This window comes from Acinetobacter chengduensis, assembly GCF_003664645.1.
GTDB lineage: Bacteria > Pseudomonadota > Gammaproteobacteria > Pseudomonadales > Moraxellaceae > Acinetobacter > Acinetobacter chengduensis.
The window spans coordinates 1-115,343 of the sequence record NZ_RCHC01000012.1 but is presented as its reverse complement, the minus strand read 5'-3'; the positions used below and the strand labels follow the sequence as shown (position 1 = coordinate 115,343).

The 115,343-nt window shown below is 39.5% G+C and carries 112 protein-coding genes (1 of these 112 running past the window's edge); 40 read left to right on the top strand and 72 right to left on the bottom strand.

Features of this window, described 5'->3' with window-relative positions:
• Positions 1 to 137, top strand: partial view of an NAD(P)/FAD-dependent oxidoreductase gene (locus D9K81_RS11880; protein WP_120374804.1) — the 3' end only. Its footprint begins 427 nt before the window's first position; the window shows 137 of its 564 coding nt (coding positions 428–564); its start codon lies beyond the left edge, outside the window; it ends in the stop codon at positions 135 to 137.
• Between the two features lie 480 nt (positions 138 to 617).
• Here the strand turns inward: D9K81_RS11880 and ppsR are convergent, their stop codons facing one another.
• Positions 618 to 1,454, bottom strand: coding sequence for a posphoenolpyruvate synthetase regulatory kinase/phosphorylase PpsR (ppsR, locus tag D9K81_RS11875; protein ID WP_117007604.1), 837 nt, complete (start codon positions 1,452 to 1,454; stop codon positions 618 to 620).
• Between the two features lie 153 nt (positions 1,455 to 1,607).
• Between ppsR and ppsA the strand changes: the two genes are divergently transcribed.
• From ppsA to alr, 14 genes are all read left to right on the top strand, one after another.
• The gene (ppsA, locus tag D9K81_RS11870) at positions 1,608 to 3,986 is read left to right on the top strand and encodes a phosphoenolpyruvate synthase (protein WP_120374803.1); all 2,379 of its coding nucleotides are present in this window, start codon (positions 1,608 to 1,610) and stop codon (positions 3,984 to 3,986) included.
• Positions 3,987 to 4,068: 82 nt separating this feature from the next.
• Positions 4,069 to 4,845 carry an RDD family protein gene (locus tag D9K81_RS11865; RefSeq protein WP_120374802.1) on the top strand — a complete coding sequence of 259 codons (777 nt, stop codon included), beginning with the start codon at positions 4,069 to 4,071 and terminating at the stop codon, positions 4,843 to 4,845.
• A gap of 298 nt (positions 4,846 to 5,143) precedes the next feature.
• Positions 5,144 to 6,208 carry a ubiquinol oxidase subunit II gene (gene cyoA, locus D9K81_RS11860; RefSeq protein ID WP_120374801.1) on the top strand — a complete coding sequence of 355 codons (1,065 nt, stop codon included), beginning with the start codon at positions 5,144 to 5,146 and terminating at the stop codon, positions 6,206 to 6,208.
• Positions 6,209 to 6,211: 3 nt separating this feature from the next.
• The gene (cyoB, locus tag D9K81_RS11855) at positions 6,212 to 8,200 is read left to right on the top strand and encodes a cytochrome o ubiquinol oxidase subunit I (RefSeq protein WP_120374800.1); all 1,989 of its coding nucleotides are present in this window, start codon (positions 6,212 to 6,214) and stop codon (positions 8,198 to 8,200) included.
• Between the two features lie 4 nt (positions 8,201 to 8,204).
• Positions 8,205 to 8,825 carry a cytochrome o ubiquinol oxidase subunit III gene (gene cyoC, locus D9K81_RS11850; protein WP_106984886.1) on the top strand — a complete coding sequence of 207 codons (621 nt, stop codon included), beginning with the start codon at positions 8,205 to 8,207 and terminating at the stop codon, positions 8,823 to 8,825.
• The gene (locus D9K81_RS11845; protein WP_171356355.1) at positions 8,822 to 9,151 is read left to right on the top strand and encodes a cytochrome o ubiquinol oxidase subunit IV; all 330 of its coding nucleotides are present in this window, start codon (positions 8,822 to 8,824) and stop codon (positions 9,149 to 9,151) included. Before cyoC ends, D9K81_RS11845 begins: the two co-directional genes overlap by 4 nt.
• Before the next feature lie 10 nt (positions 9,152 to 9,161).
• Positions 9,162 to 10,040 (top strand): heme o synthase, encoded by an 879-nt coding sequence (gene cyoE, locus D9K81_RS11840; RefSeq protein WP_120374799.1) that lies wholly within the window; start codon positions 9,162 to 9,164, stop codon positions 10,038 to 10,040.
• Between the two features lie 109 nt (positions 10,041 to 10,149).
• A complete protein-coding gene (locus D9K81_RS11835; RefSeq protein ID WP_120374798.1) occupies positions 10,150 to 12,264 on the top strand; it encodes a hypothetical protein in 2,115 nt (704 codons plus the stop codon).
• Between the two features lie 6 nt (positions 12,265 to 12,270).
• The gene (locus D9K81_RS11830; RefSeq protein ID WP_120374797.1) at positions 12,271 to 13,029 is read left to right on the top strand and encodes a DUF3142 domain-containing protein; all 759 of its coding nucleotides are present in this window, start codon (positions 12,271 to 12,273) and stop codon (positions 13,027 to 13,029) included.
• Between the two features lie 232 nt (positions 13,030 to 13,261).
• Complete coding sequence (gene rpsF / locus D9K81_RS11825; RefSeq protein ID WP_106984891.1) at positions 13,262 to 13,648, top strand: 30S ribosomal protein S6; 387 nt, start codon at positions 13,262 to 13,264, stop codon at positions 13,646 to 13,648.
• A gap of 12 nt (positions 13,649 to 13,660) precedes the next feature.
• On the top strand, positions 13,661 to 13,888 hold the full coding sequence (rpsR, locus tag D9K81_RS11820) for a 30S ribosomal protein S18 (protein ID WP_004278792.1): 228 nt from the start codon (positions 13,661 to 13,663) through the stop codon (positions 13,886 to 13,888).
• Between the two features lie 9 nt (positions 13,889 to 13,897).
• Complete coding sequence (gene rplI, locus D9K81_RS11815) at positions 13,898 to 14,344, top strand: 50S ribosomal protein L9 (RefSeq protein WP_106984892.1); 447 nt, start codon at positions 13,898 to 13,900, stop codon at positions 14,342 to 14,344.
• 238 nt (positions 14,345 to 14,582) lie between these two features.
• Positions 14,583 to 16,022, top strand: coding sequence for a replicative DNA helicase (gene dnaB, locus D9K81_RS11810; RefSeq protein ID WP_120374796.1), 1,440 nt, complete (start codon positions 14,583 to 14,585; stop codon positions 16,020 to 16,022).
• 287 nt (positions 16,023 to 16,309) lie between these two features.
• Positions 16,310 to 17,383, top strand: a complete 1,074-nt coding sequence (alr, locus tag D9K81_RS11805; protein WP_120374795.1) for an alanine racemase — start codon at positions 16,310 to 16,312, stop codon at positions 17,381 to 17,383.
• Positions 17,384 to 17,453: 70 nt separating this feature from the next.
• Here alr and D9K81_RS11800 read toward each other — a convergent pair whose 3' ends face one another.
• The 5 genes from D9K81_RS11800 to D9K81_RS11780 form a co-directional block, all read right to left on the bottom strand.
• A complete protein-coding gene (locus tag D9K81_RS11800) occupies positions 17,454 to 17,876 on the bottom strand; it encodes a BLUF domain-containing protein (RefSeq protein ID WP_120374834.1) in 423 nt (140 codons plus the stop codon).
• Between the two features lie 102 nt (positions 17,877 to 17,978).
• Positions 17,979 to 18,713, bottom strand: coding sequence for a proteasome-type protease (locus D9K81_RS11795; RefSeq protein WP_120374794.1), 735 nt, complete (start codon positions 18,711 to 18,713; stop codon positions 17,979 to 17,981).
• A gap of 16 nt (positions 18,714 to 18,729) precedes the next feature.
• The gene (locus D9K81_RS11790) at positions 18,730 to 19,512 is read right to left on the bottom strand and encodes a transglutaminase family protein (protein ID WP_120374793.1); all 783 of its coding nucleotides are present in this window, start codon (positions 19,510 to 19,512) and stop codon (positions 18,730 to 18,732) included.
• Positions 19,509 to 20,111 (bottom strand): hypothetical protein, encoded by a 603-nt coding sequence (locus tag D9K81_RS11785; RefSeq protein WP_120374792.1) that lies wholly within the window; start codon positions 20,109 to 20,111, stop codon positions 19,509 to 19,511. The genes D9K81_RS11790 and D9K81_RS11785 overlap by 4 nt, the downstream gene beginning before the upstream one ends.
• Before the next feature lie 22 nt (positions 20,112 to 20,133).
• On the bottom strand, positions 20,134 to 21,675 hold the full coding sequence (locus D9K81_RS11780) for a circularly permuted type 2 ATP-grasp protein (RefSeq protein WP_120374791.1): 1,542 nt from the start codon (positions 21,673 to 21,675) through the stop codon (positions 20,134 to 20,136).
• Positions 21,676 to 21,919: 244 nt separating this feature from the next.
• On the opposite strand from D9K81_RS11780, the gene D9K81_RS11775 reads away from it, so the two are divergent.
• Complete coding sequence (locus D9K81_RS11775; RefSeq protein WP_120374790.1) at positions 21,920 to 22,921, top strand: helix-turn-helix transcriptional regulator; 1,002 nt, start codon at positions 21,920 to 21,922, stop codon at positions 22,919 to 22,921.
• A gap of 567 nt (positions 22,922 to 23,488) precedes the next feature.
• Entirely contained in the window at positions 23,489 to 25,159 is a 1,671-nt protein-coding gene (locus tag D9K81_RS11770) for an FMN-binding glutamate synthase family protein (RefSeq protein WP_120374789.1), read from the top strand.
• 128 nt (positions 25,160 to 25,287) lie between these two features.
• Here D9K81_RS11770 and D9K81_RS11765 read toward each other — a convergent pair whose 3' ends face one another.
• From D9K81_RS11765 to D9K81_RS11750, 4 genes are read right to left on the bottom strand one after another with little or no spacing between them, the layout of a single operon-like run.
• On the bottom strand, positions 25,288 to 26,325 hold the full coding sequence (locus tag D9K81_RS11765; protein WP_120374788.1) for an alpha/beta hydrolase: 1,038 nt from the start codon (positions 26,323 to 26,325) through the stop codon (positions 25,288 to 25,290).
• Positions 26,325 to 27,464 carry a YdcF family protein gene (locus D9K81_RS11760; RefSeq protein ID WP_120374787.1) on the bottom strand — a complete coding sequence of 380 codons (1,140 nt, stop codon included), beginning with the start codon at positions 27,462 to 27,464 and terminating at the stop codon, positions 26,325 to 26,327. Before D9K81_RS11760 ends, D9K81_RS11765 begins: the two co-directional genes overlap by 1 nt.
• 3 nt (positions 27,465 to 27,467) lie before the next feature.
• A complete protein-coding gene (gene murB / locus D9K81_RS11755; protein WP_120374786.1) occupies positions 27,468 to 28,502 on the bottom strand; it encodes a UDP-N-acetylmuramate dehydrogenase in 1,035 nt (344 codons plus the stop codon).
• A 15-nt stretch (positions 28,503 to 28,517) separates the two neighbouring features.
• The gene (locus tag D9K81_RS11750; RefSeq protein WP_120374785.1) at positions 28,518 to 29,027 is read right to left on the bottom strand and encodes a low molecular weight protein-tyrosine-phosphatase; all 510 of its coding nucleotides are present in this window, start codon (positions 29,025 to 29,027) and stop codon (positions 28,518 to 28,520) included.
• 117 nt (positions 29,028 to 29,144) lie between these two features.
• Here D9K81_RS11750 and D9K81_RS11745 point away from each other — a divergent pair, with 117 nt between their 5' ends.
• The 3 genes from D9K81_RS11745 to D9K81_RS11735 all read left to right on the top strand — a co-directional run bounded on the left by D9K81_RS11745 (position 29,145) and on the right by D9K81_RS11735 (position 32,023).
• Positions 29,145 to 30,305 carry an iron-containing alcohol dehydrogenase gene (locus D9K81_RS11745; protein ID WP_120374784.1) on the top strand — a complete coding sequence of 387 codons (1,161 nt, stop codon included), beginning with the start codon at positions 29,145 to 29,147 and terminating at the stop codon, positions 30,303 to 30,305.
• A gap of 310 nt (positions 30,306 to 30,615) precedes the next feature.
• Positions 30,616 to 31,428 carry an OmpW/AlkL family protein gene (locus D9K81_RS11740; RefSeq protein WP_120374783.1) on the top strand — a complete coding sequence of 271 codons (813 nt, stop codon included), beginning with the start codon at positions 30,616 to 30,618 and terminating at the stop codon, positions 31,426 to 31,428.
• A 145-nt stretch (positions 31,429 to 31,573) separates the two neighbouring features.
• Positions 31,574 to 32,023, top strand: a complete 450-nt coding sequence (locus D9K81_RS11735; RefSeq protein WP_120374782.1) for an acyl-CoA thioesterase — start codon at positions 31,574 to 31,576, stop codon at positions 32,021 to 32,023.
• 15 nt (positions 32,024 to 32,038) lie between these two features.
• On the opposite strand, the gene dnaX is transcribed toward D9K81_RS11735, so the two are convergent.
• From dnaX to D9K81_RS11705, 6 genes are all read right to left on the bottom strand, one after another.
• Positions 32,039 to 34,258: a DNA polymerase III subunit gamma/tau gene (gene dnaX, locus D9K81_RS11730; protein WP_120374781.1), complete on the bottom strand. Its 2,220-nt coding sequence runs from the start codon at positions 34,256 to 34,258 to the stop codon at positions 32,039 to 32,041.
• 105 nt (positions 34,259 to 34,363) lie between these two features.
• Positions 34,364 to 34,789: a hypothetical protein gene (locus tag D9K81_RS11725; protein ID WP_120374780.1), complete on the bottom strand. Its 426-nt coding sequence runs from the start codon at positions 34,787 to 34,789 to the stop codon at positions 34,364 to 34,366.
• A 77-nt stretch (positions 34,790 to 34,866) separates the two neighbouring features.
• The gene (locus tag D9K81_RS11720; RefSeq protein WP_171406920.1) at positions 34,867 to 35,331 is read right to left on the bottom strand and encodes a copper resistance protein NlpE N-terminal domain-containing protein; all 465 of its coding nucleotides are present in this window, start codon (positions 35,329 to 35,331) and stop codon (positions 34,867 to 34,869) included.
• Between the two features lie 80 nt (positions 35,332 to 35,411).
• Complete coding sequence (locus tag D9K81_RS11715) at positions 35,412 to 36,671, bottom strand: serine hydrolase domain-containing protein (protein WP_120374833.1); 1,260 nt, start codon at positions 36,669 to 36,671, stop codon at positions 35,412 to 35,414.
• Between the two features lie 96 nt (positions 36,672 to 36,767).
• Complete coding sequence (locus D9K81_RS11710) at positions 36,768 to 37,622, bottom strand: MaoC family dehydratase (protein WP_120374778.1); 855 nt, start codon at positions 37,620 to 37,622, stop codon at positions 36,768 to 36,770.
• 140 nt (positions 37,623 to 37,762) lie between these two features.
• Positions 37,763 to 39,154, bottom strand: coding sequence for a 3-oxoacyl-ACP reductase (locus D9K81_RS11705; protein ID WP_120374777.1), 1,392 nt, complete (start codon positions 39,152 to 39,154; stop codon positions 37,763 to 37,765).
• A 241-nt stretch (positions 39,155 to 39,395) separates the two neighbouring features.
• Here D9K81_RS11705 and D9K81_RS11700 point away from each other — a divergent pair, with 241 nt between their 5' ends.
• Positions 39,396 to 40,919: an acetyl-CoA C-acetyltransferase gene (locus D9K81_RS11700; RefSeq protein WP_120374776.1), complete on the top strand. Its 1,524-nt coding sequence runs from the start codon at positions 39,396 to 39,398 to the stop codon at positions 40,917 to 40,919.
• Between the two features lie 92 nt (positions 40,920 to 41,011).
• Here D9K81_RS11700 and aceI read toward each other — a convergent pair whose 3' ends face one another.
• Entirely contained in the window at positions 41,012 to 41,443 is a 432-nt protein-coding gene (aceI, locus tag D9K81_RS11695) for a chlorhexidine efflux PACE transporter AceI (RefSeq protein ID WP_120374775.1), read from the bottom strand.
• A 98-nt stretch (positions 41,444 to 41,541) separates the two neighbouring features.
• On the opposite strand from aceI, the gene aceR reads away from it, so the two are divergent.
• From aceR to leuE, 3 genes are all read left to right on the top strand, one after another.
• A complete protein-coding gene (gene aceR / locus D9K81_RS11690; protein ID WP_120374774.1) occupies positions 41,542 to 42,432 on the top strand; it encodes an HTH-type transcriptional regulator AceR in 891 nt (296 codons plus the stop codon).
• Between the two features lie 89 nt (positions 42,433 to 42,521).
• Positions 42,522 to 43,511 (top strand): transaldolase, encoded by a 990-nt coding sequence (gene tal / locus D9K81_RS11685; RefSeq protein ID WP_120374773.1) that lies wholly within the window; start codon positions 42,522 to 42,524, stop codon positions 43,509 to 43,511.
• A 116-nt stretch (positions 43,512 to 43,627) separates the two neighbouring features.
• Positions 43,628 to 44,275: a leucine efflux protein LeuE gene (leuE, locus tag D9K81_RS11680; RefSeq protein ID WP_120374772.1), complete on the top strand. Its 648-nt coding sequence runs from the start codon at positions 43,628 to 43,630 to the stop codon at positions 44,273 to 44,275.
• Between the two features lie 70 nt (positions 44,276 to 44,345).
• Here leuE and D9K81_RS11675 read toward each other — a convergent pair whose 3' ends face one another.
• The 3 genes from D9K81_RS11675 to D9K81_RS11665 form a co-directional block, all read right to left on the bottom strand.
• Positions 44,346 to 44,909, bottom strand: coding sequence for a TetR/AcrR family transcriptional regulator (locus tag D9K81_RS11675; protein ID WP_120374771.1), 564 nt, complete (start codon positions 44,907 to 44,909; stop codon positions 44,346 to 44,348).
• Positions 44,909 to 45,253, bottom strand: a complete 345-nt coding sequence (locus tag D9K81_RS11670; protein ID WP_120374770.1) for an SMR family transporter — start codon at positions 45,251 to 45,253, stop codon at positions 44,909 to 44,911. Before D9K81_RS11670 ends, D9K81_RS11675 begins: the two co-directional genes overlap by 1 nt.
• A 132-nt stretch (positions 45,254 to 45,385) precedes the next feature.
• The gene (locus D9K81_RS11665; RefSeq protein ID WP_120374769.1) at positions 45,386 to 46,378 is read right to left on the bottom strand and encodes an alpha/beta hydrolase; all 993 of its coding nucleotides are present in this window, start codon (positions 46,376 to 46,378) and stop codon (positions 45,386 to 45,388) included.
• 253 nt (positions 46,379 to 46,631) lie between these two features.
• On the opposite strand from D9K81_RS11665, the gene D9K81_RS11660 reads away from it, so the two are divergent.
• Both D9K81_RS11660 and D9K81_RS11655 read left to right on the top strand, forming a co-directional pair.
• Positions 46,632 to 47,075 (top strand): universal stress protein, encoded by a 444-nt coding sequence (locus D9K81_RS11660; protein ID WP_120374768.1) that lies wholly within the window; start codon positions 46,632 to 46,634, stop codon positions 47,073 to 47,075.
• Between the two features lie 87 nt (positions 47,076 to 47,162).
• Positions 47,163 to 47,609, top strand: coding sequence for a universal stress protein (locus D9K81_RS11655; protein WP_120374767.1), 447 nt, complete (start codon positions 47,163 to 47,165; stop codon positions 47,607 to 47,609).
• A gap of 61 nt (positions 47,610 to 47,670) precedes the next feature.
• Here D9K81_RS11655 and D9K81_RS11650 read toward each other — a convergent pair whose 3' ends face one another.
• The 3 genes from D9K81_RS11650 to pepN form a co-directional block, all read right to left on the bottom strand.
• A complete protein-coding gene (locus D9K81_RS11650) occupies positions 47,671 to 48,120 on the bottom strand; it encodes an RDD family protein (RefSeq protein WP_120374766.1) in 450 nt (149 codons plus the stop codon).
• Positions 48,121 to 48,240: 120 nt separating this feature from the next.
• The gene (locus D9K81_RS11645) at positions 48,241 to 48,447 is read right to left on the bottom strand and encodes a hypothetical protein (RefSeq protein WP_120374765.1); all 207 of its coding nucleotides are present in this window, start codon (positions 48,445 to 48,447) and stop codon (positions 48,241 to 48,243) included.
• A gap of 327 nt (positions 48,448 to 48,774) precedes the next feature.
• Complete coding sequence (gene pepN / locus D9K81_RS11640; protein WP_120374764.1) at positions 48,775 to 51,384, bottom strand: aminopeptidase N; 2,610 nt, start codon at positions 51,382 to 51,384, stop codon at positions 48,775 to 48,777.
• 576 nt (positions 51,385 to 51,960) lie between these two features.
• On the opposite strand from pepN, the gene D9K81_RS11635 reads away from it, so the two are divergent.
• From D9K81_RS11635 to thiM, 3 genes are all read left to right on the top strand, one after another.
• Positions 51,961 to 52,224 (top strand): hypothetical protein, encoded by a 264-nt coding sequence (locus D9K81_RS11635; protein ID WP_120374763.1) that lies wholly within the window; start codon positions 51,961 to 51,963, stop codon positions 52,222 to 52,224.
• 245 nt (positions 52,225 to 52,469) lie between these two features.
• A complete protein-coding gene (locus tag D9K81_RS11630; RefSeq protein WP_120374762.1) occupies positions 52,470 to 53,627 on the top strand; it encodes a hypothetical protein in 1,158 nt (385 codons plus the stop codon).
• Positions 53,628 to 53,641: 14 nt separating this feature from the next.
• Positions 53,642 to 54,514 (top strand): hydroxyethylthiazole kinase, encoded by an 873-nt coding sequence (gene thiM / locus D9K81_RS11625; protein WP_120374761.1) that lies wholly within the window; start codon positions 53,642 to 53,644, stop codon positions 54,512 to 54,514.
• 68 nt (positions 54,515 to 54,582) lie between these two features.
• Here thiM and D9K81_RS11620 read toward each other — a convergent pair whose 3' ends face one another.
• Together D9K81_RS11620 and D9K81_RS11615 are read right to left on the bottom strand one after the other, a co-directional pair.
• The gene (locus tag D9K81_RS11620) at positions 54,583 to 55,314 is read right to left on the bottom strand and encodes a hypothetical protein (RefSeq protein ID WP_120374760.1); all 732 of its coding nucleotides are present in this window, start codon (positions 55,312 to 55,314) and stop codon (positions 54,583 to 54,585) included.
• Positions 55,315 to 55,604: 290 nt separating this feature from the next.
• The gene (locus tag D9K81_RS11615; protein ID WP_120374759.1) at positions 55,605 to 57,125 is read right to left on the bottom strand and encodes a TerC family protein; all 1,521 of its coding nucleotides are present in this window, start codon (positions 57,123 to 57,125) and stop codon (positions 55,605 to 55,607) included.
• A gap of 822 nt (positions 57,126 to 57,947) precedes the next feature.
• Here D9K81_RS11615 and D9K81_RS11610 point away from each other — a divergent pair.
• Positions 57,948 to 58,412, top strand: coding sequence for a MarR family winged helix-turn-helix transcriptional regulator (locus D9K81_RS11610; protein WP_120374758.1), 465 nt, complete (start codon positions 57,948 to 57,950; stop codon positions 58,410 to 58,412).
• A 25-nt stretch (positions 58,413 to 58,437) separates the two neighbouring features.
• Here the strand turns inward: D9K81_RS11610 and D9K81_RS11605 are convergent, their stop codons facing one another.
• From D9K81_RS11605 to D9K81_RS11585, 5 genes are all read right to left on the bottom strand, one after another.
• Positions 58,438 to 59,097 carry an SOS response-associated peptidase family protein gene (locus tag D9K81_RS11605; protein ID WP_120374757.1) on the bottom strand — a complete coding sequence of 220 codons (660 nt, stop codon included), beginning with the start codon at positions 59,095 to 59,097 and terminating at the stop codon, positions 58,438 to 58,440.
• A gap of 123 nt (positions 59,098 to 59,220) precedes the next feature.
• Positions 59,221 to 59,703, bottom strand: a complete 483-nt coding sequence (locus tag D9K81_RS11600; RefSeq protein ID WP_120374756.1) for a hypothetical protein — start codon at positions 59,701 to 59,703, stop codon at positions 59,221 to 59,223.
• An 82-nt stretch (positions 59,704 to 59,785) separates the two neighbouring features.
• Positions 59,786 to 61,948 (bottom strand): malate synthase G, encoded by a 2,163-nt coding sequence (locus tag D9K81_RS11595; RefSeq protein WP_120374755.1) that lies wholly within the window; start codon positions 61,946 to 61,948, stop codon positions 59,786 to 59,788.
• Positions 61,949 to 62,434: 486 nt separating this feature from the next.
• Entirely contained in the window at positions 62,435 to 63,583 is a 1,149-nt protein-coding gene (zapE, locus tag D9K81_RS11590; RefSeq protein WP_120374754.1) for a cell division protein ZapE, read from the bottom strand.
• Between the two features lie 84 nt (positions 63,584 to 63,667).
• Complete coding sequence (locus D9K81_RS11585) at positions 63,668 to 64,675, bottom strand: helix-turn-helix domain-containing protein (RefSeq protein ID WP_120374753.1); 1,008 nt, start codon at positions 64,673 to 64,675, stop codon at positions 63,668 to 63,670.
• Positions 64,676 to 64,842: 167 nt separating this feature from the next.
• Here D9K81_RS11585 and D9K81_RS11580 point away from each other — a divergent pair, with 167 nt between their 5' ends.
• Together D9K81_RS11580 and D9K81_RS11575 are read left to right on the top strand one after the other, a co-directional pair.
• A complete protein-coding gene (locus D9K81_RS11580) occupies positions 64,843 to 66,348 on the top strand; it encodes a flavin-containing monooxygenase (protein WP_120374752.1) in 1,506 nt (501 codons plus the stop codon).
• 50 nt (positions 66,349 to 66,398) lie between these two features.
• Positions 66,399 to 67,307 carry a lysine exporter LysO family protein gene (locus D9K81_RS11575; protein ID WP_120374751.1) on the top strand — a complete coding sequence of 303 codons (909 nt, stop codon included), beginning with the start codon at positions 66,399 to 66,401 and terminating at the stop codon, positions 67,305 to 67,307.
• Between the two features lie 114 nt (positions 67,308 to 67,421).
• On the opposite strand, the gene pyrF is transcribed toward D9K81_RS11575, so the two are convergent.
• From pyrF to D9K81_RS11435, 28 genes are all read right to left on the bottom strand, one after another.
• Positions 67,422 to 68,102: an orotidine-5'-phosphate decarboxylase gene (gene pyrF / locus D9K81_RS11570; protein WP_120374750.1), complete on the bottom strand. Its 681-nt coding sequence runs from the start codon at positions 68,100 to 68,102 to the stop codon at positions 67,422 to 67,424.
• A gap of 242 nt (positions 68,103 to 68,344) precedes the next feature.
• Positions 68,345 to 68,710, bottom strand: a complete 366-nt coding sequence (locus tag D9K81_RS11565; RefSeq protein ID WP_106985792.1) for a lipopolysaccharide assembly protein LapA domain-containing protein — start codon at positions 68,708 to 68,710, stop codon at positions 68,345 to 68,347.
• Positions 68,711 to 68,728: 18 nt separating this feature from the next.
• Entirely contained in the window at positions 68,729 to 69,034 is a 306-nt protein-coding gene (locus D9K81_RS11560; RefSeq protein ID WP_120374749.1) for an integration host factor subunit beta, read from the bottom strand.
• 164 nt (positions 69,035 to 69,198) lie between these two features.
• Positions 69,199 to 70,875, bottom strand: a complete 1,677-nt coding sequence (gene rpsA, locus D9K81_RS11555) for a 30S ribosomal protein S1 (protein ID WP_120374748.1) — start codon at positions 70,873 to 70,875, stop codon at positions 69,199 to 69,201.
• A gap of 106 nt (positions 70,876 to 70,981) precedes the next feature.
• Positions 70,982 to 71,665, bottom strand: coding sequence for a (d)CMP kinase (cmk, locus tag D9K81_RS11550; RefSeq protein WP_120374832.1), 684 nt, complete (start codon positions 71,663 to 71,665; stop codon positions 70,982 to 70,984).
• Positions 71,666 to 71,683: 18 nt separating this feature from the next.
• Positions 71,684 to 72,115: an SRPBCC family protein gene (locus D9K81_RS11545; RefSeq protein ID WP_120374747.1), complete on the bottom strand. Its 432-nt coding sequence runs from the start codon at positions 72,113 to 72,115 to the stop codon at positions 71,684 to 71,686.
• 61 nt (positions 72,116 to 72,176) lie between these two features.
• Complete coding sequence (gene tadA / locus D9K81_RS11540) at positions 72,177 to 72,692, bottom strand: tRNA adenosine(34) deaminase TadA (RefSeq protein WP_120374746.1); 516 nt, start codon at positions 72,690 to 72,692, stop codon at positions 72,177 to 72,179.
• A 6-nt stretch (positions 72,693 to 72,698) separates the two neighbouring features.
• On the bottom strand, positions 72,699 to 73,820 hold the full coding sequence (locus D9K81_RS11535; protein WP_120374745.1) for an enoyl-CoA hydratase/isomerase family protein: 1,122 nt from the start codon (positions 73,818 to 73,820) through the stop codon (positions 72,699 to 72,701).
• Positions 73,817 to 74,530: a uracil-DNA glycosylase gene (gene ung, locus D9K81_RS11530; RefSeq protein ID WP_120374744.1), complete on the bottom strand. Its 714-nt coding sequence runs from the start codon at positions 74,528 to 74,530 to the stop codon at positions 73,817 to 73,819. The genes D9K81_RS11535 and ung overlap by 4 nt, the downstream gene beginning before the upstream one ends.
• Positions 74,531 to 74,575: 45 nt before the next feature.
• On the bottom strand, positions 74,576 to 75,172 hold the full coding sequence (locus tag D9K81_RS11525) for a 6-pyruvoyl trahydropterin synthase family protein (protein WP_120374743.1): 597 nt from the start codon (positions 75,170 to 75,172) through the stop codon (positions 74,576 to 74,578).
• Between the two features lie 123 nt (positions 75,173 to 75,295).
• Positions 75,296 to 76,255 carry a type II secretion system minor pseudopilin GspK gene (gene gspK / locus D9K81_RS11520; RefSeq protein WP_120374742.1) on the bottom strand — a complete coding sequence of 320 codons (960 nt, stop codon included), beginning with the start codon at positions 76,253 to 76,255 and terminating at the stop codon, positions 75,296 to 75,298.
• On the bottom strand, positions 76,255 to 76,920 hold the full coding sequence (locus tag D9K81_RS11515; RefSeq protein ID WP_120374741.1) for a type II secretion system protein GspJ: 666 nt from the start codon (positions 76,918 to 76,920) through the stop codon (positions 76,255 to 76,257). The genes gspK and D9K81_RS11515 overlap by 1 nt, the downstream gene beginning before the upstream one ends.
• A complete protein-coding gene (gene gspI / locus D9K81_RS11510) occupies positions 76,917 to 77,297 on the bottom strand; it encodes a type II secretion system minor pseudopilin GspI (protein WP_120374740.1) in 381 nt (126 codons plus the stop codon). The genes D9K81_RS11515 and gspI overlap by 4 nt, the downstream gene beginning before the upstream one ends.
• The gene (locus tag D9K81_RS11505; protein ID WP_120374739.1) at positions 77,287 to 77,841 is read right to left on the bottom strand and encodes a prepilin-type N-terminal cleavage/methylation domain-containing protein; all 555 of its coding nucleotides are present in this window, start codon (positions 77,839 to 77,841) and stop codon (positions 77,287 to 77,289) included. The genes gspI and D9K81_RS11505 overlap by 11 nt, the downstream gene beginning before the upstream one ends.
• A 9-nt stretch (positions 77,842 to 77,850) precedes the next feature.
• The gene (locus tag D9K81_RS11500) at positions 77,851 to 78,465 is read right to left on the bottom strand and encodes a TetR/AcrR family transcriptional regulator (RefSeq protein ID WP_120374738.1); all 615 of its coding nucleotides are present in this window, start codon (positions 78,463 to 78,465) and stop codon (positions 77,851 to 77,853) included.
• A 44-nt stretch (positions 78,466 to 78,509) separates the two neighbouring features.
• Entirely contained in the window at positions 78,510 to 79,283 is a 774-nt protein-coding gene (locus tag D9K81_RS11495) for a TatD family hydrolase (RefSeq protein WP_120374737.1), read from the bottom strand.
• Between the two features lie 29 nt (positions 79,284 to 79,312).
• Positions 79,313 to 79,654: a PilZ domain-containing protein gene (locus tag D9K81_RS11490; protein WP_120374736.1), complete on the bottom strand. Its 342-nt coding sequence runs from the start codon at positions 79,652 to 79,654 to the stop codon at positions 79,313 to 79,315.
• A 13-nt stretch (positions 79,655 to 79,667) separates the two neighbouring features.
• Entirely contained in the window at positions 79,668 to 80,648 is a 981-nt protein-coding gene (locus tag D9K81_RS11485) for an AAA family ATPase (protein ID WP_120374735.1), read from the bottom strand.
• 12 nt (positions 80,649 to 80,660) lie between these two features.
• A complete protein-coding gene (gene kdsB, locus D9K81_RS11480; RefSeq protein ID WP_120374734.1) occupies positions 80,661 to 81,422 on the bottom strand; it encodes a 3-deoxy-manno-octulosonate cytidylyltransferase in 762 nt (253 codons plus the stop codon).
• Positions 81,419 to 82,438: a tetraacyldisaccharide 4'-kinase gene (lpxK, locus tag D9K81_RS11475; RefSeq protein WP_120374733.1), complete on the bottom strand. Its 1,020-nt coding sequence runs from the start codon at positions 82,436 to 82,438 to the stop codon at positions 81,419 to 81,421. Before lpxK ends, kdsB begins: the two co-directional genes overlap by 4 nt.
• A 2-nt stretch (positions 82,439 to 82,440) precedes the next feature.
• Positions 82,441 to 84,168, bottom strand: coding sequence for a lipid A export permease/ATP-binding protein MsbA (msbA, locus tag D9K81_RS11470; protein ID WP_120374732.1), 1,728 nt, complete (start codon positions 84,166 to 84,168; stop codon positions 82,441 to 82,443).
• Positions 84,168 to 84,590 (bottom strand): ExbD/TolR family protein, encoded by a 423-nt coding sequence (locus D9K81_RS11465; protein ID WP_106985811.1) that lies wholly within the window; start codon positions 84,588 to 84,590, stop codon positions 84,168 to 84,170. Before D9K81_RS11465 ends, msbA begins: the two co-directional genes overlap by 1 nt.
• A gap of 8 nt (positions 84,591 to 84,598) precedes the next feature.
• On the bottom strand, positions 84,599 to 85,246 hold the full coding sequence (locus D9K81_RS11460; protein WP_120374731.1) for a MotA/TolQ/ExbB proton channel family protein: 648 nt from the start codon (positions 85,244 to 85,246) through the stop codon (positions 84,599 to 84,601).
• A 31-nt stretch (positions 85,247 to 85,277) separates the two neighbouring features.
• Positions 85,278 to 86,165, bottom strand: coding sequence for a ParB/RepB/Spo0J family partition protein (locus D9K81_RS11455; protein ID WP_120374730.1), 888 nt, complete (start codon positions 86,163 to 86,165; stop codon positions 85,278 to 85,280).
• Positions 86,162 to 86,944, bottom strand: a complete 783-nt coding sequence (locus tag D9K81_RS11450; RefSeq protein ID WP_120374729.1) for a ParA family protein — start codon at positions 86,942 to 86,944, stop codon at positions 86,162 to 86,164. The genes D9K81_RS11455 and D9K81_RS11450 overlap by 4 nt, the downstream gene beginning before the upstream one ends.
• Before the next feature lie 26 nt (positions 86,945 to 86,970).
• The gene (gene rsmG, locus D9K81_RS11445; protein WP_120374728.1) at positions 86,971 to 87,603 is read right to left on the bottom strand and encodes a 16S rRNA (guanine(527)-N(7))-methyltransferase RsmG; all 633 of its coding nucleotides are present in this window, start codon (positions 87,601 to 87,603) and stop codon (positions 86,971 to 86,973) included.
• An 85-nt stretch (positions 87,604 to 87,688) separates the two neighbouring features.
• The gene (murU, locus tag D9K81_RS11440) at positions 87,689 to 88,378 is read right to left on the bottom strand and encodes an N-acetylmuramate alpha-1-phosphate uridylyltransferase MurU (protein WP_120374727.1); all 690 of its coding nucleotides are present in this window, start codon (positions 88,376 to 88,378) and stop codon (positions 87,689 to 87,691) included.
• Positions 88,378 to 89,391, bottom strand: coding sequence for an aminoglycoside phosphotransferase family protein (locus tag D9K81_RS11435; protein ID WP_120374726.1), 1,014 nt, complete (start codon positions 89,389 to 89,391; stop codon positions 88,378 to 88,380). Before D9K81_RS11435 ends, murU begins: the two co-directional genes overlap by 1 nt.
• A gap of 120 nt (positions 89,392 to 89,511) precedes the next feature.
• Here D9K81_RS11435 and D9K81_RS11430 point away from each other — a divergent pair, with 120 nt between their 5' ends.
• Together D9K81_RS11430 and D9K81_RS11425 are read left to right on the top strand one after the other, a co-directional pair.
• Positions 89,512 to 91,992, top strand: coding sequence for an LPS-assembly protein LptD (locus D9K81_RS11430; protein WP_120374831.1), 2,481 nt, complete (start codon positions 89,512 to 89,514; stop codon positions 91,990 to 91,992).
• Entirely contained in the window at positions 91,992 to 93,311 is a 1,320-nt protein-coding gene (locus D9K81_RS11425; RefSeq protein ID WP_120374725.1) for a peptidylprolyl isomerase, read from the top strand. The genes D9K81_RS11430 and D9K81_RS11425 overlap by 1 nt, the downstream gene beginning before the upstream one ends.
• A gap of 113 nt (positions 93,312 to 93,424) precedes the next feature.
• Here D9K81_RS11425 and hfq read toward each other — a convergent pair whose 3' ends face one another.
• The 4 genes from hfq to tsaE form a co-directional block, all read right to left on the bottom strand.
• Positions 93,425 to 93,940, bottom strand: a complete 516-nt coding sequence (hfq, locus tag D9K81_RS11420; protein WP_120374724.1) for an RNA chaperone Hfq — start codon at positions 93,938 to 93,940, stop codon at positions 93,425 to 93,427.
• A gap of 92 nt (positions 93,941 to 94,032) precedes the next feature.
• Complete coding sequence (gene miaA / locus D9K81_RS11415; protein WP_120374723.1) at positions 94,033 to 94,977, bottom strand: tRNA (adenosine(37)-N6)-dimethylallyltransferase MiaA; 945 nt, start codon at positions 94,975 to 94,977, stop codon at positions 94,033 to 94,035.
• 6 nt (positions 94,978 to 94,983) lie between these two features.
• On the bottom strand, positions 94,984 to 96,963 hold the full coding sequence (mutL, locus tag D9K81_RS11410; RefSeq protein ID WP_120374722.1) for a DNA mismatch repair endonuclease MutL: 1,980 nt from the start codon (positions 96,961 to 96,963) through the stop codon (positions 94,984 to 94,986).
• Entirely contained in the window at positions 96,960 to 97,430 is a 471-nt protein-coding gene (gene tsaE / locus D9K81_RS11405) for a tRNA (adenosine(37)-N6)-threonylcarbamoyltransferase complex ATPase subunit type 1 TsaE (protein WP_120374830.1), read from the bottom strand. Before tsaE ends, mutL begins: the two co-directional genes overlap by 4 nt.
• Before the next feature lie 130 nt (positions 97,431 to 97,560).
• Between tsaE and D9K81_RS11400 the strand changes: the two genes are divergently transcribed.
• From D9K81_RS11400 to D9K81_RS11390, 3 genes are all read left to right on the top strand, one after another.
• Complete coding sequence (locus D9K81_RS11400) at positions 97,561 to 98,472, top strand: pseudouridine synthase (protein ID WP_120374721.1); 912 nt, start codon at positions 97,561 to 97,563, stop codon at positions 98,470 to 98,472.
• Positions 98,473 to 98,578: 106 nt separating this feature from the next.
• Positions 98,579 to 98,920, top strand: coding sequence for a type II toxin-antitoxin system RelB/DinJ family antitoxin (locus tag D9K81_RS11395; protein WP_120374720.1), 342 nt, complete (start codon positions 98,579 to 98,581; stop codon positions 98,918 to 98,920).
• A gap of 93 nt (positions 98,921 to 99,013) precedes the next feature.
• Positions 99,014 to 99,457 (top strand): GNAT family N-acetyltransferase, encoded by a 444-nt coding sequence (locus D9K81_RS11390; protein WP_120374719.1) that lies wholly within the window; start codon positions 99,014 to 99,016, stop codon positions 99,455 to 99,457.
• 114 nt (positions 99,458 to 99,571) lie between these two features.
• On the opposite strand, the gene D9K81_RS11385 is transcribed toward D9K81_RS11390, so the two are convergent.
• Positions 99,572 to 100,288, bottom strand: a complete 717-nt coding sequence (locus D9K81_RS11385) for a pseudouridine synthase (RefSeq protein ID WP_120374718.1) — start codon at positions 100,286 to 100,288, stop codon at positions 99,572 to 99,574.
• A 205-nt stretch (positions 100,289 to 100,493) separates the two neighbouring features.
• Between D9K81_RS11385 and D9K81_RS11380 the strand changes: the two genes are divergently transcribed.
• Positions 100,494 to 100,955: a DUF441 domain-containing protein gene (locus D9K81_RS11380; RefSeq protein WP_120374829.1), complete on the top strand. Its 462-nt coding sequence runs from the start codon at positions 100,494 to 100,496 to the stop codon at positions 100,953 to 100,955.
• Positions 100,956 to 101,090: 135 nt separating this feature from the next.
• On the opposite strand, the gene D9K81_RS11375 is transcribed toward D9K81_RS11380, so the two are convergent.
• The 7 genes from D9K81_RS11375 to hrpA form a co-directional block, all read right to left on the bottom strand.
• Entirely contained in the window at positions 101,091 to 102,290 is a 1,200-nt protein-coding gene (locus D9K81_RS11375) for an MFS transporter (RefSeq protein WP_120374717.1), read from the bottom strand.
• Between the two features lie 172 nt (positions 102,291 to 102,462).
• Positions 102,463 to 102,786, bottom strand: coding sequence for a gamma-glutamylcyclotransferase family protein (locus D9K81_RS11370; RefSeq protein WP_120374716.1), 324 nt, complete (start codon positions 102,784 to 102,786; stop codon positions 102,463 to 102,465).
• Positions 102,787 to 102,923: 137 nt separating this feature from the next.
• On the bottom strand, positions 102,924 to 104,639 hold the full coding sequence (locus tag D9K81_RS11365; protein WP_120374715.1) for an AAA family ATPase: 1,716 nt from the start codon (positions 104,637 to 104,639) through the stop codon (positions 102,924 to 102,926).
• A gap of 105 nt (positions 104,640 to 104,744) precedes the next feature.
• Complete coding sequence (locus D9K81_RS11360) at positions 104,745 to 106,790, bottom strand: hypothetical protein (protein WP_120374714.1); 2,046 nt, start codon at positions 106,788 to 106,790, stop codon at positions 104,745 to 104,747.
• 168 nt (positions 106,791 to 106,958) lie between these two features.
• A complete protein-coding gene (locus D9K81_RS11355; RefSeq protein WP_120374713.1) occupies positions 106,959 to 107,729 on the bottom strand; it encodes a lysophospholipid acyltransferase family protein in 771 nt (256 codons plus the stop codon).
• 48 nt (positions 107,730 to 107,777) lie between these two features.
• A complete protein-coding gene (locus tag D9K81_RS11350) occupies positions 107,778 to 108,887 on the bottom strand; it encodes a beta-ketoacyl-ACP synthase III (protein ID WP_120374712.1) in 1,110 nt (369 codons plus the stop codon).
• A gap of 30 nt (positions 108,888 to 108,917) precedes the next feature.
• The gene (gene hrpA, locus D9K81_RS11345) at positions 108,918 to 112,820 is read right to left on the bottom strand and encodes an ATP-dependent RNA helicase HrpA (protein WP_121523288.1); all 3,903 of its coding nucleotides are present in this window, start codon (positions 112,818 to 112,820) and stop codon (positions 108,918 to 108,920) included.
• A gap of 486 nt (positions 112,821 to 113,306) precedes the next feature.
• Between hrpA and ahpC the strand changes: the two genes are divergently transcribed.
• Complete coding sequence (ahpC, locus tag D9K81_RS11340; protein WP_067767636.1) at positions 113,307 to 113,870, top strand: alkyl hydroperoxide reductase subunit C; 564 nt, start codon at positions 113,307 to 113,309, stop codon at positions 113,868 to 113,870.
• Between the two features lie 205 nt (positions 113,871 to 114,075).
• Positions 114,076 to 114,282 carry a KTSC domain-containing protein gene (locus tag D9K81_RS11335; RefSeq protein WP_120374710.1) on the top strand — a complete coding sequence of 69 codons (207 nt, stop codon included), beginning with the start codon at positions 114,076 to 114,078 and terminating at the stop codon, positions 114,280 to 114,282.
• A gap of 42 nt (positions 114,283 to 114,324) precedes the next feature.
• On the opposite strand, the gene D9K81_RS11330 is transcribed toward D9K81_RS11335, so the two are convergent.
• Together D9K81_RS11330 and D9K81_RS11325 are read right to left on the bottom strand one after the other, a co-directional pair.
• Positions 114,325 to 114,915 carry an O-methyltransferase gene (locus tag D9K81_RS11330; protein WP_120374709.1) on the bottom strand — a complete coding sequence of 197 codons (591 nt, stop codon included), beginning with the start codon at positions 114,913 to 114,915 and terminating at the stop codon, positions 114,325 to 114,327.
• A gap of 42 nt (positions 114,916 to 114,957) precedes the next feature.
• Positions 114,958 to 115,197 (bottom strand): DUF1653 domain-containing protein, encoded by a 240-nt coding sequence (locus tag D9K81_RS11325; RefSeq protein WP_120374827.1) that lies wholly within the window; start codon positions 115,195 to 115,197, stop codon positions 114,958 to 114,960.
• Positions 115,198 to 115,343: the final 146 nt, after the last annotated feature.

The following is a 115,343-nucleotide window of genomic DNA, read 5'->3' as shown; positions in this document are numbered from 1 at the left end:
ACTATTTAGCCTTACAACGCCCCAACTGCACCTTAGTGACATGGCCCATAATGAAAGTACATAGCCATGAAATTCAGGCCATAAATAATCATCTTTATCCATGTGATGTCATCATTCACCATGTAAAAACACCGTAATTGATTTCTTTATAAATGGGCCTATGTGGTTTTCGTATAGGCTCATGACTTTCAATCGTTTATTTTTTCATCGGTTAAATTATTTTTTTACGCTTATAAAACTGTTATCTGCACGACTCAGCAGACAAACTTAGCTCAAAAATAAGCTTTATCATTGAGATTAATCAGAGCATTTAAATGAATGTTCTACACACAAAAAACTGCACTACTTTTGTCTAAATTTCACCAGTAGAAAAGCAATGATTATTTACATTTTTTAAATATTCAATTTAATTTACCTAATAAAATTTGACCGTTTTTAATTATTTCTATCTATATTCAAAATAAGTGCTTTTGCTAATACACTCTTTCAAGAGGTTATTTTTGTAGAAAATGACATTATAGATAGCATTTATTTGATACATACTGATATTAAATTCTTATCAATCTATATTTCATATTTATAAAAAATGAGCCACAAAATCGTGGCTCATTTTGGCGTTAACCAATTCGACGCTTCAAACCAGTCATTTGCAATACACGCGTTGAGATTTCTTCAATCGACATCTCAGACACATTTAAATATTTAATGCCTTCCGAAATGTAAATTCCCTCAATCGCACGCAATTCCATTTGACACTGGTTATAGCTTGCATAACGGCTATTTGCTTTACGCTCCGAGCGAATCGCCACAAGGCGCTCTGCATCAATCATTAAGCCAAACAGCTTATGTTTATGCGGACGAAGCACTGCAGGCAGACGGTTATCATCTAAATCTTCTTCTGTTAAAGGATAGTTCGCAACACGAATTCCAAACTGTAAAGATAGATAAATTGATGTTGGTGTTTTACCCGAGCGCGATACACCAATCAGGATTAAATCTGCTTTGTCATAATGGCGAGTACGTGCACCATCATCATTATCTAAAGCAAAATGTACCGCATCAATACGAGCCTTATATGACTCAGAATCCGTCACTGCATGCGTCTGTCCGACTAAAGTCGTAGGCGATGTTCCTAGCTCATCCGACAACTTGCTAATAAGCCCTTCAAAAACATCAAGATTTATTGCATCCGCAGTATTAATAATATCGCGTACATACGGGTCAACTAAGGTATCAAACACCAAAGGCTTTTGACCGTCTTTTTGTGAGCGTTGATTGATCTCAGCTACGACGTTTGTAGCAGCCTCTTCAGAGGTAATATAAGGGATGATATGAATGTCAAAATCTACATGCGGAAACTGTGCCAACAAAGAGTGTCCAAGGGTTTCAGCGGTAATGGCTGTACCATCTGAAATAAAAAAAACACTACGCTGAATTTGTTTACCTTCTGACATTAAAATTCTCCTCAAATATTTGTCTAAGTGCTATATAATCTTTATAGTAAACCATCTTACATGACTGTCACTTAGTAAATCCAAAATGCTAAGTAATTTGTTATAATTTCATGCCAAGATAGTGATTAATACTGCAAAAGTGGAGTAACAACTTTGGAAGCGCGCGTAATTGGTCTAGAAAAATTAGGGAAACATGACGTTGAACTCGTAGGTGGGAAAAACTCATCTCTCGGTGAAATGATCAGCCACCTATCAAATGCTGGTGTATCTGTTCCGGGTGGTTTTGCGACAACAGCACAAGCTTATCGTGAATTCCTTGAGCAAAGTGGCCTAAACGCTAAAATTAACGCAGAGCTTGCGGCACTCAATGTAGATGACGTTATTGCTCTTGCTGAAACAGGCGCTAAAATTCGCCAATGGATTGTTGACACTCCGCTTACTGCAGAGCTTGAAAAAGAAATCCGTACAGCATTCGAAGCACTTTCAAACGGCAACCCTGATATCGCGGTTGCCGTTCGTTCATCTGCAACTGCAGAAGACTTACCAGATGCATCATTTGCTGGCCAACAAGAAACTTTCTTAAACATCCGCGGTATCGATAACATTTTGATCGCGATTAAAGAAGTTTTTGCTTCACTTTATAACGACCGCGCGATTTCTTACCGTGTACACCAAAACTTTGCACATGATGTTGTTGCATTGTCTGCTGGTATCCAGCGTATGGTTCGCTCTGAAACTGGTGCTGCTGGTGTAATGTTTACACTAGATACAGAATCAGGCTTCCGTGATGCAGTATTCATTACAGCATCTTATGGCTTAGGCGAAATGGTTGTACAAGGTGCAGTAAACCCTGACGAATTCTACGTATCTAAACCACTTCTTAATGCAGGTAAACACGCGATCCTTCGTCGTAACCTTGGCTCTAAACACCAAAAAATGATTTATGGTGAAGAAGGCGCTGCAGGTAAATCTGTTGTTGTGGTTGATGTAGACAAAGCTGAACGTCAACAATTTGCATTGAACGATCACGAACTACAAGAGCTTGCTAAACAAGCCTTGATCATTGAAAACCACTACGGTTCTCCAATGGATATCGAATGGGCAAAAGATGGCGATGACGGGTTAATTTACATCGTTCAAGCACGTCCAGAAACAGTAAAAAGCCGTGAAAATGTCGGCACCATGGAACGCTACCTTCTAAAACAAAAAGGTACTGTGGTTTGTGAAGGTCGTTCAATTGGTCAACGTATCGGTTCTGGTAAAGTCCGTATCGTGACTTCAATTAAAGAAATGGACAAAGTTCAAGACGGCGACGTACTTGTATCAGACATGACTGACCCAGACTGGGAACCAGTAATGAAACGTGCTGCTGCAATCGTAACAAACCGTGGCGGTCGTACTTGCCACGCAGCGATTATTGCGCGTGAATTAGGTGTTCCTGCAATTGTAGGTTGTGGTAATGCAACTGAAGTTCTTGTAGACGGTCAAGAAGTGACTGTTTCATGTGCTGAAGGCGACACTGGCTTCATCTATGAAGGTGCTTTAGATTTCGAAGTTCAACGTAACTCTATCGAATCTATGCCTGCTCTTCCGTTCAAAGTTATGATGAACGTAGGTAACCCAGACCGCGCATTTGACTTCGCTCAAATTCCAAACGAAGGTATTGGCCTTGCACGTTTAGAGTTCATCATCAACCGTATGATTGGTGTTCACCCTAAAGCGTTACTTAACATTGACAGCCTTCCACGCGAAACTCGCGCAGCTGTTATGGCACGTACTGCGGGCTATGCATCTCCTATCGAATTCTATGTTGAAAAACTAGTTGAAGGTATTTCAACGCTTGCTGCTGCTTTCGCTGACAAGCCAGTGATCGTTCGTATGTCTGACTTCAAATCAAACGAATATGCGAACTTAATCGGTGGTAAGTTGTACGAACCAGAAGAAGAAAACCCAATGTTGGGCTTCCGTGGTGCAAGTCGTTATGTATCTGACAACTTCCGTGACTGCTTCGAATTAGAATGCCGTGCATTGAAAAAAGTTCGTGACGAAATGGGCTTAACAAACGTTCAAATCATGATTCCATTCGTTCGTACAGTAAACGAAGCGAAACGTGTGATTGAATTACTTGCTCTAAATGGTCTTAAGCGCGGTGAAAACGGCCTTAAAGTAATCATGATGTGTGAATTACCAACTAACGCATTGTTAGCTGACCAATTCCTTGAACACTTCGATGGTTTCTCTATCGGTTCAAACGACTTAACTCAGCTTACACTTGGTTTAGACCGTGACTCAGGCATTGTTTCTCACCTGTTTGACGAACGTGATGCTGCCGTTAAAGTACTGCTTTCTATGGCAATCCAAGCATGTCGTAAAGCTGGCAAATATGTAGGTATTTGTGGTCAAGGTCCTTCGGATCACCCTGACCTAGCTTTATGGTTAATGGAGCAAGGTATTGAATCTGTTTCATTGAACCCAGACTCAGTATTAGACACTTGGTTCTTCTTATCAGAAGAAAAAGCTCAACAAGCTTAAAAATCTGTGTTAAAAAAAGACCCACATTTGGGTCTTTTTTTTCACCTATACTTTTTATATACGTTTTTGAGATTGTATTTTTATGCAGATTTACTTGGCACGAAATAATCAACAAGCTGGACCATACACTTTAGAGCAACTCAACCAAATGCTCGCAAGCCAACAAGTTTTACTGACAGATTTGGCTTGGCACCAAGGTATGACTGAATGGAAAGCTTTAGGTGAACTTACTCAAGGACAACTTGCATACCAACCTGCAGGTTATGTTCCGCCTACACCTGCACCAACAGCATTTCAACAACCTACTGCTACGGCACAAAAAAGCCCGAATGTTGCATCACAAACACTTGCATCTATTCCAAGTCGTGCATTAGCAAAAATTATTGACCTATTACTATGGTTACCTGCAACCTACATTTTGACATCTTTCTTCAGTGCTCAGGAAACTGAAACCTTTAATAAATTGAATGAACAATTTATTACAGCAGTGATGGATTCAAGTAGCAGCCCAAACCTGATTAACAGCTTACAGAACCAAATCTTCGATATGTTTTCAACGCAAGCATGGATGACGATGGCTGCATATCTCGTCATCATGCTCATGATTCAGGCCTATTTTATTACCAAGTCTGGTCAAAGCATTGGTAAAAAAATTACCAAAATTAAAATTGTGGATGCAGAATCTGGTGAGCAAGTTTCAACCTTACGTGCATTTACCCTACGCAGTATCGTGTTTATTTTGCTCAACTTTATGTTCTTAATGTTCGCAATTTTGGATTATTTATTCGCTTTTGGTGCAAAACGTCAAACTTTACATGATAAATTAGCGAAAACTAAGGTTGTAAAGCAACAGAAATAGCCAAAATCAAGGGATGAATTTTCATCCCTTTTTTTATTCATTCCTTTGAAATTAAAATAAAATTATTAATGGTTTTTCTCAATTCCGACTGACAAAATAGGTTTTTAATACAGTCATTTAAACCCGCTTTATGTATAGCTTAGTTTCCCGATATGAGGCATAATGCCTAACAACGTAGCGGTGTCTCATGATTGGGAAGGATTTTCTATGTCTAATAAGAATGTTCTCAATCATGCGACACTATAATCGCTATCCCATAATTTAATTAGGGAATGGGACTCTTCACCGAGGTTGTAAAATGAGACAAACAATTTTAGCTGTATTGTCTTTATCTGCGATCGCCGCACTGTTAACAGGTTGCGGTGGTGATATGGTACTTCTAAACTCCAAAGGTCCAGTTGCACAAGGTCAATCTGACTTGATGATGACTGCGATCTATTTAATGCTTTTAGTGGTGATTCCATCAGCACTTATGGCATTATGGTTTGGTTGGAAATATCGCGCGTCAAATAAAGATGCAGACTATAAACCGACATGGGCACATTCAACTACAATCGAAGTTGTAGTATGGGGTGTTCCTATCATTATTATTGGTATTCTTGCGTACTTAACATGGTGGGGTTCCCACAAGTATGACCCGTACCGTCCGCTGGAATCTGATAAAGCTCCTTTGACTGTTCAAGTTATTGCTGAACAATTCAAATGGATCTTCATCTATCCTGAACAGAACATTGCGACTGTTAACGAAATCCGTTTCCCGGAGAAAACTCCTGTAAGCCTTCGTTTAACATCTAACTTCACAATGAACTCGTTCTTCATCCCAGCTCTAGGTGGCCAGATCTATGCAATGGCTGGCATGCAAACTCACCTGAACTTATTGGCAGACGAAACTAGCCCAGCTGAAGGCTTCCGCGGTTTCTCTTCTAACTATTCAGGCTATGGCTTCTCACAAATGCGCTTCCGTGCTCATTCTGTGACAGATGCTCAGTTTGCTGAATGGGTTTCTGCTGTTAAAGCAGGCAATGGTACTTCAGTGAACCCTGAAGCAGTTCAAAAAACTGTTTTAGACCAAGCTGAATTTGCATCCTTACGTGATGGCAACCGTTCTAAACACCAAATCGAAGCTTTAGTTGCGAAAGCATCTACTCCTGAAGAAAAGGCAGCGGCAGAAGCAATGAAGTCGTACCCAACTAAGCCACATCCAGTGACTTATTACTCTTCAGTAGAACCTAAATTGTTCGAATCAGTGATTAACAAATACATGAGCAACTACCACGGTGCTGACCATTCAGCTACTGCTGGTCATGAAGCTGCTGCTTCTGAAGCTCATGCAGGCGTTGAACATACGGCTGCAGGGGAATAAGACATGAGCTTATTAGGTAAGTTAGGCCCAGATTCAATTCCACACGATCCAATCGTGTTGGTAACTGTGGCTATGATGATCCTAGGCGGTATCGCAGTTGTTGCGGGTATCACCTACTTCAAAAAATGGAACTACTTGTGGACTGAATGGTTCACATCTGTAGACCATAAAAAAATTGGTATCATGTATATCTTCGTATCGATTGTCATGCTAGTGCGTGGTTTTGCCGATGCGATCATGATGCGTCTTCAGTTGTTCCTTGCAAAAGGTGGCGGCGAAGGTTACTTACACCCAGAACACTATGACCAGATCTTCACTGCCCACGGCGTGATCATGATCTTCTTCGTAGCAATGGGTCTTGTTGTTGGCTTAATGAACGTTTCTGTACCACTTCAAATTGGTGCACGTGACGTAGCCTTCCCATTATTAAACTCTCTAAGCTTCTGGTTATTCGCAGGCGCTGCAGGTCTAATGATGGCATCTCTTGCGATTGGTGAATTCGCTGCAACTGGTTGGATGGCTTACCCTCCACTATCAGGCATTGAATACTCTCCAGGCGTAGGTGTGGACTACTACATTTGGGCACTTCAGATTTCAGGTCTTGGTACTCTTTTAACTGGTGTTAACTTCTTCGTTACCATCATTAAAATGCGTGCTCCTGGCATGAAACTTATGGACATGCCTATTTTCACTTGGACTGCACTTTGTACTGCTGTACTCATTATCGCTGCATTCCCTGTGTTAACAGCTACAATTGCAATGCTTTCACTTGACCGTTACTTCGGTTTCCACTTCTTCACAAATGACATGGGCGGTAGTCCAATGTTGTACGTGAACTTGATTTGGACTTGGGGTCACCCAGAAGTGTACATTCTTGTATTGCCTGCTTTTGGTATTTACTCAGAAGTTACATCTACGTTCTCTCGCAAAACACTATTCGGCTACAAGTCAATGGTTTATGCGACAATTGCCATTACCGTTCTTTCATTCGTTGTGTGGGTTCACCACTTCTTTACAATGGGTGCAGGCGCGAACGTTAACGCGTTCTTCGGTATCATGACAATGATTATTGCGATCCCTACTGGTGTGAAAATCTTCTCTTGGTTATTCACCATGTATAAGGGCCGCATTACCTTTACAACTCCGATGTACTGGACACTTGGCTTCCTTGTGACTTTCGGTATCGGCGGTTTAACTGGCGTATTAATGGCAGTTCCACCAGCTGACTTCCTTGTACATAACTCATTGTTCTTGATTGCTCACTTCCATAACGTAATTATTGGTGGTGTAGTATTCGCAATGTTTGCCGGCATCATTTTCTACTGGCCAAAAATGTTTGGTTGGAAGTTAAATGAAGCTTGGGGTAAAGCTGCATTCTGGTTCTGGTTCTTCGGTTTCTACTTTGCATTCATGCCACTTTATATCCTTGGTTTCATGGGTATGACTCGTCGTTTGAATACATACGATAACCCTGAATGGGATCCGTACTTAGCGATTGCTTTCTTCGGTTCTATACTTGTTGCGATCGGTATCTTCTGTTTTGTTATGCAAATTGTTGTTGGTTTCCTTCAACGCAAAGACAATATGGACGTTACTGGTGACCCATGGGATGGCCGCGTTCTTGAATGGGCAACTTCATCTCCTGCTCCGTTCTATAACTTTGCTCACCTTCCAAAGATCAATGGTATTGATACTTTCTGGACTGACAAAGAAAACGGCATCGCGTACGCTAAACCTACTAAATATGAAGACATCCACATGCCGACTAACCGTGCGGCAGGTTTCGTAATTGCAATGTTTATTACAGTTATGGGCTTCGCGTTGATCTGGCACATTTGGTGGTTAGTTGTTGTTACGTTCATTGCTTCAATCATCAGCTTCATTGTTTCTTCATTCACGAAGAAAGTGGACTACTATGTTCCTGCAACTGAAGTTGAACGTATTGAAAATGAACGTTACGCGATTCTTGAAAAACACTTGAAGAAGGACTAAGACAATGGCTGAAGTACTTCATCACGATAACCACGGACACGATGAACATCATCATCACGATGATACAGACATCACAGTCTTTGGTTTCTGGTCTTACTTGATGAGTGACTTGATCCTATTCGGTACACTCTTCATTGCGTTTGCTGTTTTAAGCAGTCACGTTCCTGTAGACACTCCAAGTGCAAAAGAATTGTTTGGCGATACTTTAGGTTTCGTTCTAACAGAAACTTTTGCTCTCTTGATCTCTTCTGTAACGTTTGGTTTTGCTGTACTTGCTGCATACAAAAAAGACGTTTCTAAAGTTTTAACTTGGTTAGCAATTACTTGGGTATTTGGTGCTGCCTTCATCGGCATGGAACTTTATGAGTTCAATCACCTTGTACACGCTGGTCATGGTCCAAGCACAAGTGCGTTCTTATCTGCGTTCTTTACTCTAGTTGGTACGCACGGTATTCACGTAACTTCTGGTTTGGTATGGATGCTTGTGTTGATGTTCCAAATCAAGAAATATGGTTTGACACTTCCAAACACTCGTCGTCTTGCTTGCCTAAGCTTGTTCTGGCACTTCCTTGACATCGTTTGGATCTGTGTATTCAGCGTAGTTTACTTAATGGGAGTTCTATAATGAGTCACGACCATAACTCAGCTGGTGCTGCACACGGCAATACTAAGCAATATACAATTGGCTTCATCCTGTCTGTTGCTTTAACGATCATTCCTTTTGGTATGGTAATGATGGGTGGTTTTAGCCGTGGTTTAGTTGTTGCGACAATTGCAATTACTGCAGTTGCTCAGATTCTTGTACAGTTAGTTTACTTCCTGCACATGAACTCTTCTTCAGAGCAACGCTGGAATGTCATTGCGTTCATCTATACAATTCTTACAGTTGCAATCTTATTGGTTGGTTCTGTATGGATCATGAACTACTTACACTACAACATGATGATCTAAACTGTTCGTCATGCTGAAAAAGTATTTATTCCTGACTAAACCAGGAATTCTCTTTGGTAACTTCGTTACCACTCTGGGCGGCTTCTTTTTAGCCGCTCAGGGGTCTGTAGATTTCCTTCTTCTCCTTATCACCCTACTTGGTACAACACTCGTTGTCGCTTCAGGCTGTGTCGTCAATAACGTCATCGATCAAGACATTGATCAAAAGATGGAACGGACGATGAACCGAGCACTTGTCAAAAAAACCATTAGCCCAACTGTTGCTTTGATTTTTTCTGCTGCACTTGGAGTTTTAGGCTTTGGCCTACTATGGTTCTTTGTGAATGCTTATGCCTTTGGCTTTGCTGTACTTGGTTTTGTGGTTTATGTAATTTTTTATAGTCTTTGGAGCAAACGTACTTCAATCCACCAAACGGTAATTGGCAGTATTTCTGGCGCAAGCCCTCCAGTCATTGGCTACACCGCTGTTTCAAATGAATTTGATGTTGCCGCTTTGTTAATTTTCTTAGCATACGCACTATGGCAAATGCCACATTCATGGGGAATTGCAGTCTATCGTTTTGATGACTATAAAAATGCAGGTATTCCTATTTTACCTGTTGCTCGCTCAATTTTTCGTACTAAGGTCGAAAGCCTGATTTACGTGATTTTGTTTGCACTGGTATTAAATGGTTTGTATTGTTTTGGCTATACCAATATGTTCTTTTTAATCACTTTTAATGCACTTTGTGCATATTGGGTGTATTTATCAATTATTGGATTTAAAGCAGAAAACGATCAGGTCTGGGCAAAACGCTATTTCTTATATTCCGTGATTTTAATTACTGCATTAAGTTTTAGTTTTAGTTTTAGCTATTCCTCTCCTGCACCGCATTTACCGCTGTTTTAAAAAGATAGAGTTTTACTCTATCTTTTTTCTTTCTGCCTATTAAAAACTTCTTGAGTCTTATTTTCTAATTGCTACCATAGCGCACACAATAATAACGCACCGACAAATAATGAAATTCATCCACAAAGCTTTTAAAACTTATTTTCTTGCTACTACATTTCCTATCGCACTCATATACAGCACACATGCATTTTCTGGTGCCGACACCTACTGTGAACCCTCAACTCAAATTCAAAACAGTGAATACACCGCGTGTAATGCCCTACCTGCACTTACACCAGCCAATGACAATCAAGTCAACATACTTCTGCTACTGAGCGATTTAGGCTTAGCCAAATTAAAATTTGGTACAGATTCTGAAAGCTTATGGTACACATCAACAAGTACTGTTCCATTTGAAACTAAATCTCTGACAGCAACTGCCGTCAATTTAACCAAAAATGCACGACAACCTAGCAAACCGTTAGACAATTCAAATTCAGAATACTGCAATACTATTTTGAATAGTCAGCAAGATTTTATTCAACAGGTCAAAGCTGATAAGAGACTGTCCAGCGCTGAGCGTGATTTGCTCATTAAAGCGCGAAGTCAACTTAAAACTTGCGATGACCATATTAGTTTAATTACGGTAGATCCAAATTGGTCCGTCACGGCTCGTCAATTTGCTTCATATTTAAATGGCAGTATTGCTTTTTACAATACTAACTTTTCCATAGCTTCTAAAATTTATTCAGCTTTGGCTTCAGCAGATCAACCGTGGATTAAAGAAACCACACAATACATGCTGATTCGTAGCCATCTAAACGAAACCTATCAAAGTGGTTTAGGTGAATATGGCGATTTAGATCACTCTAAAATTAATCAGCAATTACTCAAAAACACCTACGACAGTATTAGCCAATATTTAAAACTGTATCCAACAGGCAGATATGCGGCGAGTGCCCGTGGTTTACTCCGTCGATGTTACTGGATTGGTGGGCAACAGCAGTTATTGGTAAACGAGCTCGCTTGGCAAATCAACAATCCTAAATCGCCATTTTACAACCTAGAAATGAATAATTTGGCCTATGAAATTGATCGTCATGTTTTTCAGTCACCATTGTTCAAGGCACAATATTTAAAAGATCCATTTTTGCTGGCTATTTACGATTTAATGCAAATGCGAAAACCTGTATCTGCTGAAGACCGCGTGATCAGCTGGAGCGAATTAAATAGCCAAAAAGCTGTATTTAAAACCCAACCTGAACTGTTCCAATATTTACAGGCTAGTCATTTATTTTATGTACAAAACAAACCAAGTGAAGCTTTAAACTATTTATCCAACCAGCAAAGTAGTCACTCAAATAGCTATCTCGCATTGAGTCAAATATTGCTTAAAGGCCGAATTACGGAAAAAGTCGGACAATCTGCAAATACGCAACAATACTGGGAAAATTTACTCACTAAAGCCAAAAGCCCAGAACAACGCGGATTGTTTGAGCTCATGCTGTATCCATATTATGCCAAGCAACAAAAAGCCAACTTTTTTGCAGGTGGAAATTCAAAAATTACCGAGTATTTTCTACAACGTAGTTTCATTACAGAACGAGCCAATGAACAAAGTTTAATGACAATTGTGCAAGATAAATCAGCAAGCGAAGATCAAAAAAATCTAGCGCTAAACACTGTGTTGGAAAAATCGCTGATTCATCAAAATTATGCCCTGTTTAATCAAGCTTACACATTCCTACCCAAAAATGTAGCTCAATATGTTTTTAGTGACTCTAACTATGTCACTTATAAAAAACAACCACCACTGGGCAATTTTGTCTGGAAAGGTACGACTATAAGCTCCAAAATCAGCTGTCCAGATCTGTATATCCTCACTCAAAAACTGCAAGTCGAGCCAAAAGATTCAAGTTTAAGACTCTGTCTAGGTGAATATATGCGTTCAGACAAAGCTTACCGCTTAAGTGGTATCGCAGAAAGTGAAAAACAATACAGTACGCTACAAGGGCCAATTTTCGCACGTGGCCAGGTGTATAAGGAAATAATCAAATCCACCTCCAATACTGACTTAAAGGCCTATGCACTGTACCGTGCAATCATGTGCTATTCGCCAGGTGGACTTAATGACTGTCAAGATACTGATGTAGCTAAATCTGTGCGCAAGCAGTGGTTTGATCAAATCAAACGTGATTATCCAGAAACTAGTTGGGCCAAATCACTAAAATACTATTGGTAACTTAAAATGAAAGCTTGGCTCACCTCAGTGTGCATTATTTTATGCTACACTTTTGCTCTGACTGCGTGTAAGCCAAGTCAATCCGCTCAGGCAAGCGAATCTATTAATGCCAATAACTATGAATCATTTTGGATTTGGGGCAACATAAAATCTGCCCCCTATCTATCTCAAGCCAAAGAACTTTACATCCTTCAAGGCAATATCCATTTCGACCGTAGTACCAAGCAATCCATACTTACAGCACAAGGGATTGCCCCGACCCACATCCCACATCAAAAAATATGGCTGGTCTATCGCAGTCATCATTTGAATTGGAACAATAACGAACTTATTAGCATATTAAAACGTGTTAAGCGCTGGGAGAATATGGGCAATCGCATTGAAGGCATTCAGATTGATTTTGATGCAAAAACACAGAATTTGCACGATTACGCTGTGTTTCTGACACAGCTTAGATCCCAATTGCCACGAAAATACAAATTAAGCATTACTGGACTGATGGACTGGAGTAATCTACAGAACACAAAAACGCTTCAGCTTTTAAGACAAAGTATTGATGAAATTGCCATTCAAACTTATCAAGGTTCAACAACTATTCCTAATTATTCTAAATATTTAAGCAAAATTGCAAAGCTGAATTTACCTTTCAAAATTGGCTTAGTACAATATGGTCAATGGGACAGAAGCATTGATTTTACAAATAATCCTCATTTTAAAGGCTATATTGTTTTTTTACTGCGTGAACCGCCCAACTCAAATTATTAAGAGCTATTTGCCCACACAAACATTTAGCATTTCAATATATCGTTGTAAACAACAGCCCCATCTCGGCTAAAACCATAAAAAATACAGGCTTTTTAGCCAAACACCTTGTATTCCAATGGCAAACCCTCTAAAATCTGTGCCTCGCACACACTGCGACATAACTATTTTATAGTTATGCCTCCTTGCTTCTAACAATTACGTTAGGGGCTGTCTAAACCGTAAGGAGCTGACAATGCGTCATTACGAAATCGTACTTTTAGTACACCCAGATCAAAGCGATCAAGTTGTGGGTATGGTTGAACGCTATATCTCACAAATCAAAGAAGCTGAAGGTCAAATCCACCGTCTTGAAGACTGGGGCCGTCGTCAATTGGCTTACCCAATTAACAAGATCCACAAAGCTCACTACATTCTTATGAATGTTGAGTGTGGTCAAGCTACTCTTGATGAGCTTGAAGAATTGTTCCGTTATAACGATGCAATTATTCGTAGCCTTATCATCCGTCGTGAAAACGCTATCACTGAAGAGTCACTATTGGCTAAGAGTGCTGAAGAAAAACGTGCGCGTAAAGCTCAACGTGAAGAAGCACAACAAGCTCAAGACTCTGCTGAAGCATAAGGAGAACACTAAATGGCACGTTTTTACCGTCGTCGCAAGTTCTGCCGCTTTACAGCTGAGAACGTTACGTACATCGACTACAAAGATATCGACACTTTAAAACAGTACATCACTGAAAACGGCAAGATTGTTCCTAGCCGTATTACAGGTACTAAAGCTCGTTACCAACGTCAATTAGCGTTAGCTATTAAACAAGCGCGTTACTTGTCTTTGATCCCTTACACTGACAATCATAAGTGAGGTTGAGCTGTGGATATTATCTTACTACAACGCATTAAAAACCTAGGTAAACTAGGTGACAAAGTTTCAGTTAAAGCTGGTTACGGCCGTAACTTCCTTATCCCACAAGGTAAGGCTGTTGCTGCAACAGAAGCTAACACTGCTGCTTTTGAAGCTCGTCGTGCAGAACTTGAGAAAGAAGAAGCTGAAATTTTAGCTGCTGCTCAAGCTCGTGCTGACCAATTGAACGAAGTTAACATCGTAATCACTGCTAAAGCTGGTGATGAAGGTAAACTATTCGGTTCAATCGGTACTCGTGATATCGCTGACGCGTTAACTAACGCTGGTCTAGTGGTAGATCGTTCAGAAGTACGTTTGCCAAATGGCGCGCTTCGCCACACTGGTGAATTCAACATCGCAATCCAATTGCACCATGATGTTGTTGCAGAAGTTCTTGTTACTATCGTAGCAGAGTAATTTCGCACCAAAAAAAGAGCATGCATTTGCATGCTCTTTTTTTATCTGTAAAATTTGCCATAGTCTTAATACAACTATTCATGCAAATATTCACATACAGATACCCTTCATTATTAGATGAATCCTCAGTATAGAGAGTCGTATTTCTAGCATAGAAAGCGTATCATCTAATGCTATATACCCTATTTATCTGCTATAAATATTTAAGCTCAAGTATTGACTGTTAAACGGAATATCTATGTCTCAGGCCAATGCCGATACGAAACAAAAATCAGCTCCTACACCTACAACAGAGTCAGGACAACTTAAAGAATTTCGTACGCCTCCACATAATCTTGCCATTGAACAAGCTGTGCTTGCAGCCCTCATGACTGTGGCTGAATCATTCGAACAAGTGGGTGATACGCTTGTTGAAAATGACTTCTACGCAACGCGTCATAAATATATTTTCCGTGCGATTGATCAACTGTCTAAAGAAAGTTCACCTTATGATGCCGTATTAGTCCATGACTGGCTGACTAAGCAAAATCTATTAGATGCAGTCGGTGGCGAAGAATATTTAATGCAATTGATGGCCGATTCACCATCAAGTTTTTACAATTTAGAAACTTATGCATCTAAAATTAAAGAATTTTCAACTTTAAGAAATATGATTAAAGTGAGTTCTGAAATTTTACAAAATGCCTATGACACCAAAGGTCGTACCGTCAGTGAAATATTAGATCTTGCAGAAACTAATATTTTCTCAATCGCAGAACAGCACAATAACAACGCCAAAGCACAAGGCCCAAAAGCGATTAATACCGTTGTTGCAGATGTTTTTGACAAATTGAATGAATTGTCACAAATGGAAGGTAATATTACTGGTTTAACCACAGGATTCTTAGAGCTCGACAATAAAACCTCTGGTATGCAAGCTGGCGACTTGATTATTGTGGCGGCCCGCCCTTCTATGGGTAAAACCACATTTGCCATGAACTTGGTTGAAAGCGTACTGTTTAATAACGACTTACCGGCGCTGGTTTATTCTATGGAGATGCCAGCAGACTCTATTGCAATGCGTCTAATTTCGTCTTACGGTAAGGTACATCAAGGTCATTTACGTTCGGGTAAATTAGACGGCGATGAATGGTCTAAAGTGACAGGTACCATCTTACAGTTACAGGAAAAGAAACTCTATATTGATGACTCTTCTGCACTTCCTCCAACAGAGGTACGTGCACGTGCTCGTCGTATTGCCAAACAACATGGCGGTAAACTTGGCTGTATTATGGTCGATTACTTACAGCTGATGAAAGTTCCTGGCATGGGCGATAACCGTGTAGGTGAGATTTCGGAAATTTCTCGAAGCTTAAAAGCACTGGCTAAAGAAATGATGTGCCCTGTGATTGCTCTTTCACAGCTTAACCGCTCACTGGAAAACCGTCCAAACAAACGTCCAGTAATGTCAGATTTACGTGAATCTGGTGCGATCGAGCAGGATGCCGATTTAATCATGTTTATTTACCGTGATGAAGTTTATAACAAAGAATCCAAAGAAGCTGGCACAGCCGAAATTATCATTGGTAAGCAACGTAACGGCCCAATTGGTACTGTTCGTCTAGCCTTTGAAGGGCAATATACGCGTTTTAGTAATTTATCACCTGAATTCTACGCACAGTACGATGACGAAGAATAATTTATACAAGCAGGCTTAGGCCTGCTTTTTTGTATTTATATTTTTAATTTTTGTTCAAATAATCACTTTAAGAAAACCAATTTAAATACCTGATCTGCACAGTATTTCCAATCAAATTTACTCGCATACTTTTGCCTAAAATTCACTAAAATAGTGCATCAAGATCGTCTTTGAACTGCGCTTTAAACTAAATTAGCGTAAACTTACAGGCCAAATATATTTTATGGCTTCACTCGCTTAGCATACTCAATCTATAGCGAGCAAACCAATCCTAAGGAGTTATTAGGGTGCGCCAAGCAACTGTCTATATTGATCAATCTGCACTTCAATATAATTTAAACCGCGTCAAACAACTTGCCCCAACTGCGAAAATTGTCAGCATGGTGAAAGCCAATGCTTACGGACACGGTGTAAAAGACTGCTTAGCAGCCTTAACTGGAACCGATGCCTTTGGTGTTGCCTGCCTAGAAGAAGCGTTAGAAATTCGTGAATTAGGTTATCAGCAACCTATCACATTAATTGAAGGCATATTCACTGCCGATGAGATGGCTAGCGTTTTAGAACATAACATTGAAGTTGTGGTTCATCATCAAGCTCAACTTGAATGGTTGCTGACCAACAAAGATGCATATATTGCTAAAAATTTGAAAGTTTGGGTCAAACTCAACAGTGGTATGAACCGCTTAGGCTTTAAAGTACCTGAAATTATTGATGTGATTAACTCACTTAAGGCTGAAGGTTTTAACTGTGTACTGGCTATGCACTTTGCCAATGCTGATGCTGAAAACCACCCATTGAATGATCAACAACGTGACCAGTTCCTACATGTAAAAGAAGCATGTGCGCCAATTATGGGCTCATGTTGCAATTCGGCGGCTATTTTTAAATGGCCTGAATTAAACTTTGACTTTGTACGCCCGGGTATCATGCTATATGGTGCGACTCCGTTTGCAGACAAAACTGTACATGAACTTGACCTTAAACCAGTCATGACATTTACTGCTGAAATTATTGCGTTAAATACGATTCAAGCGGGTGAATCTGTTGGTTATGGTTCAACTTTTGTAGCCGATCAAAATATGGATTTGGCTATTGTCTCTATTGGCTATGGTGATGGCTATCCACGTGCCTTTCCTAAACAAAACTACGTGCACATCAATGGACAAGCGACTCGCGTGATTGGCCGTGTTGCCATGGATATGATTGCAATTGATGTCACTGGTTTAAATGCATCGATTGGTACAGAAGTTGAACTTTGGGGCAAAGACCGCTTAGTCGATGATGTAGCTGAAGCTAACGGTACGATTGGATATGAATTACTTTGCCGTATGAGTGCACGCCCAGTTCGTAAAACGGTTTAAAAATACATCAAATTTATTTTTGGATCATCTCATCACAAAAAAGCCCAAGAAAATCTTGGGCTTTTTTCATTTAAGCCGCCTCATCAGGCTGTGCATCATATAAATGCGCTATAAATGCTTCGACCTGATCAGAATTTAAAGCAAATGGCCTGAATTTATCCTGCCCTTGTTTATGCAAATACTGGAGTGCATGACTGCTTCTACTAACGTACTTCATCGACCAGTCTGTAAAATGAGCTTGATCAATCTTCTTCAATCCATAGATCATAATCTCTCGATGTCGGGAATCTTTGCGCAACTTCTCTAGAAGCAATTCAAGTACTGGATCTTCTCCCTCCAAACACTGAAAAAAGTAGCCATCTGCGTAGTACAGCACTCCTGTAACTGCATGACGGTGGTTAAAATCCCGCGCTTCACTGAGTATATTTCTTAAATCTTCCAGTAGTTCCTCTGGAAAAGATGTTGAACAGCTTGCATAGCAAAGTTGCTTCATGATCGAACTGCCCTTATTTATAATAATCATTAAAAACAAAAAACTGCATTGAAACTATTGAATTCCAATGCAGTTTTAACATAGCATTATTCAACACATATATTAATTAAAATAATCTTCTGTCGGTTCAGGCATCGTTTGCAAGCCTCGTTTTAAAGTTTCTGACCACTGCTTGCTGATGACTGAAAAATAAGAATCTTCTTCATAAATACGCTTGCCGACTGGAACACGTAAGGTATCTTTCTGATAAACCAACGCATCCAATGGCATGCCCACAGATACATTAGAACGTAGTGTAGAATCAAAAGAAATTAAACTACAGCGCAATGCATCATGCAGTGGCATATCATATTTCAAAGCTCGATCTAAAATCGGTTTACCATATTTACTTTCACCAATCTGGAAAAAAGGTGTATCTGGCGTTGCCGCTATAAAATTACCTTGCGGGTAAATATTATATAATTGCATTTCAGCCGATCCAATCTGCCCACCAACAAGCAAGCTACAGAAATAATTGCTCTGCTCAACTGTATCTGAAGTGACATCGGCAATCACTTTTCTTAAGGTATGCCCCACCAATTCAGCCACTTCAAACATGGTGTTCAGGCTATACAAATTTGGCTCTAACTTAAGTTCCAACTGATTTTGTAAATGACCAATCACGGCTTGCGTTGTGGCTAAATTTCCTGAGGTTTGTATCACAATGAAGCGTTCATTGCTTACACCAAAGGTATATAATTTGCGAAATACAGATATATGATCCACCCCTGCATTGGTGCGAGTATCACTAATAAACACCATGCCATCCTGTAAACGCATCGCACAACAATAAGTCATTTTTAATCCTTCTTTTTCAACAGCGAAGTACTTGCACAATCGAACTCATTGATTCAATACCTCCTTTTTCCCGCACACCCCGTACAGGAGCAACATCCCAATAATCACGACCAATGGCGACATAGATATGCGAATTGGGCCTAAATAATTGATTACTGATATCAAAACAATACCATGCATTGTCTATAAATGCTTCAGCCCATGCATGACTGGCCAGATGTGCCATTTGTGGCACATATAAATAACCTGACACATAGCGTGCTGGTATACCCAAGTATTTACACATTGCGATAAATACATGACTATGATCCTGACACACACCTTCACCATGTAAAAACGCATCTATTGCTGTGGTATGCACTGACGTCCGTGCAGGCGTATACGGGATACACTGTAATATTGCCTCAGCCAAGGCCTGTAAATTTTGATGTGTCACACTTGGCACATACTGATGTGCAAAACACTGCATTTCGGTATTACACAAGGTACGATCTGTAGGCTGTAAAAACATCGAAGGTGAAATATATGCCAAATCCACTCCAACACGATTATTTACATTCAGCTCTACAATTCCTTGCGCCATAATAGTTAACTGGCTATAAGGTTCGTATTGTGAACTCGTTAACCAAATATTTTCAAAAGCATCTTGCTTAGCTATAGACTGACCAGGCACACTCACCGCCCAATGATGTACTTTTTGATGTGCATTACTGGGCGGTGTCATACGAATATATTGAATGCTTCGATTCACATCTGCAGAATAACTATAATGCGTTTGGTGATTCACCATCAATTTCATGTATCGGCCTCAAATATCTGTTGAATCGAGTCATAAAAGTGAAAAAAGTTCGCGTTATTAGGTGCTTGCTGTAACTGTGCCCACGTGTATTCTAAATTCGACCACCCTAAGTGCTCCAATGAGCTCACAATATGGCTTATCTTAGCTAAGGTCGTGCTTTCATCTTGTTGTAGTCTTAACTGTCGATCAAGTTCCTCTATGCCTTGCCCCAGACTAAAAAATAGAAAAATAGTTTCAGATTCAGTTTCTAAAATATCTTGGCATTCAGCAGCTACATCACAAATATAGCCTCGATTTTCATTGGCATTTTTAATCAGCAAACTTAATTCTGCATAGTTCACCGCACTCAATACTGCACGTAAATCCTGAATATTGCTTTTTGCACATTCAAACTGATATGAAAATGAAGCCACCTGCGTTGGATCTAAGAGCAACTCATTCAGTTCAATCGAATCTTCAGCATTTAAAGCAAACGCCTGTGCATACTGTGCAGCTTCATCATCTATTTGAAAAGGAAATTGAGCACATAAATACTGTATACGTGTTAAATATCGCCCCAACCAAAAAATATTTTGTACATTACTTTTTAATAGAATCATCTCGTTTTCCTTTTATAGGGCATTAAACATGTAGGTTATCTACCACCCAAGTGTCTTTAATCCCGCCACCCTGAGATGAATTTACCACCAATGATCCTGCTTGCATGGCCACTCGGGTTAAGCCCCCAGGAACAATTTCTGTACGATATGGTGAGCTAAGTACAAAAGGACGTAAATCAATATGTCTTTCTGCTGCGCCATGCGAGGTGAGCGTTGGACAGACCGATAAATCCAATGTTGGTTGTGCAATATATAAATGCGGTGTCAGGCTTATTTTTTGTCTAAATTCATGAATTTGCTGTTCAGATGCTTGTGGCCCAATCAGCATGCCATAGCCCCCAGAACCTTGGGCTTCTTTCACTACCAATTGCTCTAAATGATTCAACACGTAGTCTAAATCTTCAGCTTCACGGCACTGGTATGTCGGCACATTTTTTAAAATCGCTTGCTCACCCAAATAAAACTCAATCATTTTATCTACATAAGGATAAATGGATTTGTCATCTGCAACCCCAGTTCCTGGAGCATTGGCAATCACCACATTATGCTGGTGATAAGCCGACATTAAACCTGCAACACCCAAAGTACTGTCTGGTCTAAACGTTAATGGATCTAAAAATGCATCATCTAAACGGCGATATATCACATCTACCCGTTGGCGACCTTTAATGGTTTTCACATAAACCACATCATTTTCTACAAATAGATCCGCGGAAGTCACCAAAGGTACATCCATTTCTCGCGCCAAAAATGCATGTTCATAGTAGGCGCTGTTATAACGGCCCGGCGTTAAAATCACGATGAAGGGATGATCACAGTACGCATTTTCTTCTAAAATTTGTCTAAGTAAAGTTGGGTATTGTTCTATTCCCAAAATATTGCTCTTTGCACATAAATCGGGCATCAGTTTTTGGCTAATTTTGCGTGATTCCAACATATATGACACGCCAGATGGTGTGCGTAGGTTATCTTCAAGCACGTAAAACTCACCATGACGATCGCGAATAATATCAACACCACTGATCTGACTATAGACTTGACCTTTTAAATGGTGTTGCACCATTTGTGGCAAATAAGCCTCATGCGAGAGTACTTGAAGCTCAGGAACTATACCGGCTTTTAAAATATCTTGTTGATGATAGATATCATGTAAAAATAGATTCAGTGCCCGTACACGTTGCGCACACCCTGATGCCACTGTATTCCACTGTTTTCTTGCAATTACGCGTGGAATCAAATCATAAGGAATGGTACGTTCAGTACCTTCGGCCTCACCATAAACATTAAAAGTAATGCCTTCATATAAAAAATGTTCTTTTGCACGTTGGTTAAGTGCTTTTAATTCGTCTAAATTATGCTGAGATAGCCAATGTTCAATATTTTCACAGGCTTGACCCGATATCGCTCCATCATCGCGCATTTCGTTAAAAAAATTTGATTTCAAATGTTCAAACAATCCATAAGATTGCGCAGTCACAGAATTTCTACTCAAGGTAGATGATGGCGACGCATAAGCCTCTAATGTTGTAGTGGAAGTTGTCTCGTGTATATTTTCTTTCAACATACCAACCTCTTCTCTTTGTAATCTATTGTAAATAAATCAAAGCAATAAGCATGCCACTGTATAAACTACCTTCTGACATTCCATTTATTCATTATTTCAACTATCGACACAAGACTAAAATTGCGCCATCTTGTTTCAAAATGTGCCGTTTTTTTAAGTCAAAGGCTTGCGAAATAAATCCAGTTTTTTTATTGTGTATTTTGGCACTGTCCATTTCACTTCTAGATTAGTTATTGTCTACATTATGTCCTCACAAGAAAAAGAAACATCCAACAGTCTCTATCGCCAATGGCAAATATTGTCGCGATTACCCACAGGAAAGTGGATTGGGACTCGTGAATTGCAAGAAAGCTTAGTTCGCGAAGGCATCGATATTAGTTTGCGCACCATTCAGCGCGATTTGAACCAAATTGCACAGCGCTTTCCAATTGAAAGTAGTAAAACGTCTCCTCAAGGTTGGCGTTGGCGCGCGGATGCACCTATTCAGAGCTTGCCTCACATGACCAGCTCTCAGGCTGTTACGTTTATGATGGTCGAGGAACATCTTAAACATTTACTTCCACCTAGCCTGATTGAAGAAATGAACCCTTGGTTTGATTTGGCCCGTCGCAGTCTATCCACTCAAAATAGCGTGCGTCAGTGGATTAATCGGGTACGTATTGTGCCAGCCAATCAACCCCTTATCCCACCTACGGTAGATAAAAATTCGCAACAAACGATTTACGAAGGTTTGTTACAAGACAAACAACTAGAATGTGTGTATCAAGGTCGTGGCTTACAAAGTGAAGAGAAAACCTACACTTTAAATCCACTCGCTTTGGTTCAAAAAGGTGCAATTATTTATCTCGTGTGCACTCGACATGACAAAACTGACATTCAAACTTTTGCCTTGCACCGCTTTAAATCAGCACACGTGCTGAATTCGCGTGCCTTACACCCTGTAAATTTTGACATAGATGCTTATATTGAATCTGGTGCGCTTGGCTTCCGTGTTGATTTTAACCAACCTACAGAAAATATTGAGCTTCGCCTTACAGTGACGGAACAAGATGCGAGCTACTTTGAGGAATCTCAACTCAGCCTAGATCAAACCCTACAAAAGCAAGAGGATGGACGTATTTTGATTACGGCAACCGTTCCATACACCTCACAATTGGTTTGGTGGTTACGTAGCTTTGGCAAACGCATTCAAAATATTGAACCCGACTATGTTTCACATGCTGTGCAACAAATTGATGAACCCTAATGGCTGTAATCAATCTTATTATTTAGATACTGGATTTTTGGTGCACTCAATCGCTTAGGTCATTTATAAAATAAGTAGCATACAATTCGAAAAATAAAAAAGTCCCAAACATGGGACTAATAATTTCTTAAAATATTTTTTGTGATTATTAGCGTTGATGGATTTATGGGGATACAGTATGAAGTTGCTTGCCCCACTGCATACTGTATTGATGCGTTAAAGTCGTATTTGAAATCAGATTTAGCATAGGCATGCTAGATCTGCATTATTATAACGGATCGATTTCTTAGTCATCTTTTTTACTCCTGTGGTTGGGGTAAAATCAATTTATCTAAAAAATCATCTGCCGTGAAATCATAAGAATTGCTTTCAATAGCAGATTAAAAACTAAACATCTTTTTTGGCCGAATATTGTCCATTTTTTTGTAAATTGATATACATTCATTTGATTCCTATTCAAGGGCTCAACATTCATATAACTACATACATTCAACAAACTAGATCTTGAGAATTTCTAACAAAATCGGCACATTAAAACCTCAATGCAGTCTATGGATAAACCTCTATATGCCCAACCTTACACAATCTGTACGACATAAACTGCTCAATACATTTTTTTCACGCCATTCTATTTGGTTTTTGTGTATTTTTATTTGCTTGTTGCTGACGTCATTCCATATTGGCTATGAGCCTCGCTACATTTATTATTTCATTCCACAAACTCTCCTCAATAGTGTGTGGATTATTAGCTCAGCACTGAGTTTACTTGGCTTATATGATGTACTGCAAAATAAGCACTCCATTTTAAAAAACTATCCAATCATGGGGCATTTTCGCTTTTTATTCGAAGAATTTCGCCCTGAAATTCGCCAATATTTTATTGAAGCCGATCAAGATGCACTACCTTTTTCACGTATGCAACGTAGCTTAGTCTACCAACGTGCAAAAAATGAAAATGCCGATAAACCTTTTGGTTCTATCATCGATGTATATCAAGATAATTATCGTTTTATCACCCACTCACTCACTCCTTGCAAACCTGCAAACCCTGAAAGTTTTCGAATAAGCATTGGTGGACCACAATGTACCCAGCCTTATAGTGCATCCATTTTAAACATTTCAGCCATGAGCTTTGGAAGCTTAAGTGCAAATGCGATTCGAGCACTCAACAAAGGCGCAAAAATGGGTAATTTTTATCATGACACGGGTGAAGGCAGTATTAGTCCCTATCATTTAGAGAATAGTGGCGATATTGTTTGGGAGCTTGGTAGTGGTTATTTTGGTTGTCGTACACTCGATGGTCAATTTGATCCTGTACGTTTTGCCGAACAAGCCAAAATCCCTCAAGTCAAAATGATTGAAATTAAATTGTCTCAGGGTGCAAAGCCTGGACATGGTGGAATTTTACCCAAAGACAAAATTTCAGAAGAAATTTCACAGATTCGAGGCGTAAGCCGTGATGTAGACTGCGTGTCTCCATCTAGCCATTCTGCTTTTAGCACACCACTTGAACTGATGTATTTTATTCAGCAACTGCGTGAACTTTCCAATGGTAAGCCCGTAGGTTTTAAACTTTGCCTTGGCCAGCCTTGGCAATTTATGAGTATTGTTAAGGCGATGCTTCAAACCAATATTTTGCCAGATTTTATTGTGGTTGATGGCTCCGAAGGCGGTACGGGTGCTGCACCTGTAGAATTAATTAATTATATGGGTACGCCACTTCGAGAAGGTTTACTCTTTGTACATAACAGCTTAGTAGGTGCAGGTTTAAGAGAGAAAATTAAAATTGGTGCAAGTGGTAAAATTATCAGTGCCTTTGATATTTCTAGCACCATGGCGATTGGTGCCGATTGGGTGAATTCAGCACGTGGTTTTATGTTTGCCGTGGGTTGCATACAAGCGCAGAGTTGCCACACCAACCAATGCCCTGTTGGGGTTGCGACACAAGACCCAGATCGCCAAAAAGCCATTCATGTACCAACCAAAGCTGAACGTGTTTATAATTTCCACAAAAACACTCTACACGGCTTATCTGAGATGATTGCTGCAGCAGGCTTACGCCACCCTGCAGATTTAAAGGCTCATCATTTAGCACAGCGAGTAAACGATCGCGAAATTAAAAACTATGCTCAGCTCCATTTTTGGTTGAAGGATGGCGAACTTCTGCAATGTAACGATAAAGACCAAGAAAATTTTTATTATCGAATGTGGAATTTGGCAAGTGCTGAGCATTTTTAAAATTAAATTCGCATCATTACCCAGTGTTTAACACTCTGTAAATAACGAATCACTGGACATTAAAAAGTAGCTATATGCTACTTTTTTAATGTCTTGAACAGCTACCACTTACCAATCAATCAAGCGATTTAATAATAACTTTTAGTATTGTTTGCATGTAAAAATGCGGGGATTAACCCCGTTAATGCAGCACGAATATCTGCACGCTCATTAATTAATTGATGAGAGCCTTCTTCTAGCATTAATAGCGTTTGTAAGCGAAATTTACGGCGTATAAATTCAATATTATAGCGCCAGTCGACCGTCTGATCTTGTGCACCTTGCGCCAACCACACTGGAATACGACATGCTGGACGTTCTTCCATTTCCTGCATCCATTTTGACATTGCCAGAATCCAATCCATTCCCATCATACGTGGCTGAAGCGGATCTTTAAGACGTACGAAACGAAGAAATTCAGGGTTATGGTTATTACGGCGGAAATGTCGAGGGACTTCACGCTTAATACGACGAATAATCCCCAAACCTACTGAGTTGTGCCACCACGCAGTTTTTGCAGGGCGAATTAGAGGTGAAAGCAATAATACGCGATCAACATAAGGGTTTTCACGACGCTCCGCGAAGGCAAGCAAGTGATGTAACCAAATAGCCCCACCCGTACTTTGACCTATGCCCAACCAAGGCTGAGGCAATTGTGCCGCATGCTTAACATAACGGTGCACAGCTTCTAACACAGCTTGATAGTGATCAAAATTTTGAATACTCGCCGGCGAACCATTGCTTAAGCCATGTCCCGGTAAGTCATAGGTCAAAACACTATAACCTTGTTCGAGTATTTCTCGAATGATCGGTTGATAAATTCCGCTATGCTCGAGATAGCCATGCAACAAAAATACCGTGCCTTTAATTTGTGAACGTTCTTCTAATTTTGGCTGAAACACTTGTACATGAAGCTTAAACAAAGGCATTTCTATAGCGCCTTGCCAATGCTCGCAATTCAAAGCATCTAAACCATATAAACGACGATATGCTTGTATCTCTAAAGTTGGTGTATAGGGTCGATTTAAATTTAATTGTTCTAATAATAGAGGCGTGGTCTCACGACTCGGAATAGGCAATTCTAATTGCTTTAAAATCGCAGGATTTAAAAAAGGTATATCAGACATTAAGGTACCTCCCTGCATTCTGTACCTACCCACATATCGCGCATTGTAGCCAACATTTCATAATTGGCACGGCGACTATGGTCATAATTTTGTTCACTTGGACGCCATCGTGTCAAATGAGTTGGCATTGGCGCTTCAATCGCTAATGTTTCTATGCCATTGAGTGCAAATAAACGTCGAGTTCGTGGCATGTGATAACGATCTGTAATTAGCATCACTGTAGGGGCTCCGCCTTTCTTCTGCAAGAGCAAAGAGCTAAAGCGCGTATTTTCACAGGTGTTCATGCTACGATCTTCAAGCAATTTAGCTTCTACACCATGCTCAGCCAACCAGCGTTGCATATAAGGTGCTTCTACGCCACTCAGCACAATAGGCAATTTATATTGCTTTTCTACCACAAGCGTCTTTTCTAAACGTAAGCGCGTATAGTCATTTACCACAATATCTTTGCCATTTTTATCTAAAGTTAAACCACCACCAAGTACCACAATGGCATAAGGTTCAGAAAAATGCGCTGGCTTCAATTCTGCAACTTTTTTCTCATTTTCATTTTGATTCTGAATCAGTGCAATATCTTTAAAAATTTCATCGTCAACAGGTTCTGAAGCTGCTATTTCAATAGGATGTGTTTTTAAAAATTTAACGTAATGTTGCATCTGTTCATCATCGACTTTGGCATTAAAATCGAAAACATGGCTCACCGTTGCTTCAGAGGCACTACTCGCCTCTGCTTGCTCAACTACAGGTGCTAACAAGGGCACTTGCGGACGGTTCTTTTCCTCAGCTTCTTTTTGAATATCGTCTTCGATACTTTTTTGCAGTACTTTATAACGTGCCTGCACCAGCATTAAATCTTGTGCATTTTGGCTTTGAATCGCCTCTTCCATCACTTTTAAATAAGCTTGACGTGCAATCCACATATCCGAGCCCGGCTCGTAGCTTTCATGATCACTTAAAGAGGCCAATTTTTGGCTCTTGGCCGCAACCTCGTTCACTTCTACGGGTACAAAATAGTTGAGTGCACGCACGACTAAGCTGGAATAAAAAGGCGTATAAATAAAAACGATCAGACAGCCGAATAGTGCAAATAATACAGCGAATATTTGTACAATACGGACTATCCACGGCGTTTTTTTCATTTTTTAGTCCTGATGTGAACGGATTAAACCTTGCTGACTAAACAACACAGGTTCAGGTTCTAACTTAATGCTAAACTGATGATATACATCATTTTGCACTGCTTGATAAGTACGGCGCACATCATGCAAAGTCGCATCTGCATAGTTAACTAAAACTAATGCTTGCTTGTGGAACATACCCACCACACCTAGCTTTTTACCTTTCCAACCCGCCTGATCAATGAGCCAACCTGCAGCAATTTTAACTTGTCCATTCGCTTGAGGATAATGTGGTAAGTTTGGATGTTTTAACGCAATCTGTTCATAACTTTGCTGCGAAATTATTGGATTTTTAAAAAAGCTTCCCACATTTGGATATTCTTGAGGGTCTGGTAATTTGGCTTGTCGAATATGAATCACTTGACGTTGTAAATTCTCAGCTGTGAGCTCATCACCCACGGCTGCTTTTAAATCACCATACTGTAATTTGAGTTCTGGTGTTTTTAATAATTTAAATTGCACCGCACAAATGATGTAACGGTTTGGATCATCTTTAAATACACTATGGCGATAAGCAAAATCACAATCGACAGAAGCTATACTTATAAATTGCTTTTCATCACGGTCATAAACTTCAACTGTATCAATAAATTCACCAACTTCTACACCATAAGCACCAATATTTTGTACTGGTGCCGCACCTACAAGCCCTGGAATTAAAGCTAAATTTTGTAAGCCATATAAGTGCTCTGTGGTCGTCCATAACACAAAGTCATGCCAAACTTGACCTGCACCAACACGAATAGTACGAGTTTGGTCATCTTCCGCGAGTGCTTCAATACCCATGATGTGCATGTGTAAAACCAGAGCATCAATGTGTTCTGGCAAGAGCATATTACTGCCCCCTGAAAGTATAAATACATTCAGTTGCTCTGCCTCTGCAAAGGCTAATGCATCGATTAAATCTTGTTTCGAATGTACTTGCACATAATGAGAAGCGATTGAATTTAAATTGAGCGTATTAAAAGGCTTAAGTTGTACTTGAGTCTGGATATGCATGTCGAATCTTAAACCTTAATGTTCTAATTTTTTCTGAATAACCTGAATCCATGCGCGACAGCTAGATTCACATTGGTCGAGTACCAATTCAAAACCATTTGCACCACCATAATATGGATCTGGCACAGCCTGCTCAAAAAAGTCAGGATCATGCTGACTCATGAGTGCAATTTCAGCACGTCGTGCGCTAGTACCCCATTCTTGTAAGGCTTGAATTTGCAACGCTTGAATATTGACTAAGTTTTCATGATCCATTGCCAGAATCAAATCGAATTCTACAAAATCTTTGGTTTTTAACTGACGTGCGCGCAAGGTAGACAAATCATAACCACGTTTTTTGGCGTGTTGCTGGCTTCTCGAATCTGGTGCCTTATTAGGATGGTAATTGCTGGTACCCGCAGAATCAATCGCAACATTCAAGTTCGCTTCATCACATAAGTGCCTAAATACAGCTTCAGCCGTAGGAGAGCGGCAAATATTACCTAGACAAACACATAACACCTGATAGGGCGTTTGGGATGACATAAGAACCTCAATGTTACTTTTATTTCAAGCATCTTATGTTAAGTTATTTAAAGGATGAATCCTATATCAACCCTCAACAATAATACGCATTTAGATATAAAAAATAAGGATAACCTCATGAGCCAATTTCAGTTTCAAACCGTCGGTAATATTATTTCTGGTTTGGGTTCAATTATTGAGCTCAAAAATCTGCTCAATGACTTTAAACCTAAACGCGTGTTAATGGTGACCGACCCTGGCATGTTAGTACATCAGCTTCATTTACCTATTGTGGAAATTTTAGAAACACTTCAGCAAGACTATATTATTTATTCTAATGTACAAGCAGATCCTCCCGAGCATTTAGTCCTTGATGCCGTAAAATTTGCTCAACATGAAAAAATTGATTTTGTGCTCGGCTTCGGTGGAGGTAGCTCCTTAGATGTCGCAAAAATCATTGCAGTATTGGCACATCCCGATCAACAACAGCGTATTCAAGACCTATACGGGGTTGGTCATGCCAAACGACCTCGCCTTCCTTTGATTTTAGTCCCGACCACTGCAGGTACAGGCTCAGAAGTCACCCCTATTTCAATTGTGACCACTGGTGAGACCACTAAAACTGGGATAGTTTCGCCTGTACTTTATGCCGATGTCGCAATTCTAGATGCAAACTTCACTCAAAATTTACCGCCGTCTATTACAGCAGCTACAGGTATAGATGCGATGGTGCATGCCATAGAAGCCTATACATCTAAAGTAAAGAAAAACCCTTATGTAGATATGTTGGCCAAACAAGCTCTGCGCCTATTAAATAAAAATCTTCCTTTAGTGCTCAAAGATGGTAGTAACCTTGAAGCACGGCAAAACATGCTGGTAGGCTCAATGCTTGCTGGTCAGGCCTTTGCCAATGCGCCTGTGGGTGCAGTGCATGCTTTAGCCTATCCACTGGGTGGGCATTTTCATATTTCACATGGCCATAGCAATGCCTTAGTGCTCACTGAAGTGCTTAAATTTAATGCCCCAGAAGCCAAAGCTCATTATGCAGAGCTTATGCAATGGCTCGATCCTTACAGCACAGGCTGTACCGCAGGTTTATGCGATTTATTTATCGATCACATGCAAAATCATCTTGACCACAGTGGGCTCACTCTCAAACTGCAACAACTGAATATTCCACATGCAAAATTAAGCGAGCTAGCGACAGATGCGATGTTACAAACTCGGCTCTTGCAAAATAACCCACGCCCTCTACAACAGCAGGATGCTCTACAGATTTACAACTCAATTTACGCTTAAATAATACTTTATGATTGTCTAGCTGTGATGAATTCGACATTCCTATACTTTTACCGTTTATTAAATAGATTAAATCCTGAGTTATTTATATATTCGAATTCAACACATTAGGCATTGATTGAAAAATAATCAAAAATAATTCGATTGTTTTTTAACAAATTTTACGACATTCATATTTTTAATTAACGTCATTAACATTGTAATTTTTCTTATTTCTTAAGCTTTTTCATGTATGAACTGCATAAACTTATAGTGAAAACCGTTTCAGGATTTGTAACGGTATGTGGTAATACAGACTAAGGAAAAGCAAATGAATCATATTAAAAAATCAGTCCTCATGGTCGCACTTTTTGGTGCAATGCCTTTGGTTCATGCAGCCACTTCCGATGGTAAAACATGGGCCGTTTCCGCAGGTTGGTTACACGTCATGCCTCAAAGTAGCGCTCAAGGTATTTCAGGTAGCACCACTGATAAAACACCTATTTTAGGTGCTCAAGAGGCATCTTCACCAAATGCTGGTTTTGAAGTGCAAAATGCGGATACCGCAGGCTTAATGCTTGATTATTTTGTGAATGACAATGTATCCCTCGAATTAGTTCTAGGCGCGCCACCCAAAATGGAATTGGCTGGTAAGGGCGAAATCACCCTTCCTCTTGTAGGTTCCGTTGCAAACTTAGAACAATTCAATAAAATTGCAACAACCGATGCATACACCCCAACATTTACTGCACGTTATCATTTTGGTTCCATTAACAATCGTATTCGGCCTTATGTGGGTGCTGGTGTCATGTATGCGCATTTTAGCAATGTAAAAGTAGATCCTGCTGTGAATACGGAGCTCCAAACCCATAATCAGTTGGTAGGCGGTTTACTCAAGCCTGAATTAGGTAAAGTCAAAGTCGATGATGCATTTGCACCCGTTGCTACTGTAGGTGTAGATGTCAACTTGACTAAAAATTGGTTTGGTACAGCCTCTGTAAGTTATGCTCACCTTTCTACTCAGGCAAAACTGAATGTGATTGGCAACAGCAATACAGGTGACCGCGACACAGTATTATTTGGCTCAAGTAAAATTGAAATTAACCCAGTGGTGACCTATTTAGGTCTAGGCTATCGTTTCTAATGCAATATTAAAAACACTCAATGCTTTAATTTTTTGAAGTTTTCATTTTGCCATAGCCATTCAAATTGCTTGAATGGCTTTTTTTTACTTGAATAAACTGCCCCAGCAACGTAAAACACCTAATACTTCATAAAAATAGACTCAAATGAAACCTAAAATTAGACTGCGCCATCAATATGCTTTTATATTTCCCATTCAAACCCGTTGGGCAGATAACGATCTATACGGACATGTGAATAATGTTACCTATTACAGTTACTTTGATACAGCAGCCAATGCTTTATTAATTCAAAAAGCGGGTTTTGATATTCACCACTCACCCATTATTGGGCTCGTGGTCAGCTCATCCTGCAATTTTATGCAAGAGCTCAGCTATCCAGAAATTATTGAAGTGGGCGTTGCGATTGAAAAAATTGGAAACTCTTCTTTAATTTATGACTTGGCGATTTTTAAACAAGGACAAGATCATGCCTCTGCTCAAGGTAATTTTGTGCATGTTTTTGTTGAGCGCACACATAAAAAAAGCACCCCGATTCCATCAGAAATGCGAGATGCCCTAGTACATTATCTTATTGATTTAAATCACGCAGAATAATGCATTTCAAAATCATTATTTCAGTTGAATATTTTGTAATTCACCATTAAATGCTTGAATTAAGGATTTCACTGTAGGCTCATTATGCAACAATTCTGAAGCACGAACATACGCTTGCTCTTTACGTGCATTTAAAAGCACATAAGGCGTGCGTTCACTTACATCTCCATACACCACATTAAATCGTGTTGCAGGCCAAACACTGTGTAAGGCTTGTTCTAATAAATGCTGCATTTGGTTGAGTAGTTGTTCGTATTTTTTAGGAATATGGAAACTACTTTCACCATCAATCGTACCAATCATCACGCCATGTTGAGCCAACTCTTGTACAGCAGGTGATAAATCGCTATGACGGAACCAATATTCCCATTTATCTACAGTCCATTCTCCTTGCAGGTCTTGCACAGGCAGTTTCAAAATATCCTGTGGCATTAAATGACTTAGAGCTGATGCAGTTACAACTGCTGGACTATGCATCTGCTGTTGTATTTCAGCCTGTATAGTACTTACTACTGCTGGTTCCTCTGTTATGCGTTGTGCAAATAGATTATCTGCCACGTCAGCTGAAACAGGTTCACCAGAGATATCAGCACCAACACTATTTTCAGCTACATGCTCATCTAAAGGTGCAATAGATTCAAAAGCATAGTCTGGTGTTAAATCTACAACCTGATCGTTTCCTGCCAAAGCATCTAAACCAAATAATGTTTCACCATGAGATGGATCGAAAATAATTTGATCAGATGACTCTACCTTTTCTACCTGAGATACATCCGCATTTTGCGTATGTGCTGATTTGGTTTGTGGAATGTCAATTTCAGGCGCTACTTGAGCTTGCAGACTTTGTTCCACAACTGGAGTTGTATCTAACGCTGGTTCATCCAGAAAATCATCTGATGAAGGCTCATTCACATCCGTCTTTGATGCGAACTCATCTTGTTCATCATCATATTCATCAGAGAAGAAATCATCAGAATTTAGCGACTCGTTTTTAATATCTTGCGTTGCAGGTGCATCTGTCGCTAATACTGATGTACGGACTTCAGCTGGACTACTTTGTGGTGTTAGCTGTTCGCTAACAGGCATCTGCTCAACACTTGCAACTGGCTGTACGGTTTGCACGACTGCTGAAACAGGCACTTCATTCGGTTGCATAGGACGGAAAGCCAGCAAGCGTAGCACGGTCATTTCAAAACCTTGCTCTTGTGTAACCGCCATTTGTAAATCGGCACGACCTTTACAAGCAATTTGATAATACAGTTGTAAATCTTGCGCTGTAACTTGTTGCGACAGGCGCATAATTTTTTGGTTAATTTCAGCACTGTATTTTAATGCTAAATCTGGCAGATACTGTAGTAATGCCAATTCATGCAGTGTCGAAATCAATTGATCTAGCACCATAGAAACATCGAGTGCTTGCTGACGGAATTGCATTAACAATTCGCTAATACGCGCTTGCTGATTTTGGTGTATTGCTAAAATTAGATCATAAATGATTGTACGGTCAATCAAGCCCAGCATGTCTTTAACATCCTGATGCTGAATAGCACCTTGGCCATAAGCAATCGCTTGGTCGGTTAACGACATCGCATCACGCAAAGAGCCTTGCGCAGATTCAGCAATTTGCCAAATCGCATCCTGCTCCGCTTCTATGCTTTCTTTTTGCAATACATCAGTTAAGTGCGATGTAATTTCGTCTACAGCCAAGGGGCGTAGCGTAAATTGCAAGCAACGCGAAATAACTGTGATGGGTAACTTTTGAGGATCTGTTGTGGCGAAGAGGAATTTCACATGCTCTGGTGGTTCTTCTAAGGTTTTTAGAAGTGCGTTAAATGAATGCGTAGACAGCATGTGCACTTCGTCAATTAAGTAGACCTTAAATCGTCCTTGGGTTGGTGCATAAGGTACGTTGTCGAGCAATTCACGCGTATCTTCTACCTTGGTACGTGAAGCAGCATCAATTTCGATCAAATCGATAAAACGGCCTTCATTGACCGACTTACAAGTCGCACACACTTCACATGGCGTAGAGGTAATCCCTGTTTCGCAGTTCAAGCACTTCGCCAAAATACGCGCAATGGTGGTTTTACCTACACCACGTGTCCCTGTAAACAAATAGGCATGATGCAGACGGCCACGGTCTAAAGCGCTAGTTAATGCGCGTGAGACATGGTTTTGACCAACCAGCTCATTAAAATTGCGGGGACGATATTTTCGCGCAAGTACTTGATACATGTATGCTCCTTTTCACATGCATAAGGATACTGTTTTTTTGACACTGAGTGAATGAAAAAACACAGAAGATGTATGCCAATGCCATTTATTCAGGTAATTGGGCATTCATCTTTTTGGATTTTCAAACTCTGTTGCTGTCCACCATTTGACATCATGCACTGCTTCATTCTGTTGCAGAATCTGATCCAAAGCTTGGATTAACTGCTCAAGCTGCTCTGTGACATCAATATTTGGTTTAAACCATTTTTTAATGATTGGATTTTTAGGCTCAATCATCAGCAGGAAACCATCTGGATATTCATCATATTTGCCACAGCCTAGCCAAATATCTTCATGAAATGGCGCTTCAAAATTTACCACATAGCCCCAGTCTTCAGCCTGAATACCTGCACTGGGAAGGCCCCGCTTTTGTAGCTCTGTATTTAAGTAGGTGGCTAATGAACGCCCCCAAACAGCACCTTCCCATTCATCCGTATTTTCTGAACACGGCGGAAATAATTCAGTTCTAAATTCCACATAAGATTTCAGCATTGCGTATTTCCTGTTATTTCAACTTTTAGCAGTGTACATTTTTAAAAATTAGAGAACAGTAGAATAGTTTTTAAATGCTATACGGCGCCCATGAGGAAATCCTGTTGTGATGCATAGGCTTTAGCACTCTGATCCATTCGGATTTCTACTTCATGCTTTGCAACGTTCACCAATAATAGATTGCGCTTAGAGACACCAACAAGTTCCAACTGAGTTTTTGCTTCATCTTTAAACAGCATCCGACCAGTCAATGTTTCAGATATGTCATTGCCACTCATACTGATACGCTGTAGCTCATATTGCATATCTTCTTTTAAGGTTAATTTAACCGACATACCCTCGCATTCTTCGCATAAAGCAGAACAGCTTAAACACGGTGTATGACCTTGATAGCTACCCGCCCATACAGGTTTGGGCTGAACACTTTCTTGCACAGTATTTTGATCAATGCTTTTTGTGCCATGCTCAGTATCCTGACAGCCAGTTAAAACTGCTGATGCACCAGAAATTGCAATAAGCGGGAGAAGTCGGATTGCAGACATGATTAAACAAACCATCAATAAAGTGCCTGCAAAAATAATATAATCCTGCAGAAACACTTTATAAAAGTAGTTTAATTGGGTTAAAACCAGCCTTTTTTACCTATTAAAAGCTGATCTGCACAGCGCAGTACTTCCTGCGTGAGCGCCCATAAACGGTAATCCCCAGTCAATGAGCCTGTTGGAAAGTTATGTGTATAAGCAAAGCTTAAATCACGCGCTGGGTCACACCATGCCCCTGAACCATTAAACCCAATATGGCCAAATCCATTTGAAGATTTGCCCAAACTTAACACACGGTGATAACCCAAACGCCAATGCATGGGCAACGGCATAATTCGGTCACGCTTTTTACTCTGGATCGTGCTGAGTAGACTAAAAACTTCGGGTTTAATCAAAGTTTGACCATTCCATACCCCATGATTTGCCAGCATGGCGTACATTTTAGCCAAGCTTGCTGCTGTAAAAGCACCATTGGCTGCTGGAATGACCGCCTGCATGCCTTCATCACTAAAAAAGCTAAAATGCTTCATGCCTTTAGGAATCATCGCATCCTGAAAATCTTGTGGATTTTGACCACTAAGCTCAATCAGTTTATCTAGGGGTGATACTTTACGTGGCTTAGATGGCTGAGAAGATTTTTGTTTATCTGCATGATTTAAACGCGATACTTTCGGAAGTAACCGAGCGACACGCTCAAGTTGATCATGTGGTACACCAAAATACGCGCCATCCAACGCCAAAGGCTGGACTAAATACTGTTGCATTAATTCAGACAAACTTCGTTGGGTCGCTTTTTCAAGTACTCCACCTACTAGCCAACCAAAGGTCAATGGCTGGTAGGCCATGTCTTCACCCAACCCAAAGCGTGGTGTCATTCTTTCCATGACTTGAAGCATGTGTGGCCAGTTTGCCATTTCAACTGCTTGATCAATATTATTACGGATGTCGTATAAACCACTTTGATGGCTCAAAATATGCCGAAGCGTGATGTGATGTTTACCATTTTTCGCAAATTCAGGCCAATAGTGGCTAATAGGCACGTCATAATTAATCAAACCTTCACTGACTAAAATATGCGCCAGCGTGGCCAATACGCCTTTACCCGTGGAATAACAAATAGAGAGTGTATCGGACTGCCATTTTTCATCCGTAGATTTTTGACCTGTACAAATTTCCAGTACTTTACGGCCTTTAAAATATACGCACAGGGCCGCGCCACCTTGTGTGCTACGTGCATCCTGCAAACGGCTAAATAGTCGCGCAACATCTTGAAATGTAGTATCAACTTCACCCCAATAATTTTCAGCATTTGCACATAAAATTTCTTTCAGCTGGTTCATATCCATTGAACTCCAAATTCTGTCATACGCGAATGATATGACATATTTTCAGGCAGAAAAAAAGCCCGATACATTGAATACATCGGGCTTTTAAGCTTACAGCGCTGTGACTGAACCCGTCACATGCGGTTTTTTATTTTTTGCACTTCGGATCATAAAATCAGTTTCTGAAGTATTCACCGCTGTTAAAAATTCAACTTTTGAAGGTAGATACATTGGAAGCTTAAACCAAACATCAGCTTCATACGCATCTGGCAAGCTTAAATTTGCCAACGCTTTCGCTTTACTCCACATACCATGTGCAATGGCTTGTTTAAAACCAAATGCTTTTGCTGTCACGGCATGGATATGAATGAGGTTAAAGTCACCAGAAGTCAATGCGTAACGACGTCCTGTATTTTCAGAGACATTCCACTCACCTACTAACTGATAATCTGGAGTTTTATTTTCAGATGCTTTAGCTGTGCCTTTTACATCGGTTTTTTGACGTGCTAAATACGTCGTCAATGATTCAACCACAACGTCGTTGCCGACTTTTGCCGTGGTAATAAAATCAAACTGTACACCTTTGTCATGTGGTTTTAATTCACCAAATTTACACGACAAGCTCAATTGTTCATTGACCCCAACTTTACGCGTTTGCTTCACTTGATTGCGAATATGCACTAATCCAAGAATTGCAAATGGAAATGCTTCTGTTGTCATCATGTGCATTTGTAAACTTTGCGACAACACAGCCAAGTAAATAGCCGGAATATAGCCGTTATTTTTAAAACCGCAAACTTCGTTGTACGCTTTTAAATGTTTTGAATCGACTTGAAATGAATCCACCACATATTCAACTTGCGGTAGCACTTTTTCACCTTTCGGCTTTTTAAAAATCAAGCCTTGAATGACTTTTGGATAAGCCAGATAAGGTTTTGGAAGTTGACTAAAATGGCGAGTATTCATACTGAACCTTTGAGAAGTTTTCTAATTTGTTTCATGGAGTTCTCTCTCCCTCTAGGAGAGAGCTAGAGAGAGGGTTAATAATATTCCCTTTCTCTCCCTCTCCTAAATTCTCTTCCCCTAAAGGAGAGAACTTTAATGTGTTAAGCACCTAGCAAGCTTTGACCACAAACACGAACCACGTTACCGTTCAGGCCTGTAGATGCTGTTGAAGCAAACAAGGCAATCGTTTCTGCAACATCAACAGGTAAACCACCTTGGCTCATTGAGTTCATACGACGACCAGCTTCGCGGATTGCAAATGGAATGGCTGCAGTCATTTGAGTTTCAATGAAACCAGGCGCTACGGCGTTAATTGTCACACCATTAGTTAGCGTAGGCGCAGTAAATTTAACCACTCCAATCACACCTGCTTTAGATGCTGCATAGTTGGTTTGACCCAAGTTACCCGCAATACCAGAAATAGACGATACACAAACAATACGGCCATTTGCATTGAAGCCATCATTACCCAGTAAGTAATCATTAACACGCTCAATTGCAGACAAGTTAATGTTAATTACCAAGTCCCAAAGCTCAGGCTTCATATTTGCCAACGTTTTGTCACGTGTAATACCTGCATTATGCACAATGATATCTAAACCACCTTGTGCCGCAGCAGCTGTTTTAATTTTTTCGCCAGCATCCGCTGCAGTAATGTCAATTGCAAGTGTTGAACCACCAATTGCACCTGCCACACGGTCAAGGTCAGCTTGTTGTTGTGGCACATCTAAACAAATGACATGCGCGCCATCACGAGAAAGTACATGCGCAATTGCTTCACCAATACCACGGCTTGCACCTGTAACTACAGCTGTTTTACCCGCAAGTGGTTTGGTCCAGTCAATATCAACAGTTTCCGCTTGAGATACGCGAATCACTTGGCCAGACACATACGCTGAACGCGGAGAAATAGCAAAACGAAGTGCAGATTCAAGGTTCGCTTCTGCGCCAGCATCAACATAGATAAGATTAGCTGCAATGCCTTTTTTGAATTCTTTACCCACTGATTTTACAAAACCTTCAAGTGCGCGCTGTGCGATCGCTTGTTTTGCAGTTTTAGCTGTTTCAGGTGTTGTACCCACAACAACCACACGACCAGATGCTTGGACTTGGCGTGCGATTGGATTAAAGAATGCATATAACTCGTGTAGTTGTTCTGAGTTTTCAATGCCAGAAGCATCAAATACAACCACTTTAAATTTAGATTCTTTGTCGCCGTCATTAAAAGCGCTCAAGTTCAAGCCTGCTTTAGCTGCAGCTTGCTGTAATTCAGTATTATTACCTGCATAACCATTGGCATGTACATTTGCCAAAACTTGAGCAATAGAACCAGCCAAAGTACTGTTTGGCGCAGCGCCGACTAAAATAGCGCCTTTCACCACAGGAGAAGCAGATTCAAAACGCTCTAGGAAAGTCGGTGATGGCAATCCTAAATTTTTAATGACAAATTTACCAATTGGAGATTTTGCAAATGCTTGGTATTGGTCACTCATGTTTTTATCTCTCAAATAAATTAATTTTTTGATGGATTTGAAGATATCCTTTAAACTTCAATATGATGTTATTGGCCTTATATTTCAATAGCTCCATCAGTTTCTATTGAATCATACTTGAGTTAATGCCGATATGACTTGACCTGAATGCATTCTGCAATGTCATTCCAGTCAATTCAGCACTCCTGAGTTTATGATAATGTAGCCCTCAGAAACACTTTTACATGCTTGGAAAAGCCTTATGAGCAAAACTACTCAAGAAAATCCAGCAGTCGAAACTTCTGCTGAATCAGATGTGTCAAAACCATCAAAAACCACATCTAACCGCACTACCCGAAAAACCAGTACAACGGACAAATCAGCAGCAAGCGCTAAACCTGCCCGCACACGCTCTACAGCGTCGCGCAGCAGCAGTAAAAGTACAGCGTCTAAAACTACAGCTTCAAAACAAACAACTCAAACTTCTGTTCAACAGGAAAAACACATGAGCCAAAATACAGTTCGCCGCGTAGCTATCATTGGCGGTAACCGCATTCCATTTGCACGTTCAAATGGTGCTTTTTTCACAGCTTCAAACTCTGACATGTTTACAGCTGCTTTAAATGGCTTGGTTGAACGTTTCAACCTGCAAGGTCAGCGCTTAGGCGAAGTCGTAGCAGGCGCAGTTTTAAAACACAGCCGTGACTTTAACATGACCCGTGAATGTGTGTTAAACACAGAACTCGCTCCAGAAACACCTGCTTACGATATTCAGCAAGCGTGTGGTACTGGTTTGCAAGCGGCCTTCCTTGTTGCCAATAAAATTGCACTCGGCCAAATTGAAGTGGGTGTTGCTGGCGGTGTAGATACGACATCTGATGCGCCAATTGCTTTTGGTGACGGTCTGCGTAAAGCATTGCTTGAACTCAATATTGCAAAAACAGGTAAAGACCGCCTGAAAGCATTAACCAAAATTAATGTAAAAGATTTAATGGATGCACCAAAGAACGGTGAACCACGTACTGGCCTTTCTATGGGTGATCACCAAGCAATTACTGCACTTGAATGGGGTATTCCTCGCGAAGCGCAAGACGAGCTTGCCGCAACATCTCATCAAAAAATGGCAAAGGCTTATGATGAAGGTTTCTTTGATGACCTAATTACGCCTTTCCTTGGTTTAGACCGCGACAACAACTTACGTCCAGATTCTTCTGTAGAAAAACTTGCTAAGCTTAAACCTGTATTTGGTAAAGGCGACGGTCGTACAATGACGGCTGGGAACTCTACTCCATTAACAGATGGTGCATCTTGTGTACTTTTAGCATCTGAAGAATGGGCGAAAGAAAACGGTCATGAAGTTTTGGCTTACTTAACTTTCCAAGAAACTGCAGCTGTAGACTTCGTTGGCAAGAAAGAAGGCTTATTAATGGCACCTGCTTATGCAGTTCCACGCATGCTTGAGCGCGCGGGCATCACACTACAAGATTTCGACTACTACGAAATTCATGAAGCATTTGCATCTCAAGTATTGTCTACGCTTAAAGCGTGGGAAGATCCTAAATTCTGTAAAGAACGTTTAGGCTTAGAAGCACCATTGGGTTCAATTGACCGTACGAAGTTAAACGTAAAAGGTTCTTCTTTGGCTGCAGGCCACCCATTCGCTGCAACTGGTGGTCGTATTTTAGCGACTGCTGCGAAGTTACTAAATGAAAAAGGTTCAGGTCGTGTATTAATCTCGATCTGTGCAGCTGGTGGTCAAGGCGTAACTGCAATAGTTGAAAAATAATTACACCTATCGCGATTAAAAAAAGCACCTGATTTCAGGTGCTTTTTTTTGGCATAATATTTCTTAATCTACAAAATATCCTGTGTTGTCCATTATGAAGATCTATGTGCAGGCTGATAACCTAACTGAGCTTCAATATAGTCGTAACACCATTGGAAAATAAAGGTGTACACCAAGATACATAAGGTCAAACTTAAATCGGTAATAAATGCTTGTCCTAAAGACATATTTAAGGCGTATGCCACCATTGGAATAGTCGCAAGCATTAAACCGCCTTCAAAACCAATAGCATGCATCAAACGTACGCCTATAGTTCTTTTCAGTTTACGTTTCGCTTCAAATTTTTCAAAAAAATGGTTAAAGGTCATATTCCAAATAACCGATGTTACAGCCATAGCAATACCTAATGTTCCAGTAACTTCCAAAGGAACATGAAAGATAAAGCTTAATGCGATTGCAATGATCACCAACAGGATAATTTCATAGCTCAGCGCATGAACAATCCTTCTCTTGGAAATCAACATGATTTAATTCTCTATATTTCAGTAGTGTTAGCTATTCTATTTTTATATGATTGATTAATCGAGTCAGATTCTTTCAATATTTTTGATAGGAAAACCACATGAACTTAAATCAAGACCAACTGATTATTTTTAAAACCGTGATGGAAACTGGATCATTCTCTGCTGCTGCACGTGCATTAGGCAAAGTCCCTTCAGCAGTCAGCATGTCGATTGCCAACTTAGAAATCGATTTAAATTTGCAACTCTTTGAACGTATAGGCCGTGAACCCGTGCCTACCGCGCATGCAAAAGTTCTGTTTGAAAAAGCACAACAACTCTTAATAGAAATGAATCAGTGGAAACAACTGGCCTTATCGCTCAGTACAGGGCTTGAGTCAGAACTCAATATAGTGGTGGTTTCAGAACTATTACATACCCATTGGACAGACTACATTGCTGCGTTAGAAGCCGAATTCCCAAGCTTACAAATTAATATTTTTACTGCACCACAAGAAGATGCACAAAAAATGTTAATAAACGGAACAGCACAATTTGCACTCATGTTTGAACGTGAACAGCTTGAAAGTAATGAGCAATTCATTGAGCTCAAACGACAAGCTTTGATTCCTGTTGCAGCCAAGCGTTATGCTTTAGCACAATTTAAGCAACAAAGTTTTGAACAAATTTTACAATCTCGACAAATTGTCGTAGCCAGTCGTGACCGCAATATTCAACCCGAACTGTTATTCTCAAAAAACTATTGGCGTACAGACAATCATCATTCTGCTTGTGCCATGATTTTACAAAATTTGGGATGGGGCGTATTACCCATAGAAATGCTGGATGAAAATCCGCTTTTAAAGCAACAATTACAGATTTTAAATTTTTCAGATTTCACGCCTAAGTTTGAATATTTTGTAGATTTAGTTTGGAATCGGGAGAGCGTTCAAGGCACGGCCGCTCGTTTTTTGATAGATTATGTAAGAGAACTACGTAAAAATATGGTTTAAATGTCTTAAAAATAACCACAGCCACTTTAGCTATTCAGACTTTGTGTTATAACTAAATGAAGGGCAATAACTTTAAGAACTAGATTTAAATGACACATTCTGCTTTAAACCAATTAAAAAATTTGACAACTATTGTTGCTGACAGCAGTGACTTAACTGCGATTGAAAAATTTCGTCCACTCGATGCAACAACCAATCCTTCTTTGATTACAGCAGCTGCTAGCCAGCCTGAAAATAAGGCTTTAATTGAGGCAGCTTATCTACAAGCACAGCAAGAAGGCTTAGTACATGATGAGTTGATTGAACGCACCATTGATATTTTAACCGTCAAGTTTGGCGCTGAAATTTTGAAACTTGTTGAAGGTCGTGTATCTACAGAAGTTGATGCGGCTTTGTCTTATGACACAGAAGCGACAATTGCAAAAGCAAAAGAATTGCTGGCGTTATATGCTCAATACGGCGTAGACCAAAATCGAATTTTAATTAAAATTGCATCGACATGGGAAGGCATACAGGCTGCTAAGGTGTTAGAAGCTGAAGGAATCCCCTGTAACCTCACCCTATTGTTTGGCCTGCACCAAGCTCAAGCCTGTGCAGATGCAAATGTAACGCTGATTTCTCCTTTTGTTGGCCGTATTTTAGACTGGTACAAAAAAGCAGAAAATATAGATCATTACCCAATTGATAAAGATCCCGGTGTATTGTCTGTAAAACAAATTTACCATTACTATAAACAACATGGCATTCGTACCGAGATTATGGGTGCAAGCTTCCGTAGTGTGGATCAAGTGCTGGGCTTAGCGGGATGTGATTTACTGACTGTCTCTCCAAACCTTTTGGATGCTTTAGCACAAGACCAACGTACAGTAGAAGCACAGTTATCGGCGGACCATACGCATCCACATACAGAACACTCGAGTAGCCCACTCACAGAAACTGAATTTAAAGCTCAACTGGAAAAAGACTTAATGTCTTTCCAATTACTCCAAGGCGGTATTGATGGATTTATCAAAGCTCGCGAACAGCTCAGTCAGTTGTTACGTCAAATTTTTGGTAAATCACAAGAAATTAAAGTTTAATGCTCTGATTTAGCATATAAATATCAGGTGATTTTTCCAATTTCACCAGATATCTGCTCCACACTAAAACTGATGTTGTTATACTGACGGCATCAGTTTTTTATTGGCAAAATTTCGTGTTTGGCATTACAGATTTAACGACCTTTATTATTGGTACAACATTGATTGTGCTACTTCCCGGTCCAAACTCCATCTATGTAATGACCATTGCTTCACGCTACGGTATTCGCGCAGGCTATAAAGGTGCTTTGGGTGTCTATAGTGGTGATTTAATTCTGATTATTTTAACAGCCTTAGGTGCAGCATCTTTACTGCATGCATTTCCTTTGCTCTTTATTTTATTAAAAGTCGTGGGTGCGACTTATCTGAGCTACTTAGGCATAAAACTTCTAAAGGCTGCTTATGATACTTGGCGTACTGCAGATGCTCCTCAAGCAATACAGCAAAAAGAGGATCTCTCTGAGTTCAAACCATTTCGTACTGCACTCACCATCAGCATTTTGAATCCCAAAGCGATTTTATTTTATCTGTCTTTTTTCGTACAGTTTGCTGACCCAAATTATCCTTACCCTGCTTTAACCTTCTCAATACTAGCCATCGTATTACAAATTATCAGCATGAGCTATTTAACCATTTTGATTTTTTCAGGTGCAAAACTAGCGTCATACTTTACTGCACGTAAACGTTTAACCGCCAGTTGTGTTGCAAGTGTCGGCATTCTATTTTGCGGTTTTGGGCTGAAATTGGCTTTTTCATCACTCTAAACACTGCAATCATGGTTAAGACAAATTGGGGATCTTTTTAACGACTACAATCATTTTGCCTTAACTGATTTTATGGCGCATTGATGTAAGTACGGCGCATCATCTCCAACTCTAAACGTTGCGTTTCATCTGGATCATCTACGCCAGTAAACATAGTCAGCCATAAACCGTCCGCTGCACAGCGGAGCAATTGTAAATCCATACCACTGTCTGTATCGGCATGCACAGCCAAACGTTCGTTCAACCATTCAATCCACTGAGCATTAAAAGCTTGATCGGTCAGCATTACCATTGAAATAGCAGTCCACAGGCTACCAATGCCTTGAGTATCACGCTGTAAGGTGAAGTGAATAAAGGCACGGGTAAATCTGCCATAAGCTATAGGATCTTGTGCCATATACTCATCAAATGCCTGATCTAGTTTTTTTAAAACAGTATTCACCACAGCACGGACTAAAGCAGGTTTATTGGGAAAATGATGCAATAAACCCCCTTTAGTTATTCCAGACAAATCTGCGACCGCTTGTAATGAAACACCCGATAAACCCTTATCTGCAGTGAGCTGAATAGCAACCTCTAAAATACGTTGCCTTACCCGTTCAGGCTCTTTTTTACGCTTGTAAGGATTTTCCATTAATGCCCCGTAGAATTTGAAAATAGGTTAATCACCAGCACACCTGAAACAATCAGCCCGATACCTAGCATGGCAGGTATATCCAAGTTTTGTTTAAAAATAAAATAACCGACTATTGCCGTTAAAATAATACCCACACCTGCCCAAATGGCATAAGCAATACCCAACGGAATGACTTTAATCACCTGTGATAGTAAGTAAAATGCAATACTAAAGAGCACAACCACAGCCAATGACGGCCAAAGCTTTGTAAAGCCTTCTGATTTTACCAAAAAAGTAGACCCTGTAACCTCAGTAATAATAGCCAATGCCAACATCGCGTAAGCCATATAAAGCGGATTCATTATATTTCACTCAAATAAACATACCATTTGGTCGGTATGTTATATTTTTATAAAATTTATGCAAGCCCAACTTTACGATTTAAATACATTCTAACTGGATGAAGTTACTTCAGTGCAAATGCTAAATTGGTTTTAAGGTGCATATTTTGCTAAAAATTCAAAAGTTTGTTGTAGCGTTTGTTGGCTGGCTTTTTTACCCATCATAAATTGATATTCATGCACCAAAAACTCTTTACTGTCTGGATAAAAGACTTCCGTCACTGGCACATTGAGTTGTTTTAAACTTTGCACAAATGGTATGGACTGGCTTTGTGTTAAAAAATCCTTATTCCCTCCACTGATAAATACGGGCGGATAATTTGAATTCAAATGCTGACGCGGAGAAATACTGGCTAAAAATGCTGTATCTTGCAGACGATCACCTGTATATGCCTGTACCAAATTAACTATTCCCCATTCTAATAATTTAATTTCCTCTGGGGCAGTTTGTACGAAGTCGCTTAAGTCATAAATACCACAATGCAAAATCATGCCTTTTAGATCTTGCCGTTCTAACACTGGTTGAAAATCTTGAGATTGTGCGTATGCAGGATTACTAACAAAACTAGCATAGTGGCTAGCCATATTTGCCCCCGCAGAATCCCCTGCTAAAAAGATTTGCTGTGCATTTAAATGATATTTTTTCGCATGGCTTTGAATATACGCAATTGCTTGATTGATTTGATGTAACTGTGTGGGATAAATCGCTTCAGGTGCAAATTGATATTGTACAGACACCACGTTATAACCTGCATCTGCAAGGCGTTTAAAATAACCACGTGCATGTTCTTTATCACCAGAAATCCATCCACCACCATGAATCCAAACAATCACTGGTCGGGGTTTATCTTGCGCTACATGAGCTGGTTGATATAAATCTAGTGAAAGCTCTGGTGTGTGCATATAAGGAATGTTGTTATATACCTTTATATGCTGAGGTGCATGTCGATCAATAAACTTTTTTTGAATTTGCGTTGATGCATTAAATACGCCAGCAATCACACGGCTATTGGATTTGGTAGATTGACATGCAGATAACTGTAACAACAGCAGAATACTTAAAATGATTATCCCAGTTTTACGCATATACCCCTCACAATAGATAAATCCAAACACAAATTATAACTCTTATATATACAATACTTAATCTAAATGGCTAACCCGAAAAATCAAGTCAAAACCTGAGCATTTTACTGCGAATTATTTGCCAAACAATTGGCATTTAACAGACTTAATTATATGAATTTAAATATTATTTATAGTTTAAAATTGAACCTTTCAACACAATATGCTATGTATAAAGAATACACTGATAAAGATAAATATAGGAGTTTTTGTTATGGCTTATCAACAAATTTTAGTCCCTGTAGATGGTTCACAAATCTCGCTTTCTGCCGTTAAAAAAGCCGCTCAACTTGCTGTCGCTTTTAATAGCAAACTTACACTCGTAAGTTTAGTGGCAGAAGATCCATTTAGTGATGCTGACTTTTATTACTCGGCTTCAATCATGCGTGACTATTTTGTACAAGCCTATGAAAATGCACAAAAAGCATTAGTAGAAGCTGCGCAAGTTGCAAAAGATGTGGGGATAGAAGCTTCAACTGAAGTGGTGAAAGGTCTTGTTTCTGCTGAAGGTGTAGTCGCAACTGCTACACAGTACAATGCAGATCTCATTGTCATGGGTTCACATGGTCGTAAGGGCTTCCAAAAAGTCTTACTCGGTAGCTTCGCACAAGACGTATTAAGTAATACCGAATTACCTGTGCTGATTGTAAAAGCATAAGCTCAAATCATTGCATGCCAAAATACTTTTCTACACGATGAATAAAGAACCATAAACATAATAATGCGATGACTTAAGGAGTCTAACATGAGCTCATATTCACACATCCTCGTTGCTTTAGATGAGTCTCCTATGGCTTATGCCGCAGTAGAGCAAGCATTAAGCTTGGCACAAGACTTAAAAAGCCAAGTCACTATTATGAGTGTGATTGCAATCGATCCTTTTGTCGGCGTCGATTTTTATAAAGTTGCGCCTGCAATCACAGACTACTTTATGCAAGCAGAAAAAAACGCCAAAGAACGCTTAGAAGATGTGAAGCAATCTTTTATACGTGACGGCATTAATGTGCAGACTAAACTGATCCACGGTGTATCGCCATCACAAGGGATTATTCAAGTGGCAGATGAAGCTGGTGCTGACCTAATCATTATGGGCTCTCACGGCCGTACAGGCATTCAAAAAGTGATGCTTGGAAGTGTGGCACAAAATGTTCTGACTCAATCCCCTATCCCCGTACTGATTATCAAAGTCTAACTCAAAGTAAAAAATCCCTGCATGCAGGGATTTTTTTCAATTCATCATCAAGTAGCGTAATTTATTCATTGTGTTTAATCACAACAGTGTTTGCTATTTTGTCATGCCAACCTTGTTTTTTCTTATCAAATGCAACCCAGATTAAACCTAAACAAAGCACTAAACTCGAAGGGATATAACCCACATAACGGATGACTGATTGCAATGGCTTCAAGTTTTCACCCGTGGTCGCATCTACAATTTTAATGCCCAAAAGGATTTTGCCAGGTGAAGCCGACCAGATTTGCCAAACCAATATAGTTAAAATAAAAGGCAAAAGGTAATTAATAAATATATCAAACCAAAGTACAGATGGTTGCTCAGAAAGACCTGTATCTAACACTAGATCCCAGTCTCCTTGATAAAACAACATCAGAAAAAACAACATGATCACCAATAAAATAAAAGTATCAATAATACAGGCGCCTGTACGTATCCAAAATCCAGCATATTGCGAAGGTGCCTTAGGCATTTTGATGTTCCATATTTTTGTTTTATACCTACTATAAAGCAGTCTAGCTATAGAATTGATTACTATTTTGTATAAAAAAATCCTTTAATTGAAGGATTTTTTTATTGCTTTACTGTCGAATCAACTCATCGCTTTATGCAAATGTTGCAAAAACACTTCTGCTTCTAAACCTGTATCAAAATGCTTTTCGAATACTGCATTTTTTTGCACGCTATTCGGGGTGTATTCTGTTGTAACAGTAAAACCGCCACTTTGGCTCTTAGAAATTCGTACTGCAATAATATGTTGGGTATTTAAATAAAAGCCATCTTCAACTTTAACTAACATAACTGCCTCAAAACTTCGCTTACAGCAACTGATTTACATCAACACTTTCAATTTATACACCAGCCATAGCATAAGCTTACGAAATGTGGTGTATTTAGATAATTGTACTCCTAAAATGTGAAATAAATAACACTTTTCACATGAATTTAATCACTTACCATTTTAAAATAGTTTAATTATTCAACAAAATTCGGCTTTAAATAGATGCTTTTTACAGTATATTTTTTAGTTTCAGCACTTTAAATTTATTATTTAAATTAATTTTTTTTACACAATCTGCATAAAAAAACCGGATGCGAACATCCGGTTTTGATCAAAATTTCAGCCTTATACGCTAAGCATACTATTTAAAGTTTCTGATACGTTTTTAGATTTTACTTGTGGCTTTAATGCTTCCAACTCTGCCTTCACTTCTGAGCGTTGTGGCTCTGCCAAAGTATACCAGCGAGACAACGCTTGTAATAAACGAGAACCAACAATTGGATTCTTCTCATCAAGATACTTCGCAAGTCCAATAAAGTGTTGTACCCCAAAGCTCCATGTGTTTACAGGATTAGCATTTAAACCACCGCTCACTGCACGAATACGGTTAGGGACTTTCAAATCATAATCCGCATGTTCAGTTAAAGCCTTAATGCTTTCTGCCGTTGCTTTTGGATGAGCCGCTTGTAACATAAACCACTGATCCAATGACAATGCTTCATCTTTAAAACGATTATAAAAATCTTCTAAAGCTACTTTAGCTTGAGGTGCATCATTCCACACCAACACACGTAACGCACCTAAACGCTCAGACATATTACCCGTGTTTTGATACTGTGTATTGGCCAGCTCAAATGCTTCTGCATCTCCCTGGCGCGCCACCATACCTAAAAGGATATTTTTGAGTGCGCGAATACCCATCGCTTGAGAAAACTCTTTTTGCATATTTGGATCAAGCGCCAAGTATGTTTCTTTGCAAAACGCACCCAACTCACGCGCCAAAGTATCTAATAAAGCATTACGTTTTTCTTTGACCAACTCAGGGTTATAGCCTGTATCAATACGGCTACCCAAATAACCTTCTGTTGGCACATCAAATAAACGTGAAGCTAATAGCGGATCTTTTGCAATCACATCTGGCACTGTATTTTTCATAGCTTGGATATAAATATCTGCAGCATGATCATTGAGTAAAATACGTTCCAATAAAGTTTGTGTTGCTTGCCATTGGTTAAAGCCATTGGTTTCATATTGCATTAAAAATGCAAGTTCTTCATCTGTATAGTTAAATACTAAGTTGACTGGTGCAGAGAAACTACGTAGCAATGAAACAACAGGTTGGGCTTTCACGCCTGTAAATTCGATCACAGCTTCATCTTGATCAAATAAATACACACCATCTGTTACGGCATTTTCAAATAATGCTTCTGAATTTAGCACCAATTGCTCGCCTGACGCTTGATTAAAGAGCGCAAGTGCCACAGGAATAGGAACTGCTTTTAAGTTTGGATATTTTGGATGTGCTTTTAGGCTTTGTTTTAAGCTTAAACGATAAGTTTGTGTAGCTGCATCATACTCGCCTTTTGCTTCTAGTTTTGGTGTCCCTGGTTGGTTATACCAAATAAGGAAACTCGATAAATCGACACCAGAACCTGCCGTTAAAGCAGCTACCCAATCTTCTACTGTCACCGCTTGGCCATCATGACGTTTGAAGTATTCATCCGTACCCGCACGGAATTTTTCTTTGCCTAGCAAAGTCGCCATCATGCGGTTAATTTCCGCGCCTTTCTCATACACTGTTGCAGTATAGAAGTTATTAATCTCTACAAAATGGTCTGGACGTGGTGGGTGCGACAGTGGGCCTGAATCTTCAGGGAATTGATGTGCTTTTAATACTGCAACGTCATCAATACGCTGTACGGCCGCCGATTGTAAGTCCTCAGAGAAAGACTGATCACGGAAAACGGTTAAGCCTTCTTTTAAACATAATTGGAACCAATCACGGCAAGTAATACGGTTACCTGTCCAGTTATGGAAGTATTCATGCGCAATCACAGATTGCACACGCATAATGGCAGCATCAGTCGTAAATTCTTCATCCGCCAAAACACAAGACGTATTAAAAATATTGAGGCCTTTATTTTCCATAGCACCCATATTAAATGCGCTCGTTGCCACAATCATATAGTTGTCTAAGTCATAAGGGCGACCGTAGTGTTCCTCATCCCAACGCATAGAATGCTTTAAGGCTTCCATCGCAATATGACATTTCGCGATGTCTTTTTCTTCTGCATAAATTTCTAAGGCAACATTACGCCCTTCAGAAGTGACGTATGAGTCTTTTAATACAGCTAAATCACCAATCACGCAGGCAAATAAATAAGCTGGTTTTTTAGTTGGATCTTGCCATACGGTATAGTGTCGACCTTCTCCCGCCTCGCCAGCTTCAATTAAATTACCATTGGCTAAAAGTACAGGAAATTTTTTATCTGCTTCTACACGTGTAGTAAATACAGACAACACATCTGGACGATCTGGATAAAAGGTAATCTTACGGAAACCTTCTGGTTCATTTTGGGTTACAAATAAATCACCACCCGCCAAATATAAACCTTCCAATTGCGTATTTGATTCAGGATGAATAATGACATGAGTTTCAATCACAGCATGTTCAGGTGCGTTGGCAATTGATAGCTGTTCAGTGTCGAGTTGGTATTCATTTTCTGCTAAAACTTGACCATTCACTTTAATGGATTGAAGTTCTAAATCACGGCCTAACAGAACTAAATCACCCGCCGTTTGGCGTTGCATATCAAGTTTGGCATACACATGCGTTTTATCATCAAAGACTTGAATATCTAGCTGAATAGAATCTACAAGGAAAGACGGCTTTTGATAATCTTTTAAATAAACAGTTTGGTCTGCTTCAACCACTGGATGTGCTGCAATATTCATATAGAGTCCTAATCCTTTATTTAAACGTCTAGACAGCTGACGATTCTTAAAATGGGTAATGCATTAGATCATACGATAAGTTTTTCTAGCTGTCTGTGCATTTCATTTGTATTGTATATGGGAATAAAGCGCACTCATTTCAATTGCTTTGGCTGAATATTTATTATGCCCGCTGTATATTTGCGCAGATCATCATGTGAACTCCATAACCACGCTTGTAATGGCTACATCCCTTAGCATTCCTTATTTAAATTCGCAGCAAAAATGATCTGGCTATATCAACACAATAAAATATTAAGCGCACCAATCCATTTCATTCTATCTATTCTGTGGTGCACTCTGATGACACTCATCAGGTCTTGAATCAATATTGGGAAATGAATAACTTGATTTCATGAACTTAAAAGATTGAATGTTAAAGTAATATTGAATTTTTATTTTTAAACAACTTAGCAACATAGTTAAAATTAATTCACTTTAAATTGCCCAATTTGTACATTTTGTGCACAGTTATTGCTTTTATTTATCTGAACTGAGTTCACAATAAAATCTACTGAAAACAAAAAGAGGTGCACCATGTATTTAAAAGACCACATTGTTCGCGTGGAAAATGTAAAAGCATTGCAAGCACTAGATGCAGCGAACATCGATCACAAAGTCATTGCCATGTTTATGAGCTGTGAAGGTATACCACTGCAAACCTATGAAGTCAGCGCTATTTTAAATAGCTATGAGCATTTAGGCGGTAAAAAAATCCCGACGAAGAAAGTCCAAGCCTTAATTCAAGCCAAACAATTGGGTGAGGAGGATGAATCATTGCCATGCCCTGCAGCCTACTAAATCAATTCGTGCAATCTTTATTCACTGAGCATGTAAGAGATTAGAGCCTATACATAAAAAGTGCTAAAGGACATCCAAGCGTATAATCCAAGTACATTTAAACCAATCACTTGCTGTGTAAAGCAGATTTTATCCATTGCTTTACACAGTGCTCATCTGTTATATCCGCCTAAATTTAACACTTAGAACCCGATTGCAACGGTGTATAATCAAATCACTTTCTTTTTGATTTGATGACCTAGTTTATGACTTTAAACGTTCTACAAAAACAGCTGGATGCGAGCACAACGTGCCCTCTATGCCATGCTGCAATGTTTTGGACGGAAGCAGAACAATACGATCAAGAAGTCAATTATTTTGAATGTAGTCACTGTCAGCACCAAATATTTCCAGAGCAGCAACGCACATGCCACTGTGAAAAATGCTTAGCCCAACGAAAGAAGCTGATGGTGGAATCTCGATTACAAGAGCAGCGTAAGCTACGTCAAAAAGATATACACGAATATGAGCTCAGCCAATTGAGCTTTATGCAAAAGCTGTTTTTACTGGCACTGTTGGATGACTTAGTACAAGAACATACGACGCATCATGAATTTATTGATTGGGATCAAATTAAATATTACCCCATCACGCCTAACTATTTATTTCAAAATTCAATTATTAAATATCTTGTTAAAGAACAAGTTTTAATTTGCAAAGACTTTGCGGCACAAGCGGAGCAGTATTATCTAAATATTCGCTTAGATGGCTACTCTGAACCCAGTCTATTTAGCATTACACACCAATTAAGAATGTGGTTTTATGAAAACCTGTCTATGGGTGTGCCTTTTAAAAAAGCAGAAGATGTAAAAGATGCGCTATATAGTGTGCTGTACCAAGAAGTAATTCAGTTTATGCAGTTTTATTGTCGCTCTTGGGGAATCCAAATTGCGGGCAATAAAAACTTCCGTACATTTTGCTACCAGCTCATGGACGGACTAGCCATTGGGCAAATTTATTATCTCATTCAAACTGCATTAGAATATCTGCACCAAAAAAATGCCCTTCAGGCGCGTAATGAAAATTTTATTAACACCAATTTATTAAAGAAAACCTTACAGCAATATCGAGAGCGTGGCCTACAAGAAAAATGGGAAACCAGCACCCTGCCACGTCCACCACAAATGCCACTGAGCAAAATGAGTCAAATTTTGTTTTATCGCTTTTTAGGTTATGACGAACGAATTTTTTTCCAACCCGTATGGCGTTCTTGGAAAAAAATTGAAGCGCGTTTGAGTTTTCATTCTAACAAACGTTGTATCCACTGCGGTTCAGAAGAACTTTCTGTGGACTATGATGCCTCAGATTATGTCACGCTTTTCTGTCGTAGCTGTAAACACCAAGATCACTATTTCACGCGTTAGGGACAAATAAGATCATGAACCAACTTGAAACGATACTACCCTTAAACACGACTGAACAGTTAAGCGATTTTACCGCGCCATTAATGGAGCAAGTCTGTGAAGCATGGACACAATTACAAACTCAACAACCCTTGGTGCATATTATTACCAACGGTGTAGCCAACAATTATGTCGCCAATGTGCTATTGGCTACAGGCGCATCTCCAGCCATGATTGATAATCCTTTTGAGGCTGAAAGCTTTGTAAAAATTGCAGGTGCACTCAACATTAATTTAGGCATGCCAACCACAGAACAAATGCAAGCCATGCAAATTGCGGCACAAACTGCACAGCAAATTGCAAGGCCTTGGGTACTCGACCCAGTCGGTTATGGCCCTGCTTTGCCTTGGCGCTCTGAAATGACCAATCAACTGATTCAATATGCACCAACGGTCATTCGTGGCAATGCTTCTGAAATTAGTACACTGGCAGGCAATCAAGTTGAATCTAAAGGCGTAGACAGTACACTAGATAGCGCCGATACTTACTTACACGCATCTTCATTACTTGAATATGCCAGCTGTATCGCCATTTCAGGTGAGTCAGATTATATTTTGTCTAAAGAACTCAATGCTGTCATTCAAGTGAAAGGTGGTTCTTTCTTACAACCCAAAATCACCGCTTCAGGTTGTGCCCTTGGTGCATTAACAGCGGCCTATTGTGCTGTCAGTAGTGCGACTGTAGGTACCTTGGCTGCACATATACATTTTGCAATTGCTGGCAAAAAAGCCTATGAACATGCCAATACGGTTGGAAGTTTTAATGTGGCATTTTTAGATGAACTACATCGCTTAGATTTAGACAGTCTGCAACAGTATCAAGACTTACACATTACAGCACTGCTATAAACAGTACCTGATTCCAATCAGTTTACTGATTACCATTTTAGGCCTACAAGCATACGTCGTGCGTGTGATTAGCGCACTTTACGTCCGATTGCGAGATTAAAAGTCGTTTCGACAATTGTTTTCAAATCGAGCTGGCACACACACATCATTCCCATGCCATCAAAATAATCAGGTACATGTTGCATGAAAAACTGATGATGTGTGTCATATTTATGACGCAGTCGAATCAATTGATCAGGTGTAACTTTAGGAATGTCGCAATAGTGGGTAAATACCTCTTCATCACGTTTTTCAACTTGTGATTTACGCGACATGACCATTTCTAAAACGCTCAAATGATCTGAACTCATTTTTCGGCCATTGCGCGGATAAAAGTTTAATGAACGCGATGCAAACAACGAATAAATCTTGGGTTGCATCAGCGTAGTCACAAACCACAATGGCACACTTGGATGACGTAAACGATGTTGAAAAGCCACACGAATGGCTGAGCGTAAAGATAAATTCTGACGACGATATTCTGGCAAAAATCCTGCGCGTGACATAACCACAAAAATAGGGTTTTTATCTAATTTTAATTTTAGAATGGCAATAATATTTTGCCCAACCAAGATATTTTTATGGAAATATTGCACCACTTGAACAGAAACAGCATCTAAGTCATATACAAATTGGTATAGACTTTCGATCTTACTATGTGGAAAAATTTGTTGATCGAATGCCCACAGTTGCTGAAAAAATAAATGCTTTTGCTCTGCAGAGAGCTGTACAAAATCAGTCACTCTTTCTGTGATTTTCATAAAATGCACTCACTGCATAAATGTTATAATACGAAAACTATTGTTTTAATTTAAAAAAACTGAACTCAAATGAGTTATTTGATCTCAGCATAAAGATGCTTAGGCCTTAAAACTATGGCCCAATCTCGAGATCTTGTGGCTATTTATACAATAGACCTCCCTTTGTGTAAATATTAAGCAAAAACCACAACTCCTAGCAGACTAAAAAGTTTAACTTACATTTTAAAATGCCTTAAAAAAGCCGGCAGATTTACATCTACCAGCTTTTTTCAGATGAACCATATTCAGTATTAGTAACGGATTTGAACCGTTTTAATTCGATTTTCGTCCATCTCAGTCACTTCAAATACAACACCTTGATATTCAAGCTGTGTACCCACTTCAACCACACCTTGCATCTTGTCGAGAATCAAACCTGACACGCTAATGTATCCTGCATCTTCTTCTACCAAGTCCAACATGCCCAATTCAAGTTCTAACTGATAAACATCCAGCAAGCCAGAAGCGCGCCATGTATGTTCATCTAATTTGACTAAATCAAGTTGTTCATCAGCATCTGGGAATTCACCTGCGATCGCTTCAAACACGTCCAGTGGTGAGACTAAGCCCTGTACATTACCAAACTCATCACTCACCATAACCAATGAACCTTTTGAAGTTCTTAAGGTATTAATCGCGTCAATCACTTTCATTTTTTCGAAAATATAAATTGGGCGATGGCGTTTGATTAACGTTTTGAGTTCTGTTTCATCATCCAGTACATCCAATAAATCTTTAGCACGTACCACACTAATGACTTTGTCTAAACTGCCCCGACACACTGGGAATAAACTGTGCGGTACAGATAACACCTTCTCACGAATTTGCTCTGCTGTGTCATCCAGATCGACCCAAGAAATTTGACTACGTGGTGTCATAATTGAAGCAACTGAACGTTCTGCTAGTGTTAAAACACCACCAATCATGTAACGCTCTTCATCAGCAAAGGCTTCTTGTGCTTGCAATACAACGCGATCATCCGTTGTTTCAACACGGCCACCCATTAATTTTAAAATAGAGTCTGCCGTACGATGACGCAATGGAATTTTAGATGCATGTTTAGCAACATTACGCTGACCAAATTGGTTAAAGGCTTCAATCGCAATGGCTACGCCAATACCCGAATAGATATAACCTTTTGGAATGTGGAAACCAAAACCTTCTGCAATTAAGCTGATACCAATTAATAATAAGAAGCTTAAACACAAAATCACCACAGTTTGATGACGGTTCACAAATGCAGTTAAAGGTTTAGATGCCAATAGCATAACAGCCATGGCCACAATCATCGCTGCCATCATAATGCGGATATCATCCACCATACCAATCGCAGTAATAACGGAGTCTAAAGAGAATACGGCATCTAATACGACAATTTGTGCGACAACCGCAGCAAAACTCGCATAAACCACATTATTCGAAACCTTAACTTCTGGCTTACCTTCAATTTTTTCGTGTAATTCAGTTACAGCTTTATACACTAGGAATAAACCACCACCTAAGAGAATGAGGTCTCGCCCTGAAAAACTATGATCAAATAAAGTAATGAGAGGAGCGGTCAATGTGACCAACCAAGAGATAGCGAACAACAAACCTAAACGCATAAATAATGCAAGCGTTAGGCCAAGTACACGTGCTTTATCACGTTGTTCTGGAGGGAGCTTTTCTGCCAAAATAGCAATAAAAACTAGGTTATCAATACCTAAAACAATTTCTAAAACGATTAATGTAATTAAACCAACCCATAACCCCGGATCCATAAAAAATTCCATCAGTTATATACTCCGCAAGATTGAGCTTGGTTGGTGTTAAGTAGATCTGCGCACGGCGACGGATCCATATTTCATGCCTTTGTTACTATAGATAAATTTATTATGCACAAACTTAAGATTTTGTAATGATTTTTTTGTAACTTTTTTGAGTTAAAGCTCAAATTTCACACATAGCGAAAATTCACTTTATATACGTTCAATAGACATGCTGTAAGTAGGTCAAATAAGCACGTGACGCTCAACTAGAATTTAAGCCAGAAACTTAATACTTTAATAAATCATTACAAGCTAAATAAAACACTTAATTTATTCATTTTTATTTATATCAATCGTTATAAAAATATACCTTTTATATATAAAAAAAGTTTCAAAGATGCCTTAAAATTAAATCGCTCAAGTACATATATACATAATTGATTATCATCAGGCTTTTAAATCCGTCGTAGCTTATGTTTGAATCTGCTCATTGACTTGAAAATAAAAACTTAACCAACAAAATCAGGATAATATTAATTTATATAATATACAAACACTTAGAAACAAAATACATTACATCAGCATTCGTGACTTATATATTATAAAATCAGCATTTGTTAAAAATAACAAACCGTAAAAAAACAGTTTGAAAAGGCGAAATTAAAGCCATTTATCCGAATATTCTGGTGCATCTATCATTTGAAAAATCATTTAACTATAATCAAATGATTAAATTTCTTTTACTTGTTGTGAATTCTAAAAATATCTATTGATATTGAACACACTTTTTACTTAGAATAACGACAGATTAAATAAAATTACAAAAAATTTGACTTGGGGCATTTCATGACGAAAAAGTATTCTAAATTTTTACCAACGACTGACGACTTCAACTTAGAAAATTTCCCATATTATTGGGTTACTCAGGTTCATGCGCAGTATGTTCTTAATGTAGATCATGCGCTTAAGAAGTATGGTGTTGATAACTCACGTCGTCGTATCCTTCTTGCATTAAAGTCTAAGCCACATGCAAGCGTATCGGACTTATCTGAAATGGTGGTATCTAAAATGTCGACCACGACCAAGATTGTCTATCGCTTAAAAGATGAAGGTTTAGTAGACACTTATTCATGTGAAGATGATGCACGTATTACTCGCGTCATTCTGACTGAAAAAGGCAATCTAATGACCCAAAAAATTAATGATTTAACCAATATTGTATTGGAGCAATCATTTGAAGGTCTCACCCCCCTTCAAATTGAAAAAACAATGGAAAGCCTACGTCATATATTTAAGAACTTGTCTCGTTAAATATATCTCGCTATACACGCAAATATTAGTCGAAAAAATTGAGTTGGGGACTCGTTTTTTCGGCTTTTATTTTGGGCACATGTGAACATTCAAACTCATCTACCGGAAATCCTTCCACAAAAGACTGGATATTCGGTGATTTCCAATTGAGCCATTCTTCTAAACGCGAATGCGGTATCACAATAACTGAGCGCTTTATATCACCAGGTTCATGAAATTCTTTCATCATCGGATGATCTATGGCATCCATAGTAATCATCGTACATGAGCGTATAATCTCTGAACCTTGCTGGCAGATTTCATAGAGAGCAGCAATATAAAACGCCTGCCCGTCTTTTCGACGTACACCCCAGCGCTGAGGCTTATTATCAATATACTTAGACTCGTAAAACTCAGAAACTGGAATAACACCAAACTTAAATTTAGAGATCGCATTGATAAAACTGGCTTTTTGTAGCAAAGTTTCATTGCGAGCATTGTATGTTTTTAATGCTATACTTTTATCTTCTGCCCACTTGGGCACCATACCAAAACCAACCTGACGCCACTCTAAACCCAGTTTAGACGCAAATAAAAGTGGAAGCTGATAATTTGGATAGACTTCCTCCACATAGTCAAAAGGAATGTCAGGCAATTGTAAAATTTTCAATTGTCCAAGTGTCAGGGGTTTAAAATTAGCACACATACTTTTAAAATTAGAAAAAGCTCATCACCATAATAATCGATTCACATAATCTTGTGCATGCTCGCTAAATACTTCAGCATGCAAATTCATTAAAGCGCGATGTAAATGTGCATCTTTTTAACATCAAACTGTTAATGGTTCTCGAACTTTCAACATAGCACGATAAATCTGCCAATACACGACACACGAAAAAATAGGATCAATAGTGGCATCTTTATATTGATTAATTTTTTCCAATTCAACTTCATTCCAAGCTTCAGAATAATTAGACCAAATCAATTCAATCAAGATCACAGCCACCAAAAATACAACTAACGTTTTGAGCACAATAGGTAGGTATAACGCGAAAAAGCGATTTAAAAACTGTTGCCCTTGCTCTCCTCCATTGGCTTTAAAAATCGCATTGGTCCAACTTATCAGTAGACCCAAGTTCACAACAAAGGTGGCTAAATTTAACTTTACTGGCTGTTCTGGACTAATCGCGACAAAAAAGAATGAAAGCAATATTAAAATACTGCTAGCAATATAATAATTTTTAAATTGACCTTGCTGAACTTGATTGGTTTTTAAATCGTGTATGAGCTGTTTTACATTCCAAAAATACATATAAAATAAGTTCCTCTATTTACTTTTATTTATACATGAAAAAAGCCTCCGAAGAGGCTTTTTTAATCAAATTGATGAATGATTAATCACCAGTATAACCTTTTAGCTTCAAACGGTATGCATGAAGCAATGGCTCTGTGTAGCCCGATGGTTGTTCTGCGCCTTTGAACACCAAGTCATAAGCAGCTTGATAAGCAAAACCATCAAAACCAGGTGCCATTGCAGTGTACGCAGGGTCATTCGCATTTTGTTCATCTACGATTTTCGCCATTCGTTGCATCACTTCTTCAACTTGCACTTTCGTTACGATACCGTGACGTAACCAGTTCGCAACGTGCTGAGAAGAAATACGTAAAGTTGCACGGTCTTCCATTAAACCAACGTTGTTGATATCTGGAACTTTAGAACAACCTACACCCAAGTCTACCCAACGTACTACATAACCCAAGATACCTTGAAGATTATTTTCAAGCTCTTTGATTTTGTCTTCTTCAGACCAATTTGTATCCGTCGCTAAAGGCGGTGTTAACAAGTCATCTAAAGACAATGCTTCAGTTTTAAGAAGCTCTTGCTGACGGTTTGAAACGTTGCATTGGTGGTAGTGAATCGCGTGAATCACGGCACCAGATGGAGATGGAACCCATGCACAGCTTGCGCCAGCTTCAGGATGCTCAATCTTCGTTTTGTACATATCAAGCAACATATCTGGTTTTGGCCACATGCCTTTACCAATCTGTGCTTTACCACGTAAGCCCGCTTGAAGACCAATCATCACGTTACGGTTTTCATAAGCTGGGAACCAGATTTGAGACTTTACTTCGCCTTTACGAACGAATGGACCCGCTTCCATAAAGGTATGAATTTCGTCACCTGTACGGTCCATGAAACCTGTATTAATAAAGATTGTGCGATCTTTCGCTTGCGCAATACAGTTCTTCAAATTTACAGATGTACGACGTTCTTCATCCATAATACCGATTTTTAAGGTTTTCGCTGGTAAGCCAAGTGCTTGCTCTGAACGCTCAAACAATTCAACAGCAAAAGCGACTTCTTCTGGACCGTGCATTTTTGGCTTCACGATATACATAGAACCTTTACGAGAGTTCTTGTTTTCGTTTTCGCCTTTAATGTCAGCAAAAGTAAGCAATGGCGTAATTAATGCATCCATAATACCTTCGTAGATTTCAGCACCATCTACAAGGATCGCAGGGTTTGTCATCAAGTGACCAACGTTACGAAGAAGCATTAATGAACGACCATGAAGCTTCGTTTCACCGCCAATTAAGTTTTTATGCGTACGGTCTTTATTTAAAGTACGTGTAATGGTCTTACCATTTTTCTCGATAGACTCAGAAAGTGTACCTTTCATTAAGCCTAACCAGTTACGGTAGCCTTCAACTTTCTCTTCAGCATCTACTGCTGCAATAGAGTCTTCCAAGTCTTGAATCGTAGTTACAGCCGCTTCAAGTACAAGGTCTTTTACGCCAGCAGGATCTGCTTGACCAATTGGGCTCGTCGCATCAATTTCAACGATCACATGTAGGCCATTGTTCAGCAATACAATTTCAGTTGGTGCGGCTTCTTCACCATTAAAACCAACAAATTGTGCTTCTTTTGCTAAAGTCGTAGTTGAACCGTCTTTTAACGTCACAACTAATTTTTTAGCTTCAACTGCATATTTTGTTACATCTGCATGTGAGCCATTTGCAAGTGGGAAAGTTTCATTTAAGAAATTCTTAGCAAATGCAATTACTTTCTCGCCACGTACAGGGTTATAGCCCTTACCTTTTTCCGCGCCACCTTCTTCAGAGATCACGTCGAAACCGTATAGTGCGTCGTACAAAGAACCCCAACGAGCATTAGCTGCATTTAGGCAGTAACGAGCATTACGTACAGGTACAACCAATTGAGAACCAGCCAATAATGCGATTTCTTCGTCTACATTTTCTGTGCTGATGTTGAAATCTTCTACTTCTGGTAATAAGTAGCCAATTTCAGTTAAGAAAGCTTTGTAAGCTCCAAGTTCAAATTTGTTGTTGCGGTGCCATTCATCAATTTTAGCTTGAAGGTCGTCACGCTTAGCCAGTAGTGCTTTGTTCTTTGGGCTAAGATCGACAACGACTTGTTCGAAGTTTTTCCAATATGTATCGCTGTCTAAACCAGAACCTGGAAGCGCTTCATTTTCGATGAAATCGTAAAGTTCTTTAGCAATCGCTAACTTGCCTTTTTGAATACGTGCAGTCATTGTCTTTCCTGATATTGCTACTTTTTATAACAAGAGATTCCAGTATACCCATTTATACTTAGCTGAATAGCACTATCACATTACTAAATAGTGATCATTTTTTAGCAAGTTAAAACCCTCATTTCCTTGCTTAAACATCTGATCAGCAATGCAACATCATCAGCTTGAATGCTCTTTTACAGTGTATAAAGTTTTTGTTATGTCGAAATTAGACTTAAGTGCAGACTTTTGATTTAAAAATATACAAATAACACTAATTTAGTCATATTCAAGACTGATTAAGCCATGAAACAACAAAAATGTCGATAAAATACACAGTCACTTTTAAATAAAAAAAGCGCCCATAAATGGCGCTTCTTTCACTGTGTTCAATTGGTGTATTTCACTCAAATGATCTCGATTTTGCAAACATTCTTGATTAGAAAATACACATTATATTTGCTTAAAACTCATCATTTTATGCTGAACATTTCACTTTACAGCCAATTATAATTCCATACCTGCTGGCGCACTAATTTGGCGATGCGCTGCATTTAGATAATCATCTGATTGCATTTCTAATAAGCGAGAACGTGTACGTTCAATTTCAAATGCCAGTTTCTCGCCTTGATAGATATCAATAATCGAGTCTTCAGAAGTTAATAATAATTTAACACCGCGGTCATAAAATTCGTCCACCAAGTAAATAAAACGGCGTGTGCCTTCGGATAAATAATCAGTCATGTGTGGCACATTACTCACCAACACAGTGTTATACACATTGGCAATTTCAATAAAGTCTGCTGGACTACGCGGTTTTAAACAAAGTTCTGAATATTCACACCAAAGTACATCTTCTGTATGGCCAATAGTTTCTACAATACGCTTATTAATAATAATTGGCTCTTGTGACTGCGTTTGACCTTGAGTCAAAGCACTAAAACGTTTTGCCATCCAAAGTTTATTTTCATGCGTGAGCGGTGTTTTAAACAACTGTGCTTGCTTTAGTACACGCAAACGATAATCCACGCCTGCATCTACATTCAAAACCACACAGTTCTTTTTAACCAATTCAATGGTTGGAATAAAGCGGTCGCGGTGAATACCATTTTTATATAAGCCATCTGGTGCAATATTTGACGTTGCTACTAACGTAATACCGCGCGCAAAAAGCTTTTGGAACAAATCGCTTAAGATCATGGCATCTGTCACGTTTGATACAAAAAACTCATCAAAACAAATAACAACCGCTTCTTTATAAATTTGATCTGCAACTAAATCGAGCGGGTTACGTTGCCCCGACAATTTATTCAATTCACGATGCACATGTTGCATAAAGTGATGAAAATGCATACGAGTTTTTCGGCGAAATGGAATCGATTCATAAAATTGATCCATCAACCATGTTTTACCACGACCAACACCTCCCCACATATACACACCTTGTGGTGCAGTTTGGCGACGGAAACGACGAAAGGCCTTTTTAGATGCTTTAAAGCGTTGAATCAGTTCCTGCCATACACGATCTAATTCATGCACAGCTTGCGCCTGTGCTTCATCCGGTAGGAATTGGCCTGATGCCAAAACTTCAGCATATCGCTCTGCCGGTGAAATTGGGGTAAATGCTGTACTATGCTGTGCTTGAATGTCTGACATAACTCTAAATACTATTTTGGGCTATTTAAATTATAGCGAAGATTAAACTTGAATATATAACACTTTGGGATAAACATACTTAGGCTATTTTAAGTATTGTCTTGGACTTTGACCAAACCATCTTTTAAATGCGTGATTAAACGCCGCTGGCTCCGAATATCCCAAAAGTTCCGCAATCATTTCTATTGAATATTCATTGTATTCAATTAAGCGTAGTGCTTTGTCTTTAATAATATCTTCACGGATTTGCTTATAACTACTCCCAAGTTGTTGCAACTGATGCCTTAAAGTTCGCTCTGGTAAATTCAGCGCTTGTGCTGTCTCAGCCATTGTTGGCATCGCACCCGTTTGCAACTCTAAATAATCTTGCACTCTTTGGATTAATGAGGGTACAGCCTCATCTGCATTTAGACGGTTTAACTCAGCAATACATTTCGCTTCGTATAAATTAAAAGTGATAGCATCAGCAGATGGAATTTTGACATCCAATACTGACTGTTCAAACCAAAATGATGCAAATGGCGCACCAAAGATGACCTGCTGGCCATAATATTCATGATACACCTGTAATTGCTGTGCATCTGTAGGTTGGTCAAACGGCAATTCAATTTGGATTTGCGGTGAAGCCAAACCCATCATTTTGTACAAATCCCGAATAAATTTGTATGTCCCTGATATTTCAGATTGTGCCAACAACAAACCTAAAGGACTGTTGATATTTTGTGGTCGATAACATAATGCCGCTTGGTGCTCTCTAAAATCCAAACCCAATTGGCCTGTTAAGTGGGTTAATTGTTGAAAGCGCATGCCCTGCTCAAGTACAGTTCGAATATTCGGACTAGTCACCAATAGCATGAGCAGTGGACCATAGCCTGCCAAGGCATAATGCTGACCAATGAACATGCCTTGCTCTGGTGGCACATCATGCCCAATGACTTTCAACACGTCCCATTCTAGGCTTGGATGAATGACTGAGGTTGGATCGAGCGCATCAATACGCAGTCCAATAGTTTGGAGTTTCTGATCCACATCTATGCCTGCCTTACGCATGCCTTGGATTAAGTACATAAGGCTGAGAACAGATCGCTTCATAGACACCCAGTAATAAACATAGAAAAATTTAATTCATGTTTGTTTTACTATAATTTTTAGGGTTTGCAAATTGCCGTTTTGATCAATTTTCCTGTCATGACAATCATTTCTTCTATTGGAATGAATACGGTACTCTAATGCCATAAGCAAAATAAGGGCAAAACAAGATGCAAGCGAGCAATATCCAAAACACGCTAAATAACCGTACTAAAGTCGCTATTATTGGTGGAGGCTTTGGTGGTATTGCGATGGCCATTCGACTTTTACAAAATAATATCCAAGACTTTGTCATTTTAGAAAAAGCCACAGATTTTGGTGGGACTTGGCGTGAAAACCAATATCCAGGCGCTGCTTGTGATGTGCAATCACACATGTATTCACTGTCTTTTGCACCCAAAAAGGATTGGTCTAAACGCTATGCCGAAGCCCCTGAAATATTTACCTACATTCAAAGTTTAATCCAAGAATTTCAACTGAAAAAATATACAGAGCTAGACTGCGAAGTATTAGGCGCACATTACAATGAAGAACACTGTGAATGGCAATTAAGTTTAAATAAAGAACGTCAGCTAACAGCACAATATCTAATTTTTGCATCTGGCCCACTGCACGTACCGCAAATTCCACATATTACAGGCATAGAAAAATTTAAAGGTAAAGTATTCCATTCATCTCAATGGGATCATGAATACGATTTACACGGTAAAAATGTTGCATCTATTGGTACAGGTGGTAGCGCAATACAATATATTCCTGAAATTGCCCCGCAGACTAAACAACTGTATGTATTCCAACGCACAGCTGCTTGGGTCATTCCACGGGATGAAAGACAATATAATCAGCTTGATCAAACTTTATTTAGCAAATATGAATGGTTTAGAAAACTACATCGTGCACGCTTATATTGGAGCAATGAATCACGTGTGATGCCTATCGTTAAGCCTAAAATAATGAAATATGGCCAAAAACTTGCTGAAGCATTTATTCGCTATCAAATTAAAGATAAAACTACCGCGAGCCAATTAACTCCTAATTTTGTGATGGGCTGTAAACGTATTTTAATTTCTAATAAATATTTCCCTACGTTTAATCGTCAAAATGTAGAACTCATCACAACGGCTATTCAAGAAATAACTGAAGACAGCATTATTACCCAAGATGGCCAAAAACGCCCAATCGATTGTTTAATTTATGGCACAGGCTTTATCACCGACCCACGCATTTATATGAAATCATTTCAGTGTATTGGCCAAAATGGCTTAGCACTTAGTGAAGCATGGAAAGATGGTGCCGAAAGTTATTTAGGTATTTGTACCAAAGGCTTTCCAAATTTATTTCAACTGCTCGGTCCGAACACTGTACTGGGGCATAATTCAGTGATCTTCATGATTGAAGCTCAGGTCAATTATATTTTACAAATGATCAAATTGGTCAGCAAAACTCATAGCAATGCCATTGTGATTAAAGATCATGTTCAAGATGAATTTAATGATCATGTTCAAGAACAGCTGAAAGGTACGGTATGGCAATCTGGTTGTGTGAGTTGGTATCAACAAGATGGGGGTAAAAACTTTGCACTTTGGCCCACCTATACATGGAAATATTGGCTTCAGACCAAAACACTGAATCCTGCCGACTACCGACTATTACAACAACAAAACCAAGCAGCTTAAATCTTAAACTGTCATACTAGGCAGGTGTTCCATCACCTGCTGTTTTTGTTATGCAATCCCTTTGGTTGATTTTCCAACTGTTATTTTGTCTATTTCTAGGCTTTGTACTCGCACGTCGCTTACCACAAAATATTGAAAAGATTGGCTTTAAAATTCTTCCCTATTTTACCTATATTTTGCTGATTGCCATTGCGATTGAATTTTCACAAACCTTACATCAAATTAGCAATCCGCAACTCATTATTAGCAGTGCCGTAAGTATTGCCTTTGCAACTTCACTTGGCGCATTTATTTGTTGTTATGTTCTGTTTAAAGCAATTGGTTATCAACCCACGCAAGGCAAAGTATCGACTGAGCTATTATTAAGTTCATTACTCAATATTAGCTATGCTTTTTTTGCTCTTGCCTTAGGCTATGCCGTTGCTGAATTATTTAATTATATTGATGTGCAATTACATGTCAGCACCTGGCATTTACTTTTAGTCTTTATGTTCTTAATTGGATTAGATCTAGCTTATTCACCACTTGATCGATCTTGGCTCAACTGGAAAATATTGCTTGTACCCTTAGCTTGCATTATTGGCTCACTCATTGGGGCTGTAGCAATCTCATACTTTTCTTCATCACTCAGCTTAAAAGATCTCATTATGCTCTCACAAGGTTATGGTTTCTATTCCATGTCAGGCATTGTGGTCACTGAATTAAGAAATGCACAACTTGGCAGTATTGCACTAATCAATGATTTATTTAGAGAAATCTTCGCAATTCTATTTATGTATTTGATTGGATGGCGCTATCCACGTTCTGCCATCTCTTCTGCTGGTGCAACCGCTATGGATGTAACCCTGCCCATGGTCAAACAAGCCTGTGGTAATGACTTTATTCCACATGCGATGGTGAGTGGTTTTATTTTGTCAGTGCTTGCGCCAATTTTAGTAAGTGTATTGGCGGCAATTTAATTTTTATATTTATTCAACGTATAGAGCTAAGTCCTCTCTCCAGAAGAAAGGACTTATTGATTTTTACACTATTTAAATCCTCTGTCTTGGGAAAGAATTAAATAATATAAATGATTACAATGTTGCTAAAATATCTTTTAAAGTTTGAGAGGGATTAGCTGATTGCGTAATTGGACGACCAATCACTAAATGAGTAGAACCATCCAACATCGCCTGATGTGGCGTAACAATACGTTTTTGATCATCTGCATTTGAGCCTGCTGGACGAATACCTGGTGTAACCAATGCAAAATCTATCCCTAGGCTTTCACGTAACATTTTTGCTTCTTGAGCTGAGCAAACCACACCATCCAAACCACTTTCTTTCGTCAGTTTGGCTAAACGTTTAACATGCTCAAATGGTTCAATATCTAAACCCAAATCTGCCAAATCTTCACGGCCCATCGAAGTAAGTACAGTCACAGCGATCAATTGTGTTTGGTAGTTCCCTGCTTTTAAGCGCTCTACACAAGTTTCCATCATCTTACGACCACCAGATGCGTGAACGTTGACCATCCATACACCCATATCGGCAGCCGCACATACCGCTTGTGCTGTTGTATTTGGAATATCATGGAATTTTAAATCAAGAAAAACTTCAAAGCCTTTGTCATGCAAAGCTTTGACTACACTTGGACCCTCATGGGTAAATAACTCTTTACCAACTTTTAATCGACACAGTGCTGGATCTAATTGTTCAGCAATCGTTAATGCGTCATATTGGCTTTTAGCATCTAAGGCAACAATGATACTCAAGAGACTACCCTTTTTTTGATTAAGACAAAAGAAAGGACATTATAAAGGCATTCTAATTGTGCAACCAAGCGTAAAAACTTCGATTATCTAACTTTATATAGTGTTCTTTTAATAATTTTACATCACACAAAGCTAAAACATAAAAAAAGCGCTCTAATTTACACTCAGAGCGCTCTAAAAATTATTAAGTCTGTTTCTTCAATCTGATTGGTTAAACAACTATTTCAACCAAATCAGCAAGATCATAACGGGCTTGACGGTCGATCATCTGGATGAATATCCATCACAGTTTTTTCATGACGTGTCACTGACGCAGCTTCCGCAGCAGCCAATTGCGCCGTTTGAATCTGTTCTTTACGTAGGCGATCTATGTCTTTACGCAGGCGTTTAATTTCCCAACTGTTTTGGAATACTCGGAAGATTTGAACCCCTAGCAATAATCCAAGAACAATACCCAATGCCAAAGTCAGCAATAACAGCAGACCTAAACGCATTGCTGGAACTTGTGTAAACAGAAGGTCAACACTAAGTTCTGTACTATTCTGTAGTACTAAGAATAAAGAATATCCGAACAGCAGAATTAATAAAATAGCCAAGACATAACGCATAAACACCCCCGGATAGAATTATTGGTTTGCGGATTCGTTTACCGCATCACGTAAAGCTTTACCAGGTTTAAAGTGCGGAACAGCTTTTGCTGCAACCTCAACCGATCTGCCCGTTTTTGGGTTACGGCCTACACGTGGTTCACGGTGATGCAATGCAAAACTGCCAAAGCCACGAATTTCAATACGATTATCAGTTGATAAAGCTTCTATCATCTGATCAATCATAATTTTAACGGCCTCTTCAACCAGCGGTTCTGCTAAGTGCGGGTTTTTAAGAGAAATACGCTCTATTAAGTCAGACTTATTAAGTGCTTCCGTAGTCATCTGCGACCTCTTTAATTATCAAGCTACTTGGGAATCTATAGGCTGATAATAACCTGTTTAAATACAAAACGGTAGCGCAATAATAGATTACTACGCTACCGTTTACAGTAATTGTATAAAAAGTATGAGTTAATTTACATCAACTATACAATTCAAGCACTTACTTAGTTGCCCATTTGAGCTTTGATCAAATCACCAATAGTCTTAGGACCATTGTCTTGACCGTTTGCAACTGTTTTCAAGTTAGCAACTGCTTCTTTTTCTTCAGCTTCGTCTTTCGCTTTGATAGACAAGTTGATAGAACGAGATTTACGATCTACGTTGATGATTTTAGCTTCAACTTCTTGACCAACTTCAAGGAACTTAGTTGCATCTTCAACGCGGTCGCGGTTGATTTCAGATGCTTTAAGAGTCGCTTCAACTTCGTCAGCTAACTTAACAGTTGCGCCACGAGCGTCAACAGCAGTTACAGTACCTTTAACAAGCGCACCGCGTTCGTTAGCAGCTAAGAAATCGTTGAACGGATCGCTGTTCATTTGTTTGATGCCAAGGCTGATACGGTTGCCTTCAGCGTCTACTGAAAGGATAACCGCTTCAACTGTGTCACCTTTCTTGTAACGACGGATAGCTTCTTCGCCTTGTTCGTTCCAAGAAATGTCAGACAAGTGAACTAGACCATCGATACCGCCTGGTAAACCGATGAAGATACCGAAGTCAGTGATAGACTTGATAGTACCTGAAACTTTTTCGCCTTTGTCATGGTTTTTAGCAAACTCTTCCCATGGGTTAGCACGAGTTTGTTTGATACCAAGAGAAATACGACGACGTTCTTCGTCAACTTCAAGAACCATAACATCAACTTCGTCACCAATCTGAACAACTTTAGATGGGTGGATGTTTTTGTTAGTGTGGTCCATTTCAGAAACGTGTACTAGACCTTCAACGCCTTCAGCGATTTCTGCGAAACAGCCGTAGTCAGTAAGGTTAGTTACGCGAGCTTTAACGATTGAACCTTTAGGGTAACGGCTCATGATCGCTAACCATGGATCTTCGCCTAATTGTTTAAGGCCTAAAGATACGCGGTTACGTTCGCGGTCGAATTTAAGTACTTTAACAGTAACTTCTTGACCAACTTCAACAACTTCTGAAGGGTGCTTGATGCGTTTCCAAGCCATATCAGTGATGTGAAGAAGACCGTCGATACCGCCAAGGTCAACGAATGCGCCGTAGTCAGTAAGGTTCTTGATAGTACCAGTAACTGTTTGACCTTCTTCAAGCTGAGCAAGAAGAGCTTCACGGTCAGCTGAAGATTCAGCTTCCATAACAGCACGACGTGAAACAACAACGTTGTTACGTTTAGCGTCAAGTTTGATTACTTTGAATTCTAACTCTTTGCCTTCTAAGTGAGTAGTATCACGGATAGGACGAGTATCAACTAAAGAACCTGGAAGGAACGCACGAACTGGACCGATGTCAACAGTGAAACCGCCTTTAACCTTACCAGAAATAACACCAGTAACGATTTCGCCGTCTTCAAAGATTTTTTCAAGTTTAGTCCAAGTTTCAGCGCGTTTAGCTTTTTCGCGTGAAAGAACTGTTTGACCCATACCGTTGTCAAGCGCTTCAACAACAACATCAACAGTGTCGCCAACTTGAACTTCAAGTTCGCGTTGTTCATTTAAGAACTCAGCACGGTCAACAACGCCTTCAGATTTAAGGCCAGTGTCAACAGTTACCCAGTCAGAGTCGATGCTTACTACAACGCCTTGGATGACAGCACCCTTTTCAACGTTGAGGTTTAATTCGCTTTCTTCAAAGAGGGCTGCAAAAGATTCGGTCATGATATTTCCGATAAGTCAGCGGTCTTGGATCAGACAAGGCCGGTTTAATTAAGCGTCTACATAGTCCATATTGAACTGATCAAGCTATGCTTCTGCTGAAAATTCTTTAAATTGCTAATTGTTGATCCACATAAGTGGTCATCAACTTGAATACCTCATCAATGTTCAATTCAGAACTATCAATGATATAAGCATCATCGGCAGGCTTGAGTGGAGCGACTGTGCGCTCCATATCTCGTTTATCGCGTGCGACGATATTAGCTAAAATGTCGCTTATTTTAACATCCAGCCCCATCCCCTGCAACTGCTTTACACGACGCTGTGCACGAGATTCAGCCGATGCTGTCAAATATATCTTGGCTTGAGCCTGTGGAAATATAGAAGTAGCCATGTCACGACCATCTGCGACCAAACCAGGCGCCTGAGCAAAAGCATGTTGACGTGCCAACAGCGCTGTTCTAAGTGCTGGAATTGCAGCAACTTTTGAGGCAAATTCACCTACACGTTCTGTTCTGATTTCTTGCGTGACATCTACCGACTCAAGCAGTACCGTCATACGTGATTCAGTAGTGACAAACTCGATGTCTAAATTTGTTGCAATTTGGGTGCAAGCTTCAAGCTCTGTATCTAGTTTTTCTAACAAACCTTTATTAAACAATGACAGTCCTAGCAATCGATACAATGCACCTGAATCCAATAAATGATATTGGTAGTGCAACGCCAGTTTTGCTGCTAATGTGCCTTTACCCGAACCACTTGGCCCATCAATCGTAATAATATTTACTGTCATTGCCTTTTCCGCCATTCCCTATACAGTTTTTGCGAGTTTAGAAAAACCAAGTTTAATCGCTGATTTAAGCTGTGCAAGAATTAATTTACTCACAAACGGTGCACGTGCTTGTAATTCAATCGTATATGTCACCAAAGTTTTATCTGTGGCAATCTCTTCAAACTCAATTACACCCAAGTGATGCTTGACCAATGGATTTTTAATAATTTTATATTCAATGCGTTGATTCGGCTCAAGTAGCGTGATTTCTTCTTGCAATGGTTTAATTGGACCTAGACCTAAACGACGAACTGAACCCACACCATCTGGTCGCTGTGGATCTGCTGAATCTTTAACGCGCACGACTTGTATAGGCGCAAATGCAACGTTATATGTGGCATGCTTAGAGAGTAATTCAAATACTTGATCTACAGATGCATTAAATTCTTTTTTGATTTGTATTGCATTCATGGAAACACCCTTTTTATTTGACAATTTATATTGTCATTTAATATTACATGATTTGTGATGATCATTCTTCCTGATTTACTTTTTCTTGTCGTTTTAATTGTTTTTTTTGCTCACGGCGCATTTTAAAAAATTGACTCAATTGTGCTGAGCATGCCGTGTGTAAATTGCTCTGTTCAAAACTAAAGATATGATTATAGTAGCCTGTTTCAAGCAATTGACGCGCACTCACCAACGAACCGGCTTTGGGCTCTGTCGCACCATATACAACACGCTGTATACGTGCATGCACCAAAGCACCTACACACATGGTACATGGTTCTAGCGTGACATAGAGCACTGCATCGTCTGGCAAACGGTAGTTTTTAATATGTTCACATGCTTGGCGAATGGCTTGTATTTCAGCATGTGCTGTGGGATCACTTAAACCAATAGGTGCATTAAATCCAGAACCGATCATCTGATTCTGGCTCACAATAATCGCGCCTACGGGGATCTCACCTTGTTCTGCAGCAGATGCAGCTTGCGCGATGGCCAACTGCATCCAATATTCATCACTATATTGCTCAAACTCAGTCATGCGAAATTAAATAACACCATAGTGTTTTAATAAAGCATTCCAGCTTTCATTAGACGTCACAGGTGGTTGATCTGCCAAAATGCCTTTCAATGACATATCTGCACCTTGTTTCCATTCTGGAGAAAGGTCCTTGTCTACCAAACGTGCACGCACACCTTCAACAAAATCTGGATGGTTAATTTTCCAGTTAGAAATTTCAGTTTCGAGCTCAAATACCTCATTCCATGAACGTACCTGCTTACCCCACTGCCATAACAACCAAGTTAATGCTGCTGTTGTTGGTGAGCCTTTTTGCAAATTTTCACTGGCTTGGCGCAACCAATCACTACGCGCATCGCTAAGGCCAATAATAGCCTCATAATCATGCTCAAAATTCACACCACGACATACGCTTTGAATCACATCAAGTGAGTTTTGTAATGGGCCTGGGCCGACTGGGCGATGCATGCTATTTAAAGTATCGTCAATTGCTCTAAAATCACCTGCAGGGTAATGTTCCCAATCGATGTTAATAACTTTGTCTAAAACATTATCGCGTTGTGCATCACAGATATGCGTTGCCCAACCAATACCATAAGCACCTGCAGCAGTCATAATAGAACCTGTTAAACCTGTAAATAGGCCTACAGCACCACGGTCTGCTAAGAATCGCGTTGCACCCACATCTGGGTACAAACCAATATTAATCTCAGGCATCGCTAAACGTGAATATGGTGTGACTAAACGGAATGGTGCAGCCATAAATAGCCCTAACCCCCCCCCCATAACATAACCTTCACCCCAAACCAAAACAGGTTTAGCATAGTTATGCAATAGCAAATCTAAAGCATATTCTTGTTCAAAAAACTTATTTGCCGTCGACACTTCATCATTAATCACTAATTGACGAAGTTTACGTACATCGCCACCCGCACAGAATGCTTTTGGCGTTGTAGAATCAAACCAAATCGCTTTAACACTACTATCACTATGAAAGTCTTCAAAAACTTCAAGTAAAGCAGTCACTATAGACTCATCTAAAGCATGTAAAGATTTCGGACGGTTCAGGCGAACAATGCGCCAGCCGTTTTTCGCTTCTTCTACAATTAAGTCCGAATGGTAGTTTTTTGAAACGGGAGAATATGTCATGCGTCCAGCTGCCAATCAATAGGCTCAATGCCATGTTGTTTAAGATAATTATTAGATTTTGAGAACACTTTACAACCAAAAAAACCACCACGGTTTGCAGCCAATGGCGATGGATGCGCTGCTTTTAGCACCAAATGTTTGTTTTGATCGATGCGTTGTCCTTTTCGTTGTGCATACGCTCCCCAAAGAATAAAGACAACATGTTCACGCTGCTCATTTAACACATCAATCACATGATCGGTGAAATCTTCCCAGCCACGTTTTTGATGTGAAGTTGGTTGACCAGCTTCAACAGTTAACACACTATTAAGCAATAACACACCTTGTTCTGCCCAACGTGTCAGATCGCCGTGCTTAGGCACTGTAATTCCTAAGTCACTTTGCAATTCATGATAAATATTGCGCAAAGATGGAGGCAGAGGCACTCCCTTTTGCACTGAAAAACTTAAACCATGTGCTTGATTTGGACCATGGTATGGATCTTGCCCTAAAATTACAACTTTGACATTTGCTAAAGGTGTCGTATTTAGCGCATTAAAAATCAATGCATTTGGCGGATAAACCACTTTTTTTGCCTTAATTTCTTGCACAAGAAAGTCTTTTAGCTCATCCATTTTTGGACTAAGTAAAAATTCACTTAGACCATATTTCCAGCCCGCATCAAGCTGAACTTTGTTTAGTTTCGCTTGTTGCTCTTCTGTAAAAGACATACTTGTTACCCAATCCTTTTTACTTTATATCATTGCCATGCTGCATTAGAGTTTAACTTGTAACTCTACCTGCGGATTTTGAAATTTAAGACCTTGTTTCAGTTGTTCAAACATTTCTGGGTTTGACCATTCTGCTTGAATTTGCTCAGAAAATACAATCTGCTCTAAATCTAAAGCACCCATTTGGTCATTCTGAATGTCTTCTAAAAAGCTTTGCGCGTATCCGGTATCTGTTTCATGAACAATGACCGAATAAACTTCAACATCACCTTCACCATTTTGTGTTTCTGTAGATGCTAAAACTTGTTGCGCCAAATAAAAGAAAATACGTGAGAATTGTTCAGCAGATGGAGATACTGGTAATGACACCCAACGTGCACTAAAAGTTTCACATGCTTGAATATATTCTTTACTGTCTTGATTCCAATAGCAAATTGCATGATCAAAACTATCATATAAATCTTTAATCACGCCTTTTAAAAGCCCGAAATCATAGACCATTTGTCCATGATCCAGCTTGGATGCTTTTAAAAGTAGTTCTACTTTATAACTATGCCCATGAATGGAACGTTTACAACGATCTGATGTGCAATTACGCACAATATGCGCATTTTCAAACTTAAATAACTTACGAATTATCATGTGCCGTAATGCAATTAAAAATCTCTATATGACCTCTAATTATAAAGCAAAAGTAAATGTTTGAGCATTAATTTTACTGCTCATGATGATTGACAAAATGCATCACCAACTGATCACGACTGACTAAAATGGTGCCATACTTCGATAAGCCACGTATACATCTTTGTCTTTTCTCATCATTTGTGAACTAAATTGGCGTTTTCGTCCACCTAATTCAACCTGAATTTTTGCTTTAAAACTTTCAGATTGCACACCCAGCAAGCTATTTACTGCATTTTTCTTTTCTTCTGAAACCTCAGAAAATGGCGATAGCACCCATAAATCTGAAACGCTTTCAAAATGTTTTAAATTGGCCTGTCGCTCTTCAATCGCATTTTTTACTGCATTGATATCAAGCTTTTCATCTAAACTGGCCAATATAAAAGCTGAAGCCGTATTAATATTTAACTTGCTATCATGGTTTGGAATGGCTGTTACATACGGTGCAATCAGCTGATCTTTGCCTGCTTCAAAGCCACGGATTTGCTTTAATTCTGCGACATCATGAAATTTCGCATTCGGTGGTAATGATGCATTTGCCAAACCTTGATAATAACTTGCTTCTGCACCCATTGAGCCTAAAGGTTGATCGTCCGCATCCTGCCAGTCAATGACCGCCTCACTTAATTGCGCAGGTAGACCGGCTCGCACCAAAATTTTCTCAAACCAAGCTTTGGCATTCTCATTCACTTGACCTTCATTATTGACCAAGCTATTGAGATTGAATTTACCCGACTCATCTTCTAAAACACCCGCCACAAATCCATCTTCAACAGGAAAAGCAGGCATAGGTTTGGCCCAATTTTCTTGTAAGTGATCAACCTGTCCTGCATTTTCAGCATCATCTTTTAACAACTCAGAAAAAAAAGCTTCTGCGCTTTTTGCATATAACAAAGACTGATTTTGACGCATTAAATAGGCGGTGCTTTCTGCAGTATTGGCTTGCTGTTTGGCAATCCCCGCAGCCAAAATCGTTGCTAAAGCCACCATCACTAAAATGGTCAGTAAAGCAACACCTTTTTGAGTTGTAACCTGAACATCCATTAAGATGAAACTCCTTGGTTACCATCTGGAGTGCTAACGGATTTTTTTTCTTCTAAAAAGTCAGTATTTAATAAACTAAAAATCCATTCATAGCTTACGCCATTTACGATTAAATTTAACTTAATACCTCGAGGTAAGCGTTGCTTTTCTGCATCACTGCTTAAATCGCTCACTGAATCTGGCCAAGTGGTGAGCTCATTAGGATTTAATACGCTAATTTGATATTGCTCTACACCACTTAACAAAACACTGCTATCTGGCTGATCTCGACCCGATTGATTAATATTTGGATACTTTAAGCGATATACCTTCTGTTCATCCTGACGATAAACATATTCAACTCGCTCATCCGCAGCTACACCTTGATTCAGCGGGTCTGTCACCCCTGTTTTGCTAAAAGCCAATTTATTATTTTGTAGAGTCAGCGCTGGTTGCACCTGTCCCGCTACATTTGCAGTCAAAGGCACAGTTTGTACAGTATCTCTTAATATCTGCTGGTAACTTTCTTGCAATTGTCCCAATTTGTTTTCATGCATCGCATTTTGAGTTTTTACTTTTGCAATATAATCAAACACTTTCCAACCCAGCGCAGATAATACGGCAAAAATAGCAATTGCGACCAACAACTCGACCAGAGTAAATCCCCATGTTTCTTTTTGTTTCATGAGCTTTTAATCCGATGATTAAAGAACAATAAATTGGTCACACCCGATTCCACCTGCCCAGTTTCTGCATTTACCAGGCTGACATGTACATCAACGCGTTGCACATTTGGGCTAATAGTAGCTTGAGCACTTTTATCGATTTGCCACGTTTCACCTTGCTGCGTCACTTGCTTAGATGCCGTTCCACTCATCCACTCTTGATTAATTTCCATCATGGCAATTTCATTGAGCGCAGTAAACTGTGCTTTGGTTCTTAAAACAGCATTGGAAGTGGCTTGTGTGTATTGTCGTGCAACATTGGTTAAAGCAATAGCTGCAACTGAAAATATCGCCAGCGCCACCATCACCTCTAGCAAAGTAAACCCTTTAGCTTTCATCAACTATTTTACCTAAATGGTCTATTTCTATTTCTGAACCAATCGGCTGGTCATTTAAATAAAATTGCACCCTAACAGGTTTAGCCTCACCATTACCTAACCAAATGAGCTTAGGTGCGCTTTGCTTTAATAGCTCTGAATTATTTGCATTACGATAGGCATGATCTAAAGCTTGAATATTTAATGACACATGATCCGGCAAAACGCGCGGTTCAAATTCCGAATAGTCTTTCCATTGATTGTTTTGATTATAAGACCCACTCATCTGCTGAGCTGGTAAATATTCGACAATATTATACTGAAAGTTTGCCACATCAGTAGCAGTTTGCGGGTTTAGCGCCAAGATGCGAGATTGATCATTGGCAACTCTCAGCATCTTTTGCATATCCATGAGAAAGACTTCTCTGGCTTGCATGGCTTTACGCTGATCAGTACCACCAATGTTCATCAGAATCATCGAGGCTAAAATACCCATCACCACAATAACGACCATCACCTCAACTAAAGTAAAACCCTTGATAGATGATCGTCTTGGTAAATTCATAGCATGCCTTTACGCAAATTGTGGAACAGCATGCGTCAGCTTAGGCAACGCCAAAGCTTGATCAATATAAGCCACCCTTAAGGTATCCCTTGAACCAAGATAGCGCTGATAGAAGCTTGAGTTTAAAATCGCAGCAGCACCATGCGTAAGTGACCAAATAGAAGCCAAGTAATCACGTACAACCATAGTACTTTCAATTGACTCTAAATAGCTTTCTGTCATTCGAATAATTAAGCGTAAGCGTTGTTTACGAACTTGATAAAGCTCATTAAACAAATGCTGAATACCTACCCCTGTTGTTGATAAGCGCTCTTCAATTTGATGAAAGAGCACTGTCCGTTCTGGGTGATGTAAATGATGAAGCATAAAGAAAGCTAAATGTTCAGGGAATTGTTTGTCTGTATCCTTGATCATTTCAAGCAACATGCGCTCATTACGAATAATGAGCAACATATACAACTCATCTTTACTTTGAAAGTGTTTATATAGAGTGCCTTTTGCTAAATCCAGTTCTGCCGCCAATGCATCTAGCGTCATCCCTGCTTCACCATTTTCAAGCAACAATTGCTCTGCAACTTGAAAAATTAACGCTTCTCTTGCTCTAAATTGAGCTTGACGATCCATCTTCACCCTATTAACTCTCTTATACGCTTATATCATTCAATTTTTTACTTTTGTTTGAGGAGATTCTCGAAATTTTGCATCGTTATACGCGCAATCTCTTCAACGGGTTTATCATATACTTCACTTAGTGCTTTGGCTACATAAGGCACATACTTTGGCTCATTAGACTTTCCTCTATAGGGCATAGGCGCTAAGTATGGGCTATCTGTTTCTATAAGCACTCGATCAAGTGGAACTTGCTTGGCTACATCACGCAGATCTTGGGCATTTTTAAACGAAATAATGCCTGAAAAAGACACATAATAACCGCAATCTAATACCGCTTTTGCTGTTTCCCAATCTTCTGTAAAGCAATGCAAAATACCATGTGTCGATTTTTCAGCACGGATAATATCTACGGTATCGTGCTTAGCTGCACGTGTATGTACCACCACTGGCTTATTTACCGCTTGCGAGGCATGAATATGACGAGCAAAACATGCTTTTTGCTCTGCAACTAAGTCTGTACTGTGGTAATAATCGAGACCTGTTTCACCTAAAGCCCAAACTTTTTCAGGTTGTGCAAGTTCTATCAAATACTCTGTGGTTGCCCGAGCCATTGTTTCAGCTTCTTCACATGGATGTACACCCACGGTATAGCCAACATCTGCATGACGGGCAGCAATTTTAGCCAGCTCAATGTGATCGTCCAAATCAACAGATATACTCATAAATTTTGAAACACCCGCTTCTCGGGCTTGTGCCAATGCCAAATCTAAATCCCCACCATAAGGGCTTAAATCCAACATAATCAAATGACAATGAGTATCTACAAACACAATGAAACCTATTCGCTAAAAATCAAATTCTACATAGTGTAACTTCTACGCCCTTCAGTTTTAAGTCCTGTAAGCAAGCGTTCTGTTTCAGAACGAAAATAAACGCCTTTTTCGCCACTTAACTGAATACCAAAACCTTGAGGTTTGACTCCATTTTGTTTTTGTGAAATCCAGATAACCTTACCTGTTAATGGGACTTTTTGAGTTTGCTCAGGCAATGTTGCCAAAATAAAAACTTCCTCACCCATTTTAACTGGCTGATTTGACGGTACAAATAAACCACCGCCCGCAACATAAGGCATATAACATGCAAAAAGTGTATCTACATCTGGGATATTCGCCTGAATAATTCCGCCCATACGTGGCTGCATCATTTTCCCCTTTTTATATATTCATTAATTTGATGCACAGCTGATCGAGCACAAGGTTGGTCTGCACATTTTGCTCAATAAACCGTTTAGATTGCTGAAAATCAGCATAAATACCAAACAACGCTTCTAAAGTATACTGCGTTGGTAAATCACCATAATTCAAATCAATATTCTTAATTGATTGATTTAGCTTGACACAAATTATATCGGACAACAAGTATTCAAACATTTGACTAAAATCACCAAAACTCATTGCTTTGTTCCATTTGGTCGCAATTGCGATTGGCATATTTTTCTGTTTGATCAATTTTTGCCAATCATTGACAAAATCCTGTCTCAAAGTGAGCCATTCAGACTCAGCCAAAGCTACTGCCCGTAATGGCATGTGATCAGACAAATTCATTAGTAGCTCATGACTAAATGCATCTGTATGAATATGACTCTGTAAAAACTGTTCCGACTGCGCGGGACTTATGCGATCAAGGGCAAAGTGTTGTAAACGACTACGAATCGTTGCGGGCAATTTTAAATAATGATCTGCCAATAATATAATAACAATGCGCTCGCCTGGTTCTTCTAAAGTTTTGAGCAAAGCATTTGCAGAAGCCGTATTTAAAGCTTCTGCAGGCTCAATCACAATGACACGCCAACCATCTACCGTTTGTTGCACGAAAGGCAACAGATCACGAATTTTTTCAATTTTAATCTTGGCGTTTTGCTTTTTATTGTCTTCATCTGTACTAATGTGCACATAATTCGGGTGCGTGTCCGACTTTAGCCATTGGCAACTACCGCACTCACCGCAGGCAAAGCGATGAGCATGCCGATTTTGACACAACACCCAAGCGACAAATGACTGCGCAAATGTTTCTTTTCCACAGCCATTTTTGCCATAAAACAACAAGCCATGACCAATTTGAGGAAAACGACTGGTTAAAGTTTGCCAGACATTTTCCTGCCAAGGATATACTGGAGCCATTACATCATTTTGCATGGATCAATATCCTTATTCAAAATAAGCTACATCCATTTGGTTTAAACGATCCAAATCTTCTTGAGTATCTACACCCGGTGGTAAATTCGCCTCTGCTACAGCAATCGCAATGCGATGGCCATTTTCTAGAACGCGTAATTGCTCAAGGCTTTCTAACTTTTCTAGTACGCCCATATCCCAACTCACATATTCTTGTAGGAGTTTAACGCGATAAGCATAAAGCCCAAGATGGCGATAGGCTTGATCATTTAATTGAGGCTCTGATTGCTTTGCACCATCTCGGTCATACGGAATAGTTGCACGACTAAAATACAATGCTTGCTGATGCTTAGACATCACTACTTTTACAATACTGTCACGTTTAAATTCATCTAGGTGGTGAATAGGCTCGCACAATGTAGACATCGAACACGCAGGTTGTTGTTCTAACAACTGTGCCACTTGTTTAACCAATAGTGCTGGAAGCAAAGGCTCATCGCCCTGCACATTCACAATAATATCGTTTTCATCCCAACCTTTTAGACGTGCCACTTCAGACAGACGATCTGTACCCGACGGATGCTCTGCCGAAGTCAGTACCACATCGATGCCTTCTGCACGGCAAACAGTCGCAATACGCTCATCATCTGTCGCCACACATAAGTCATCAAAGCCTTCCACTTTTTTTGCCTGATCTACAACTCGCAAAATCATTGGGCGACCATGTATTTCTAGTAACGGCTTACCCGGTAAACGAGAGCTTGAAAAACGCGCTGGAATGACGATATGTTTCATAAAATACTGCCTTCAGGAAGAGTAATACCCAATTGACTCAATTGCTGATGCAAGGTGCGATAGCAATCTGCTGAAAGTACAGCATCTACAGGAACAACCCAAATTTCACGTTGTATATTTGGGTACTGTTTGAGTAAAGGTAAAATTTTAACTGCATCTTTTTCAGTGGTGATAATCGGATAATTATCTTCGAACTGTAAATCTGCAAGTTCATATTCATAATGATCTGGAAATTCGTGACATTGGAACTGATGAATGCCCATATTTTCCAAGGTGGTATAAAACCGCTGTGGAAAACCAATTCCAACCACAGCATAAAATGCTTGATTTGGATTGAAAACTTGCTCGGTCGCAGCATTTAATAAATAAGGTTCAGATGACTCTAGGTGCATATTCAGCGCACTTTGTGCATGAGAAGCATGCTCGATCACAGTACCCGTATTCAATCGACTTTTAGGCTCACGCAAATAACCTTCAGGTAGGATTTTTTCATTTCCCAAACCTCGGTTATTATCCAGCACAATCCACTCTAGCTGTCGATTGAGTGCCAAATGTTGCAAACCATCATCACAAATAATTAAGTCCAGATGATGCTTACTCAGTAACAGCTCAATGCTTTTTTGACGATTCGCACCCACAGCCATCGGCACACCTGTCGACTGTACAATCAAAGCGGGCTCATCACCCACTTGCTCTGCATTTGCGTTTAAATCGACATAAGCTGGAAATGGGCCTTTCCCCCCATAGCCACGACTGATGACACCCACACTTATGCCCAAGCTTTGCAAATAATTCACCAAGTGAATCAACAATGGCGTCTTGCCACTTCCACCCACGGTAATATTCCCAATCACCATAACAGGCACGGGTGCGGTATAACGACTTTTTAATCCCGTAGCGTACATTTTTTTATTGAGTAAAAATCCACCACGGTAAAGCCACGACAGCGGTCGGAACACAATTAGCCACTTCGCTTGTTTATTCCAAGCATCTTGTATTAACTGTGCGACCGACATACTTAGTGCTCCTCAAAATTACGCTGATGTAATTGAAAATATGCACCTTGCAAAGCAAGTAATTCACTGTGTGTGCCTTGCTCTACAATTAGGCCTTTGTCCATCACCACAATACGATCCGCATTTTCAATTGTCGATAAACGGTGAGCAATCACAATTGTAGTTCGATTTTGCATTGCAGTATCAAAGGCTTGTTGAATGAAGTATTCAGACTCATTATCCAAAGCACTGGTTGCTTCATCCAAAATTAAAATTGGCGCATTTTTTAAGATGGCACGCGCAATTGCGATACGTTGACGCTGACCACCTGACAAGTTCAAGCCTTGCGCACCCAATGGCGTATCATAACCTTGCGGTAAAGCCATAATAAAATCATGAGCATAAGCTGCTTTAGCTGCCGCAATCACTTCTTCATCAGTGGCATTTTCTAACTGACCGTAGGCAATATTTTCACGCACAGTACGATTAAATAGTACAACCTGCTGATTCACCATTGAAATTTGAGAGCGTAGCGCATTCAGCTCAATATCATGAATATCTATTTGATCGAGCTTTAACTGCCCTGAACTGATTTCTTGATAGCGTAGAAGCAAGTTAACCAATGAGGTTTTACCCGCACCAGAGCGTCCAACCAAAGCAACCGTTTCGCCGGCATTCACCTTCAAATTAAAATCATGAATTGCATGATAACCATCTGAGTAAATTAAGTTCACATTTTGAAATTCAACACTACCAGTTAAAGCTGGTGTTAAAGTGCCGTGATTCTCTTCTTCGGGTAAGTCTAATAATTCAAAAACAGAATGCGCTGCGGCCATACCGCGCTGAATCTTTTCATTGATATCTGTGAGTGAGCGAATTGGCTTCGCCAACATACCTGCTGCAGTAATATAAGCAACAAATTCACCCGCGGACGTTTCACGCAAAATTTCAGGCCTTAAAGCAATAAACATAATAATTGCCAAAGAAATAGACATAATGAGCTGTACAATTGGGCTATTCAGCTGCTGTACTACCACCATTTTTAAGCCACGGCGCAAGTTTTCCATTGAACTTTCATGAAAACGCTTTTGCTCATAAATTTGCCCAGCAAAGCCTTTAACCACCATATTGCCGTTTACAGTTTCTTGCACGACATGGTTTACATCGCCCATCGTATCTTGTACTTGATTCGACAGTTTACGCATACGTTTTGATGCTTTACGAATCAGTAAGCCAATAAGTGGGCCAAATACCAAGATAATTAAAGTCAAACGCCAGTTGGTATAAATTAAATAGCCCATTAAGGCTAGTGTAATTAAACCTTGTTGCAAAACTGTTTTGAGTGATTCCGTCGAAGCTGCTGTTAACTGTTCAACGTTATACATAATTTTCGCGGTAATATGACCGCTCGAATTATCTAAATAATATTGCGATGGCAAACGCATAAGTTTAGCGAATACTTCTTGGCGGATATTAAAAATTAAATTACGCGAAATAACTGCCGTAAAATAGCCACCCATGAATAGACCTAAACCGCGGAAGAACATCAGCACCACAACTAATAATGGAAATAGTGTTGTAAAGCTTTGGTCTTTGCTCTGAATAGCATTAATGATTTTCTCTAGCAATTTTGCCACAGACACTTCTGTTGCAGCATTGATTACAAAACCAAGTACAACCAATAATGCTATGCCCCAAAATTGCTTTAAATAGCTTAACAGGCGCAGATAGACCTTAACATCTTGCTTCACTAATAACCTCGAGTTGGTACTTTGGTACTAATATTAACGTTTACGAAACCGAGCTGACCCGCAACATCCATTACACGAATGACATCTTGGTGTGCAGCCTTGGCGTCCGCAGCAATAATAAACATTAAATCACGGCGATCATGAGAAATCTGTTTAATTGCCGTATTTAAATCTACAGTATCCTTCCCCTCTAAGGACTGCCCATTCACAGCATAGTGTCCCGTAGCATCTACAGTCACTTCAATTTTTTGATCATAATGCTTTGGAGGCACACCCTGCGCATCTGGCAGGGTTAAATTCATTCGACTCATTTGGTTAAATGAAGTCGACAACAGCAAAAACACCAAGATAAACAATAAGCAGTCAATCATTGGTGTTAGGTTAATGTGAATATCTTCGACTTGACGGCGTCTGAACTTCATTTTAGACCTCAGCTTGCTTTTGGCATGTCTTGATCTTGTTGTTCAGCTACAGGCGGTGCTTTATAAAATAATGCAGCATGAAATAAGGTCGACTGTTGTTCTAATTCGGCTGTAAATTCTTGCACCAAACGCTGAAAATAACGGTGCGCAAATAATGCAGGAATTGCGATAAGCATACCTGCAGCCGTAGTAATTAATGCTTTAGAAATACCAGGCATCATCAGTACTGGATCACTACTTGTGCCTACATCAATCATTAAAAATGATTCAATAATACCTAACACTGTGCCAAGCAAACCTAACAATGGTGCAACAGCACTCAATGTACCCAAGAAATTAATATTTTTTTCCAAAAAACCAATTTCTTGGGAAGCTACCGCTTCCATTTGTGCACTAGCGTATTGCTGTGCTTGGTCTTTACTTTCATAACCCGCTGAAAAAATACGGCCAAGCGTACTGTCTTGTAGCACTTGGCTTTGACGCATTACTTTTATCACTTGATCTGCATTTTGATTTTTTTTCATTAACAATGCAGCGGGCAATACTGTCGATTTTTTTAGGCGAATAAAACGCTCGATCGTAATTGCTACGGTAAAAATTGAACAGAGCACCAAGGGCAGCATGAGCCACCCACCTGCTTTGACTAATTCCCACATTTGATTTTCCCCAATAAATCGAAATACAAAATTAATCTGCGAAGCAAATATTTAAAATACCATCCAATTCTTCGAGTGAATGATAGTTAATCACCAATTTACCTTTGCCTTGTTTGTTATGGTCAATTTTAACATCGGCACCAAAACGATCAGACAAACGCTGCGTTAATTGTTGAATATCCGAAGAGGCTGGCTGTTTTTCTTTAGCTTGTTTTGGCGCATTCATTTCACGCACCAATTGTTCGGTTTGACGTACAGACAAGCTTTTTTCAATCACATGCTCAGCAACTTTCAACTGATCTTTAGCTTTCAATGTCAAAATTGCACGGGCATGCCCCATATCTAAAAGGCTTTGTTGCATAAAGTCTTTTACAGGTTCAGCCAAAGTCAACAATCGCAATAAATTACTTACCGTCGTACGTGCTTTACCCACAGTATCAGCAATTTCTTGATGGCTTAAACCAAATTCGTCGTGGAAACGCTGTAAAGCCATCGCCTGATCAATTGGATTTAAATCTTGACGTTGAATGTTTTCAATTAACGCCAAAGCAATCGCAACTTGGTCTGTTAAATCACGAACAATTGCTGGAACTTCTGTTAAGCCAGCTAGCTGTGCAGCACGCCAACGACGCTCACCTGCAATAATTTCATACAGGTACTTTTCATCCTCAATCGGACGAATCACAATCGGCTGCATCACACCGTGTTTTTCAATCGATGCTGCTAACTCTTGTAAGTCTTGTTCATTAATATAGCGACGTGGCTGATATTCACCGCGCTTTAATAAGTGAACATCAATTTGTTTGAGCTGACCATGGTCCAAAGATTGTGCTTCGAGTTGCAACTTTTCTTTTTGAATGGAACCAAGCAACGCGTCTAGACCACGACCTTTCGCTAATCCGCGTTTTTTTACTGTCATGCTTTAATTCCTTTTTTTACTTTGCTTTTCTTTAACATTTCAGCAGCAAGGTTTAAATATGCCACTGCACCCTTCGAGCTTTTTTCAAAATAAATCACTGGCAAACCATGCGCAGGTGCTTCCGCTAAACGGATATTACGCGGAATAACAGTGTCATATAGTTTCTTGCCAAAATATTGTTCTAGTTCTGCAGAAACATCACGCGTTAAAGCGTTTCGTGCATCGTACATCGTGCGTAAAACACCTACAATTTGTAAGTCTGGGTTTAATGCTTGCTGAATACGATCAATCGTTTGAGTTAAATCAGCCAAACCTTCCAAAGCATAGTATTCGCATTGCATTGGAATAATCACACCATCTACTGCTGCTAAGGCATTCACTGTAATCAAGCTTAAACTTGGCGCGCAATCGACAATAATATAATCAAATTTATCTTCAACCTCTTTTAAGGCTTCACGCAAGATAAATTCACGACCAGATTGCTCCGCAATTGCAAGTTCAACACCTGCTAAATCACGGTTTGCACCCAAGACTTTATAACCCACTTCCGCTTTACTAATTGCTGTTTCAATTGGCATTTCGCCCAACAATACATCAGTTACCGAATACAGCAGATCATTTTTTTGAATACCAGAACCCATTGTCGCATTGCCTTGTGAATCCATATCCACAAGTAATACGCGTTTTTTAAGTACTGCCAATGATGCAGCCAAATTTACTGCGGTTGTAGTTTTACCGACACCACCTTTCTGGTTCGCAATCGCAATAATCTGTGCCATGGTAACCCCAAATCCTTTGAAAAAAATTAAATACGTTTCAACAGTAACAAGTGACGCTGTTCATCCAAACGAGGAACTTTTAATTCAATAATTTTACAGCTAAATTGATCTTTAAAAGCTTCAACCTCTTCACTTGGAATCAGGCCTTTCATTGATGCAATGATGCTACTGTCATGCATAAATGGAAGTGATGCATGAATAAAATCTGTTAATGATGCAAAAGCACGACTGGTAATAACATCAAACTTACCCAGCTCTTGAATACTGTCTTCATTTTCGACACGTGTTTGTACTGCAATCACATTCGTCAACTTTAAATCTGCAATAAACTGCTTTAAGAAACGAATTTTTTTACCATTTGAATCGAGCAATACACATTGGCGCTCTGGCTGGCATAAGGCAATAATCATACCCGGCATACCCCCACCTGTGCCAATATCTAAAAGACGACCAGCAGGTAAATCTTTTAAAATGCTGAGGCTATCCAATAGATGCTTAACCAACATTTCTTTAGGATCACGGATCGCAGTTAAGTTGTATGCTTTATTCCATAACACCAAAGCATCTTGGTATTTAAGTAATAAATTTAAAGCTTCATCGCTTAAGCTTAAACCTAGAGCCTGACTACCTTGCTTGAGTTCTTGAAAAAAAGTATGCATAAACTATTTACGTCTCGAAAATTTAAGTGGAAGTATAACGATTTATCCTGCTTGTCACAGCAGGATGTGTCTAGCGAATATGCACTTAAACGTACATCCCTTCACGAATCTGGAGATCTAGTGCACTTAATCGTTCAGGAGTGCCTACATCTACCCATGCAGCCTGCATTTTCTCTGCAGTAATTTTACCATCATGCATTGCTTGTTTTAACAAAGGTGCTAATGGGCGTTTACCCGCCTCTAAGCCATCGAACATTTCAGGATCAATAACAGCAACACCACTATAAGTGAGCGATTCACCCGCATGCTCTTGTTCAAAGGTATAAGCACGACCTGCATCTAAAGTAAAATCACCCTTTGGATGTTGCTCAGGATTTTCTACCAGAACCAAGTGTGCTAAATCATCGTTTAATTGCACATTTAAAAGTGATGCAAAATCAAAAGTCGTCCAGACATCACCATTCACCAAAATAAATGGATCTGTGCCTAACAGTGGTAAAGCATTAATAATGCCACCCGCAGTCTCTAAACCTTCTAGCTCACGTGTCCAACGAATGTCCACACCAAACTGTGAACCATCGCCGAGAGCACCTATCAACACATCAGCCAACCAAGCCGAGTTAATTACAATTTCAGTCACACCAATGGCTTTAAGTTTTTCGATATGCCAAACAATTAACGGCTTACCGCCTACTTCCAACAAGGGTTTTGGCTTGTAAAGCGTCAAAGGACGCATACGGTTACCCAGCCCAGCGGCTAAAATCATCGCTTTCATTATGCTTCAACCTCGTATTGACCATATTTTTCTTCAAATTTTGGCAATACTTTAGCCTGAATAAACTGCATAAATGGTTGTAATTCTGCGTATGGCTTGCTTTCTTCAAGTAAATACCACATTACACGTGGCAAATCTTTCAAATAGCCTGACTTACCATCACGCTCAAATAAGCGCACAAAAATGCCTAAAATTTTAATATGGCGTTGAATCGCCATTAAATCTGCATCTTGCTTAAACTGTTCAAAGTCACGACCTTCTTTTGCATTCGCTGGCAATAAATCGTAAAACACTTTAAACCATGTATACACACGCTCAGGGTTCCACTGCACATAAGCATCGCGAGTAATTGAAATGAGATCGTAAGTATCCGCACCAATAACCGCATCTTGAAAATCAATCACACCTTGCTCTGACTCGCCCTCTAATAGCATTAGATTACGGCTATGAAAATCACGATGCACAATGACTTGAGGCTGTGCCAACGCAGCATTGGCTAAAATAGCAAATGTACGTTTGATTAACGCACTTTCGGCTTCAGTCGGTTGGATTTTGAGAGAAGGAAGCAACCAATCTGTGAGTAATTCCATTTCTGAAATTAATTTTTCGTAGGTATATTCAGGAAAATGGCCTTGACCAGCAATCGATTGCAATTGAATTAACTGCTTAAAACTTTGTGCATAATGTGTATCTACTGTTTCGTCATTCAATTGCGTAGACAACAGTACATCACCAAAATCTTCTAATAATAAAAGACCTAAATCAAAGTCTTTAGCCACAATATGCGGTACACGCACACCGTGTTCATCGAAAAATTCGTCAATCGTCACAAAAGGCACACAATCTTCTTTTTCTGGAGGTGCATCCATGAGCATAAATGTTTTATTATTCAACTTGATTCGTGCATAACGACGAAAGCTAGCATCGCCTGCTAAAAAATGAGTTTCAAATTGATCTGAACCGAGTACAGATGTCATCCATGATTGTATCAATTGTTCACGTTGTGTATTCATTTGCGATTATTTCTAAAACAGGCTGAGTTTTTAAAGTGCTAAGTGTAGCCACTTATCAACTTTTTCTCTATGATGCGACAATAATTAATTGCAATTAAGCATACTTGGTTAATGAGACAAATGAAGCATCAGTTTAAATTTAATCCTTTAGCGACTGCGATCTTAACTCTACTTTGCGGTAGTTCCATCACGGGCTATGCCGCTGACCAGACTGCTTCGACTGTCAATAATGCACAGCTTAAAAAAAGCATTACTGAAACTTATCCTGGCCAAAAGTTTTTTGAGCAGTATTATGTCGATAAATCGGCACCAGAAGCGCAGCAACGCCAAGGCCATCAACTGAGTTCGGCTTATTGCCAAGGTGCTTGGGTCACACCTATTGCATCAGACACTAAAGCAGCATCTCCTGAGACTGCTACATCAACTATTACAGCTGACTATGGTCACTTTGATCCAAACGGTGATTCAATTCTTGAGGGCAATGTTGTCATTGACCAAGAAGGTCGCCAAATTCGCGCTGATCAAATTAAAATTGATAAGACCAAGACCTATGCCAATGCATCAGGTAATGTGCAAATGGCGCAATCAGGGCTCATTTCACAAAGCGATAACGTTAACTATAATCTAAAAACCCAACAGGGTGATTTAAATAACAGTCTATATATTTCAGAGCAACAACATGCACATGGCCGTGCTGATAAAATTTCTCGTACTTCAACGAACACCTTAGAACTGGACAAAGCAACTTATACAACCTGTCCCCCAGATGAAAAGCCGACTTGGAAAATTCAAGCCGATCACATTAAACTTAACCAAGAAACTGGTCGCGGTGAAACCAAAGGTACAAAGTTATATGTAAAAGACGTGCCTGTGATGGCCGTTCCTTATTTTAATTTCCCTATTGATGAACGCCGCACTACAGGTATTTTGACACCTAGCTTTGGTTTTACCAATGATGGTGGTTTAGAACTGGGCGTACCTGTTTATTTAAATTTAGCACCAAATTACGATGCAACTCTTACCCCACGTTTTCTTGCAGACCGTGGCGCTATGCTAGAGGGTGAATTTCGCTATCTGACTAAAAACTTCGGACAAGGCTTAATTTCTGGTGGTGCATTACCATCGGACAGTGGCTATAACGACAAAGATCGTAAATTCTTGCATGCTGAACACAATTGGCAAATTAACGACCAATTCAACACCAGCCTCGATTATAACTACGCCTCTGATAAAGATTATTTTGCAGATTTAAATAACAATCCAAACTCAAGAACTGACCTCAACCTACGTCGTGCTTGGGAACTAAACTATAAACATGGTATTCCGGGTCTGAAAGCACAGCTTAAAGTTGAAGACTTCCAAACACTGGATAAAACTGTAAAAGATGAAGACCGCCCTTATGCGCGTTTACCTCAGCTTTTAGTTAACTACAAAACAGGTAATCCACTGGGTTTACAATATGAATTAAACCACGATACGGCTTACTTCAAAAAAGACATTAATGATTACAATGCTTATAGCAACAACGTAAATTCGTTTGAACCAAGTGGTACACGTATTTATAACGACTTCTCTGTTCGCTATAACTATCGCACGCCATTTGCATTTGTGATTCCTGAAGCAACTGTACGTAACGTCAATACATTCTTTGATAAAAACACCATCGACTTTTTACAAGGCAATGGCGCAAACGCACAAACCAGTTCTTCAAATGAAACCAAATCAATTTTTGTACCACAATTTACATTAGATGCTGGCTTAATTTTTGAAAAGCAAGGAAAATTCTTACAAACGTTGACACCGCGTATGTTCTACGCATATTCACCGTATCGTAACCAGGACACACATCCAAACTTTGACTCTGCTACAGCGTCTGTAAGCTATGATCAATTATTTAGTCCATACCGCTTCTATGGCCATGACCGCTTAGAAGACAATAACTTCACATCACTCGGCTTAAGTTATAGCTTATTTGATGAAGTTGGCTTAGAACGCTTAAAAGCTAGCGTTGGTCAAAGCTTTTACTTTGAAGATCGTCGTGTAACACTCAACAACACCAGTGATGCGTTTGACCGCGAACGCCACACTGGCCCTGTTGTAAGCTTAACCAGCCAACTGTCAGAGCGCTTTACTGTTAATGCCAATAGCGCATGGATGGCAAATGGCGATAATGCAGAGCGTGATATTCAAGCATATTACACCAGCGACAAAGGTAGCCTATATAATCTAGGTTATTTTAACCGTCGTGCTATTCCAAACCGCCAAGACCACTACGATCAAGTCGTTGCCTCTTTCATTCAACCTGTACACAACAACTGGCGCATTATTGGTCACGCTCAATACGATTTAGACAATAGTGTTGCCCGTGAATATCTGCTTGGTGTGAACTATGAATCATGCTGTTGGGGTGTTTCTGTATATGGTCGCTCATACTACAACGACTTAGATAACGTGAAAGATGACGGTGTTAATCCAAAACGTGCCATTATGGCTGAGTTCACCTTAAAAGGCCTAGGTGGCTTTAATAACAAACTTTCATCATTGCTTGAAAACCGTATTTTAGGTTTTAACAATATCAATCAAAATTGGACTGAACGTTAATGAAGACAACACAATTAAAACGCATTTTTAAAGCAACGACGCTCGCACTGTGCTTGAGCACGGCATTACCTGTTTTTGCCGCTGGCCAACCTAAAGATGAAGTTGTTGCTGTTGTCGACAATAGTGTAATTTTACGTAGTGACCTTGAGCAAAGCATTGCCGAGGTAACACATCAATTGGAGGCACAGAAAAAAACTGTCCCACCAGAACAATATCTACAACAACAAGCACTTGAGCAACTAATTTCGCGTCAAGCACAATTAGAACAAGTGAAACGCTACAACATCAAACCCGATGAAAAAAGCTTAAACGAAGCTGTATTAAAAGTTGCAAAAGATTCAGGATCCAATAGTCTTGAAGCTTTCCAACAGAAATTAGATGCTCTATCACCTAATACTTATGCAGGCTTACGTAACCGTATTGCAGAAGATTTAGCAATTAATCGCTTACGCCAACAAGTGGTGATGTCTCGCATTCACATTTCTGATTCTGATGTGAAAAACTTCTTAAACTCACCACAAGGCCAAGCAGCTATTGGTAGCCAAGCGCATGTAATCCATGTTCGTATTTCTGGCACAGATCAAGCTGTTGCTGAAAAAACTGCAAAACTCGTTAAAGCAGAACTCAACAATTCCAATGATGTAAAAGCCATTGAGCAAAAATTTAGCACCAACGGTGTTAAAGTTGAAGGTGCAGATATGGGCTTCCGTAGTTTATCGGACATTCCTGCTGAATTAGCTGCACGTGTAAGCACACTTCAAGATGGTCAAACAACTGACCTAATTCCTGTACGCGATGGTATTCACGTTTTAAAACTAATTGAACGCAAAGGTGCCGAACAAAAAGCCATTGTGTCTCAATTCCAAACACGTCACATTTTGATTCAACCGTCTGAGGTTGTAAGCCCCGAAGATGCAAAGCAGCAAATTGATAGCATCTACGCTCGCTTAAACAAAGGTGAAGACTTTGCAGTTTTGGCAGCTACTTTCTCAAATGACCCTGGCTCTGCACGTGATGGTGGTAGCTTAGGTTGGGTAACGCCCGGTATGATGGTTCCAGAATTTGATGCAAAAATGCAATCTACGCCAAAAGGCCAAATTACTGAACCTTTCCAAACTCAATTTGGCTGGCATATTTTACAAGTGACAGACACTCGCCAACAAGATATGACCAAAGAATACCAAGAACGTATGGCTCGCCAGCTTCTTGGTGAACGTCAATTTGATGCCGAATTAGACAGCTGGTTACGTGAAACGCGTAATAATGCATTTGTCGATATCAAAGATCCTTCTTTAGATCGTAAAAATAATCGTTCTTAAGATTGAGCTCAAAAAACCAGCACTCAATGCTGGTTTTTGACTTATCAATATGCAAGCCAAATTTAAGACATAAAAAAGCCTCTCAAATGAGAGGCTTTTTTATGAAGTATCAATTAACGATTATTTTCGTCTTCTTGAGAATCTTCAAATTTTGATTCGCCATCAAAGCCAGCAGATTGACCACCGAAGCCACTTTGACCACCGAAGCCACCTTGACCGCCGAAGCCACCTTGACCACCAAAACCACCTTGACCACCAAAGCCACCTTGACCACCAAAGCCACCTTGACCACCGAAGCCACCTTGACCACCGAAGCCACCTTGTTGACCGCCACCGAAGCCACCTTGTTGACCGCCACCGAAGCCACCTTGTTGACCGCCGAAGCCAGCTGCGCCTTGAGCACCAGCAGGAGCACCAGCAGGACGTGGGTTACGTGCAGGAACTACTGTAGAAATCGCGTGCTTGTAAACCATTTGGCTTACAGTATTTTTTAATAAAACTACATATTGGTCAAAAGATTCAATATGACCTTGTAATTTAATACCATTCACAAGGAAAATAGAAACAGGAATACGTTCCTTACGGAGAGAATTCAAGAACGGATCTTGTAAAGTTTGACCTTTAGACATGTTATAACTCCAAAAAATTTAAAAATCAGCGCAAAAACTACCTTTGATTTTTCAATTAAAAATTATAAAAAAGGTAGTACCCAAATTTTGCTTTATCCGTAACAGTTTCGCAAGTCTTCTTGAGCCTGCTTAATCGTTAAATATGTTGTAAATTTATGCGTTTCTTGCAAAGATCTTAACCATGTGTATTGACGTTTTGCAAGTTGTCGTGTTGCAAATAGAGCTCTATCCTCCATTTCTTTACGATTTACGATACTTTTATCACTATTTTTCAAAAATTCCATGGCTTGTCGATAACCAACAGAACGCATTGAAGGTAAATCCTCATTTAAATCGTATTTTTTCATGAGTTCTTCAACCTCATTCAAAAATCCGATTTCCCACATTATCTCGAGACGTTTTTCTATTCTTTTATGCAACTCTATACGATCAGGCAGCAAGGCGTAATTATGAAAAGTGTATCGATATGGTAAGTTCTTCGGTTGTTCGGCTTGAAGCTGTGTAATTGGTGTACCCGTTAGCTTAAATACTTCCAGCGCACGAATAATACGTTGCTTATCACTTACCTTAAATTTCTGACCTGCCAGCGGGTCAACCTGACACAAATACGCATATACTGCTTGCCAACCTTCGCGCTCCCCCATCGCTTCAATGTCTGCACGCACCGCATAATCTGCACTTGGTAAATTACTCGACAATCCCTCTAATAAAGCTTTGAAATACAGCATGGTCCCACCCACCAATATTGGGGTTTTTCCGCGTGAATGCATATCATCAATCAGTGCAGATGCATCTTCAACAAAGCTTGCAGCAGAATAAACTTCAAGTGGTGAAATAATATCGATCAGATGATGCGGGAATTGCGCCAATTCGGCTTTTGTAGGCTTGGCGGTACCAATATCCATGTCTTGGTAAACCAGCGCAGAATCGACAGAAATCAACTCAAAATTACCTTGCTCGTATAATTCGCATGCCAAAGCAGTTTTCCCGCTTGCAGTTGGTCCCATTAAATTGATGACCGGCAATTGATTTGACATGTAAAACTACTCTCCTCGAGCAAAAAGTTTATCAAGTTGAGCCAATGGAAAAGCACGCCATGTAGGGCGACCATGATTACATTGACTAGCAAATTCAGTTTGCTCCATTTGACGAAGCAAAGCATTCATTTCAGAGAGGCTCAGTATTCGATGCGCGCGCACTGCGCCATGACAAGCCATACCTGCTAAAATTTCATCACGACGTTGCAATAAGCCTTGTGCTTGATCTGTGGGATCTAAATCACTCAGTAGTTCTGGCACCAAGGCCTCTAAATTAGCTTTGTGTAATATTGCAGGTACACCACGCACAATCACTTGCTCATCGCCATATTGGTCGATTTCCAAACCAAAACGAGCCAGTTGGTCTTTTAGATCATCTACTCGCATCGCTTGCATACGGTTAATATGCACAACTTTAGGAATTAATAATTGCTGTGACATCCAAAATTCTGGCTTATCCCAAGCAGCTTTCATTTGTTGCAGCACAATACGCTCATGTGCCGCATGCATATCAACAATAATCAAGCCTTCGGTATTTTGCGCCAAAATATAAATACCATGGAGCTGCGCAATCGCAATACCCAATGGATGCTCATCTACTTTAGCTGCAATATGCGCTTCTAAAGTCATGTTCTGATCTACACCAGCAGTATCTTCAACAGCACGTAGTGGTGCTAAATAACTTTGTAAAGCATTATTGAGTCGTGCTGAACCACCCAGTTGTGCGTTGTATTGATAGGCAGTCGGTGTAGGTGTTTGTGCAGAATCATAGCGCATTTCAGTTAGGTTCTGATCAAACTCAAAGCTCGTATCACGCTGTGGCATTGTTTCAAACGAAGCATGTGCCTGTGTGATGGTTTGCTTATGTAAATCAAACTGTTCTTGATAGCGTGGTTGTGGCGAAGCATGCGTAGAAATCTGCTCAGCATCCTGCTTCATCGCAGATGATAGTTCTGCCGATGCCGTTTGAAATTGAGCCAATGCCTTTTTCGCAGCATGCCGTACAAATTCATGAACCTCACGCTGATTTAAAAAACGAATTTCGTGCTTAGTTGGATGTACATTGACATCAATATTTTCAGGATCAACTTCTAAAAAAAGCAGATACGCCGCATGTTGATGTCCATGTAAAATACCTTCATAAGCCATACGCAAGGCATGCGAAATTGTCTTATCTTTCACAATACGACCATTTACATAAACGTATTGTAAATCTGCCTGAGCCCTCGCATCAGATGGGTGTCCTAGCCAGCCACTCAAACGCATACTAATGCTGTCTGCATCCATCCAATATGCATTTTCAGTAAATTGGCGACCTAAGAGCTGTTGTACACGCTGAAAACGTAGTTCACCACTATCTGCAACAGGCAAATTCAGCTTAATACTGTTGTTATGCTCTAGTACAAAACGAATATCAAAATGTGTGAGTGCTAGACGACGTACAATTTCTTCAATATGACCAAATTCAGTGCCTGGCTTCTTTAAAAATTTACGTCGCGCAGGTACATTAAAAAATAAATCCTGCACCCGTATATGTGTACCTCGCGGAGTTGCGACCGCTTGAATTTCCTGATGATCAAATGCTGTACCATTCACTTCAACCTGATAGCCAACACCTTCATCAGACTGACTACTGGTTAAGGTTAAACGCGATACAGCTGCAATGGAGGCCAAAGCCTCCCCACGAAAACCAAGACTAACAATCGCATGTAAATCTTCTGCCGATTGAATTTTACTGGTAGCATGACGCATTACGGCCAAAGGCAAATCTTCAGGATGAATACCACGGCCGTTATCTATAATTTCAATGAGTGTACTACCACCTTGTTCGACTCGAATGATCAACTCTGTGGTGCCAGCATCAATAGCATTTTCCAGCAACTCTTTGACCACAGATGAGGGGCGTTCGATCACTTCACCAGCAGCAATTTGGTTAGCTAATGCAGGCTCAAGTGTGCGAATACGGCGTACACTCAATTCACTCATGAAAAACGATTCTCTAAAGCAGTTTTTAAACTTTCTGAAGCAAAACTTAAAGTTGCATAGCGCGTCAACTCATCTTCAGATTTTTCAATATTAATTAACAATTCTGGTGCAGGAATTTCATCACCACCTTTTGATGGCCACTCAAATAAAAACAATGCATTTGGCGTTTCAAGATAATCACGAATACCCATAAGCTCTAATTCATAGGGATCGTTTAAACGATATAAATCAAAATGAAAAATATCTTGCCCTTGAATATTGTAGGGTTCGACTAATGTATAGGTTGGGCTTTTTACCGCACCTTTATGCCCCAAAGCTTGCATAAAATAACGTGTTAAGGTTGTTTTACCTGCGCCAAGATCACCAATTAAATGTATAACACCTGAGTTAAAATGCTGCGCCAAAACTTGTGCTAAGTTCTGTGTATCTTCTTCATTGTTTAAAACTAAATTAAATGAATACTGCATAATACTCACGACACCAATATAAAGATTGATTATGATAGCATTGCATGGCTTTAAAAGCCTATTTTCGCCTATCAGTTTGTGTATTTTTTCACGGCTTAACGTCCCCATGATCTCCTATTGAAATATAAGCATGCTCCATTCTAATTTCACACCTCCAATGCTCAATGGTGTTAGTGCCAGTAAAGTGTTTTTAAAACCCTTACAACCTCAGCCACAAAGTGTTTACCACTATTTGTGCCTTGAGTTTGCACATATTGAATCAGAAGAATGGTTACAACGCTTTCAAGACGGTCTGATCTTTGATACACAAGGGCAAAAACTCAATGCGAATAGTCCTTTTCAACCGAATAGTCATGTGTTTTATTATCGGTTCTTAACACATGAAATTCATGTACCTTTTGAACACCGTATTATTTTTGAAAATGATCATTTTATAGCGGTCGATAAACCCCACTTTCTCACCATGAGTCCAACAGGGCAATATGTACAAGAAACACTTTTAGTCCGTTTAAAAAAGCAAACTGGAAATGAGCACTTAACACCTATTCATCGCTTGGACCGCGAAACCGCAGGGATTGTTTTATTTTCTAAATGCATCGAAAGTCGTGGCGCTTATCAACAATTATTTGCTGATCGTAAAGTGCAAAAAACCTACCATGCCATTGCTCCTTATTTGCCTGAATTAAGCCTTCCTCTCTCTCTTCGTTTAAGAATGGAAAAAGGCGAACCTTTTTACACCATGCGTCAAACCGAAGGTGTGGCCAACAGTGAAACTGAAATTCAGCTTTTAGAGCACAATGGGGATTGGGCCAAATATCAATTAAAGCCCCATACAGGCAAACAACATCAGCTACGTTTACACTTAAGTTATTTAGGCATACCCATTCAAAATGATCCGTTTTACCCACAAGTACGACATAAAGCAGATCATGACTTTAGCGCACCGCTACAATTACTGGCAAAACATATTGAGTTTATAGACCCTATCTCTAAACAGCAGATGTCTTTGAGCTCTATATTTGAGTTGACACTGTCATCTTAATGTCATTACAAATAATTCATGTTTTTATGAGTTAAAGGATTGAAATTGGCGCACAATAGATTAAAATAAATGCGAAAAGTTAAGTATTTAAAAGCTTTCTAATATTATGAGAAAAACTGAAGTCTACCAAATCCGCTTGGATTCCCAAGAAAAGAAACAAGCTTTTGCGGTATTTAAGCAACTGGGGATTACACCAGCGCAAGCAGTGCGCCTTTTTTTTAAACAGGTTGTGCTGACCAAGTCCATCCCCTTCTCGATTGAAAACCAAAACATTAATCTTGAACAATTGATTCGTTTACGCAAACTGAAACAACAAGACGCAAATGCATCTTCAGTCGCGGGCAATACAGCTGATTTAGCAAATGCAAATGAAATAGATTTAGATGATGAACATCTAGATATCTTTGAAGAGCTCAATGCTATTTTGGGTGAAAGTGACAAAACTTAACACTGTCGCATTTTCAAACAATTTAAAAATCATTGTTTTTTAATTATTCGTTATGCTTCATGCAACCCTCTAAATTTAGGCACGGAGTAAAGCATGATTGTAAGACGCGCTGTAGAGTCAGATTTAAAGCAACTAGCAATATTATTTGATGAATATCGCCAGTTTTATGGTGCTTCTTCCAATTTAGACCTTTCTTTTCAGTTTTTAAAACAACGCTTCGACAATCAAGAAAGCGTCATCTTCATTCATATTAAAGACGATCTCTTTACTGGTTTTGTTCTGCTGTATTTGGGCTTTTCTTCTGTTGCTTGTTCACGTTATTATCTGTTAGATGATGTTTATGTCCGTCCAGCATTTAGACGTCAAGGCTCTGCCAAACAACTCATAGATACCGCAATATTATTTGCCCGCCATGAAAATGCGCAAAGAATTAGTTTAGAAACACAAAAAAATAATTTTCAATCCCATGCATTATATGAGTCGATGGGTTTTGTTAAAGATGAAGAATTTCAGACCTACCATTGTTTTTTAAAATAAGTTGAACTAACAATTTTTGCGCTTAAACCAAATTATGTAACTTCAGCATTAATAATCTATGAGCAACATGCGTGGCCTATATCACGCATGTTCAATCAATTCATCCATAAAATACTATTCAGTGCGTTGCTTTGCCAACTCAATTTGCGCTTCGGTTAAATACACCCATTCACCTTCAGCCAAATCATTTAATTGCGCTAAGCCCAATTGTCCAATCTGCGCCCGATGTAATTGCTCTACTTTATTACCCACAGCAGCCACCATACGCTTCACTTGATGGTAAACCCCTTGGTGTACCGTAAAACGGAGTTGCTTTTCTGCTAAGCGTATGGCATCTGTAGCAGCAAACAAACCACTTTCATTACGTAGCTCCACACCTGCTGTTAACTGTTGCACTTGTTCCGCTGTAACGTCATCTACCGTATGCATTTCATATACTTTTGGCACATGCTTTTTAGGATGAGTTAAAGCCTGCAAAAACTGACCGTCGTCCGTTAATAATAATAAGCCAGTTGTATCCTGATCTAAACGCCCTACACACTGTAAACCACGATTCATAAGTGCATCATCAAAAAACTCAAATACACTAAAATGGTGTGTCGCCTGATGTGAGCATTCATAGCCTTTGGGCTTATGTAGCGCAATATAGACTTTTTCACGATAAACGTAGTGTTGACCATAAATTTGAAATTCTAGCTGATCCAAATTTACTTTAATTTTGAGGTTATCAATCACCTCACCTTGAATTTGAACAGCACCGCTTTTAATCAACTGTTGGCAATATTTACGCGAACCAAAGCCCTGTGACTGCAACATTTTTTCCAACAACATAAAAGCATATCTCAAATAAATCACGGGCTATTCTAAAGGATCATGGCTTGAAACCCAAATGAGAGTAGCTCGCCACATACACTAGTAATATCTAGGTGATGAACTTTATAACTCAACTTGCTTTATCCTTAATATTTCCTCAGCAACGCTGTGCAACAATATGCTTTATACTGCACAGGTCCATGCAAAGCTTATATCTCCCGTGATGACCCTCTCAAACCTCGATTTAAACCTTATTGTGTTAATTGTTTTATTGGCCTGTGGCATCTTTAGCCATAATACGGCGATAACCATTGCAACAGCTGTACTGATTGTTTTTCGTATTACGCCTTTAAGTGAATACTTCCCTTTGCTACAACAGCATGGGCTAAATATTGGCATCATTATTCTAACGATTGGCGTACTCACCCCTATCGCAAGTGGCAAAATTCCCGGTGATGAAATTTTGAAATCCTTTTTGCATTGGAAATCATTATTTGCCATTGCTATTGGTATATTTGTAGCGTGGTTAGGCGGTCGCGGTGTGCAACTGATGAGTAATCAACCCAACATTGTGGCGGGTTTATTGATAGGAACTGTTGCAGGGGTTGCACTATTAAGAGGTGTGCCTGTAGGACCATTAATTGCGGCAGGCATTTTGTCTCTGATTATCGGGCTTGGGCAGTAGCCTTAGATCTCTGCCCTATATAGAATATTAAATAATAAAGCCCTAGAAAAACCTCATCACCAGTAAAAGTCAACAGAACCTATTGTGCTGGCTTTTACTGATAAGATAATCAAAGCCTTAAATACTCACACTTACTTAAGTAGATACTTTAGACTGAGTGCTAACCAAACCGAATAAACGTTGTGTCAGCACAATACCAATCACGGATAAAAGGCTCGTGACCACTCCAACCCACAACCATGTGCCCGTACTCGACACCACAAATGCGATACTCGGTGGCAATAAAAATTGAGATAGTGAAGAACACTGTAAAATCATACCGACTGTTGTACTAATGGCCATAGGATTGGGCGCAAAATGCAGAGCCTGTGCAAAGATACTCCCTGCAACCAAACCACCAAACAATGAAAATCCAAAAACCAGTACATACTGCAACATAAAAGGCAGACTGTCTTTTGCCATATAAAAAAGTGAAGCACAGCAAATTAATACCACAAAGCCTAAGATCACCAGCTGTTTGGGCTGAAATCCACGTTGTAACAGCAGACCACAAATAAATGTACCGACCGCATTTGCAATTGAGACACTAGCCGTAAGTAGCCCTGCCAATGTGGGTGCAATATGATTTTGCTCATAAATCGTGGGTAAAAAGCCCACCAAAGCAAACCACTGACCTGCATAAGTACCAAAGATTAATGCAAGCAACCAAGCAGGTTGGTGCTGGAGTGTCATTTTAATTAAGGACTTGAGTGGTACTGCTTGAGTTGATGTTTTTGGATGGGGGATAAACCACGCAATTCCCAGCAAAAAGCTAAAAGTAATGAAGGCATAACTAAACCAGACCACAGACCATGACCAACTTTGAATCAGCATCGGGGCAGTAATTAAAGCAATACCCATGCCTCCCCCCATATATGCAGCCCACAGGCCCATTTTGGCTGGTAAGCTCTGTATAGGGGTCAACTCACGAATGAGTGCAGGGCCACTTAATGTCACCAATAGAAATCCAAAGCCCTCTATCATTCGCATTGCAAATAAAGACGCGACCGACTGTGTTAGTCCCGCACAAATACTGGCTAAAGTCAGTAGGCTGAGTCCCAATAGCACACAACGCTTTAAACCTAATTTTGATACATAACTGCCAATCAGAACGGCAAAACACATCCCTGCGCATTGTATACAGGACAATAACAAACCCGATTGGACTAAACTTAAGCCTAATTCTGCCTGTAAAATAGGAATGGCAGCAGGTAATTTACCAATATGCATAGCGGCGGCAAAACCAGCACCAATGATGAGTAAATCCTTTGCAAACCATTGTACTTTTGCTGACATTTCAATGAATCTTTTACTTGAATGAGACACTAAAATAGCAAATATAAGATTTCATTGATATCGCCTAAAAGTATAACCCAATATCTTTTTACGATAATTCATGCCTAAAAATTCTATTTTAAGCACATACCTGCTTCTTTACTCTCATTTCCAATCTTTCAAGCATATTCAATTAGATCAAAGCATATACCTGACTTTGCATCACTTTTCCATCTTGCAAATACACAGTTACTGCTTGACGATGATATTCAGCACCTTCAAATTCATCTAAATAAGCCCAGTGATCCTCTAAATGCTCAGATATAAATACATACCCGTGAACAACACTTCCGTCATCTTTCAAACGAATTCCCGGGCTACCTAGAGCCGCACCCCAACCACTATTTTCTAATTGTCCCAATATATAGCCCTGACACCATGTTCCACCAATACGCTCCATCACATGCGCATTAGGTTCACCTAAGCGTAAAGTGCCGTATACAAATAAACTTTGCATGTTGTCTCTTTCCAATTTCAATATATGTTCGCTTTAAGCTTCAAATTTAAAAGCCACTTATTTCAAGCAAAATCAGCAGAAACAAATGGCTCATGTTGAATGAATTAAGAGATTACTTCATTCTTTATTTAAGGCGACTATTCTACAAATAATAATGCTAAACGTACTTGGTCATAACCCATACGCGGACTGGTCTGCTCAACAATCGGGCGTAATTTAATGCTACCGTCGTCATTAAAATGTTCAGCATCTTTACGCTTCATTAAACGTTTATAAATTTTGCGGACTTGCTCTACAGCTTCTTCACCCGGATGGGCAACAGAGATATCCAGCGACTGTTCTTTTTGTAAACGCGCTAAGTGATTAATAATCGTCGCTGGGGTTAAACCACGTTCTTGTGCAATATCTGCAATGTCATAGCCATCTTCAAATAATGCACGTGTTTCATCCAAAGTAGCCGAACCATAGCTTTGTTTCGCACCATTCTTGGCTATTTTCTTTTCATTGCGCTCAATTTCATATTCATTCAGCGTCCCACCACAATGACGTATAAATGCTTTATGTTGTGGTGTTAAATCAATGTGAGCAAATTGATTTTCTGCCTCAGCTGAAAGCTCTTGAAAACGTCGATCAGCCTTAATAGCCAAGCTATCGAGTTCAAGTGCCTGTTCATTAAAACCTAATAATCTTAAGCCATCTAAGGTCTTTAAACGCGACAGTGCAACATAGCCTTGTCCTTTTTCAAAGGTATGACTCAAATTAATTTCAGCCGCTTCTAAGGTCATCCCTTGTGATTTATGAATGGTAATTGCCCATGCCAGACGTAAAGGTATTTGCTGAAAACTCGCTATGGTTTTGCCTTCATCGTTATCTACAGACCATGTTTCAGGTTCTACAATTAAAGTCGTGCCATCAGTGAGCTTAACTTTAGGCAATACGCCGTATTCATCGTCTTCTTCAAAACCAATGACTTCACCCAAACTGCCGTTGATATACCCCACATCAAAGTTGTTTTTAACAAACATCACTTTGGCATTTTTCTTCAAACTTAGTGTTTCTGGGGCGCGCACAGACGACTTAAGGGTCTCTATCAGCTTTTCATTGCCATCACACTGCGCATCAAATTGTTTTGCTTCCTGCTCAATTTCATTTAAATGTTTAAAGTTGATGCTGTCCACATCCATATTGTGGGTATATAAGCGGGTAAAAGTATCACCAATATCTTGCGTGCGTGTTTGTTTTAAGGCTTCTAAATGTGCAGAGTCAATAGTTTGGGCACGAATCGCATTTAAAATATCATTTAAATAATCGTTACCTTGGCGGTGTTGTTCCGTCAAATAACACACGCGAAATTTAGCTTCGACCCATGCTTCAGACATAAAACAAAACTTATCACGATTGCGTTCTTCATTACGCCCTACTGGGGGTAACTGGAAGAAATCCCCTGCTGCAATCACTTGAATACCACCAAAAGCCTCATCACTTTCTTTAAAAAATTTCAAAACTTTGTTCACCAAGTTTAATTGCTTGGCATGTAGCATCGAAATTTCATCAATAATCAGTACTTGGGCATTTTCTAAATGCTCTTTTAAGTATTTACGTTCTTTTAAGCGCTTCAATTCATCTTCAGAAATCGCATCTTTAATACCAATGCCCGCCCATGTGTGAATGGTCATACCATTCATGTGCGTAGCTGCAATGCCTGTTGATGCGGTAATGGCAACCGTTACCTTGCGCGCTTTTAAATAATTAATATATTGATTTAAGGTATATGTTTTACCCGCACCTGCCGAACCTGTTAAAAATACGTTTTCACCAGCTTTTAATAACTTAAGTGCGGTTTCCTGATTCATAAGACCTATACCATTAAAGAACCGCTATAGCCTACCGACTTTTACCTCAAAAGTTAAGCTTCATCCGCCAGAGTCTGACGCGTATTACCCTGAAGTTTGCTTTAATCAATAAGATAGGCGATGCTGCGCATTAAGAAATTCAACCAAACGGCATGCAACCATAATGGCTGTAACTTGGGCCTTTTGATTATGCGCATGCTCCAATTGGTCAAAAATCAAAATATCATTTTGCAACATGCAACCCAAAGTCATCGGCGCTAAATTTGAATCAAGTGGCACAACATGAAAGGCCACATACTCCCCCTCTATGATTCGGTGTGCATAACTGGCGACCAAACAATGCCGAAACACTTTCGATTCTTGAATAATACGATCAATAGAGGTCAGCTCTTCAATACGCCATTGCTCAAACTGTAGCTGTGGTACCTGACTCCAAGCATCCCATGAATCTTTCAGACAGTCCTTTTTTAGCTTGGTCATAATTTCATCTTTCTGGATTTCATCATGCCAATGAATTGCCTGCTGATAAAGCCCGAACCATGTCACATTCTTGGCAATGGCTTTATTTTCTGCAAAATATGCGGTGAGGTAATCTCGAACATAGGCATCAAACACTGACTCACGGGTTTGTTCATACACCAAATAAAAACGCTGGCGAAAATCATCTAGCTGAATACGATGGCGCCTTAATCTACTATGAAAGTCTCTATTTTGCTGTGTTTCTGGACGTATAAATACCATCAACTCTGTCGGCAAAGACTGAGTCATTTTGAATAGATGTTGCAAGTAGGCCTGCATTACTCGACTGAGTGATGCATAAACTCGTTTTTCAAGCGTTTGATCTGCGCGCGCAATACAACGGAGTAAGGCCATCCACTCATCTAAATACAAAATAGAATGGCTGATTGCAATCCCATGGTCATCCAGCGCCTGTTGCGTCCCTTGCAAAACGGCATGAGTATTGTCTGGATGTTCAAACCAATGCTCTAAATTAGCAAATTCATAACAGCGACTAATAAACATACGTGCAGCCGCATATTGAAAATACTGTAAGGTTGCCAAAATAAGTTGTGGGTGTTGCTGGCTACAATCAATAAAACTCATAGCAGTAATGACCACACGCACACTACTATGCTGAATATTCTCACTAACCCAATCTACAACTTCAGCCGATTGGCGATACAGCCAATTCACTGTGCGCATGCTATCAAATAATGGAAGTTTGGCAGCTTTCTTTTGCCAAATTTGCATATTGCTCTGTAAAAAATTTTGCTTAGATAAAATATCTGCTCGTTGCCATACTTCACGATGCATTAAGCGTAAAAATCCCAACATTTTAGGTTGCTCAATCGCATGCCGATATACCAACTCAATATCCGCTTGATGTTCGTTTAAATCATTTAAAGTAAATCTCTCTGCAAAATTCAGCGACATAATGCGATATATAGGTGCATCTAAAAACTGAGTTGCGGTATAACCAAACTCATCAAAACTTTCCATTAAGTTCTGTATAGGAAGAAACTCTGTCTCCATTAATAGATCAAAACGAAACATGGTTTTAAATTGTGCAACAACTGCTTCTGGTATTACCCCACCTTTACAGCGAAAGTTTTGCAAAATAGGTGTTTTGTAATACTTGGCTTTTATCATTAAATGATCAGTGATTTCAGCTTGGACTTGCGTGATTTGCTGTAAATAAGCCTCTGTGCGTTGTTCGACTTCACAGCGCTGATAAATATATTCGAGCAATAACTGTTTAAGTTTTTGCGCTTTGCTTCGAAGTAAAAGTGAATGCTGTGGCTTACGATCACCTGTTAAAAAATAAACCTCATGTAAAAAGAATTCTTCCAGTGCTTCTGCATGATGTGGATCATGACCAAAATGCAGGTCAAATAAAGAATGAGCACGATGATGTCCAGCTATTGCTTCGCTTTGAGGAACATCAACTAGAGGGGTATGAAAAGATACAGAAAACAATTGATTGGCCAGCATAATGCCTTGCTTTACAGGCTCAATCTTAAACATATTTTGCGAAGTAATATTTCCAGCCAATTCCATTTGATCGATATAAAGACGATGCAAACCCTGTGAAATACGGAGCAATTGTTTTGCTATCGCCACCAAAGAAGTGGGCGTGTCTTTTTCATCCATCCTCCACTCCTTATTTATTCATCATTTTATTTATTCAATATAGAAAATATTCAGTATTTGCTCCAGTCTTTTCTACCGTTATAAAGCATTCATTTTTTATTTGAAATACACTTTTGCACTGCTGTCTAATCTACATCACAGATATATTTTCAATTTTATTTTTATCATTTACTGAGTGAACTCAGCATGTTCCTCTGCACGCTGTCGCTTTAACTCCGACAGAGCTGTATATATTTGTTGCTGTATATGCTCACGAAAGTCCTGAAGCTCTTCTATATTTTGTATTTGCATGAGACTCTGACTAGGCATAAATTGGAAATAAAATGGTAATCGCTTTGGAATTAAACTTTTAGGTAAAGACGGAATCACCTCACCATAGCGTAGAAATTTCGCCAATTTAGGCACTTTAAGCAAACTTTGAAATAGCTTTGTATTCACCACATTGGTGGCATCTAAACCAATTTCATAAGCTTCATCACCCCCTAATGCTGCAAAAGGCACAATATCGTAACCAAACTCTTGTGCAAGTTTTAAAAAGCCATAACGCTCTTTCCAAATGAGTTGATAAGCCTCACCTTTACGTTTGAGCACTTCACGCCCACCACCTGGAAAAACTAAAATAGAATAGCCTTGTTGCATTGCACTACGGACATATTCACGTGTCCCATCAATAGCGCCAAATTTTTTATACAGATCTCGCCATAGCGGAATATAAAAATGGCCATGGTCAGCAATACTGACCACAGCCACTTTATGTTCATTATAAAGGTAATCAATAATCATCGGCGCATCAAGCATGCCATACATCGTATGATTACCAACATACATTGCAGGTACAGATGCATCAATATATTCTGCACCTAAAAAAGTAGGCTTAAAATATTGTTTGGACAGCAAACTTAGTCGCTTAATCCATTTTGCATCATGTTGTATCTGCATACCTTTTACAAACTTATTTCTACATCTATAAAGACGTAGAATCAGGACTTATGCAACGTGTTTTTGTACAAGAATAGAACCGACAGAATAACCCGCACCAAACGAACATAACACACCATATTCGCCGTCATCCACTTGATCTGCTGTACGATGTAACGCAATAATCACACCTGCTGATGAAGTATTTGCAAACTCATCCAAAATAATTGGCACCAGATCAGGTTTTGCATTTTCTTTGCCTACCACCAATTTCAGAATTAATTCATTCATACTAGCATTGGCTTGGTGCAACCAAAAACGCTTCACGTTTTGAGGTTCAATTTGGTTTTTCTCTAATTGCTTCGTAATCATTTTCGCAACTAAAGGACAAACTTCTTTAAACACTTTACGGCCGTCTTGGCGGAAACGCTTGTCATCTGTATCCGTCGTTTCGCTTGGATTCAAGAAACCGAAGTTATTACGAATATTGTTTGAGAACTGCGTAAACAAGTTAATGTCGAGTACTTCAAAACCAGTTTTGCTTGTGGTTTCTTCAATAATTGAAGCAGTCGCTACATCACCAAAAATGAAGTGGCAATCGCGTGAACGGAAGTCTGTATGGCCTGATGTAATTTCTACATTAACCAACAAAACACGACGCGCACCTACTTTGATTGCATCATAAGCTTGCTTAATACCGAAAGTCGCTGCTGAACAAGCCACATTCATATCGTAAGCATAACCTTGAATACCCAAAGCCGTTTGAATTTCAATTGCTACAGCTGGATAAGCACGCTGTAAGTTAGAGCACGATAGAATGACGACATCGATATCTTCTGCAGTTACGCCTGCATTTTCCATCGCCTGTTTGGCAGCGATCACGCCCCACTCAGCTTGAATAGATAATTCATCATTTGAACGTTCACGTAACAATGGACGTAAACGTTTTGGATCTAAAATACCTGTTTTCTCTGCAACATAACGACGTTTTACGCCTGACGCTTTTTCAATAAATTCTGCGCTTGAACCACGACGAGCTTCTAACTCACCTGCTGCAATTTTTTCAGCATTGTCTTGGTTATACTGTTCCACATAAGCATTGAGACCTTCTACCAGCTCTTCATTGGTAATAACGTCTTCTGGATGATATAAACCCGTACCTGTAATGCGGATGCCCATGTAAAACTCCTTTTTGAAATTGCTACTATCTTAACTGATTCCAAGTTTTTCCCATAGTTTTTGCAACCGGGTTGGAGAAATTGGCATCTTGGTTTTCATTGGTTGTGAAAATAAAGAAATACGTAATTCCTCGACCATGAAATACAATTCTTTTAGACGAGCATCGTTTTTAAACTTAAATAATTTTTCCATCCATGGGTCAACTTGATCAATGGCAGAATTGTCCCTTTGCAGATTATTTGCTAAGCGATCTAAACGCAACACCAAAGCCTTTAAATAGCGAGGAAATTCCTGCCAAACATCGGTTGGCTTCACATAGACAAAATCAGATAAATTCATCAAATCTAGCTGATCTTCAATATCATCAATATTTTTTCCAAAGATAGAATCATCTAAAACCAGCAGTTTGCGACGAATATCCTGCCATTGAATAAAAATTTCACTCAATGTCGCTAAGACCTGTTGCCCATGCGTTAAGAAAGATTTTTTTACATTTAAAACTAAGTTTTGATACTCCTGCTCATTGACAGGGAGCTCATTTATTGCAACTTGTAGTGTGGCATAAACTAACATTTGCTCTAGTTTTGCTTTATCCCCCAACGGCGAATATGCCAAGGCCAAAGGCTTTGAAATCTGTTTTTTTAATTGACGAACCACATCACCCAATTGCATATACACCAAACGAATCACACCTTCACGATGCTTTCGCACAGCTTCTGCTTGGTCATTAAAAGTTTGAATCACTACACCAGATTTATCTTTTTGATCTAAGCTCGCAAATGGCTTTACAGAGACCAAAGCTTGATATTGTTTTACCACCACGCCTGTCACTTTTTGTGAAGCTTCAAACACAAAAGACTCTGGGAAGCTTTTAAATTCGCCTTTTAATTGTTTGACTGGGCTATGGGTTTCTGTACGGCAACGTGCTTTTAATTCACTTAAATCACGACCTTGTTCAACAATTCGGCCTTTTTCATCAACGACTTTAATCAGTGGTTGTAAGTATTGCTCAATACGATCAAAAGAAAAATCTTTTTCTGTGATTTGATCCCCACGCAGTTGATAAGCCAAAAAGCTAAAAATATGCTGATTGAGATGTACTGCATCTAGGCGTGCCATCAATTTTTTAGCAGTGTCTGGGATGGGTACCAAGCCACGACGCTTGTCTTTTGCTAAAGACTTGAGCAAAGCCTCTATCAGGTCTTCACGCCAACCCGGTATACCCCACGACCAAATCCCTTCGTCTACCTGTGGTAATGCCTGTAGTGGAATTTTAACTGTTGCACCATCTTCATCATGACTTGGGTCAAAATGATAAGTTGCCGCCAATCTCAGCTCACCATTACGTAAGTAATCTGGAAATTGCTGTGTGGTTGGGCGGTCATTGAGCCAAAGTGCTTCATCTTCAATAAACAAATAACGCGGTTCTTGCTGTTCAACCGTAGCGCGCCAATCTTCAAAACTGCGTCGACTTGCAACTTCAGGCGACACTTTGGAAGCATAAAATTGATAAATGGTTTCTTCATCCACCACCAAATCACGACGGCGCAATTTATCTTCCACTCGCTCAACTTCTTCGAGTTTAAGTAAATTGTGTTTTAAAAATGGCGGGATAACACCCAAATTACCTGTGGTGAGCGCGTCACGCAAGAAGATTTCATGTGCTGCAGGCTGATCGACTTTCTCATAATTAATTTGTCGTCTTGGCTCAATAATGAGGCCAAATAACGAAATTTGATCATAGGCATTCACCACACCAGCTTTTTTCGACCAATGCGGTTCAAAATAATGATGCTTTAACAAATCACGGGCAGCCAATAAAATCCATTCAGGTTCAATTTTGGCTAAAGTGCGCAAATAAACTTGAGATGTTTCGACCATTTCAAAGGCCATAACCCAAGGTGTATTGGTTTTATGTAAGGTAGATGCAGGAAACACACGTGCTTTTTGCTGGCGAACAGCCATAAATACGTTACGTTCATCTGTTTTATTCGCAATAAATGAAAGTAAACCCGTTAATAACGCACGATGTAAATTTTCATAGCTGGCTTTCTTTTCGTTAAATGACAGCTTCAAACCTTTGGCTAGATCGACCAACTGCTCGTGGGTCTTTTTCCATTCACGTAAACGTAACCAACTTAAAAAATGCGTGCGAGCAAAAGTACGACGCTTATTTTCACTCATACTCTCACGGTTATCATGTAGCGTATCCCACAACTTGGTGTAAAACAAAAAGTCTGAGTCTGCTTCACGGAATAAAGCATGCTTTTGATCCGCTTGCATTTGTTTATCCGCAGGACGCTCACGCGGATCTTGTACCGCTAAAGCTGCTACAATCACCAAGACTTCATTTAGCACACCAAAATGTGCACCGCCCAAAATCATTCGTGCCAAACGCGGGTCAATCGGCATTTTTGCCATTTGTTGACCAATTTTGGTTAACGAATCTCCCCCAACCCCTCTTTTAGAAAGAGGGGCTTTTTGTAGTGCCCCTTTATCAAAGGGGGATTTAGGGGGATTCAATTTTTTATCTGTCATTGCCCCAAGCTCAATTAAAAGCTTGCGACCATCATTCACTAAACGATGATCTGGTGGCTCAATAAAATCAAAATCTTCTAATGAACCCAATCCCAAACTTTGCATTTGCAAAATCACAGAGGCCAAGTTGGTGCGTTTAATTTCCGGCTCAGTAAATTCAGGACGGCTTTGGAAATCCTCTTCAGAATACAGTCGAATACACACACCTGGTGCAATACGTCCACATCGACCTTTACGCTGATTGGCTGCTGCTTGTGATACTGCTTCAATTGGTAAGCGTTGAATACGCGAACGATAGTTATAACGTGAAATACGCGCAAAGCCACTATCAATGACATAACGAATATTAGGTACAGTCAGGGCTGTTTCTGCTACGTTGGTGGCAATAATAATACGCCGGCCACCGCCAGAAGGATTAAAGATTTTCTGTTGCTCTGCCAACGCTAAACGTGCATAAAGTGGCAAAACTTCGGTATGACGTGGGCCATGTTTAATTAAGGTTTCTTGTAATTCTCTAATTTCTTGTTCAGTACTGGCAAAAATCAAAATATCTGCATGCTCTGGATGGCCTTTTGTCTGTGCATCCTGAAAACATTCTTCTACCGCAGACACCACCGCACGTGGCAAGTTTTCTTCAAAATCATCAAATTCATCGTCATCACTGCCAACAATGCTCAATTCTGAAATGGGGCGATAGCGCAGTTCTACTGGAAAACTACGACCTTCCACTTCAAAAATAGGCGCATTATTAAAGTACTGACTAAAGCGATTCACATCTAAAGTCGCTGAAGTAATAATAACTTTTAAGTCTTTGCGACGTGGCAATAATTGCTTGAGATAACCCATAATGAAGTCAATATTGAGCGAACGCTCATGTGCTTCATCAATAATAATCGTATCGTACTTGGTCAGAAAGCGGTCGTTAGCAAGCTCAGCCAGCAAAATACCATCTGTCATTAAACGAACAAGGGAATCTTGTGAGCCTTGTTCATTAAAACGAACTTTAAACGAAATTGCCTCACCCAGTTTTTGCCCAACTTCTTCTGCAATACGTTGTGACACACTACGTGCAGCCAAACGACGTGGCTGTGTATGACCAATCATACCCGTCAAACCACGGCCAGCGAGCATGGCAATTTGAGGTAATTGAGTGGTTTTACCTGAACCTGTTTCACCCGCCACAATAATGACTTGATTGCTTTGAATCGCATCAATCAACTTATCTGCATATTGCGTGACAGGTAAATCTTGATTCAACTTGATATTTGGAATGCTGTCCACACGCTCAAGCACTTTGAGATGTGATTTCTCAAATAGTTCTTGATATTGCTTTTCATTGGCGTCTTTGCCTTTGCGCAATCGATTTAAACGGTGAAGATCACGTGCCATCACCATATTTTCTACATTTAAACCTTTTGCAACCAAGTGAACGCCCTACAACTATCTGAAAACGCCTTATTCTACTCGTTTTCAAATAGATTCCCAATCTCCCGTACTAGACCTTTCACACTTTCAAATCAACTTTATGACAATCCATCACTATTGAGATCCTATTTATAGATCTCAATTTCATGTACCCAAACACTAAAATGCCTAAATATCGACCATATTAAAAATATAAGGGACTTTTTTTAAATCTACCCTTGAATTTTTCATCCACTGGCGTCATGTTCTTTAGCGAGTATTTAGGGTCGATCATTTTGTCATTTAGACATCATATTTTTCATGCTAAATGAACAGAATCATCTGACTTTAAGTTTGTGAATATTTTTCTAATTCGGTTTTTCCGATATTTGTAATGTAAAAATACTATTTCAGCAATCACTTAAAGTTCGATACTCTATTGGAAATCAAATACAAACCTCAATCATGGAGACAATGATGAGCTTAATTAATACTGAAGTTAAACCATTCAAAACTACTGCATTCCAAAACGGTCAGTTCATCGAAGTAACTGAAGCTGATCTTAAAGGCAAATGGTCTGTAGTATTCTTCTACCCAGCTGACTTCACTTTTGTTTGCCCAACTGAACTTGGTGATCTTGCTGACAACTACGAAGAATTCAAAAAATTAGGCGTTGAAATCTACTCAGTTTCTACTGACACTCACTTCACACACAAAGCTTGGCACGATTCTTCAGAAGAAATCAAAAAAATCCAATACGTAATGGTTGGTGATGCAAACTGGACTCTTGCTAAAAACTTCGACGTATTAATCGAAGCTGACGGCCTTGCTGACCGTGGTACTTTCGTTATCGATCCTGAAGGCAAAATCCAAATCGTTGAAATCAACGCTGGTGGTATTGGCCGTGACGCTTCTGAACTTCTTCGTAAAGTTAAAGCTGCTCAATACGTACACGCTCACCCAGGCGAAGTTTGCCCAGCTAAATGGAAAGAAGGCGATGCAACTCTTGCTCCTTCAATCGACCTAGTTGGTAAAATCTAATATTCATTAGATTAAGCTAATAAAAAAACCGCGCTCAAAGCGCGGTTTTTTTATTACATATTTAATTTTGTATTACAAAATTAATAAATATAAATCTTAGATTTATATATTGTTTGATTTCACATTTATGATATACGTAAATGACCTAGTTAATAAAAAATGAATTTTTTTACTTTATATAAATATGAAAATAACGAGGTTGCTTATGGAAAGAACTATTGTTGTTACCTTCTACAAATACAATGCAACATCAAGATACTTAAAAATTTTTTACGATGATGGAAGCGCAGACCTATTCCACCCTGTTCCTGAGTTTATTTATAACAATCTAGTTCGATCTAGCGATAAAACATCTTTTATTCACAAATATTTAGAATATGACCTCAACTTTAAGCGTGTTTCCATGCAATGAATCATCAAGCCATCCTAAAGATGGCTTTTTAAATGTTCTTATTTAAGCAATTTTAGTTACGATAAATAATCCCGCTCCAACCGCTAAAGTTGTACTTATAAATGATGGATGTTGTTTAACTACTTCTATAAATTTTTCAACTTCATGTGCATGAGAAATCACATTATCAACAATCATGAGTCCACCATTGGCTTTTAACAACCTTTGTAAATCTAGCCAATAGTCACAATAAGCATCACGTTCTGCATCCACTAAAATAAAATCAAACTCATCTGCACATTCATTCAAATAGGCTTTTGCATCTGTTACTTTAAAATCAATCCACTCATTCAATTCAAATGAAAATGCATTTGCTTTTGCGATATTTGTTCTAGCCTCATCAATTTCTAATGTCGTGACATGACCACCTGTCGCTTTTGTTGCATTTGCTAACCACAAAGTTGAATAACCCGTAGATGTTCCAATTTCTAAAATATTCTTTGCTTGTTTCGCACGTATCAAAATATTTAAAAGCTCTGCGGATTCAGACTCAATATTCCGATAACGTGCTATACGATCAGATTGTGAAGCATCATGTTGCTTAAATTCTTGATATATTTTTTCAATTTTCTGAATAAAAACATCGTGATTCATAAAACATCCTTGTTTGTAAGTTTAATTTTTCATAAATATAAATCAACAATCAGAACATGCCCATACAGTTTCTTGAATAAGCTTAAAGCGGTCCATTTCACGATCATCTGCTGTTGTAATTGTTTCAGTAAACATAGTTAATGGTCGAACCCACAAAGAATAATCACCATAAAGACATTGATAAACCACTAGTTTTTCACCAGTTTCACTATGGGTTGCAACATTAAAGACCTGATACAGATTACCTTTATAATGCTGATAAATCCCGCGTTGTAATTCCATCTTATCGTCTCTACACCAAATAATCGCATCATAACTAATTTTTAATTCATGCATACAACTTTTACTTGAAATCTTGAGAATTAGCCTTATCTATTAGGTTGAAATTTCAATTGAAATCTCCCAATTATTCATAAAACCGATTGTTT

Excerpts from the sequence above, each read along its gene's own strand:
- D9K81_RS11490 (WP_120374736.1), bottom strand. The coding sequence starts at position 79,654 with ATGCAGCCACGTATGGGCGGAATTATTCAGGCGAATATCCCAGATGTA.
- D9K81_RS11670 (WP_120374770.1), bottom strand. The coding sequence starts at position 45,253 with ATGAATCCGCTTTATATGGCTTACGCGATGTTGGCATTGGCTATTATT.
- D9K81_RS11635 (WP_120374763.1), top strand. The coding sequence starts at position 51,961 with ATGTATTTAAAAGACCACATTGTTCGCGTGGAAAATGTAAAAGCATTG.
- aceI (WP_120374775.1), bottom strand. The coding sequence starts at position 41,443 with ATGTTGATTTCCAAGAGAAGGATTGTTCATGCGCTGAGCTATGAAATT.
- D9K81_RS11725 (WP_120374780.1), bottom strand. The coding sequence starts at position 34,789 with ATGCTGAAATCTTATGTGGAATTTAGAACTGAATTATTTCCGCCGTGT.
- D9K81_RS11580 (WP_120374752.1), top strand. The coding sequence starts at position 64,843 with ATGCAAGCGAGCAATATCCAAAACACGCTAAATAACCGTACTAAAGTC.
- gspI (WP_120374740.1), bottom strand. The coding sequence starts at position 77,297 with ATGAAAGCTAAAGGGTTTACTTTGCTAGAGGTGATGGTGGCGCTGGCG.
- D9K81_RS11800 (WP_120374834.1), bottom strand. The coding sequence starts at position 17,876 with ATGAAGCAACTTTGCTATGCAAGCTGTTCAACATCTTTTCCAGAGGAA.
- D9K81_RS11380 (WP_120374829.1), top strand. The coding sequence starts at position 100,494 with ATGACCCTCTCAAACCTCGATTTAAACCTTATTGTGTTAATTGTTTTA.
- D9K81_RS11330 (WP_120374709.1), bottom strand. The coding sequence starts at position 114,915 with ATGAATCACGATGTTTTTATTCAGAAAATTGAAAAAATATATCAAGAA.
- D9K81_RS11585 (WP_120374753.1), bottom strand. The coding sequence starts at position 64,675 with ATGAAGCGATCTGTTCTCAGCCTTATGTACTTAATCCAAGGCATGCGT.
- D9K81_RS11650 (WP_120374766.1), bottom strand. The coding sequence starts at position 48,120 with ATGCCTAAGGCACCTTCGCAATATGCTGGATTTTGGATACGTACAGGC.
- D9K81_RS11600 (WP_120374756.1), bottom strand. The coding sequence starts at position 59,703 with ATGTATTTTTGGAATGTAAAACAGCTCATACACGATTTAAAAACCAAT.
- D9K81_RS11365 (WP_120374715.1), bottom strand. The coding sequence starts at position 104,639 with ATGAATCAGGAAACCGCACTTAAGTTATTAAAAGCTGGTGAAAACGTA.
- murU (WP_120374727.1), bottom strand. The coding sequence starts at position 88,378 with ATGAAAGCGATGATTTTAGCCGCTGGGCTGGGTAACCGTATGCGTCCT.
- D9K81_RS11770 (WP_120374789.1), top strand. The coding sequence starts at position 23,489 with ATGCCCAACCTTACACAATCTGTACGACATAAACTGCTCAATACATTT.
- D9K81_RS11325 (WP_120374827.1), bottom strand. The coding sequence starts at position 115,197 with ATGGAATTACAACGCGGGATTTATCAGCATTATAAAGGTAATCTGTAT.
- D9K81_RS11525 (WP_120374743.1), bottom strand. The coding sequence starts at position 75,172 with ATGATAATTCGTAAGTTATTTAAGTTTGAAAATGCGCATATTGTGCGT.
- D9K81_RS11335 (WP_120374710.1), top strand. The coding sequence starts at position 114,076 with ATGGAAAGAACTATTGTTGTTACCTTCTACAAATACAATGCAACATCA.
- D9K81_RS11360 (WP_120374714.1), bottom strand. The coding sequence starts at position 106,790 with ATGGATGAAAAAGACACGCCCACTTCTTTGGTGGCGATAGCAAAACAA.
- aceR (WP_120374774.1), top strand. The coding sequence starts at position 41,542 with ATGAACTTAAATCAAGACCAACTGATTATTTTTAAAACCGTGATGGAA.
- D9K81_RS11865 (WP_120374802.1), top strand. The coding sequence starts at position 4,069 with ATGCAGATTTACTTGGCACGAAATAATCAACAAGCTGGACCATACACT.
- D9K81_RS11790 (WP_120374793.1), bottom strand. The coding sequence starts at position 19,512 with ATGAAATTGATGGTGAATCACCAAACGCATTATAGTTATTCTGCAGAT.
- cmk (WP_120374832.1), bottom strand. The coding sequence starts at position 71,665 with ATGACAGTAAATATTATTACGATTGATGGGCCAAGTGGTTCGGGTAAA.
- D9K81_RS11465 (WP_106985811.1), bottom strand. The coding sequence starts at position 84,590 with ATGAAGTTCAGACGCCGTCAAGTCGAAGATATTCACATTAACCTAACA.
- D9K81_RS11740 (WP_120374783.1), top strand. The coding sequence starts at position 30,616 with ATGAATCATATTAAAAAATCAGTCCTCATGGTCGCACTTTTTGGTGCA.
- rpsA (WP_120374748.1), bottom strand. The coding sequence starts at position 70,875 with ATGACCGAATCTTTTGCAGCCCTCTTTGAAGAAAGCGAATTAAACCTC.
- D9K81_RS11750 (WP_120374785.1), bottom strand. The coding sequence starts at position 29,027 with ATGTCATCCCAAACGCCCTATCAGGTGTTATGTGTTTGTCTAGGTAAT.
- D9K81_RS11645 (WP_120374765.1), bottom strand. The coding sequence starts at position 48,447 with ATGTTAGTTAAAGTTGAAGATGGCTTTTATTTAAATACCCAACATATT.
- D9K81_RS11795 (WP_120374794.1), bottom strand. The coding sequence starts at position 18,713 with ATGACTTATTGTTGTGCGATGCGTTTACAGGATGGCATGGTGTTTATT.
- D9K81_RS11565 (WP_106985792.1), bottom strand. The coding sequence starts at position 68,710 with ATGCGTTATGTCTTGGCTATTTTATTAATTCTGCTGTTCGGATATTCT.
- D9K81_RS11630 (WP_120374762.1), top strand. The coding sequence starts at position 52,470 with ATGACTTTAAACGTTCTACAAAAACAGCTGGATGCGAGCACAACGTGC.
- D9K81_RS11665 (WP_120374769.1), bottom strand. The coding sequence starts at position 46,378 with ATGCGTAAAACTGGGATAATCATTTTAAGTATTCTGCTGTTGTTACAG.
- D9K81_RS11735 (WP_120374782.1), top strand. The coding sequence starts at position 31,574 with ATGAAACCTAAAATTAGACTGCGCCATCAATATGCTTTTATATTTCCC.
- D9K81_RS11545 (WP_120374747.1), bottom strand. The coding sequence starts at position 72,115 with ATGAATGCAATACAAATCAAAAAAGAATTTAATGCATCTGTAGATCAA.
- D9K81_RS11780 (WP_120374791.1), bottom strand. The coding sequence starts at position 21,675 with ATGTTGAAAGAAAATATACACGAGACAACTTCCACTACAACATTAGAG.
- D9K81_RS11435 (WP_120374726.1), bottom strand. The coding sequence starts at position 89,391 with ATGAATACACAACGTGAACAATTGATACAATCATGGATGACATCTGTA.
- D9K81_RS11830 (WP_120374797.1), top strand. The coding sequence starts at position 12,271 with ATGAAAGCTTGGCTCACCTCAGTGTGCATTATTTTATGCTACACTTTT.
- tadA (WP_120374746.1), bottom strand. The coding sequence starts at position 72,692 with ATGACTGAGTTTGAGCAATATAGTGATGAATATTGGATGCAGTTGGCC.
- rsmG (WP_120374728.1), bottom strand. The coding sequence starts at position 87,603 with ATGCATACTTTTTTTCAAGAACTCAAGCAAGGTAGTCAGGCTCTAGGT.
- D9K81_RS11385 (WP_120374718.1), bottom strand. The coding sequence starts at position 100,288 with ATGTTGTTGGAAAAAATGTTGCAGTCACAGGGCTTTGGTTCGCGTAAA.
- D9K81_RS11715 (WP_120374833.1), bottom strand. The coding sequence starts at position 36,671 with ATGAACCAGCTGAAAGAAATTTTATGTGCAAATGCTGAAAATTATTGG.
- murB (WP_120374786.1), bottom strand. The coding sequence starts at position 28,502 with ATGCATATCCAGACTCAAGTACAACTTAAGCCTTTTAATACGCTCAAT.
- ung (WP_120374744.1), bottom strand. The coding sequence starts at position 74,530 with ATGTCTTTTACAGAAGAGCAACAAGCGAAACTAAACAAAGTTCAGCTT.
- cyoE (WP_120374799.1), top strand. The coding sequence starts at position 9,162 with ATGCTGAAAAAGTATTTATTCCTGACTAAACCAGGAATTCTCTTTGGT.
- D9K81_RS11575 (WP_120374751.1), top strand. The coding sequence starts at position 66,399 with ATGCAATCCCTTTGGTTGATTTTCCAACTGTTATTTTGTCTATTTCTA.
- D9K81_RS11455 (WP_120374730.1), bottom strand. The coding sequence starts at position 86,165 with ATGACAGTAAAAAAACGCGGATTAGCGAAAGGTCGTGGTCTAGACGCG.
- lpxK (WP_120374733.1), bottom strand. The coding sequence starts at position 82,438 with ATGTCGGTCGCACAGTTAATACAAGATGCTTGGAATAAACAAGCGAAG.
- D9K81_RS11370 (WP_120374716.1), bottom strand. The coding sequence starts at position 102,786 with ATGCAAAGTTTATTTGTATACGGCACTTTACGCTTAGGTGAACCTAAT.
- D9K81_RS11775 (WP_120374790.1), top strand. The coding sequence starts at position 21,920 with ATGTCCTCACAAGAAAAAGAAACATCCAACAGTCTCTATCGCCAATGG.
- tsaE (WP_120374830.1), bottom strand. The coding sequence starts at position 97,430 with ATGCAGTATTCATTTAATTTAGTTTTAAACAATGAAGAAGATACACAG.
- D9K81_RS11515 (WP_120374741.1), bottom strand. The coding sequence starts at position 76,920 with ATGAAACAAAAAGAAACATGGGGATTTACTCTGGTCGAGTTGTTGGTC.
- D9K81_RS11485 (WP_120374735.1), bottom strand. The coding sequence starts at position 80,648 with ATGCAAAATGATGTAATGGCTCCAGTATATCCTTGGCAGGAAAATGTC.
- rpsF (WP_106984891.1), top strand. The coding sequence starts at position 13,262 with ATGCGTCATTACGAAATCGTACTTTTAGTACACCCAGATCAAAGCGAT.
- D9K81_RS11535 (WP_120374745.1), bottom strand. The coding sequence starts at position 73,820 with ATGACATATTCTCCCGTTTCAAAAAACTACCATTCGGACTTAATTGTA.
- D9K81_RS11375 (WP_120374717.1), bottom strand. The coding sequence starts at position 102,290 with ATGTCAGCAAAAGTACAATGGTTTGCAAAGGATTTACTCATCATTGGT.
- cyoA (WP_120374801.1), top strand. The coding sequence starts at position 5,144 with ATGAGACAAACAATTTTAGCTGTATTGTCTTTATCTGCGATCGCCGCA.
- rpsR (WP_004278792.1), top strand. The coding sequence starts at position 13,661 with ATGGCACGTTTTTACCGTCGTCGCAAGTTCTGCCGCTTTACAGCTGAG.
- D9K81_RS11720 (WP_171406920.1), bottom strand. The coding sequence starts at position 35,331 with ATGTCTGCAATCCGACTTCTCCCGCTTATTGCAATTTCTGGTGCATCA.
- D9K81_RS11460 (WP_120374731.1), bottom strand. The coding sequence starts at position 85,246 with ATGTGGGAATTAGTCAAAGCAGGTGGGTGGCTCATGCTGCCCTTGGTG.
- D9K81_RS11560 (WP_120374749.1), bottom strand. The coding sequence starts at position 69,034 with ATGACTACGGAAGCACTTAATAAGTCTGACTTAATAGAGCGTATTTCT.
- D9K81_RS11765 (WP_120374788.1), bottom strand. The coding sequence starts at position 26,325 with ATGTCTGATATACCTTTTTTAAATCCTGCGATTTTAAAGCAATTAGAA.
- dnaX (WP_120374781.1), bottom strand. The coding sequence starts at position 34,258 with ATGTATCAAGTACTTGCGCGAAAATATCGTCCCCGCAATTTTAATGAG.
- D9K81_RS11705 (WP_120374777.1), bottom strand. The coding sequence starts at position 39,154 with ATGAGTGACCAATACCAAGCATTTGCAAAATCTCCAATTGGTAAATTT.
- D9K81_RS11835 (WP_120374798.1), top strand. The coding sequence starts at position 10,150 with ATGAAATTCATCCACAAAGCTTTTAAAACTTATTTTCTTGCTACTACA.
- D9K81_RS11350 (WP_120374712.1), bottom strand. The coding sequence starts at position 108,887 with ATGGGCATCCGCATTACAGGTACGGGTTTATATCATCCAGAAGACGTT.
- miaA (WP_120374723.1), bottom strand. The coding sequence starts at position 94,977 with ATGTCAAATCAATTGCCGGTCATCAATTTAATGGGACCAACTGCAAGC.
- D9K81_RS11785 (WP_120374792.1), bottom strand. The coding sequence starts at position 20,111 with ATGATTCTATTAAAAAGTAATGTACAAAATATTTTTTGGTTGGGGCGA.
- pepN (WP_120374764.1), bottom strand. The coding sequence starts at position 51,384 with ATGAATATTGCAGCACATCCAGTGGTTGAAGCAGACCAAACTGTTTAT.
- kdsB (WP_120374734.1), bottom strand. The coding sequence starts at position 81,422 with ATGAAACATATCGTCATTCCAGCGCGTTTTTCAAGCTCTCGTTTACCG.
- D9K81_RS11400 (WP_120374721.1), top strand. The coding sequence starts at position 97,561 with ATGCTCCATTCTAATTTCACACCTCCAATGCTCAATGGTGTTAGTGCC.
- D9K81_RS11710 (WP_120374778.1), bottom strand. The coding sequence starts at position 37,622 with ATGAATACTCGCCATTTTAGTCAACTTCCAAAACCTTATCTGGCTTAT.
- hfq (WP_120374724.1), bottom strand. The coding sequence starts at position 93,940 with ATGTCTAAAGGTCAAACTTTACAAGATCCGTTCTTGAATTCTCTCCGT.
- thiM (WP_120374761.1), top strand. The coding sequence starts at position 53,642 with ATGAACCAACTTGAAACGATACTACCCTTAAACACGACTGAACAGTTA.
- D9K81_RS11615 (WP_120374759.1), bottom strand. The coding sequence starts at position 57,125 with ATGGAATTTTTTATGGATCCGGGGTTATGGGTTGGTTTAATTACATTA.
- D9K81_RS11450 (WP_120374729.1), bottom strand. The coding sequence starts at position 86,944 with ATGGCACAGATTATTGCGATTGCGAACCAGAAAGGTGGTGTCGGTAAA.
- D9K81_RS11675 (WP_120374771.1), bottom strand. The coding sequence starts at position 44,909 with ATGGAAAATCCTTACAAGCGTAAAAAAGAGCCTGAACGGGTAAGGCAA.
- D9K81_RS11505 (WP_120374739.1), bottom strand. The coding sequence starts at position 77,841 with ATGAATTTACCAAGACGATCATCTATCAAGGGTTTTACTTTAGTTGAG.
- tal (WP_120374773.1), top strand. The coding sequence starts at position 42,522 with ATGACACATTCTGCTTTAAACCAATTAAAAAATTTGACAACTATTGTT.
- D9K81_RS11395 (WP_120374720.1), top strand. The coding sequence starts at position 98,579 with ATGAGAAAAACTGAAGTCTACCAAATCCGCTTGGATTCCCAAGAAAAG.
- mutL (WP_120374722.1), bottom strand. The coding sequence starts at position 96,963 with ATGAGTGAATTGAGTGTACGCCGTATTCGCACACTTGAGCCTGCATTA.
- cyoB (WP_120374800.1), top strand. The coding sequence starts at position 6,212 with ATGAGCTTATTAGGTAAGTTAGGCCCAGATTCAATTCCACACGATCCA.
- D9K81_RS11745 (WP_120374784.1), top strand. The coding sequence starts at position 29,145 with ATGAGCCAATTTCAGTTTCAAACCGTCGGTAATATTATTTCTGGTTTG.
- ppsR (WP_117007604.1), bottom strand. The coding sequence starts at position 1,454 with ATGTCAGAAGGTAAACAAATTCAGCGTAGTGTTTTTTTTATTTCAGAT.
- D9K81_RS11595 (WP_120374755.1), bottom strand. The coding sequence starts at position 61,948 with ATGACTGCACGTATTCAAAAAGGCAAGTTAGCGATTGCTAAAGAACTT.
- hrpA (WP_121523288.1), bottom strand. The coding sequence starts at position 112,820 with ATGGTGATGGCACGTGATCTTCACCGTTTAAATCGATTGCGCAAAGGC.
- D9K81_RS11610 (WP_120374758.1), top strand. The coding sequence starts at position 57,948 with ATGACGAAAAAGTATTCTAAATTTTTACCAACGACTGACGACTTCAAC.
- D9K81_RS11605 (WP_120374757.1), bottom strand. The coding sequence starts at position 59,097 with ATGTGTGCTAATTTTAAACCCCTGACACTTGGACAATTGAAAATTTTA.
- D9K81_RS11430 (WP_120374831.1), top strand. The coding sequence starts at position 89,512 with ATGAAGCATCAGTTTAAATTTAATCCTTTAGCGACTGCGATCTTAACT.
- dnaB (WP_120374796.1), top strand. The coding sequence starts at position 14,583 with ATGTCTCAGGCCAATGCCGATACGAAACAAAAATCAGCTCCTACACCT.
- D9K81_RS11700 (WP_120374776.1), top strand. The coding sequence starts at position 39,396 with ATGAGCAAAACTACTCAAGAAAATCCAGCAGTCGAAACTTCTGCTGAA.
- D9K81_RS11390 (WP_120374719.1), top strand. The coding sequence starts at position 99,014 with ATGATTGTAAGACGCGCTGTAGAGTCAGATTTAAAGCAACTAGCAATA.
- D9K81_RS11655 (WP_120374767.1), top strand. The coding sequence starts at position 47,163 with ATGAGCTCATATTCACACATCCTCGTTGCTTTAGATGAGTCTCCTATG.
- D9K81_RS11355 (WP_120374713.1), bottom strand. The coding sequence starts at position 107,729 with ATGCAGATACAACATGATGCAAAATGGATTAAGCGACTAAGTTTGCTG.
- D9K81_RS11500 (WP_120374738.1), bottom strand. The coding sequence starts at position 78,465 with ATGGATCGTCAAGCTCAATTTAGAGCAAGAGAAGCGTTAATTTTTCAA.
- D9K81_RS11760 (WP_120374787.1), bottom strand. The coding sequence starts at position 27,464 with ATGAAAAAAACGCCGTGGATAGTCCGTATTGTACAAATATTCGCTGTA.
- gspK (WP_120374742.1), bottom strand. The coding sequence starts at position 76,255 with ATGGATGTTCAGGTTACAACTCAAAAAGGTGTTGCTTTACTGACCATT.
- zapE (WP_120374754.1), bottom strand. The coding sequence starts at position 63,583 with ATGTCAGACATTCAAGCACAGCATAGTACAGCATTTACCCCAATTTCA.
- ahpC (WP_067767636.1), top strand. The coding sequence starts at position 113,307 with ATGAGCTTAATTAATACTGAAGTTAAACCATTCAAAACTACTGCATTC.
- D9K81_RS11620 (WP_120374760.1), bottom strand. The coding sequence starts at position 55,314 with ATGAAAATCACAGAAAGAGTGACTGATTTTGTACAGCTCTCTGCAGAG.
- cyoC (WP_106984886.1), top strand. The coding sequence starts at position 8,205 with ATGGCTGAAGTACTTCATCACGATAACCACGGACACGATGAACATCAT.
- D9K81_RS11660 (WP_120374768.1), top strand. The coding sequence starts at position 46,632 with ATGGCTTATCAACAAATTTTAGTCCCTGTAGATGGTTCACAAATCTCG.
- D9K81_RS11425 (WP_120374725.1), top strand. The coding sequence starts at position 91,992 with ATGAAGACAACACAATTAAAACGCATTTTTAAAGCAACGACGCTCGCA.